Annotated in this window: 102 protein-coding genes and 11 pseudogenes (2 of these 113 cut by a window edge); 24 read left to right on the forward strand and 89 right to left on the reverse strand. The window is 53.7% G+C overall.

All coding sequences use genetic code 11. The annotated features are described in order from the left end of the window. On the reverse strand, positions 1 to 545 hold the 5' portion of the coding sequence (locus tag ACHHV8_RS16825; RefSeq protein ID WP_395159833.1) for an NAD(P)H-dependent oxidoreductase. The gene continues 46 nt to the left of window position 1, outside the view; 545 of the gene's 591 nt are visible here — the first part of the coding sequence; it begins with the start codon at positions 543 to 545; its stop codon lies off the left edge, out of view. A gap of 116 nt (positions 546 to 661) precedes the next feature. Here ACHHV8_RS16825 and ACHHV8_RS16830 point away from each other — a divergent pair, with 116 nt between their 5' ends. Both ACHHV8_RS16830 and ACHHV8_RS16835 read left to right on the forward strand, forming a co-directional pair. Further along, the gene (locus ACHHV8_RS16830) at positions 662 to 994 is read left to right on the forward strand and encodes a MarR family winged helix-turn-helix transcriptional regulator (RefSeq protein ID WP_395159835.1); all 333 of its coding nucleotides are present in this window, start codon (positions 662 to 664) and stop codon (positions 992 to 994) included. Continuing rightward, positions 966 to 1,100 (forward strand): hypothetical protein, encoded by a 135-nt coding sequence (locus ACHHV8_RS16835; protein ID WP_395159837.1) that lies wholly within the window; start codon positions 966 to 968, stop codon positions 1,098 to 1,100. The genes ACHHV8_RS16830 and ACHHV8_RS16835 overlap by 29 nt, the downstream gene beginning before the upstream one ends. 3 nt (positions 1,101 to 1,103) lie before the next feature. On the opposite strand, the gene ACHHV8_RS16840 is transcribed toward ACHHV8_RS16835, so the two are convergent. Then, complete coding sequence (locus tag ACHHV8_RS16840; RefSeq protein WP_395159839.1) at positions 1,104 to 2,048, reverse strand: alpha/beta hydrolase; 945 nt, start codon at positions 2,046 to 2,048, stop codon at positions 1,104 to 1,106. A gap of 157 nt (positions 2,049 to 2,205) precedes the next feature. Here ACHHV8_RS16840 and ACHHV8_RS16845 point away from each other — a divergent pair, with 157 nt between their 5' ends. Further along, positions 2,206 to 2,622 carry a VOC family protein gene (locus tag ACHHV8_RS16845; protein ID WP_395159841.1) on the forward strand — a complete coding sequence of 139 codons (417 nt, stop codon included), beginning with the start codon at positions 2,206 to 2,208 and terminating at the stop codon, positions 2,620 to 2,622. 83 nt (positions 2,623 to 2,705) lie between these two features. Here ACHHV8_RS16845 and ACHHV8_RS16850 read toward each other — a convergent pair. The 4 genes and pseudogenes from ACHHV8_RS16850 to ACHHV8_RS16865 all read right to left on the reverse strand — a co-directional run bounded on the left by ACHHV8_RS16850 (position 2,706) and on the right by ACHHV8_RS16865 (position 6,039). Continuing rightward, positions 2,706 to 3,132: pseudogene (locus ACHHV8_RS16850) on the reverse strand (SRPBCC family protein). A gap of 76 nt (positions 3,133 to 3,208) precedes the next feature. Beyond that, positions 3,209 to 3,682, reverse strand: a complete 474-nt coding sequence (locus tag ACHHV8_RS16855; protein ID WP_395159843.1) for a nuclear transport factor 2 family protein — start codon at positions 3,680 to 3,682, stop codon at positions 3,209 to 3,211. After that, on the reverse strand, positions 3,606 to 4,166 hold the full coding sequence (locus tag ACHHV8_RS16860) for a sigma-70 family RNA polymerase sigma factor (RefSeq protein WP_395159845.1): 561 nt from the start codon (positions 4,164 to 4,166) through the stop codon (positions 3,606 to 3,608). Before ACHHV8_RS16860 ends, ACHHV8_RS16855 begins: the two co-directional genes overlap by 77 nt. A 241-nt stretch (positions 4,167 to 4,407) precedes the next feature. Next, positions 4,408 to 6,039 carry a glycosyl hydrolase family 18 protein gene (locus tag ACHHV8_RS16865; protein ID WP_395159847.1) on the reverse strand — a complete coding sequence of 544 codons (1,632 nt, stop codon included), beginning with the start codon at positions 6,037 to 6,039 and terminating at the stop codon, positions 4,408 to 4,410. Positions 6,040 to 6,325: 286 nt separating this feature from the next. Here ACHHV8_RS16865 and ACHHV8_RS16870 point away from each other — a divergent pair, with 286 nt between their 5' ends. Further along, entirely contained in the window at positions 6,326 to 6,670 is a 345-nt protein-coding gene (locus ACHHV8_RS16870; protein ID WP_395159849.1) for a hypothetical protein, read from the forward strand. A gap of 208 nt (positions 6,671 to 6,878) precedes the next feature. Here ACHHV8_RS16870 and ACHHV8_RS16875 read toward each other — a convergent pair. The 13 genes and pseudogenes from ACHHV8_RS16875 to ACHHV8_RS16935 all read right to left on the reverse strand — a co-directional run bounded on the left by ACHHV8_RS16875 (position 6,879) and on the right by ACHHV8_RS16935 (position 20,969). Further along, a pseudogene (locus tag ACHHV8_RS16875) lies at positions 6,879 to 7,933 on the reverse strand (chymotrypsin family serine protease). Positions 7,934 to 8,012: 79 nt separating this feature from the next. Then, the gene (locus ACHHV8_RS16880; protein ID WP_395159851.1) at positions 8,013 to 8,513 is read right to left on the reverse strand and encodes a DinB family protein; all 501 of its coding nucleotides are present in this window, start codon (positions 8,511 to 8,513) and stop codon (positions 8,013 to 8,015) included. Positions 8,514 to 8,603: 90 nt separating this feature from the next. After that, positions 8,604 to 9,452: a nucleotidyltransferase domain-containing protein gene (locus ACHHV8_RS16885; protein WP_395159853.1), complete on the reverse strand. Its 849-nt coding sequence runs from the start codon at positions 9,450 to 9,452 to the stop codon at positions 8,604 to 8,606. A 411-nt stretch (positions 9,453 to 9,863) separates the two neighbouring features. Further along, positions 9,864 to 11,453: a glycoside hydrolase family 43 protein gene (locus ACHHV8_RS16890; RefSeq protein ID WP_395159855.1), complete on the reverse strand. Its 1,590-nt coding sequence runs from the start codon at positions 11,451 to 11,453 to the stop codon at positions 9,864 to 9,866. Positions 11,454 to 11,588: 135 nt separating this feature from the next. Further along, on the reverse strand, positions 11,589 to 11,762 hold the full coding sequence (locus tag ACHHV8_RS16895; protein ID WP_395159857.1) for a hypothetical protein: 174 nt from the start codon (positions 11,760 to 11,762) through the stop codon (positions 11,589 to 11,591). 18 nt (positions 11,763 to 11,780) lie between these two features. Continuing rightward, entirely contained in the window at positions 11,781 to 12,860 is a 1,080-nt protein-coding gene (locus ACHHV8_RS16900) for a Gfo/Idh/MocA family protein (protein ID WP_395159859.1), read from the reverse strand. Positions 12,861 to 12,894: 34 nt separating this feature from the next. After that, positions 12,895 to 14,061: a Gfo/Idh/MocA family protein gene (locus tag ACHHV8_RS16905; protein WP_395159861.1), complete on the reverse strand. Its 1,167-nt coding sequence runs from the start codon at positions 14,059 to 14,061 to the stop codon at positions 12,895 to 12,897. A 32-nt stretch (positions 14,062 to 14,093) separates the two neighbouring features. Further along, positions 14,094 to 15,623: an extracellular solute-binding protein gene (locus tag ACHHV8_RS16910; protein WP_395159863.1), complete on the reverse strand. Its 1,530-nt coding sequence runs from the start codon at positions 15,621 to 15,623 to the stop codon at positions 14,094 to 14,096. 46 nt (positions 15,624 to 15,669) lie between these two features. After that, entirely contained in the window at positions 15,670 to 16,527 is an 858-nt protein-coding gene (locus tag ACHHV8_RS16915) for a carbohydrate ABC transporter permease (RefSeq protein ID WP_395159865.1), read from the reverse strand. Between the two features lie 11 nt (positions 16,528 to 16,538). Then, on the reverse strand, positions 16,539 to 17,519 hold the full coding sequence (locus ACHHV8_RS16920; protein ID WP_395159867.1) for an ABC transporter permease: 981 nt from the start codon (positions 17,517 to 17,519) through the stop codon (positions 16,539 to 16,541). A gap of 38 nt (positions 17,520 to 17,557) precedes the next feature. After that, positions 17,558 to 18,430 (reverse strand): carbohydrate ABC transporter permease, encoded by an 873-nt coding sequence (locus tag ACHHV8_RS16925; RefSeq protein ID WP_395159869.1) that lies wholly within the window; start codon positions 18,428 to 18,430, stop codon positions 17,558 to 17,560. A 17-nt stretch (positions 18,431 to 18,447) separates the two neighbouring features. Beyond that, positions 18,448 to 19,350, reverse strand: a complete 903-nt coding sequence (locus tag ACHHV8_RS16930; protein ID WP_395159871.1) for an ABC transporter permease — start codon at positions 19,348 to 19,350, stop codon at positions 18,448 to 18,450. Positions 19,351 to 19,439: 89 nt separating this feature from the next. Next, positions 19,440 to 20,969 carry an extracellular solute-binding protein gene (locus ACHHV8_RS16935; RefSeq protein ID WP_395159873.1) on the reverse strand — a complete coding sequence of 510 codons (1,530 nt, stop codon included), beginning with the start codon at positions 20,967 to 20,969 and terminating at the stop codon, positions 19,440 to 19,442. 327 nt (positions 20,970 to 21,296) lie between these two features. Here ACHHV8_RS16935 and ACHHV8_RS16940 point away from each other — a divergent pair, with 327 nt between their 5' ends. Further along, entirely contained in the window at positions 21,297 to 23,516 is a 2,220-nt protein-coding gene (locus ACHHV8_RS16940; RefSeq protein WP_395159875.1) for a helix-turn-helix transcriptional regulator, read from the forward strand. Between the two features lie 60 nt (positions 23,517 to 23,576). Here ACHHV8_RS16940 and ACHHV8_RS16945 read toward each other — a convergent pair whose 3' ends face one another. The 4 genes from ACHHV8_RS16945 to ACHHV8_RS16960 form a co-directional block, all read right to left on the reverse strand. After that, positions 23,577 to 25,493 (reverse strand): PAS domain S-box protein, encoded by a 1,917-nt coding sequence (locus ACHHV8_RS16945; RefSeq protein WP_395159877.1) that lies wholly within the window; start codon positions 25,491 to 25,493, stop codon positions 23,577 to 23,579. Positions 25,494 to 25,641: 148 nt separating this feature from the next. Further along, positions 25,642 to 26,337: an NAD-dependent epimerase/dehydratase family protein gene (locus ACHHV8_RS16950; protein ID WP_395159879.1), complete on the reverse strand. Its 696-nt coding sequence runs from the start codon at positions 26,335 to 26,337 to the stop codon at positions 25,642 to 25,644. A gap of 138 nt (positions 26,338 to 26,475) precedes the next feature. Continuing rightward, positions 26,476 to 27,345 carry a phosphotransferase gene (locus ACHHV8_RS16955; protein WP_395159881.1) on the reverse strand — a complete coding sequence of 290 codons (870 nt, stop codon included), beginning with the start codon at positions 27,343 to 27,345 and terminating at the stop codon, positions 26,476 to 26,478. Between the two features lie 208 nt (positions 27,346 to 27,553). Beyond that, the gene (locus ACHHV8_RS16960) at positions 27,554 to 28,210 is read right to left on the reverse strand and encodes a WecB/TagA/CpsF family glycosyltransferase (protein ID WP_395159883.1); all 657 of its coding nucleotides are present in this window, start codon (positions 28,208 to 28,210) and stop codon (positions 27,554 to 27,556) included. Between the two features lie 347 nt (positions 28,211 to 28,557). Between ACHHV8_RS16960 and ACHHV8_RS16965 the strand changes: the two genes are divergently transcribed. After that, positions 28,558 to 29,295 carry a sulfite exporter TauE/SafE family protein gene (locus ACHHV8_RS16965; RefSeq protein WP_395159885.1) on the forward strand — a complete coding sequence of 246 codons (738 nt, stop codon included), beginning with the start codon at positions 28,558 to 28,560 and terminating at the stop codon, positions 29,293 to 29,295. A 194-nt stretch (positions 29,296 to 29,489) separates the two neighbouring features. Here ACHHV8_RS16965 and ACHHV8_RS16970 read toward each other — a convergent pair. The 6 genes and pseudogenes from ACHHV8_RS16970 to ACHHV8_RS16995 all read right to left on the reverse strand — a co-directional run. Beyond that, a pseudogene (locus ACHHV8_RS16970) lies at positions 29,490 to 29,612 on the reverse strand (IS200/IS605 family transposase); the annotation flags it as partial. Further along, complete coding sequence (locus tag ACHHV8_RS16975; RefSeq protein WP_395159887.1) at positions 29,605 to 30,873, reverse strand: IS3 family transposase; 1,269 nt, start codon at positions 30,871 to 30,873, stop codon at positions 29,605 to 29,607. The gene ACHHV8_RS16975 and the pseudogene ACHHV8_RS16970, both read right to left, overlap by 8 nt. Positions 30,874 to 31,305: 432 nt before the next feature. Then, positions 31,306 to 32,274 carry an MFS transporter gene (locus tag ACHHV8_RS16980; RefSeq protein WP_395159889.1) on the reverse strand — a complete coding sequence of 323 codons (969 nt, stop codon included), beginning with the start codon at positions 32,272 to 32,274 and terminating at the stop codon, positions 31,306 to 31,308. Beyond that, positions 32,168 to 32,779, reverse strand: a complete 612-nt coding sequence (locus ACHHV8_RS16985; protein WP_395159891.1) for an MFS transporter — start codon at positions 32,777 to 32,779, stop codon at positions 32,168 to 32,170. The genes ACHHV8_RS16980 and ACHHV8_RS16985 overlap by 107 nt, the downstream gene beginning before the upstream one ends. A 151-nt stretch (positions 32,780 to 32,930) precedes the next feature. Further along, positions 32,931 to 34,121 (reverse strand): MFS transporter, encoded by a 1,191-nt coding sequence (locus ACHHV8_RS16990; protein ID WP_395159893.1) that lies wholly within the window; start codon positions 34,119 to 34,121, stop codon positions 32,931 to 32,933. A 77-nt stretch (positions 34,122 to 34,198) separates the two neighbouring features. After that, positions 34,199 to 34,804, reverse strand: coding sequence for a TetR/AcrR family transcriptional regulator (locus ACHHV8_RS16995; protein WP_395159895.1), 606 nt, complete (start codon positions 34,802 to 34,804; stop codon positions 34,199 to 34,201). A 217-nt stretch (positions 34,805 to 35,021) separates the two neighbouring features. Between ACHHV8_RS16995 and ACHHV8_RS17000 the strand changes: the two genes are divergently transcribed. Continuing rightward, positions 35,022 to 36,089 carry a hypothetical protein gene (locus tag ACHHV8_RS17000; protein ID WP_395159897.1) on the forward strand — a complete coding sequence of 356 codons (1,068 nt, stop codon included), beginning with the start codon at positions 35,022 to 35,024 and terminating at the stop codon, positions 36,087 to 36,089. Positions 36,090 to 36,195: 106 nt separating this feature from the next. Here the strand turns inward: ACHHV8_RS17000 and ACHHV8_RS17005 are convergent, their stop codons facing one another. From ACHHV8_RS17005 to ACHHV8_RS17060, 12 genes and pseudogenes are all read right to left on the reverse strand, one after another. Then, complete coding sequence (locus ACHHV8_RS17005; protein ID WP_395159899.1) at positions 36,196 to 36,672, reverse strand: hypothetical protein; 477 nt, start codon at positions 36,670 to 36,672, stop codon at positions 36,196 to 36,198. 564 nt (positions 36,673 to 37,236) lie between these two features. Continuing rightward, positions 37,237 to 40,435 (reverse strand): annotated as a pseudogene (locus ACHHV8_RS17010) (bifunctional cytochrome P450/NADPH--P450 reductase). 102 nt (positions 40,436 to 40,537) lie between these two features. Then, positions 40,538 to 41,107, reverse strand: coding sequence for a TetR/AcrR family transcriptional regulator (locus ACHHV8_RS17015; protein ID WP_395159901.1), 570 nt, complete (start codon positions 41,105 to 41,107; stop codon positions 40,538 to 40,540). Positions 41,108 to 41,251: 144 nt separating this feature from the next. After that, positions 41,252 to 42,340: a GGDEF domain-containing protein gene (locus ACHHV8_RS17020; RefSeq protein WP_395159903.1), complete on the reverse strand. Its 1,089-nt coding sequence runs from the start codon at positions 42,338 to 42,340 to the stop codon at positions 41,252 to 41,254. After that, entirely contained in the window at positions 42,306 to 42,575 is a 270-nt protein-coding gene (locus tag ACHHV8_RS17025; protein WP_395159905.1) for a hypothetical protein, read from the reverse strand. The genes ACHHV8_RS17020 and ACHHV8_RS17025 overlap by 35 nt, the downstream gene beginning before the upstream one ends. Positions 42,576 to 42,613: 38 nt before the next feature. Continuing rightward, complete coding sequence (locus tag ACHHV8_RS17030; protein WP_395159907.1) at positions 42,614 to 43,042, reverse strand: MerR family transcriptional regulator; 429 nt, start codon at positions 43,040 to 43,042, stop codon at positions 42,614 to 42,616. A 26-nt stretch (positions 43,043 to 43,068) separates the two neighbouring features. Then, positions 43,069 to 43,641, reverse strand: a complete 573-nt coding sequence (locus ACHHV8_RS17035; protein WP_395159909.1) for a TetR/AcrR family transcriptional regulator — start codon at positions 43,639 to 43,641, stop codon at positions 43,069 to 43,071. Between the two features lie 167 nt (positions 43,642 to 43,808). Next, the gene (locus tag ACHHV8_RS17040; RefSeq protein ID WP_395159911.1) at positions 43,809 to 45,536 is read right to left on the reverse strand and encodes an AAA family ATPase; all 1,728 of its coding nucleotides are present in this window, start codon (positions 45,534 to 45,536) and stop codon (positions 43,809 to 43,811) included. Positions 45,537 to 45,698: 162 nt separating this feature from the next. Beyond that, the gene (locus tag ACHHV8_RS17045) at positions 45,699 to 46,415 is read right to left on the reverse strand and encodes an alpha/beta hydrolase family protein (RefSeq protein WP_395159913.1); all 717 of its coding nucleotides are present in this window, start codon (positions 46,413 to 46,415) and stop codon (positions 45,699 to 45,701) included. 106 nt (positions 46,416 to 46,521) lie between these two features. Next, positions 46,522 to 47,394 (reverse strand): response regulator transcription factor, encoded by an 873-nt coding sequence (locus ACHHV8_RS17050; protein WP_395159915.1) that lies wholly within the window; start codon positions 47,392 to 47,394, stop codon positions 46,522 to 46,524. A 426-nt stretch (positions 47,395 to 47,820) separates the two neighbouring features. After that, complete coding sequence (locus tag ACHHV8_RS17055) at positions 47,821 to 48,291, reverse strand: low molecular weight protein-tyrosine-phosphatase (RefSeq protein WP_395159917.1); 471 nt, start codon at positions 48,289 to 48,291, stop codon at positions 47,821 to 47,823. A 76-nt stretch (positions 48,292 to 48,367) separates the two neighbouring features. Further along, positions 48,368 to 49,912 carry an NAD(P)H-hydrate dehydratase gene (locus ACHHV8_RS17060; protein WP_395159919.1) on the reverse strand — a complete coding sequence of 515 codons (1,545 nt, stop codon included), beginning with the start codon at positions 49,910 to 49,912 and terminating at the stop codon, positions 48,368 to 48,370. 507 nt (positions 49,913 to 50,419) lie between these two features. Here ACHHV8_RS17060 and ACHHV8_RS17065 point away from each other — a divergent pair. From ACHHV8_RS17065 to ACHHV8_RS17075, 3 genes and pseudogenes are all read left to right on the forward strand, one after another. Beyond that, entirely contained in the window at positions 50,420 to 50,806 is a 387-nt protein-coding gene (locus ACHHV8_RS17065) for a DoxX family protein (RefSeq protein ID WP_395159921.1), read from the forward strand. A 132-nt stretch (positions 50,807 to 50,938) separates the two neighbouring features. Continuing rightward, positions 50,939 to 51,578, forward strand: a pseudogene (locus ACHHV8_RS17070) (bifunctional transcriptional activator/DNA repair enzyme AdaA). Between the two features lies 1 nt (position 51,579). Beyond that, positions 51,580 to 52,140, forward strand: a complete 561-nt coding sequence (locus tag ACHHV8_RS17075) for a methylated-DNA--[protein]-cysteine S-methyltransferase (RefSeq protein WP_395159923.1) — start codon at positions 51,580 to 51,582, stop codon at positions 52,138 to 52,140. 235 nt (positions 52,141 to 52,375) lie between these two features. On the opposite strand, the gene ACHHV8_RS17080 is transcribed toward ACHHV8_RS17075, so the two are convergent. Together ACHHV8_RS17080 and ACHHV8_RS17085 are read right to left on the reverse strand one after the other, a co-directional pair. Then, positions 52,376 to 52,765 carry a CPBP family intramembrane glutamic endopeptidase gene (locus ACHHV8_RS17080; protein ID WP_395159925.1) on the reverse strand — a complete coding sequence of 130 codons (390 nt, stop codon included), beginning with the start codon at positions 52,763 to 52,765 and terminating at the stop codon, positions 52,376 to 52,378. 696 nt (positions 52,766 to 53,461) lie between these two features. Continuing rightward, positions 53,462 to 53,575: pseudogene (locus ACHHV8_RS17085) on the reverse strand (heavy metal-binding domain-containing protein); the annotation flags it as partial. A gap of 257 nt (positions 53,576 to 53,832) precedes the next feature. Here ACHHV8_RS17085 and ACHHV8_RS17090 point away from each other — a divergent pair. From ACHHV8_RS17090 to ACHHV8_RS17100, 3 genes are all read left to right on the forward strand, one after another. Continuing rightward, a complete protein-coding gene (locus ACHHV8_RS17090; RefSeq protein WP_395159927.1) occupies positions 53,833 to 54,567 on the forward strand; it encodes a response regulator transcription factor in 735 nt (244 codons plus the stop codon). Beyond that, positions 54,564 to 56,345 carry a HAMP domain-containing sensor histidine kinase gene (locus ACHHV8_RS17095; protein WP_395159929.1) on the forward strand — a complete coding sequence of 594 codons (1,782 nt, stop codon included), beginning with the start codon at positions 54,564 to 54,566 and terminating at the stop codon, positions 56,343 to 56,345. Before ACHHV8_RS17090 ends, ACHHV8_RS17095 begins: the two co-directional genes overlap by 4 nt. Positions 56,346 to 56,552: 207 nt before the next feature. Next, positions 56,553 to 57,371, forward strand: a complete 819-nt coding sequence (locus ACHHV8_RS17100) for an SPL family radical SAM protein (RefSeq protein ID WP_395159931.1) — start codon at positions 56,553 to 56,555, stop codon at positions 57,369 to 57,371. 196 nt (positions 57,372 to 57,567) lie between these two features. Here ACHHV8_RS17100 and ACHHV8_RS17105 read toward each other — a convergent pair whose 3' ends face one another. The 4 genes from ACHHV8_RS17105 to ACHHV8_RS17120 form a co-directional block, all read right to left on the reverse strand. Beyond that, the gene (locus ACHHV8_RS17105; protein ID WP_395159933.1) at positions 57,568 to 58,260 is read right to left on the reverse strand and encodes a DNA alkylation repair protein; all 693 of its coding nucleotides are present in this window, start codon (positions 58,258 to 58,260) and stop codon (positions 57,568 to 57,570) included. 37 nt (positions 58,261 to 58,297) lie between these two features. Beyond that, the gene (locus ACHHV8_RS17110) at positions 58,298 to 58,915 is read right to left on the reverse strand and encodes a DNA-3-methyladenine glycosylase family protein (protein ID WP_395159935.1); all 618 of its coding nucleotides are present in this window, start codon (positions 58,913 to 58,915) and stop codon (positions 58,298 to 58,300) included. A gap of 143 nt (positions 58,916 to 59,058) precedes the next feature. Next, positions 59,059 to 59,931, reverse strand: a complete 873-nt coding sequence (locus ACHHV8_RS17115; RefSeq protein WP_395159937.1) for an alpha/beta fold hydrolase — start codon at positions 59,929 to 59,931, stop codon at positions 59,059 to 59,061. 74 nt (positions 59,932 to 60,005) lie between these two features. Then, entirely contained in the window at positions 60,006 to 61,265 is a 1,260-nt protein-coding gene (locus tag ACHHV8_RS17120) for a YbfB/YjiJ family MFS transporter (protein ID WP_395159939.1), read from the reverse strand. Positions 61,266 to 61,381: 116 nt separating this feature from the next. On the opposite strand from ACHHV8_RS17120, the gene ACHHV8_RS17125 reads away from it, so the two are divergent. Then, positions 61,382 to 62,284 carry a LysR family transcriptional regulator gene (locus ACHHV8_RS17125; RefSeq protein WP_395159941.1) on the forward strand — a complete coding sequence of 301 codons (903 nt, stop codon included), beginning with the start codon at positions 61,382 to 61,384 and terminating at the stop codon, positions 62,282 to 62,284. A 92-nt stretch (positions 62,285 to 62,376) separates the two neighbouring features. Here ACHHV8_RS17125 and ACHHV8_RS17130 read toward each other — a convergent pair whose 3' ends face one another. From ACHHV8_RS17130 to ACHHV8_RS17160, 7 genes are all read right to left on the reverse strand, one after another. Then, complete coding sequence (locus tag ACHHV8_RS17130) at positions 62,377 to 62,703, reverse strand: MFS transporter (protein WP_395159943.1); 327 nt, start codon at positions 62,701 to 62,703, stop codon at positions 62,377 to 62,379. Then, on the reverse strand, positions 62,585 to 63,556 hold the full coding sequence (locus tag ACHHV8_RS17135) for an MFS transporter (protein WP_395159945.1): 972 nt from the start codon (positions 63,554 to 63,556) through the stop codon (positions 62,585 to 62,587). Before ACHHV8_RS17135 ends, ACHHV8_RS17130 begins: the two co-directional genes overlap by 119 nt. Before the next feature lie 122 nt (positions 63,557 to 63,678). Further along, positions 63,679 to 64,653 carry an aldo/keto reductase gene (locus ACHHV8_RS17140; RefSeq protein ID WP_395159947.1) on the reverse strand — a complete coding sequence of 325 codons (975 nt, stop codon included), beginning with the start codon at positions 64,651 to 64,653 and terminating at the stop codon, positions 63,679 to 63,681. Between the two features lie 52 nt (positions 64,654 to 64,705). Beyond that, positions 64,706 to 65,287 carry a TetR/AcrR family transcriptional regulator gene (locus ACHHV8_RS17145; protein WP_395163540.1) on the reverse strand — a complete coding sequence of 194 codons (582 nt, stop codon included), beginning with the start codon at positions 65,285 to 65,287 and terminating at the stop codon, positions 64,706 to 64,708. 263 nt (positions 65,288 to 65,550) lie between these two features. After that, positions 65,551 to 65,685, reverse strand: coding sequence for a hypothetical protein (locus ACHHV8_RS17150; RefSeq protein ID WP_395159949.1), 135 nt, complete (start codon positions 65,683 to 65,685; stop codon positions 65,551 to 65,553). Positions 65,686 to 65,807: 122 nt separating this feature from the next. Beyond that, positions 65,808 to 66,695 (reverse strand): helix-turn-helix transcriptional regulator, encoded by an 888-nt coding sequence (locus ACHHV8_RS17155; protein ID WP_395159951.1) that lies wholly within the window; start codon positions 66,693 to 66,695, stop codon positions 65,808 to 65,810. 164 nt (positions 66,696 to 66,859) lie between these two features. Then, positions 66,860 to 67,135, reverse strand: coding sequence for a DUF2277 domain-containing protein (locus ACHHV8_RS17160; RefSeq protein ID WP_395159953.1), 276 nt, complete (start codon positions 67,133 to 67,135; stop codon positions 66,860 to 66,862). Between the two features lie 313 nt (positions 67,136 to 67,448). Between ACHHV8_RS17160 and ACHHV8_RS17165 the strand changes: the two genes are divergently transcribed. The 3 genes from ACHHV8_RS17165 (at position 67,449) to ACHHV8_RS17175 (ending at position 68,950) form a co-directional block, all read left to right on the forward strand. Beyond that, positions 67,449 to 67,931, forward strand: coding sequence for a GyrI-like domain-containing protein (locus ACHHV8_RS17165; RefSeq protein WP_395159955.1), 483 nt, complete (start codon positions 67,449 to 67,451; stop codon positions 67,929 to 67,931). Between the two features lie 68 nt (positions 67,932 to 67,999). Continuing rightward, complete coding sequence (locus tag ACHHV8_RS17170; protein ID WP_395159957.1) at positions 68,000 to 68,353, forward strand: ArsR/SmtB family transcription factor; 354 nt, start codon at positions 68,000 to 68,002, stop codon at positions 68,351 to 68,353. Between the two features lie 66 nt (positions 68,354 to 68,419). Further along, the gene (locus tag ACHHV8_RS17175; protein ID WP_395159959.1) at positions 68,420 to 68,950 is read left to right on the forward strand and encodes an SRPBCC family protein; all 531 of its coding nucleotides are present in this window, start codon (positions 68,420 to 68,422) and stop codon (positions 68,948 to 68,950) included. A gap of 98 nt (positions 68,951 to 69,048) precedes the next feature. On the opposite strand, the gene ACHHV8_RS17180 is transcribed toward ACHHV8_RS17175, so the two are convergent. From ACHHV8_RS17180 to ACHHV8_RS17235, 12 genes and pseudogenes are all read right to left on the reverse strand, one after another. Further along, on the reverse strand, positions 69,049 to 69,303 hold the full coding sequence (locus tag ACHHV8_RS17180) for a hypothetical protein (RefSeq protein WP_395159961.1): 255 nt from the start codon (positions 69,301 to 69,303) through the stop codon (positions 69,049 to 69,051). A 16-nt stretch (positions 69,304 to 69,319) separates the two neighbouring features. Further along, positions 69,320 to 69,751, reverse strand: coding sequence for a DNA-binding domain-containing protein (locus ACHHV8_RS17185; RefSeq protein ID WP_395159963.1), 432 nt, complete (start codon positions 69,749 to 69,751; stop codon positions 69,320 to 69,322). Then, positions 69,751 to 70,224 (reverse strand): response regulator, encoded by a 474-nt coding sequence (locus ACHHV8_RS17190; RefSeq protein ID WP_395159965.1) that lies wholly within the window; start codon positions 70,222 to 70,224, stop codon positions 69,751 to 69,753. The genes ACHHV8_RS17185 and ACHHV8_RS17190 overlap by 1 nt, the downstream gene beginning before the upstream one ends. Next, positions 70,221 to 71,513, reverse strand: coding sequence for an ATP-binding protein (locus ACHHV8_RS17195; protein WP_395163541.1), 1,293 nt, complete (start codon positions 71,511 to 71,513; stop codon positions 70,221 to 70,223). The genes ACHHV8_RS17190 and ACHHV8_RS17195 overlap by 4 nt, the downstream gene beginning before the upstream one ends. A gap of 241 nt (positions 71,514 to 71,754) precedes the next feature. Next, positions 71,755 to 72,405 (reverse strand): amino acid ABC transporter permease, encoded by a 651-nt coding sequence (locus ACHHV8_RS17200; protein ID WP_395159967.1) that lies wholly within the window; start codon positions 72,403 to 72,405, stop codon positions 71,755 to 71,757. A gap of 13 nt (positions 72,406 to 72,418) precedes the next feature. After that, positions 72,419 to 73,072, reverse strand: a complete 654-nt coding sequence (locus ACHHV8_RS17205) for an amino acid ABC transporter permease (RefSeq protein ID WP_395159969.1) — start codon at positions 73,070 to 73,072, stop codon at positions 72,419 to 72,421. A 70-nt stretch (positions 73,073 to 73,142) separates the two neighbouring features. Then, positions 73,143 to 73,985, reverse strand: coding sequence for a transporter substrate-binding domain-containing protein (locus tag ACHHV8_RS17210; RefSeq protein ID WP_395159971.1), 843 nt, complete (start codon positions 73,983 to 73,985; stop codon positions 73,143 to 73,145). Between the two features lie 41 nt (positions 73,986 to 74,026). Further along, complete coding sequence (locus ACHHV8_RS17215; protein WP_395159973.1) at positions 74,027 to 74,755, reverse strand: amino acid ABC transporter ATP-binding protein; 729 nt, start codon at positions 74,753 to 74,755, stop codon at positions 74,027 to 74,029. Positions 74,756 to 75,298: 543 nt separating this feature from the next. Beyond that, positions 75,299 to 76,435 carry an SdrD B-like domain-containing protein gene (locus ACHHV8_RS17220; protein ID WP_395159975.1) on the reverse strand — a complete coding sequence of 379 codons (1,137 nt, stop codon included), beginning with the start codon at positions 76,433 to 76,435 and terminating at the stop codon, positions 75,299 to 75,301. Beyond that, positions 76,365 to 80,783 carry an SdrD B-like domain-containing protein gene (locus ACHHV8_RS17225; protein ID WP_395159977.1) on the reverse strand — a complete coding sequence of 1,473 codons (4,419 nt, stop codon included), beginning with the start codon at positions 80,781 to 80,783 and terminating at the stop codon, positions 76,365 to 76,367. The genes ACHHV8_RS17220 and ACHHV8_RS17225 overlap by 71 nt, the downstream gene beginning before the upstream one ends. A gap of 19 nt (positions 80,784 to 80,802) precedes the next feature. Continuing rightward, positions 80,803 to 81,519: pseudogene (locus ACHHV8_RS17230) on the reverse strand (class D sortase). 551 nt (positions 81,520 to 82,070) lie between these two features. Further along, positions 82,071 to 83,644, reverse strand: a pseudogene (locus tag ACHHV8_RS17235) (FAD-dependent oxidoreductase). 180 nt (positions 83,645 to 83,824) lie between these two features. Between ACHHV8_RS17235 and ACHHV8_RS17240 the strand changes: the two are divergent. Next, positions 83,825 to 85,123 (forward strand): IS110 family RNA-guided transposase, encoded by a 1,299-nt coding sequence (locus tag ACHHV8_RS17240; protein WP_395158340.1) that lies wholly within the window; start codon positions 83,825 to 83,827, stop codon positions 85,121 to 85,123. Between the two features lie 462 nt (positions 85,124 to 85,585). Here ACHHV8_RS17240 and ACHHV8_RS17245 read toward each other — a convergent pair whose 3' ends face one another. Both ACHHV8_RS17245 and ACHHV8_RS17250 read right to left on the reverse strand, forming a co-directional pair. Further along, on the reverse strand, positions 85,586 to 85,885 hold the full coding sequence (locus ACHHV8_RS17245; protein ID WP_395163704.1) for a hypothetical protein: 300 nt from the start codon (positions 85,883 to 85,885) through the stop codon (positions 85,586 to 85,588). Continuing rightward, positions 85,830 to 87,383 (reverse strand): alpha-L-fucosidase, encoded by a 1,554-nt coding sequence (locus tag ACHHV8_RS17250; RefSeq protein WP_395159979.1) that lies wholly within the window; start codon positions 87,381 to 87,383, stop codon positions 85,830 to 85,832. The genes ACHHV8_RS17245 and ACHHV8_RS17250 overlap by 56 nt, the downstream gene beginning before the upstream one ends. A gap of 151 nt (positions 87,384 to 87,534) precedes the next feature. Here ACHHV8_RS17250 and ACHHV8_RS17255 point away from each other — a divergent pair, with 151 nt between their 5' ends. Both ACHHV8_RS17255 and ACHHV8_RS17260 read left to right on the forward strand, forming a co-directional pair. Beyond that, positions 87,535 to 88,065: an AraC family ligand binding domain-containing protein gene (locus ACHHV8_RS17255; RefSeq protein ID WP_395159981.1), complete on the forward strand. Its 531-nt coding sequence runs from the start codon at positions 87,535 to 87,537 to the stop codon at positions 88,063 to 88,065. A gap of 4 nt (positions 88,066 to 88,069) precedes the next feature. Further along, the gene (locus ACHHV8_RS17260; RefSeq protein WP_395159983.1) at positions 88,070 to 88,456 is read left to right on the forward strand and encodes a helix-turn-helix transcriptional regulator; all 387 of its coding nucleotides are present in this window, start codon (positions 88,070 to 88,072) and stop codon (positions 88,454 to 88,456) included. Here the strand turns inward: ACHHV8_RS17260 and ACHHV8_RS17265 are convergent. Then, positions 88,404 to 89,021, reverse strand: a complete 618-nt coding sequence (locus ACHHV8_RS17265) for a LysE/ArgO family amino acid transporter (RefSeq protein WP_395163542.1) — start codon at positions 89,019 to 89,021, stop codon at positions 88,404 to 88,406. The genes ACHHV8_RS17260 and ACHHV8_RS17265 overlap by 53 nt on opposite strands. A gap of 147 nt (positions 89,022 to 89,168) precedes the next feature. Between ACHHV8_RS17265 and ACHHV8_RS17270 the strand changes: the two genes are divergently transcribed. Beyond that, complete coding sequence (locus ACHHV8_RS17270; RefSeq protein WP_395159985.1) at positions 89,169 to 90,632, forward strand: aminotransferase-like domain-containing protein; 1,464 nt, start codon at positions 89,169 to 89,171, stop codon at positions 90,630 to 90,632. Between the two features lie 376 nt (positions 90,633 to 91,008). Here the strand turns inward: ACHHV8_RS17270 and ACHHV8_RS17275 are convergent. The 16 genes and pseudogenes from ACHHV8_RS17275 to ACHHV8_RS17350 form a co-directional block, all read right to left on the reverse strand. Continuing rightward, positions 91,009 to 92,389 (reverse strand): annotated as a pseudogene (locus tag ACHHV8_RS17275) (MFS transporter). 134 nt (positions 92,390 to 92,523) lie between these two features. Next, positions 92,524 to 93,117: a TetR/AcrR family transcriptional regulator gene (locus tag ACHHV8_RS17280; RefSeq protein ID WP_395159987.1), complete on the reverse strand. Its 594-nt coding sequence runs from the start codon at positions 93,115 to 93,117 to the stop codon at positions 92,524 to 92,526. A gap of 179 nt (positions 93,118 to 93,296) precedes the next feature. Then, a complete protein-coding gene (locus ACHHV8_RS17285; protein WP_395159989.1) occupies positions 93,297 to 94,550 on the reverse strand; it encodes an ATP-binding protein in 1,254 nt (417 codons plus the stop codon). A gap of 252 nt (positions 94,551 to 94,802) precedes the next feature. Then, complete coding sequence (locus ACHHV8_RS17290; protein ID WP_395159991.1) at positions 94,803 to 95,498, reverse strand: Na-translocating system protein MpsC family protein; 696 nt, start codon at positions 95,496 to 95,498, stop codon at positions 94,803 to 94,805. A 330-nt stretch (positions 95,499 to 95,828) separates the two neighbouring features. Next, positions 95,829 to 96,083, reverse strand: coding sequence for an SGNH/GDSL hydrolase family protein (locus ACHHV8_RS17295; protein ID WP_395159993.1), 255 nt, complete (start codon positions 96,081 to 96,083; stop codon positions 95,829 to 95,831). Between the two features lie 41 nt (positions 96,084 to 96,124). Next, positions 96,125 to 96,391, reverse strand: a pseudogene (locus tag ACHHV8_RS17300) (hypothetical protein); the annotation flags it as partial. A 117-nt stretch (positions 96,392 to 96,508) separates the two neighbouring features. Further along, positions 96,509 to 97,438: an FAD-dependent oxidoreductase gene (locus ACHHV8_RS17305; RefSeq protein ID WP_395159995.1), complete on the reverse strand. Its 930-nt coding sequence runs from the start codon at positions 97,436 to 97,438 to the stop codon at positions 96,509 to 96,511. Then, positions 97,429 to 97,851, reverse strand: coding sequence for an FAD-dependent oxidoreductase (locus ACHHV8_RS17310; RefSeq protein WP_395159997.1), 423 nt, complete (start codon positions 97,849 to 97,851; stop codon positions 97,429 to 97,431). The genes ACHHV8_RS17305 and ACHHV8_RS17310 overlap by 10 nt, the downstream gene beginning before the upstream one ends. 216 nt (positions 97,852 to 98,067) lie before the next feature. Next, positions 98,068 to 99,597, reverse strand: a complete 1,530-nt coding sequence (locus ACHHV8_RS17315; RefSeq protein WP_395159999.1) for an extracellular solute-binding protein — start codon at positions 99,595 to 99,597, stop codon at positions 98,068 to 98,070. Positions 99,598 to 99,709: 112 nt separating this feature from the next. Then, the gene (locus tag ACHHV8_RS17320; protein ID WP_395160001.1) at positions 99,710 to 100,585 is read right to left on the reverse strand and encodes a carbohydrate ABC transporter permease; all 876 of its coding nucleotides are present in this window, start codon (positions 100,583 to 100,585) and stop codon (positions 99,710 to 99,712) included. 13 nt (positions 100,586 to 100,598) lie between these two features. Then, positions 100,599 to 101,564: an ABC transporter permease gene (locus tag ACHHV8_RS17325; RefSeq protein ID WP_395160003.1), complete on the reverse strand. Its 966-nt coding sequence runs from the start codon at positions 101,562 to 101,564 to the stop codon at positions 100,599 to 100,601. Between the two features lie 235 nt (positions 101,565 to 101,799). Then, the gene (locus ACHHV8_RS17330; RefSeq protein ID WP_395160005.1) at positions 101,800 to 102,141 is read right to left on the reverse strand and encodes a sensor histidine kinase; all 342 of its coding nucleotides are present in this window, start codon (positions 102,139 to 102,141) and stop codon (positions 101,800 to 101,802) included. Next, positions 102,077 to 103,021, reverse strand: a complete 945-nt coding sequence (locus ACHHV8_RS17335; RefSeq protein WP_395160007.1) for a histidine kinase — start codon at positions 103,019 to 103,021, stop codon at positions 102,077 to 102,079. Before ACHHV8_RS17335 ends, ACHHV8_RS17330 begins: the two co-directional genes overlap by 65 nt. Then, positions 102,991 to 103,638, reverse strand: a complete 648-nt coding sequence (locus tag ACHHV8_RS17340) for a hypothetical protein (RefSeq protein ID WP_395160009.1) — start codon at positions 103,636 to 103,638, stop codon at positions 102,991 to 102,993. The genes ACHHV8_RS17335 and ACHHV8_RS17340 overlap by 31 nt, the downstream gene beginning before the upstream one ends. Before the next feature lie 15 nt (positions 103,639 to 103,653). Continuing rightward, the gene (locus ACHHV8_RS17345; RefSeq protein WP_395160011.1) at positions 103,654 to 105,273 is read right to left on the reverse strand and encodes a response regulator; all 1,620 of its coding nucleotides are present in this window, start codon (positions 105,271 to 105,273) and stop codon (positions 103,654 to 103,656) included. Positions 105,274 to 105,454: 181 nt separating this feature from the next. Then, on the reverse strand, positions 105,455 to 106,864 hold the full coding sequence (locus tag ACHHV8_RS17350) for an FAD-dependent oxidoreductase (protein ID WP_395160013.1): 1,410 nt from the start codon (positions 106,862 to 106,864) through the stop codon (positions 105,455 to 105,457). Between the two features lie 182 nt (positions 106,865 to 107,046). Here ACHHV8_RS17350 and ACHHV8_RS17355 point away from each other — a divergent pair, with 182 nt between their 5' ends. From ACHHV8_RS17355 to ACHHV8_RS17365, 3 genes are read left to right on the forward strand one after another with little or no spacing between them, the layout of a single operon-like run. Then, the gene (locus ACHHV8_RS17355) at positions 107,047 to 107,592 is read left to right on the forward strand and encodes a LacI family DNA-binding transcriptional regulator (protein ID WP_395160015.1); all 546 of its coding nucleotides are present in this window, start codon (positions 107,047 to 107,049) and stop codon (positions 107,590 to 107,592) included. Then, on the forward strand, positions 107,565 to 108,089 hold the full coding sequence (locus tag ACHHV8_RS17360; RefSeq protein ID WP_395160017.1) for a substrate-binding domain-containing protein: 525 nt from the start codon (positions 107,565 to 107,567) through the stop codon (positions 108,087 to 108,089). Before ACHHV8_RS17355 ends, ACHHV8_RS17360 begins: the two co-directional genes overlap by 28 nt. Before the next feature lie 57 nt (positions 108,090 to 108,146). Continuing rightward, positions 108,147 to 109,322: a hypothetical protein gene (locus tag ACHHV8_RS17365; RefSeq protein WP_395160019.1), complete on the forward strand. Its 1,176-nt coding sequence runs from the start codon at positions 108,147 to 108,149 to the stop codon at positions 109,320 to 109,322. Positions 109,323 to 109,502: 180 nt separating this feature from the next. Here the strand turns inward: ACHHV8_RS17365 and ACHHV8_RS17370 are convergent, their stop codons facing one another. From ACHHV8_RS17370 to ACHHV8_RS17385, 4 genes and pseudogenes are all read right to left on the reverse strand, one after another. Further along, the gene (locus ACHHV8_RS17370; protein WP_395160021.1) at positions 109,503 to 111,086 is read right to left on the reverse strand and encodes a sensor histidine kinase; all 1,584 of its coding nucleotides are present in this window, start codon (positions 111,084 to 111,086) and stop codon (positions 109,503 to 109,505) included. Then, a complete protein-coding gene (locus tag ACHHV8_RS17375; protein WP_395160023.1) occupies positions 111,079 to 111,771 on the reverse strand; it encodes a response regulator transcription factor in 693 nt (230 codons plus the stop codon). The genes ACHHV8_RS17370 and ACHHV8_RS17375 overlap by 8 nt, the downstream gene beginning before the upstream one ends. Positions 111,772 to 112,384: 613 nt before the next feature. Continuing rightward, positions 112,385 to 113,443, reverse strand: a pseudogene (locus tag ACHHV8_RS17380) (tartrate dehydrogenase). 284 nt (positions 113,444 to 113,727) lie between these two features. Further along, positions 113,728 to 115,343: the 3' portion of a methyl-accepting chemotaxis protein gene (locus ACHHV8_RS17385; protein ID WP_395160025.1), read on the reverse strand. It continues 367 nt past the right edge of the window; the window shows 1,616 of its 1,983 coding nt (coding positions 368–1,983); the start codon falls outside the window, past its right edge; it ends in the stop codon at positions 113,728 to 113,730.

The raw sequence follows: 115,343 nt of genomic DNA on the forward strand, positions 1-115,343 counted from the left end.
TTCGCCTCGTGTTTCCCCTTCGGGCTTTCCATCGAGCCGAATTCGAAAAATTTGACTTTACGGATGCCGACAAAGCTGAAAAGCGCTTTTCTCATCAATATTTTGTGGGCATTATTCAGCCATAGCAAGGGATAGAGCGCCGGTTCTTTCATCGTGGAGATACAGACGACCGACTTTCCCCGCAGCAGCCCCTCGGGCAGCAGGCCTCCCTTATCCTTGTAGGCAAACCCCGCGGCGAACATTTTATCGATATACCCCATCAGCATCGCCGGCGGTCTGCCCCACCAGATCGGATAAACCATCACGATCAAATCTGCCCACATCATTTGCTCCCGGTATTTGGCGAGGAGCGGATCGGCATGCATCTCCCTCCGCCGTTTCTGCTCGTTGAAAACAAGCACCGGATCAAACTTCTCTTCATACAGATCGAGCACTTGAATGTCCGAAATCGCAGGGTTCTCCCTGCTGCCTTCGAGAACCTTTTGCAAAAAGGCATAGCTTAAGCTTTGATGATTAGGATGCGTATAAATGACCAGCGTGTTCATTTCCCCACCTCTTACTTATCATTTGATAAGCAAAGGGTAGCATACCCTCATTTTAGTTGTCAATTGATAATTGTATAATGATAATTAATTTGATATGGTAGACCCGAGGTGATAGTGTGGACCCGCATGTTTTATTTCAAAAATTCGTATCGTTTACCGCATCGGTGCATCAAGTGACCCAAGAAATGACAAAAGACGTGAGGCCGGAGGCCGTCACGCCCGTTCAATATCAAATACTGGAGTATATTGCCGTCAGCCAGCCGGTGACGCCAAGCCAGATCAGCGATTGCCAGCACATGTCTCTGCCGAATACAAGCCGCGAGATCAAGAAATTGTGCGAAAAGCGGCTATGCGAAAAATACGCCGATCCCGAGCGACCGGCGCAAGCAGTATGTTCGTCTGACAGCGGAAGGCGAAGCCATGATGGCGAAGGTGTTCCAGCAGATTGAGGCCCGTTTCCGCCAGCGGCTTCAGAATGCTGCTTCCCAGGACTTGGCCGACATCGGGCACGCTATCGACGTGCTGCAGTCCAACGTCTTTGATCCGGGGAAATAAGTCTCAGTCTTCCTTAAGCCAAGCGTTGGCAAGCAGCATCGCGCCGCGCGCGGCGGCTGTCTCAGCCAGAGCATTCAGCATGACGAAGTCATGGATGATGCCCTGGAAGCGCACGGCCGTGACCCGCACTCCCGCTTCGCGGAGCTTGTCCGCATAAGCTTCGCCCTCGTCCCGGAGCACGTCGGCTTCGCCGGTAATGACAAGCGCCGGAGGCAGCCCCTTCAGCTGCTCGACCGAGGCGCGAAGCGGCGAGACGGTAATCTCGGCCCGCTGCTTCGGGTCGGTCGTATACTGATCCCAGAACCACTGCATGCCCTCTCTGCTCAGGAAGTAGCCTTCGGCGAACTGCTGGTAGGATTCCGTATCGAACGAAGCGTCCGTTACGGGATAGAACAGCAGCTGCTTGCGGATGGATGGGCCGCCCCGCTCCTTGGCCAGCAGCGTAACGGCAGCCGTCATGTTGCCGCCTACGCTGTCCCCGCCGACCGTCAAGCGGGAAGCATCGGCGCCGATATCCTCGCCATGCTCAGCCACCCACTTAACAACGGCGTATATCTCTTCCAGCGCCGTCGGATACCGATGCTCCGGCGCCAGACTGTAATTCGGGAACACGACCACCGATTGCGAGCCTGCGGCAAGCTCCCGGATCAGACGGTCATGCGTGTGCGCATTGCCGAATACCCAGCCGGCTCCATGAATGTAGACGATAACCGGAAGCGGACCTTCGGCGTTCCGCGGCTTCAGAATCGTTACCGGCACCTCCCCGTTAGGGCCGCCGGGCACTTGGCGTTCCTCCACTTCGACGTCGGGCTTGTCCACAGGAGCGGATTGGACCTCGTCCACCTTTTTCCTGCCCTTCTCCGGTCCGAGCTGGTATAAGAACGGCGGATTTGCCGTTTCCTCGACGAACTGCTGCGCTTCCGGTTCCAATTTGACTTGTTTAGCCATAAGGCATGGCTCCTTTCTGTGTTTGGTATACCCTCTTTTTACACGAAAAGCGAGGATTCCAAACGTTAGAGACCGATGAATTCCCGGATCGGCTGTCGTCTATATAAATGAAGGCATAAATGAACACAAAATAATTTATCGAAGAGGTGTTTTGAAAATGGCATTAACGTCCGCATTCACGAGCTTCAACCTCCCTGTAACAAACGTAGAACAATCGAAAGCGTTCTTCACCGGACTCGGATTCGAGCTCAACCCGCAATTCCCCGATAACGAGAATTCGGCAGCCATCGTGATCGGCGATAACCTGCAGGTCATGCTGATCAATCAAGCCTTCTTCAATACGCTCACGGAGAAGAAATCCGTCGATACGAGCAAGTATGCGCAGATGACGATCGCCTTGGCCTTCGAGAGCCGGGAAAAGGTCGATGAAATCGTGAATACCGCGGTCTCCTTGGGCGGGAAATTGCACGCTGAACCTGAATATCATGGGTTCATGTATCATTGGGGCTTCGTGGACTTGGACGGTCATCTGTGGGCCATCAACTGCATGAACATGGATGCGGCACAAGGTTAAGGCTAACGGGGAGCACGCTCGTACTAGGGTTCACAAAGAAAGACGCCGGGCATCGCATCTTCCCGGCGTCTTTTTGGCGATGATTAGTTTTGTTCGGTATAGGCTTTGAAATTGTCCAGGATCGCTTGCCAGCCTGCTTGCTGGAATTCGACGGGATTGGAGCTTTCCGCATCGAACGTTTCAATGACCTTCGTCTCATTCCCTTGATCGACGAAAGCAATATCCACTCCTCTTCCGTCTTCCATGGTGTAGCCGATCGCCTCATGCCGATTCACGACATCGTAGACGCCGCCAAAATCAAAGCCCATGCTGCCATCCTTCGCTTCCATCCGTGTCAGAAACTTGCCGCCGACCCGCAGATCGTTTTCGGCTCTCGGCGCATGCCAGTCCTCGGACGCTTGATTCCACTTCGTGATGTGATCCGGCTCGGTTCGAATAGCGCCATACCTTCTCGACAGGGGCTTGAATGACGGCTTGCACGGTTACTTTCGTCGGTTGATTCGTTTCCATTTTAGATAGACACCTCTTTCATGATTTTCGTTGTTTGGTTATTCTCAATAATATAGACGTAAGCCAACGACAAAATTCATCGGTCAATTCGCTCAGGCAGCCCAAATCGCGAAAATAATGGCGCATGAATGAAGTTTTGAACGTGCAGGATTTGATTTTCTTTGGTTTCGATGACGTGGATGCCCCAGGGTACCAGGCCGGAGCCCTCTTTGTCCGGCATATACTGGGCCAACGCCGGATAACCGCCATTCACCGTAATGGGCACAAATCGCGAACCTTCGCAATGCCAGCGAGTAAGCGAATAGAAGGCGGCCAAATCTTCCTTGCCGCGAATCCACATCTCGAAGGGCGGCATCGACATGCAGCCTTCCTCGTGGAACAACGCGACGAGCGCAGCGATATCGAATTGCTCGAAGGCCTCCACATACCGGGACAGCAGCTGCTGCTCCGGTTGAACGTCCATGCTGCTGAGCTCATCCGAGCGAAGCTGCGCCCGGTCCAACGTCTCTCGGGCTCTTTGCAAGGCGCTGTTCACCGCTGCCGGCGACACCGCCAACGTTTCCGCGATCTGCTTGGACGAGCCATTCAAATACATCCTTCAAAATGAGTACCGCGCGCTGCCGCGGAGGCAAGGTCTGCAAGAGAGCGATGAAGCACAGTTGAAGGGTATCTCTGCGGATGAGCCGATCCTCCGGATTGCCCTCAAAGTCGGGAGACGGCCAGATCCAGGCAGAGTCCGGCAGCGTGTCACGCGGCTCGACGATGGCGACGGCCGGATCGAACAGGTCAACGGGAAGCGCGCGGCGTTTGGATTGTCTCAGCTTGTCCAAGCACAGGTTGGAGGCAATTCGATAGACCCAAGTTTTGAATGAGGAATCCTGTCTGAACGTGCTCCAGCTCTGCCAGACCCGAATACTCGTCTCCTGAACGGCATCATCCGCATCGTCCATGGAGCCTAGCATTCGGTAACAGAACGAAGTTAAGCCCGGCTTCAAGCTTGCAAATAATGGTTCGTCAAATGCTTTCTCGTTCATCGCGGCCTCCCTTAACGCTCTCCCCGAAGGGCAGTACCTTCATTATATGCAATGAAGCGGACAGCCTCAATAGAATAACTAGGCAGGATTGTGGATTCATTTAGATTGCCTGGTCATGGTGCCGTTTCGACGTCACCCGCCTCCCTGTTGAAGACGGGTACAAATCAACACCCAACAGGCCAGCGCCTCCCCTTGGAAGTGCTGGCCTGAGCTTAGCTGGGCTTTGATGGTTTGGATGGGCTTATTTCGATATATCTCGATTCTCCGCAGCAATCCGCTCCCAATCCTGATCCGTGAACTGGCCCATATACCACAGGGAAACGCCCTTCAATCCGTAATAACGGGCCACCCACATTTTTCGTTCGATGCTGTCCGCATCCTCGTAATACAGCTCATGCTGGCCGTTATCCTCGTAAGTTATCCGGTTCAGCAAATACGGATAAGCAAGCGACTGGGCAACTCCCGGCTGCTTCAGCCTCTGTTCAACTAAGTCGCTGGCCGGCGATTCATACACAGCCGCCTCGCCGGGACGGTCAATCCATTGATTTGCCTGTTTGCCTATCCCGAGCACCAGCTTATCGGCGCTGACTCCGGCATCCAGCATCTGCCGCACAGCCTCGGAAACGAGCGGCAGCGGAGCGGATGGAAGCCTGCTGTCCTTATGCAGGAAATTGTAAGCCATGAGGATGACCGTATCCGCCTTGCCGCCAATAAATTTCGCATCATACCCCGCATAATAAAATAACGGCGGCAGCGCAACGGTCAGCTTGTTCCCCTTGAGCGCGTCCTTGATCTCACCGACGAACGCATTGAAGTCTTCACGGGACGACTCTTGATATAAATCCTCGAAATCCAGACATACCCCTTGAAATCCGTATTTCGGATCGTCCAGCAGCCGGAGCAGGGAAGCGACGAATGCTTTGCGTGCGGCAGCATCGGCAAGAAACTGCGTCACATGATGGCTCTCGTTAGCGAACACGACCAGCTCCTTGGCTGCAGCTGCCTGATCCGCTGCAGCCGTTACCTCCTCCCAGCCGTCCGGGATGGAGAACTTCGAGCTGTCCTTAGCCAGGCTCGCTTCGGCTGCGCCTGCGCCTGAATAGCTGAGATGGGACCAGCCCATCGCGACCTGATCCAGCAGCGGCACCCGGTTCAGACTGGCATAAGATTGAATCGCATAAAATCCTGTGATCTCCAGCGGCTTAGCGCGAAGCGTCATATCCAACGCAAGCCGGATCACCTTAGCCGCTTCCTGGCGGTTAAGCGGCTGCACCGGGCTGAAGCCGGTTTCGTTTCCCTGCATAATCCCCTGCTGCACCGTATAGAACACGTATGGCGCCAGCGACTCTGCAATACCGGACGTGTCCGCAAATGCCAGCTTGTCCCGCTCGACCAGCCAGCCGGAGTTCAGCCATTGCTCTCGCTCCGGCTGGGAAAGCTTGTCCAGCAGCATATGTCCCATCACCGCTGCCGCTTCTTGGCGCTGAATCGGCTCGGCAGGCCTGAATTCGCCCGCATCGTCCAGCATGAAATTAATCCAATGACGCTGTAACGCGGCTTGGATCGGTTCGTACGACCAGCGGCCGGGCGCGACATCTTTTATAGGAATGGCCTGGGCCTCCGGCTTTGCGTTCACCGCCGAAACGAATAAACGAAGGAACGCCTCGCGGGTCATCGCATCCAATGGACGAAAGGTACCGTCCTCATAGCCGTCGAGAGCATTAACTGAGGACAGCATATATATATTTTCCGCCGACCAGGCCTTCTCATCGACATCGGCAAACGGCGTCAAACGAGACGTATATGCCTGGGCTGAAGCGGTTTGAAACAACGATAACGCCAGTAAAGTAATGGAAATCGCCTTTTTATACAAAATATCCCTCCAATAATTAAAGCATTTGAGACTCTATCATCTCTGCATGAGCTTGCGGCTCCCTTTATTTTCTATTGATTCCCCCAGAAATTCAATAGTTTTGCAATGATAAAAGACTGATCTTTCATGAATGAAGCAGCCGAGACCGACGCGGGGCCTGATACATGCAGAGCGGTATGGATGCAGGTTCACGATAGATTTGGATGGATCGATCAGCCGATTCGTCCACTCTATGAATCTACTGCTGCATATAGTATTCTATCAAACCTGAAGGAGGTGAAGAAGTATGAAAGCAAAAGCAAAGAAACTCGTCAGCAGCAAAAAACTGAATCAAAGCAAAACCATCGTCCTTACCTCACAACAGGTTCGCGTAACTCAAAACCTGGGCGACGGCTTTCGGCGCCTTATACTCAGTCCCGTACAGATTGGCCCTAACACTACTATTGCCCTTGATTTGAGAGCCCCTTCGGGCCGTGTCGTTATCAGTGGAGGCTGGACGATCAGCGCTCTGCTCCCCGCATGGCCAACAGACAGCTTTCCGATCAGCGACAACCGTTGGATCATCTTCATACAGAACCCTACTAACTTCACACGCTCCATTACTCCTTACCTGATTACCAAAAGAAGATAACAGCGATCAATCCCCCATCGCGCGCCGGAACGACAGCCCGGCGCCGCATTCGGACGCTTAGCAGGAACCCCCGCTTCACCAATGAATAAGCCTCCCTTAGCGGCATGCCGGACATCCTCTCTCAGAGGGAATCCGGTCATAGGCCATCATGCTAAGGAAGGCTTTTTATTTAAAGCAGCGCGCTGTGATGCACCAAGATCTAGTTAGGTCATCTGCGCTTGGAACGCCGCACCGGCAGAACTTTCACGGAGGAGAGCTCTTTGTCCGTGAGCCGCCGCGCGTATGCCGGATTGCGGTTGCCTGTATTCACGCGCTTGACTCTTCCGGCTCCGCCCGGCTGGGCTACCCGCGTCCGGAAACGGCGCATAAACGAATCCACGGGAAAAGCAACCGAGAGCAAGCCGGTATCGTTACCGGCATAGTTTACGGCGGCCGCATAGTTATCGGCCCGTCTTAACCAGACCGAGCCGGAATCCCCGGGCAGCGAAACCGGACTGGTGCCTGTTATGACCGTCTGATTGCGAAAGGTGAGCACGCCTAAAGTCCCGCCGTAGTCGACCTGGATATCCGTATGGACCGAGTCAACGGTTCCATTCCTCAGTCCTGTCGTCCTGCCTACTTTTTTAAATCGCTCGCCGACCCGATAGGATGTAACATGCCCCGGGACCACGCCGACGGTCGCATACCTGGGATTCAGGATACTGTTGCGCACAGGCAGGGATAGGGCCGCATCCATCAGATTATCCTGATTGCGCCTTAACTGCACGATACGGGACAAGCGGCCGACGCGGTCTATTACCGGACGCCCGTTATCGGCTCCGCCGGGCTGCAGCGTGGCAGCGCCGTTAAGCGTATTGGTGGGACTCGTCAACACATGATTGTTGCTGAATATATACCGCTGCGTCGCGCCGGGAAAATTCGTTACGATCAGCCCCAGCGTCCCTGATGCCGCGCTTGTTCCGATGCTGTAGCCGGCGGGCACCGGACGGATACGCCCGCGGTAATTGGCGTGGGAGCGGATTTTTTGAGTGCGGACGACCCGCACGGGACCGGAACGCTTTTACCGCCAACCCAAGCGGATTGCACGGAAGCGATCCCAAGCGAAGCGGCGGACAGCGCATCGGCATAAACAATGACGGCCGCTCCTTTATGCGTACGCTTCGGATCCAGATAACCTATACCTATTCCGTGGACCTTCGTATGCTTCAGCATTGAACGAGACATTCGCTGTTTTGCGGCATAAGCCGCGGCAAATGTAGCCATTCCCCTCATCACCTGTTTCCGTTTGAATACGATAGTGTATTAGCGGAAACGGAAAAGTGATTTGGGTATCCGCCTGATTTTACCTCTGAGGAAGCTTGAGCTCCAGCTCGCTTTGCTGCCGTAAATGGTGACGCAGATGCATACCTACAAGCGCGTACCATTCGCGCGCGTTCAGCCAGCCGAAGCCCCCGTGCTTCATCTTGCAGTTGGGGTTCACGCCGTCCACCTTATCCTTCCATTTCTTCATCAGCTCCAGCAGCCGGTCAAGCCCTGCTGCGAGCGACTCCCTGCTTTCCGTATTGTCAGGGGTATTGCCGGGCAGATCCGGCAGTTGAATCTTGACCGGCGGAAACCCGCCCAGCCGAAACAGCTGCTCCCCTCCTTCGGTCTTACCTTGGGGTTGTTCCTCACAGGCTGCCGCACAGCTCTCCAGGCGGTCAACGTATTCAAGAGATACGACGATCACATGGCTGTACAGTTGTCCGAGAGACCAGCTCTGCCCGTCCGTGTATCTCAGCTGTTCCAGAGAGTATTTCTGCAGATCGCTCTTGAATGCCTCGATTAATGATAGCTCGCTCAATGTCATTCCTTCCTTCTTTTTCTATTTAAAGGTGTATCCCTTCTTAATCTAGTATAAAATCGCTTTCCCGGTTTCTTCCCGATTGCCGGTCTAGGCAAGCCCTTCTTTTCGAAGAAGCGTCTCCGTTTCCCGGATCAGCTCCTGCAGCATGCGGCAGGCCTGCTCGGAAGACTGGCGTTCTTCATTAATGAAGGATGCGATACGGTTCGCTCTGCTCTTATATTGCCCGGGCGCTTTGTCTAAGGTACCGGCAATGGCGGCCGCCCCTTTTTCGTTCATCCAGTAGCATTCGTTTATGGCAAAAAGCACAAGATTCAAGCAGGACAAGGCCCGGAAGCCGCAGCCGGCCATATAAACGGCATCCTGTTTAAGCATCCCCTTCTTGCATTGCTCCAGTGCAAACGACGCTTCCCAAAAAAACTTGCCGATCATCGCCTTTTGCAGCAGGGGCGGGTACGAAAGCGTCATTTTCTTTAACGCTGTGATGCTGTCCGACGGGTCCCACAAGATTTGACAGAGCGCGATTTCGGAGAAATAGATGGCGTTAATGAATCCGTGCGGATGACCCGGCTGATAATCAATCGTCACCTGCCCGGCGAGACACTGCTCCATCACCTGCGCGACCTTGTTCAAATCGCGGTACAGCAGGTCGACGGGACGGCTCTGAACCGTCAGCCAGCCTCCCCCGTTGATCCAGGGCCCCCAGCCGCCGGTTTCCGTTACAAGATTCTCGCGCGCGGCATCGTCCAATTGCCGTGCCGCCTGCTGCAGCGCCGGCAGGTTCAGCGGCACGGCAGGGTCGTAATACAGGCCTATGTCGACATCCGAATCCGGCGTATGCGTGCCTCTCGCTCTTGAGCCGCCGAGCACGATGGCTTTCACCCCCGGGACTTGTTGAAGCGTATTCACAATCCATGAAATCATAGGCTGATGCTCCATACGATATCTGCACTCCTTTCCTCTTCCCACATTCCTTCTTCGGAGGAGTAGCAATGTCCTGCATCAGCGTAAAATAACCCCACAAAGTGGGAGGCCACTGAAAAAGTCATCGCTACGAGTACGGAACATTCTTCCGATCGCTGTTGTCCCTGGATTTCTTTGAATATCTTCCGCTTAAAGCGGTTGAAATCCAAGGACAAAGGCGAACGCTTTCGCTTCTACAGAACGTTTCCGTACTCTCCGCTAGTTTTTCAGTGGCCTCCAAAGTGGAGCTTATGCTTCGAAGCGGACTCAGATACTTTGCGGGGACCCCGAAAAGCTATAAATTCCGATATGTCCAAAAAACCTTCTTTGCCCCGTTCAAGCAGAACGGGGCAAAGAAGGTTCTCGATGTGCAGCTGCGGTTCGGCTTTAGTCCAGCTCCCGATAAATAAAATAATCGAAATCCGCGTGCTTGCGGGTTCCGGACAAGTCCTGCGCGCACATTCCGACAAATGTGCCCGTAAACCGGATATACGCAGGGAAATCATCGGATAAATGGGTAATATCGATAGGGCCGCCCACCGCTTTCCATTCGCATTCCCCAGCATCCTGCGCAGTATCATTGTAATAAAATTGCGCCGTTTCTCTGTCGATCGCTACCTTCAGACGATACCGGTTCCCCTGCAGTGAGATATCCTGCTCCAGCAGCTCGTCGTAGACTCCGTCCTTGGATTGGAGAATATTCAGGCATGGACCGAGATTTTCATCATGGGTTACGCGCAGGTATATGTAATCTTTCGTATCGTAGTACATAATGAGGCCGGCCATCTGCTGAAAATAATCCGGTTCAAACTCGAGGCACGTCTCCGCCTCACAGCGGAACGACTGCTGCCTGCGGGCGACAAGGCTCTGCCTGTGCATCGAGATCATGGACTCCATGCCGCGCAGCCGCAGATACCCGGGCCGCTCCTCCAGGCTCAGCCAGTCCGGCTCGGCCGGAATGCGCAGCGTGCTCCAATGCACGTTCAGCTGCGGAGCGTCGAAGTCGTCCTTCTCGGCTGGGCTTTCAAAAGGATGCGGCGGCAGGTCGGGCGCCTGCACGTGAAGCTCCGGATAGCGGCTTCCGCCGGCCAGGCGGAACCAGCCGTCTTCGGTCCATTCGCAGCGTTGGATCGCCGTCTCGCGGCCAAGGTTGCAGAACTTGTCCTTAACGGGCCTGCCGCACAAGTGGACCATATACCACTCGCCGGCCGGCGTGTCGACAATGCTGGCATGGCCTGCTTTTTGCAGTGCAAGCTCGGGTCTTTCGGCGGACGTAAGAATCGGATTGAACGGATCCACCTCGTAAACTCCGTCAATCGTGAGCGAACGGGCCATCGTCACGGCATGGTTATACTGCGTGCCGCCCTCGGCGGTTAATAAATAGTAATATCCGTTACGTTTATACAAGTGCGGGCCTTCCGTCAGCTTCAGCTCCGTACCTTTGAAAATATTTTTGACCGGACCGACCAGCCGCTGTTCTTCCACCGAATATTCCTGCAGGACGATCCCTGCGAATTTATTGTTCCCCTTGCGGGAATCCCACAGCATGTTGACCAGCCACTTGCGCCCGTCATCGTCATGGAACAGCGAAGGATCGAAGCCGCTGCTGTTCAGGAAAATGGGCTCGGACCATGGCCCTTCGATATTTGTCGCCGTAACCAAATAGTTATGCGTGTCCTTGTAGGCGCCGATTCTGCTCTTCACATCGGTATAAATCAAATAAAAAGTGCCGTTGTCATAGGTCAAGCACGGCGCCCATACGCCGCCGGAATCGATATCGCCCTGCATATCAAGCTGCGATTTGCGGGTCAGCGGGTGCGTCAGCAGCCGCCAGTTGACCAAATCCCTGGAATGATGAATCTGCACGCCCGGAAACCATTCGAACGTCGAAGTGGCGATATAGTAATCGTCTCCTACTCTGCAAACCGAAGGGTCCGGATTAAATCCCCGCAAAATCGGGTTAACAATAGTGCTCATAGCTAGAAACTCCTCCTTGTAAATAAAATGGGCACGGCTGGTACTTCGAATTAAAGCGTTCTCAAAAGCGTCAGCCGCCTCTGTCGAACAGGATGTCAAAGCACAGCTAATTGTTTTATATTATAAAACACAATTCTATAATATGAACATATCTCTATCATATCCAAACCTTTGTCCGGTTTCAATCCTCTTTTTGTTTTTTCTTCCTTGTTTCAGCAGGCCGGAGACGAAAGAAATACTCCCCCAGCCCCTTCCATCTGGAGGAAAGGCTGCAGGGAGTATTTCCAAGTTCATTGCTTCATCGTACATTCGAGCAGATCGCTGCTCTTAGACGCCTTCAAGCATCTTGGCGTCCCTTTGCGCAATAAGGCACAGCTCCGCTGCCTTAAAGGCATGCTCCTGCGTCATGGCAATTTCCGTCCGGTTCAGGCAGTCCAGGATCAGCTCGCCGAAATAAGGATAGCCGACCTTCCCTTTGACTGAGAAATGGTACTCTCCTTCATGGTTGGCGAGATATACGTGATTGCCCGTCTTATCACGGCCGATATCGACATATTTACGCAGCTCGATAAAGCCTTCGGTACCCAAAATGATCGTCCGGCCGTCTCCCCACGTGCTCAGCCCGTTCGGAGTAAACCAATCCACCCGGAAATATCCGCTCGTTCCATTGCCTCCGACCAGGTTGCAGTCGCCGAAGTCCTCGAAGGCCGGAAACTGCTTATGGTTGTAGTTGGCCACCTGGCTGTTCACCACTCTGGCATCCTTAGCGCCGGTATAGAACAGAAACTGCTCGCATTGGTGGCTGCCGATATCGCAGAGAATCCCGCCGAATTGATCGCGGTTAAAGAACCAGTCGGGTCTCGACGGCACATTGATACGATGCGGCCCGAAGCCGCTTACCTGCAATACGCGTCCGATCGCTCCCTGCTGAATCAATTGCCCCGCATAAACGGCGCTCTCCACATGCAATCGCTCGCTGTAATAGACGGCGTATTTCAGCCCGGTCTCGGCTGTTTTCTGCCGTGCGCGCTCGAGCTGCTCCAGCGTCGTCATCGGCGCTTTATCCGTAAAATAATCCTTGCCGTGCGACATGACGCGCAAGCCTAAATCGCAGCGCTCCGAGGTAATGGCGGCCCCTGCGACCAGCTTGACCGATGAATCCTGCAGCACCTCCTGCTCCGACCTTGCAATCTGTACCCCCGGGTACGTCTGCACAAACTTGTCTACTTTTGCCGGGTCCGGGTCGTACACCCATTTCAAGGTGCCGCCCGCTTCGATCAGCCCGTTGCACATTCCATAGATATGCCCGTGGTCCAGCCCGATGGCTGCGAAGGGAAAAGCTCCCGGCTCGCATACCGGAGCCGGCTTCCCTTTAGGCGCGTAATTCATACCATCTTGAACTTGCATGGATAGTTCCTCCTCTATTCCGTCCAGCTTTGCATTATTTTTTGTATTCGCTGCCCAGCGTAATCTCGTTCTTGGCAAAGGAAACGACGGACGATGTTTTCACGTAAAAATGCGGCGCATTAGCCAGCAGGCTGTCTCTCGAATAAAACAGGCTGCTGTCCTTTGTAAGCGGCAGCTGAATGCTTTTGCCCGTTGTCGAAGCCTCATAAATCGCTGTAATCAGCTCCAGCGTTTTGCGTCCTTCCCGGCCGTCAATCAACACATCGAGCGATCCGTTCTCAATGGCCGTCAGCACGTTGTCGATCTGTCCCGCATGTCCGGTGTACGTCAGGCTTTCCATCGCTTGGTAAGCTGCGTCCAGCTCTTCCTCCAGAGCGGTATTGCGAATCGGGAACCCGTTCTCCTTCGAGGTGGACGCATATACCTTCCAAGGCGCCGAAATTCTCGCCTTCTCCGTCTGGAATACAACCTGCTGCTCCTCTCCGTGATGGACGACGGAGCTAGTAATTTGCGCCAGGCTGCCGTTGCCATACGACAGGATCGCCACGGACAGGTCCTCCACCTCCGCGTTATCATGGGACGTGTTGCTCATGACCGCCTGGATTTTGTCCGGCATCCCCATCATCCACTGCAGCATATCGATATGATGCACCGCATGGTTCAGCGTGCAGCCGCCGCCTTCCTTCTCCCACGTGCCTCTCCACCACAGATCGTAGTAGCAGTGTCCGCGCCACCAGAACGAATCGACCTGCGCATGGACGACTTTGCCTACTTTCCCGCTGTCCAAAGTATGCTTCAGCTTCATGATCGGGTCGCGGAAGCGGTTTTGACCGACAACCGATAGAATCCGGTTGGATTGCTCCGCCGCCTCCAGCATGCGGTCACATTCCTCAAGGGAGGAAGCCATCGGCTTCTCCACCAGGACATGCTTGCCTGCATGCAGCATATCGACCGCGATTTGCGCATGCGTATAAGGCGGCGTGCAGATGGAAACGAGGTGAAGATCGTCACGGTCGAGCACATCATGATAATCCTTGACGATTTCACAGTCTAACTGGAATTTGTCCTTCAGCTGCTGAGCCTTATCCTCATAAATGTCGATTAACGCTACGACCTTGCAGCGTCCTTGAAACGATTTTACATAAGCCTCCAAATGCGAATTGGCGATAACGCCGGTTCCTATAACAGCTACGTTTATCATCTTCTCCTGCACTCCTTATCTCTTCTTATGCTTTATTTTTTGGCGCTTTTGGCGTAGGCATCGGCATATTCCTTGGCAACCTGGTCGCCGCCCGCCTTGCGGTATTTATCCAGCGCCGCATTCCAGCCGGCCTCGTCGATTTTGCCCATAATAAATTTTACTTTGGCGTCGGTCAGAATCTGAACCAGCTCTTGGCCCTTCTCCGCCCAGGTTGGGGAAAGGAGCGTCATGGTCGGATCGCCCACCGCCAATTTGGCGTTATCGTCCTCCAGCTGAAGCTGCAGCTTGGTCAACGGGTCCAGCACGCCCTCCGTCCGGATATTGTTGACAGGAACGGTTTCGAGCGGATATTTATAAGGGAAGCCGACTTCGTTGTCAAACGCCTCCTGGTTCGTTCTCACCGCTTTGCCGTCTTTCAGCTCATAATGCTTTCCTTGAATTCCCCATTCGAGCAAATCCGCCATCGGTTTATCCGACAGCTTGTCGATAAAGCCGAGCAGCTGCTTCAAATCCGCTTCCGTCTTGACGCTGGCTTTCGGGAACATCAGAATGCCGTTCGAACCGCGTTCTCCGGCAAGGAAGGTGCCCTTCGGTTCCTGAAGCGCCGCAAAGGCGTCAATCGCCCCGTTCGGGTTATGCGCTTTCACGCGGGCGTCAAACGTTTGAATCTTGTTCGTCGCTTCATTGATAACGCCTGCTTTCCCGTTCTCGATATCTCCTTCGAACTTCGGCACATCGATCGCCGCAAAATCCTGATTGATCAGCTTTTCGTCAAACAGCTTTTTGGAAAACTTCAAGCCTTCCAAATATTCCGGCGTTTCCTCTGCACGGATAAATTTGCCGTCCTTGTTCCCCCACAGCAGCGGAGATCCGAAAACAACGCCGAAGTCCGGTCTTAACGTATCGTTCTTGACCATCATCGTTAATCCGTAAGTATCGTTCTTCCCGTTCTTGTCCGGATCGTTATTTGTAAATGCCTTCAGCATATTGTACAACTCATCGACCGTCTTCGGCTGCTGCAGGCCTACGTTGTTCAGCCAGTCCTTCCGGTAAGACCATACATAACGGGCGAGCGGACGGTATCTCGGCACCCCGTACAGCTTGCCGTCGATCTTGACGTTGTCGTACACCATTGCAGGCATTTGCGACAGGTTCTTATAGTCCTTGATGTATGGAGTGATATCCCAGAAGGCCCCGTTCTGTACGGCGCTGATCAGATACGATTGGCTGGGCGCTCCGCAGCTGGCGATGATGTTGGGCAGATCGCCGGAAGCGATCATGACCGGCAGCTTGCTGCAGAAATCGTTACTCGAAATTTGGGTCAGTTCCAGCTTCGTATTCGTGTACGACTCAATGGCCTTCTGCACTTCATTGCCGGCTACCGGTACGTCCTTGCCGTCAAAGTTGAGCGCCATCTTTACGGACAACGGCTTGTTGTCCGTCCCTCCTTGCGACGAAGCAGACGGATTGCTGTCGGAGCTGCTGCAGGCAGCCAGCCCGAAGGATGCGGCCAGGGCGGCGGCTGCAAGCCCGCTCAGCCTTGCTTTTGTTCTCGTATTCATACAAACCCTCCTGTATTCTATTTATCGGATTTCCCTGGGACGGGAATTATCCTTTGACGGAACCGAGCAGCGCTCCTTTGGCAAAATGCTTTTGCAGGAACGGATACACGAGCAGGATCGGTATCGTCGACACGACGATGACGGCCATTTTAACCGATTGACCATAGAAGGCCACGGCCTCACCGCTGTTTCCGCTGTCGCCGAGCCCGCCGGAAGCCAGCACGACGATGCGCCGCAGCAGCACCTGAACCGGCCATTTGTCCGGCGTATTAATGAACATGATCGCGTTAAAATACTGGTTCCAGATGCCGACGGCATAGAACAGTCCGAAAGCCGCCAAGGAAGGCAGCGACAACGGCAGCACGATGCGCAGCAGAACGGTGATCTCGTGGGCGCCGTCCATTTTGGCGGATTCGATCAGCTCGTGCGGCACGCTGGAGAAGAAATCGCGGAGAATAATCAGGTAGAACGCGCTGATCAAGCTCGGGATCATCAAGGCCCACAAGGAATCGATCATATGCAGCTGTTTGACCACGAAATAGGTTGGAATCATGCCGCCCTGGAACAGCATGGTGAACAAAATCAGCAGCATGAACTTGCTTCTTCCTGGCAGTTCCTTGTAGGACAGCGAATAGGCCATCAGAGAAGTCGTGAACAAGCTCAGAAAGGTGCCCAGCACCGTAATATATACGGATACGCCGAGGCTTTTCAGAAACGTATGGGTTGAGAAAATATATTGATACGCTTCCAGCGTAAAATGGGTCGGCCACAGTTCATTATCCGCAGAGAAAGAGGTCACCAGCACGTAAACGAACGGAAGAAAGGTCAGCAGGCCGACCAGGCCCAGAAACAAGTAATTGCATAACTCGAACAGCTTTTCTCCAAAGGAACGATGAAGCTCCATCTTATTCCCCCCTAGTAAATGCCTTCTTCTCCGAACCCTTTGGCGACTTTGTTGGCGATCAGCACCAGAATCAATCCGACGACCGACTTGAACAGACCTACCGCCGTGCTGTAGCTGAACTGTCCCTGCTGCAAGCCGACCCGGTAGACGTACGTATCGAATACTTCGCCGACTTCCCGGTTGACGGCATTCAGCATCAGAAAGATCTGCTCGAAGCCGAGATCGAGGAAGCTGCCCAGACGCAGGATGAATAAAATGACGATCACGCTGCGAATGGACGGCAGAGTGATATGCCACAGCTGCTGCAACCGGTTCGCCCCGTCGATTTTGGCCGCCTCATACAGATGAAGGTTCACTCCCGCAAGCGCTGCCAAAAAGATGATCGTTCCCCAGCCGGCATCCTTCCATATCATTTGCAGCACGATCAGCGGACGGAAAGCGGTGGTGCTTGTCAAAAATTCCACCTGCTCCATGCCGAGCGCTTTCAGCAGCTCATTAATGATCCCGCCCTCTGTCGTCAGCAGCACATAGGAAATCCCGACAATAACAACCCACGAAAGAAAATGCGGCACGTAGATCAAGGTTTGCACGAACCGTTTGAACATCTCTCTCCGCGCTTCATTCAGCAGCAGGGCAAGCAGAATCGTGATTGGAAAAAACACAAGCAGATTATAGAGCCCGAGAATGATTGTATTGCGGAACAGCATCCAGAAATCCGCCATCCCGAATAACCGCTCGAAATGGGCGAAGCCCACCCACTCGCTCTTCATCAACCCCTGATAGGGCTGATAGTTTTTGAAGGCCATGATGAGTCCCCATAGGGGAACGTATTTAAATATAAAGAAATACACGAGACCCGGAAGCATAAACAGGTACAGCCATCTGAACTTCCATACTTTTGCAAGCCTAAGCTGCAGCTGCGCAGAGCTCCCCGCTCCGGGCACGGTTCGCAGATTAGGCGCAATCCGCTGCACGTCCTTGTCCGTCATCATGCTCCTCCCCCTCTCAAACGTTTCCTTACCGCATTACACTACCCTTTCACAGAACCGAGCATCATTCCTTTGGCAAAATGCTTTTGCAGGAACGGGTACACGAGCAGAATCGGTACCGTGGACACCACAATCATGGCCAGCTTCACCGTAACGCCAATCCGGGGAACATCCTCGCTCAGGGAAGCCGCTACCGCATCGGAGGTCAATACAATAAGCAGCTGGCGCAGCAGCACCTGGAGGGTGTAATTGTTCGGATTCGAAATATACATCACCGCCTGGAAAAACATGTTCCACTGGGCGACGGCATAAAACAGCGTGAGCGTTGCAATAATCGGCATCGAGATCGGCACCATAATACGGAACAAAATACCAAAGTCGTTACAGCCGTCGATTCGGCCGGAATCCTCCAGCTCCTCGGGAAGCGTACGGAAGAAACTGATGAGAATCATAATGTTGAACGCGTTAATGGCATTGGGAATCATGAGCGACCATAGCGTGTTGATCATGCCAAGGCTCTTGACTAGCAGGTAGGACGGAATAATGCCTCCGCTGAACATCATCGTGAAAAATACGGCAAACGCCATCGCATTTGCGCCCGCCAGCCTTTTCTTGGACAGCGGATACGCCAGCAGAACCGACAGCAGCATGCTGATGAATGTGCCTATAACGGTAATAAAAACCGTATTCTGAAATACTTTTACAAAATTCGGCGTATTAAATATCGTCGTGAACGCGACGAAGGTTAATTGTTCCGGCCACAGCCGGATGGCGCCCTCAAGCACGAGATGCGGCGCGGTGATTGAGCTGACGAGCACGTTCCAGAACGGAAAGATCATCAGGACAGCCAAAAGGGCCAGAGCTGCGTAGTTGCCCGCATCAAAAGCGAAGCTGCCGAAGCGTAACTTTTTCATGCCATCTTCCCCTTATGCTAAAATAAGTGATGCTCGCTGGTTTTCTTCGAAATATAATTCGCTGTAATGATCAGGAGAAATCCGACCGCCGATTTGAATATCCCCACCGCCGTCGCATAGCTGAAATTCCCCTGCAGCACGCCCGCCTGGTATACGTAGGTATCGAACACCTCCGCTACCTCTTTGACCAACGGGTTACCCATAATATACAGCTGGTCGAACGAAATGTTCATGACCTGTCCGAGCCTCAGAATCAGCAATATAATGATCGTATTCATCACGCACGGCAGTGTAATATGAATCGTCTGCTGCCAGCGGTTAGCGCCGTCCACTTTGGCCGATTCGTACAGGTCCGGGCTGATGCCCGCGAGTGCGGCAAGGAAAATAATCGTTCCCCAGCCGGCATCCTTCCAGATGCTTTGCACGGTAATAATGCCCCAGAACAGCGATTTATCCATAAGCAGCTGAAGCTGAGGATAACCCATCGCGTGCACAAGCTTCGTGAGCACTCCCTCGGAGTTCATCAGCGAAATCGTGAGCGAACAAATAACGACCCAAGACACGAAGTGCGGCAAATAAATGACCGTTTGAACGCTTTTCTTGAAAAAGGCCGTCCGTACTTCATTCAGCAATAAGGCAAGCACGATCGGAGCGGGAAAGAAAAAAACGATATTCAATATGCTGACCACCAGCGTATTCCGCAGAATAAGCCAGAAATCCGGATGCTTGAACAGCCTTGTGAAATGATCGAAGCCGACCCATTCGCTGTGCATCAAGCCGTCGAACGGATTGTAGTCCTGAAATGCAATGACAATGCCCCACATAGGAAAATAATGGAATACAACAAAATACAGCAAGCCCGGCAAAGCCATCAAGTACAAGTACTTATCGGCCCTCCACCTCTTTAACATCATCGTCATGTCGTATATGCACCTGCCCTCTTGTCATGCTTCCGGCGGGCAAGCCTCTGCCTGTCTGCCGCCCGCCTTCCGCATCTGATCGGATGATTTTATTTTTTCATTGCTTCCGCAATTTCTTGTACCACTTTCGCTCCTTCGAAACGGTCATACCACTGTTTGACGATACCGTCCCAATCACTGACTTTTACCTGACCCATAATGACCTTCACAGTATTATCCTGAATAAATTTCTCCGCTTCCATCGAGTATTTGGCATAGGTCGGCGAGAACAGCAGCTGGCTTTCATCCATAACCAGATGAGGCTCGTTCATCTTATGTCCCTTCACGACCAGGTTTTGTGCTTCCTTCGTATTCTGCGGGAAAATATACAGCTCATCTGTCGATTGAACCGGCAGTGTGAAAGTAAAGGTACGCGGCATATCGCGTTCGAATATTTTCGTATCCGGCTCGATCTTGCCTTCCGCCGATTTCTTATAATGTACGCCCTCGACGCCATAGTTCCAGAAGATACCGCCCTCTTCGCTGGCGCCGTAGTCCAGCCATTCCATAATTTTCTTCATCTTGACCGGATCGTCGGCCGCTTTCTTCGAGATGAAGATACCGCCTTTATCCACGCGTCCGGTGACCCCTTGGTCTCCGTTAGGCCCTTTGATCGCTTCGAGCGGAATTAGCTTGGCGTTCGGATTCGTCTTCTGGTAGTTCGTCTCGAAATCGTAAATCCGCGTCGTAAAGTTGAACATGATACCGGCCTGGCCTTTACGCACAAGCTTGGAGTCGGCGGTCTGCGCGTCGGATACGGCAAAGTCCGGATCGATCATGCCCTCGGAGAATGCCTTGTTCATCCAGGTCAAATACTGCTTGAAGGCGGCGGTCTCGAATCTCGGTACGACCTTATCCCCTTCCTTCACCCAGTAATTTTTGATGCCGAACGCTTGCGTGATCCCGGTCGTGCCCCGAATCGAGATGCCGGCCGCTGTGTTGCCAAGCTGCAGACCGTACGTATCCTGCTTGCCGTTTTTGTCGGGATCGTCCTTCGTGAACGCTTTCGCTACATTATATAGTTCATCCAGCGTTTGCGGCGCCTTCAATCCGAGATTGTCCAGCCAGTCCTGGCGGATCAGCGGAATGTCCTGCGAAGCGATCGGGTTACGCACGCTCGTCAGTCCATAAATGTTCCCTTGATATTTGGTTAAAAAGAGCGGCTTTTCTTTTTTCAAATTCGGGTATTCGTCGACGTATTTATCCAGCGGTACGATTACATTGGATTTAATCAGCTTTACAATAAAGTCGTCCATATCGGTCCAGGCAAACGCATCCGGGATATCGCCCGATGCTACCATGACCTTCACCTTTTCTTTATAGATGTCCGGTGCGGCAGCCGTCAGATTCATCCGAATCCCCAGCTTATCCTCCAAATACTTTAAGGAAGGATTATCTTCCCTCGCGATGCTCGGCGTATTCCAGCCAATATAATAGGCGAGGTTCAGATTGACAGGCCCGTCTCCCGACTTCCCTTGTGTAGCTGACCCCTGCGACTGGCTTGCACAGGCGCTGGATAAAACCAGCATTGCGCTCACTCCTGCGAGCATAGCCGCTTTTCTTTGTTTGAATCCTTTCATAAATGACATAACCCCTCTCGTTTTGGTTGCTTGGTTTTTTTGGTTGCTTGGTTTTTTTGGTTGCTTGGTTATTTGTTGGGTGCTGCTGAAGTCATCACCATGCGCTGGCTATACCGCTTATTATGTCTTCAAGCTTCCCCCTCCGCAATTTACAAATCGCGAATTTCCCCGAATTTTGCGGAATGGTACACTTATCTTTTTTGAATTTGTGGCAATTTGCACGAATTGTTAAGCCCAAACGGGCGTCTTTTCTCACTTTACTTATTCCATCACCTATAGACCTCATGTATAATGAAACCTGCACATCCTTGTAAGGGGGGAAACCCGATGTCTAAAAAAATGCAGATAGCGATAGCGAATATCCTTGTCACATCGCTTAGTATCGTGCTCATAGGTCTGGTCATTTTCAGCCAGGCATCCGATATTATCCGTTCTCAAATTGAAAGCGCTCACCTCTCGACGCTAAAAGGAACGCGCGATCATTTTGAAAATTACTTTACGAAGCTGAATCAATCCGCTGTACAAATGGAGAAAATCCCCGATTTTGAGAAATGGTTAAATCAGCCGGGGGATCTGAAAACGAATCAGCTCGATATGCTGGCGCTCGTCCAGCTACTCATTCGGGTTCAAGCCTCCTTGGATTACGTGGACAATGTCGTACTCTACGATCCTTTGGCCAAGAATCAGATTTCCTCCCAGCCTGCCCTTGGCGATTATAACATGGGCTACGCTTCTTTGTTTGACGAATTTGCGGCGATGAATACGGATTACGCCTTTCTGACGAAAGACTCTAACGGCGCGTCTACCTATGTTTATATCCGCAAGCTTCCTATTTTTGTAAGCGGGCCTTCTACGTATCTGTTATTTCATGTCAATTCGAAGCTGTTCTACGATTACTTGGGCATCACCGACGACAATGCTTCACAGCTGGGCACCGCCTTTATTATGGATAAAAAAGGGCTGCCGATCGGCAAAGGCACATTTACCGGCATCGAAGAAATTACGCGCAACCTCGCGCACGACGAGCAGATCACCGCGCTGCCTGCGGAACAGTCCGAATCCTATAACAAGAACGGGATGCTGGTCACCTGCGTATCCTCTTCAATGACCGGCTGGATCTTCGGACTTGCTGTCCCTGACAAGCTGTTTTTGAGCAAAATCATTGCCTTCCGCAACCTTACTCTGCTGATCGTAGCGGCAGCTGTGATATTGGCTGTGCTGGCCGCCGTTGCAAGCAACCATGTATTCTTCCGCGGATGGAATAAAATTATTCGGCTGATTGACGAAAACGCCGGCGCCAAGTCCGCCACGAAGCAAAGCAAGGACGAATTTGAGAAAATTTATTCTCATGTGTTCCAGCTGAAAAGCCGGCTGAAGGAAATGATGCCCGAAGCGAAGGAAGCCTATATCCGTAAGCTGCTGGAAACCGGCATTATTTCCAAGGAGGACTGGGTCGAACACCTTGGGCTGCCGCTGCAGGAGGATGCGACGTACTGCTGCTTCGCCGTGGAAATGGATTATTACAACCAGCTGAAGGAAAGCTACTCCGAGTGGGATTTATTTTATTTCGGATACGGCATCGCTTGTGTTGTCCGGGAGGTGCTGGCCGATAACGGATTTGCCGTCAAGCTTAGCGACGGGAAGCTGGCGGGCGTCCTCTGCGTTACCGATCAGAGCGAGACCGCCTTCCGGGAGCAAATGAATCAGAAGCTGCAAACGATTCACCACTTTATTTCCGACAACTTTCCCATCACGGTCTCGATCGGCGTCAGTCAGCCGAGACAGGGCACCCGGCAGCTGCACCTGGCTTCGTCGGAAGCGCTTGAAGTATTGAAGCAAAGGTTCTCGTTAGGTACGAACAAGGTGCTGTATTATGAAGAACTGTCCGCCGTCAAGGAAGTTTCTCTTTCCTTCGACGAGTCCCGTACAATAGAGCAGGATCTGATTCACAGTATCCGCTCGCGCAATAGAGAAGAAGCCCGTTATGCCTTGAACCGGTTGCGGGCCACGGCCCCCGAGCGGGATTACCGGAAGCTGCAGCATTTGCTTGTCGATCTGACCCTGTCCGTCTACCGGGAGATCGGCGCCGAGCTGAACCGCCCTCTGGAAGCTCCCGCATTAAACAGGCTGCTCGGCTTGTCCACACTGGAAGAATGGCTGCAATGGCTGGACCAGCAGGCAGAGACGCTTATCTCGATGCTGCAGGAGGAATACCAGGATCAAATGGAGCAGGTCGCCCATACAATCAAGACATATCTCGTGGAGCATGTGCAGGAGGATATTCGGCTTGAGGACTGCTGTAAGCCGCTTGGCATTCCCGTATCGGTTGCCAAACAGGCGTTAAAGGAAGTATACGAAACGACTTTTACCGAGCTGCTGCTGGTCGAACGCATCGAAATCAGCAAGCAATGGCTGCTGGAAACGGATATCGGCATTGACGAAATCGCCAAAAAGCTTTATTACAGCAACGCCCAAAGCTTTACGCGCACCTTCAAGAAAATGACCGGCTTGCCGCCGGGACAATTCCGCAAGCTGGGACCGGGCTAGCATAACAGAAAACGCCAGAGCGCTAAAGCTGCGCTTCTGGCGTTTTTCATGTAGGAACTGTCATCGGCGGCGATCCATGAACCTCTGAATGGCGGAGGATACGGCCTGCATACTGACAGGCTTGCTCACATACTCATCCATCCCTGCAGCCAAATATTTTTCGCTGTCCCCTTTGATTGCATGCGCGGTTACCGCAACGATAAACGGGGCTTTGCCGGCACAGGTTTGTTTGATAGTCTGCGTAGCTTCGATCCCGCTCAATAAAGGCATTTGCACATCCATAAAAATAATATCGTACGGATAACGTTTGACCGCTTCAACGACTTCATATCCGTTCTCTGCGATATCTGCCTCATATCCGAGCTTGCCAAGCATTTTCTTCATTACAATTTGATTGACCGCATTATCCTCGGCGATTAGAATATTCAGCTTATCCTCTCTCCATGTGCTCAGCTGCGCATTCATATCCTTGCTGCGGCAATCCGGCCGCTCTTCCATACGCAGATTAACCGTAAAGATAAACGTGGAGCCGGGTTGATGTTTATTCGGTTCATACCAGATTTCGCCGCCCATCAGATGGACTAACTTTTTACAAATCGTCAGTCCAAGCCCGGTTCCTTCCGTTTTGCGCGTCATGAAATGATCCACCTGATAGAAGGGCTCGAACAATCGGTGTGATTTTTCCGCCGGCACGCCGACTCCGGTATCCCGAATGGCAAATTGAAGCCATACCCTGTTGTTAGCCTGCGATAAGCATTCCACTCCGATGGCAACCGACCCCGTTGTCGTGAATTTAACCGCATTGCTCAACAGGTTGAGCAGCACCTGTCTAAGCTTCGTATCGTCTCCTATGACGATCGCAGGCACTTTCTGATCCACCGAGGTGGAGATCTCCAGGTTTTTTTCAAGCGCCTTCGGCATAATGATATTTAATGTTTCCGTCAGCATGGCCCGGACATAAAACGGCTCCTCCGTAATCTGCGTCATGCCGGACTCGATCTTGGAGAAGTCCAGAATATCATTAATGATCGTCAGCAGAGTATTGCCGCTTTGTTTGATGATTTCAATATATTCCCGCTGCTCTTCGTCCAGCTTCGTCTCCAGCAGCAGGTCCGTCATTCCGATGACGCCGTTCATGGGCGTACGGATTTCATGACTCATCATCGCCAGAAACTCGCTCTTGGCTTTATTCGTTTTTTCAGCGGCTTCCTTCTCGATAATCAGTCGTTTTTGTTCCGTCATATCTTTGGCTATAATATAAAAACCCGTATTTTGATTATGTATGATAATCGGGGCCAAGGTAGCCAAAATTTCAACTGTGCCTCCATCCTTGTTCCAGATATAACCGATATTTTTTTCGATTTCCGAAAAGTTCTTCTCACCCGCTAAAATGTCCTTCATATTTCTCTCGCCAATCAGGATAGTAATCGGGTGTCCGACAAGCTCCTCGATCATATAGCCGGTCATGTGCTCCGTGACTAGATTTCCGTTAATAATACGGCCATCCATGCCAAAGGAAATGATGGCATCGTGATTATATTTTTTTAACGATGTATAGCGTTCCACGCTTTCCTGCAGCTTTTGCTCCGCAAGCTTATTCTGTGTATCATCTATAATCTGGGCGATGAAGTAGACGGGTTCTCCGGTTTCGGGGTCGCGGACAAGGGAAACGTTTAAAGAGGTCCAGAGGGTGCTTCCGTTCTTATGAATATAGCGCTTCTCCGTCTGGAAGCTGTTGGTAATTCCATCCAAAAGATCTTGAATATGGCATTCATTACATTGTTTATCCTCAGGATACGTCAGCTCATCCGGTGAACGGACAATTAATTCCGCCTCGCTATATCCGAAAATTTTACACATCGCCGGATTGACGCTCATCCATGTACGATCCATAGAGACCAGAGCGATACCTATCGGCGCATGTTTATACACGTGATCGAATAAAATGTGATGGTCAAGAACACCATAATTATGCATACGTTTACCCCCGTAGTTGATTTTGCGCATGGGTGGACAAACCCCTAAGGTCATTACCCCTTCCCTCTCCGCCTGAAACATCCCCGCCGCGATGAACTAATAAACGGCTGCGCTGCGGCTGTTTCCCTGATCCGCCAGGCAGCAGCCTCTAACGCTTCGCCAGCTCTGTGATGTCCTTACTCTCCAATACCGGTTTGGGAGAGCCGTATATAACCGAATGGATCATCGCCAGGCCCAGCTCCTTTAAGGAAAGAACATGCCGGGGCAGCAGCCGGCGGAGAACCGGATACATCCAGGATAAGGCTGCGTAATATCGGTGCGTATTTTTCAATCCCAGTGTGGGATGGAGGTAACCGGGGCGAAACATATAGGCCGCTCGGAACGGAAGCTTCATTAAAACGTTCTCCGTTCTTCCCTTCACCCGCGCCCACATGCTTCGGCCCTGCTCGCTGCTGTCGGTACCGCTTCCGGATACATAGCAGAACACCATATCCGGGTTCATCAGTGACAGCACCGTCCCCATATGGAGCGTCAAATCATACGAAATCCGAGTATACTCCGCTTCGCTCAGTCCAACGGAGGATACGCCGAGGCAAAAGAGGCAGCCGTCATACCCCGACAGCCGCGGAGCAATAGAAGTCAAGTCGTAGAAATCTTGGTGAACGATCTCCGCTATTTTGGCATGCTGAATCCCCGAAGGTTTGCGGTTAATAAGCAGGATGCTTTCCACCATCGGATGTTGAATACATTCGTGTACAACCCCTTCGCCAACCATTCCTGTAGCTCCAGTCACAATAAGCTTGAGCCTTGCGTTCTCTTTCTTATATGCGTTATCTGCTTTCATCACCTGCGCCCGCTTTCTTGATCCCCTTTTCCATATCAAGGACTTATGGAGATATTATCTCCGGTTTGAACCGGCTTTGCAATCGGGTTGCAGCGGTTACGATGTCAGAAGCAGCCCGGCAAAACAGCAGGAGCGGCGCTATGCGTTCCCGAGCAGGCAGGGAAGCTCGTCAAGATGCCTGGCCAGCCAGTTCATTTCCTTGGCGAAACGGGCGGGCGGCACACTGGACAAATCTATCTTCTCATGAATCCACCACGTGCTCTCCATATACCACAGCATCTGCAGCGAACGGACTAACTCGCCTTCGTTCAGCGGCAGCTCATCGCCATATCCCTCCGCCAAGGCCATGATGAGTGAACGGTCGAGCTCCTCCCCCTCCAAGGCACAGGACATGACCGCACGGGCCAGGTCGAGCTGGGGATAGTCATAATCGAGCCGGTCAAAATCAAGAATAGCCGCTAATCCGCATTCATGGAATAAAAGATTGTCGGCCCATAAATCCCGGTGCGCCCATCCGGTCGGCACCTGCCTTAGCAGGGCCGCATCGATCTGCTTCACAGCGTCTCGCTGTGCATGGATATCGGCCAGCAGCTCCGTTCTGCCCGCCTCCCGCGCCCGTTCCAACGCTTGATCCCAATGAGCCGTACGCTCTTCCGGGCTTGGCGGAATGAACAGCGGCACAAGAGAGGGGAGCGGGGCGCTGCCGTTTAACAGCCGGTGCATCCTCCCTGTCGCTCGCCCAAGCTCATAAAGCTGATGTATGTTAAATTGTCCCGGCGCCGTTCGACTGCCGGAGCAATACTCCATCGCGATGAAGCGTTCCCCGTTATCCGACTCCAGCAGAAGCTTCCCCTCGTACGGCAGCAGACGGGGACAAGGCAAATTCCGGCGGTGCAGCTCGGCCTGCCGTTCAAGGGCAAGCTGTAATTTCTCGGACCGTGCAGCTTGTACCTTCTTGGGCTGTACTGCTTGAACACGAATTCGCCGGTATCGGCGGTGACCTTCCATTTTAAATTCAGCCAGCCCCGATGGATCGGGGAAACGCTTAGCGCGCGGATACCGAATAACCGGTGAGCCGTCCCCAGGATATCCTCCCTTATACTGTCTTCAGACTTAACGTTCTCCATTCGAACCCTCCTGCCGTAACCAAGTGTACCGTTTATATTCCTTGTCCGGCTTTCTTTTCCTACCCGCGCTTTTCTAAAATTTCATTTTTTTATAATTTTGGATTTCGGATCATCGCCCGATATAAGAACTTGGGTAAAGCCGCTTGCCTGCGCCAGCGGGATTTTTGCCCTTTGGCCGCAGGCACGGACAACAAGCGGTTCAGCCACTCCAGGTTGAGCCTTTTCCAAATGGCAGGGGCTGCCTTTACTTTTCCGGCGATCACATCCAGGCTGCCTCCGACGCCGAACACCAATTTCGTCTGTGCCAGCTCCTGCTTATGCTTATAAATCCATTTGTCCGAGTAGGGTGCTCCCATGGCTACAACCAGAACATCCGGGCGCGCTTGCCGAATGTGCGAAACAATGGACGGCGCTTCGTCCTGGGAGAAATAACCGTGATGCCTGCCCGCAAGCCTTACGTTCGGATAGCGGACGCCGATCGCTTCTGCAGCTTGACGGTTCGTCAGCTCATCCGTGCCAAGGAAATAAAAGCTCCAGCCCGCCCGGTTGCCTGCCTCCAGCAGGCCGAGGAGCAGATCGTACCCGGTAACTCTTTCCGGGATCGGTTCTCCCTGTCTTCTTGAGGCCAGCACAATGCCGATGCCGTCAGGCGTAATCAGATCCGCTTCTCCGATAATGCGCTGTAGGAGCATGTCTGTCTGACTGGCTATCGCGATTTCCGGATTGACCGTGATGAGATGGAGCATTCGAGCCGTCTTACTGTGTAAGTGCTCCGATAAATCAGCTATCGTTTCATGAAGCGTTAATTTCGAAAAGGGAATACCGAGTATAGTAACGGTATCGTGCATACAATCACCGGCTTTCTATAAAGTGGTAAATAGAGCTCATTCCCCTTATAGTATCCCGGTTTGCATATATTTCCAATGATGAAACTATGATTTCATCCTGTCATTGGCCGTTCAGCTCCATCCTCCCCGGTTCGTCCCCGCCCTGCAGTCGATACGCACGCTTGTCATAAAATCCCGCCCGATCTCTTGTCCGATCCGGCAATGCCTTGTTACAATAAGTGCAGTTCATATGGGGAGTGTTCACCTTGGAAGCATACTTATTTGTGCTGGCGGTCGGTCTGGCAGCCGGCGCCATCAGTGGAATTATAGGAACAGGCTCGTCCATCATGCTGCTTCCCGTTCTTTTATTTGAATTCGGTCCCAAGCAGGCGGTGCCGATTATGGCTATAGCCGCCTTGATAGCCAATGCATCGAGAGTGGCGGCATGGCGCCGGGAATTGAATTGGCGCGCGTTCGCCGCCTATTCGCTGACAGGCGCTCCCGCCGCGGCGCTCGGCGCGCGGACGCTGCTAGTGCTCCCCGCCCATTGGATTGATCTTGGGCTGGGAGTGTTTTTTCTGCTGATGGTTCCGATCCGGCATTGGCTGAAAGCGAGAAGCTTTCGCTTCTCGCTATGGCATCTGTCCGCGGCCGGCGCGGTCATCGGTTTTCTGACCGGCATCGTGCTCTCCACCGGTTCGCTCAGCGTACCGGCCTTCACCTTCTACGGTTTGGATAAAGGCGCGTTCCTGTCAACGGAAGCCGCGAGTTCACTCGTCCTTTACTTCAGCAAGGCCGTGACTTTTCATGAGCTGGGCGCGCTGCCCGCGGATGTGCTCGTAAGAGGAGTGATTGTGGGCGCTTCCCTGATGCTGGGAACGTTCCTGGCCAAAGCGGTCGTTCAACGGCTGAGCGTAATTTCCTTTCATTACATACTGGACATCCTGCTCGCTGTATCGGGCGGTTCCATGCTGTGGGCAGCCATCCCCGCTCTGAATGGATAGGACTGCAGCAGAGAACCGCGTCCATCCCCCTCAACCGGGACGATCCCGGGCAAATCAGAACCACCCGTCCAACGGGTGGTTTGCTCTTGGGGTATAACCCCTTGTTGCCAAACTGCGCCTAAAGACGCCAGCCTGACAACAAGGTTGTTCAGGCTCAGTGTAATTTGTCACCTTCACTTACCCGTTAAACGGGTTTATTTCTTTTTGCTTCTGTTGTTGCTAAACGGATCTTCGTACTCTTTTACACTCAGTGTATCTATAGCTTGGTCGTGTGCTTCCTGTTCACGAATACATTTGGCTACTGTTGCTTCATGCAGAATTGTAGCGAATCATGTACTCATTGACCCGTAAACGCAGTTCTTTAAGAGTGTTGCAATCCCTGTAGTCAAGTTCATCCTTCATATGACCAAAGAATGTCTCCATAGACGCATTGTCCCAGCAGTTTCCTTTACGAGACATCGACTGCTTAAACCCCGTTTCGGCGATCAGGAGACGGGTTTTAGGGTGTGTATAATGCATACCCTGATCGGAATGGAAAATGGCATCTGGATGAATATTGCCGTCCAATCGTTTGAGTAAGCGAGCTATTGTCCGTTCAACCAACGATAATTCCAACGTTGAAGATAGATAATGTGCCAAAATCTGCTTCGTGGCACCATCCTTCACACAAGAAAGATACGCCCACTGACCGTTACCATAACGCATGTATGTGATGTCTGTAAGGAAGACTTTCTCTGGCTCTCCTTGATCAAATTTGCGCTCCAGAAGATTAGGACATATGCGATGTTCTTGCATCGCTTTGGCCATCTTGCGATAGGGATTGGCTTGACGGATCGTCGCTATTAACCCGAACTTACGCATGATGCGACGAATTTTTTTATGATTCATGACAATACCATCCAATTTCTCCAACCTCATTTTGATGACGAGTGCGCCTGCTTTTCCGTTCAACGCTTCAAAATGCTCCTTAATAAGCTGGAAATCGTATAGATCGGCTGTACCTCGCAACTGACGCATTTCTTCGGCGTGGCACCAACGATAATAGCCGCTCGTACTTACTTCGGCCATTTGACATAGATAACGTGTTAATCGTCGTAATTCGTGCTTACGAACCGTTTGATTAATGAGCTCAAAGCGCTCGGAGGGAGTCAACTCCTTACGGTTTCGCCTTTCGAGCGCTTCTAGCTTTTTTAACAGCTCGTTCTCCGCTTCGAGGAGTTTAATCCGAGCTTCTGCTTGTTTCAGCTTCTCTTCTGCGGATGATACCATTTTTGATCGTCTACCCGTGCTTCCAATGCCCCTGCGCTCTTCTAGCAAACCAGCCTCACCATACTTAGCATAGGTCTCCCTCCAGCGATAGAGGCTTTCTGTAGGAGTTCTCTGGCCCACGAGTTCGATGCTAAAGCCTGCTTTTAAAAAAATCTCCATCGGCGGCTCTCCCGCTTGGTTTGCTTGCACTGCTGCGAGTTTAAAAGCCGGGGCATAGGAGATGTTCCTTCCCGACACACGACTTACGTTCGGATTGGACTCCAATACCCTGATCTCTGTCTCAGTACATCCTGTTCTGATTTTTCTCATGATGTTCATTCCCCATGTATTCTCAAAAGAATGATTAAAGCACAAAACCCGTAAAAGGTCACTTTTTTTAAAGTGTCCATTTTACGGGTTACAGTTCAATCTGCCCGTACCTCAGAAATGCTCAGAAGCTTGTGCTCCAACAACTCCAGAGCAAGATGTTCATCGTCGATAAGAATAACCTTCACGAAGGACCCTTCTCCTTTGTCATCATCTTCAAATACCTTTCATTTCTTAAAAGACTATTTCGACAAAAGCATACGATTCCCTACAAATTCTTTCAAATTTGAACAAAATTTATCGAGGGATAAAAAAGATGCCCCCGGATTTCTTCGATTATCCGCTGGCAGCGGCTGAAATCCGGGGACAATGGTGAAAGCTCGAGCCTTACAGAACGATGGCGCAAGTTCTGTCCTTTGCTCAGGGAAGGTGCAATTAAGCGCCTGCGGTTTCGGCTTCAGCTTCGGCTTCGGTATCTTTTTTGGCCAGCACTTCCTTCTTCAGGAACCAGCAAAGAATGAATGCGGCAATGACGAAGACGAGCGAGATAGAGAACATATTCTGAAACGCATGGGCGAATACATTCTTCACTTGATATAATAGGTCGGGAGCGAGCCCTTGAGGGATTCCGCCCGTTTCGATATGCTCAGTCGTGCCCGCCGGAAGCTGGCTGCCGAGCTCGGAAACGCCGCTTTTGATGTGACGGGCTAACAGGCTTCCGAAGATGCTCAGCCCGATCGTAGCGCCGAGCGATTGAAACAGCTGTACTGTCGACAGCGCGATGCCGCTATCCTTCGAATCCACCGATTCCTGAACAATCAGATTGTCTCCGCCGAACAAGGCTCCGAGTCCAACGCCCAGAATAAAGAAGCTGGCAATGATATAAAGCACCGTCGTGCTGACTTGAATATGCATCAGCAGGAAGAATCCGACGATCGGAAGCAGGAACGATACAATAAACAAATTTCGATAGGGTACGCGCGTAATCAAAAATCCGTTCACAATACTCGACGGAATGGCTCCCGCCATAAAGGCAAGCGTCAAATAGCCGGATTCGGTCGGCGTAAGCCCCATCACATTTTGCGCGAAGAACGGGAACGATGCGATCCCGCCCATGATGCCCATCATGAGAATGAAGACCAGCAAAGACAAGACGACGACATTCCGATTCGTAAACAGGTGAAGCGGAATAATCGGCTCCTTCACCTTCGACTCGATATAAACGAATAGAGCGAACAACAAGCCGGACAGCACCAGCAGACCGACCACTACAGGCGAAGACCATGAATAACCCTGGTTATCGATCAGCACCGGGGCAAGCAGCAGAGAGAATAGCCCCGCTACCAGCGTCGCCGCTCCGAGCCAGTCGATAGACCGCTTCTCTTCCCCTATCGATTCCCGCATTCCAGCCGACAGAACGGCTGCTGCGAGCAGGCCGACGGGGATATTGATCAGGAATACCCAATGCCAATTGACGTGCCCGACAAGATAGCCGCCCACCGTACGGACCCAGCAGCTGGGGAAGAATCATCAGCGGTCCGAACAGGCTTTGAATTTTGGCCCGCTGCTCCAGCGGATACGTCTCGCCGATAATGACGAGCGCCAGCGGCATCAGCCCGCCTGCGCCGATCCCCTGAATGCCGCGGCCGATCAGCAGCCATGTCATTGAACCCGCCGATCCGCTGACGATCGAGCCCAGAATAAAGAGCCCCATGCACAGCAAATAAATCTTTTTGCGGCCGTACAGATCCGCAAGCTTGCCCAGAATCGGCATGAACATAGTGACGGCAAGCATATAAATTCCGGCGACCCAGCCGTACAATGATAAGCCGTGAAGCTCACGGATAATCGTCGGCATCGCGGTCGATACGATCGTCTCGTCCAGCTCTGCGAAGATAAGACCGAGCATCAGCCCTATCAGGACGAGTGTTTTGTTATTTTCCTTAAGAATGGGAAGTCACCTCAAATCCATTGAATTGCATCCAGACTACGATACAAGTATAAACTGGATTTAAACTAGCAAAACCTGGTGCGTATTTTTTCTCCCCTTGGTCAGCTTCCTAGTGTCCCTGCGATCTGACTTCAGACGGAACGGAAAGCACGAAGCTCAGGAAGAGCACTGCAGCCGCTGCCGCATAAGGCAGCTGAATGTTTAAATCAAACAGAAATCCGGCGGCGATAGGCCCCGCGATATTCCCCATGCTGGTATAAGCGGAATTCAGCCCCGCCACATAGCCCTGCTGCTCCTGGGCCATTTTGGACATCTGGGTGCCGATCGCGGGCCGCAAAATGTCGATGGACAGAAACACAATAAATGTCACCGCCACAATCAGCCAATAGCTGCTTACAAGCAGCGTCAGCAAAATAAACAGACTTGCCGCTCCCAGACACCATGCAATGATCCGGTTCTCGCCGAACCGCTGAGTCATCCACCCGAATATCGTGGCCTGGACGACCGCGCCCGAAATCGAGCCGAACGTAATGATAAACGCGATATCCTTGGGCGTGAATCCGAACTTGCGGTCTACGAACAAACCGAATACCGTCTCATAATTCGCAAGCCCGAACGACATAACGAACACTATAATCAAGCTTAGAAAATACGGCTCTTTAAACGACTGCAGCAGCTGCACGCCCAGGCTCTGCTTTTCCTCCGGCTGCGAAGCCGCATCTTCCCTGCTCGCTGTATTCAGCGATTCCGGCAGAAAAAGCAGCGTGATGACGGCAGCGGCGGCGCCGGCTGCAGCGGCCGCATAGAACGGAGCCCGCATGCCATATTCCGCGATAAAGCCTCCGATCCCCGGCCCGATAATAAAGCCTGTCGTAATTGCCGCATTCATGAACCCCATGCCTTGGGCTCTTTCCTCTGTCGAGGTAACATCGGCCGTGTAAGCCATAATGGCAGGCATTATTAACGCCGCCCCGACGCCGCCCAGCATCCTCGATGCGAACAAAAATACCGGGCTGCTGACAACGCCGAACATCCACTCGGAGACAGTAAAAAGAAGCATGCCGGCAACGATGATTTTCTTCCTTCCCAGCTTATCGGACATGCGCCCGGCCCACGGCGAGAACAGCAGCTGGGTCAGGGAAAATGCCGCGACCAATAGTCCGACGATAGTGCCGTCAATATGCAGCTCTGTCATATAAGCGGGCATAATAGGAATAATAAGACCGATACCGGTAAATACAAGAAAAATATTAATCATCAAAATAAGAATCGCGGCTCTGTTTCTAAGAAGTAAACTCATACAACCATCCTCCATCTATCCAGTGAAAGAAAATAATACTGAACGTTCGTTCTATAAAATGGGTAAAAAAATTTGGCTCAGCCGCTTTGGCTTTGGGCGGCGATGCCGTAAAGAAATGCCTTAACGGCTGTCTGATAAAGCTCCAGCGCTTCTTTCATGCCGGATTTGCGCGACAGCTGGCTCAGCCCGTAAAATAAACCTTCAAGAATTACGGCCAGCCTCTCGACATGATCCGCCTTGAATTCTCCGCTGTCCATCCCTTGGCGCAGCAGCCGCTCGTTAAACTTCAAGTGGCGCGCAACCATCTCCGCGACTCGTCCCTCGACCTCGCTCGTCTTCTCTTCATTGTTAAAAAACTCATCCGCGGCCTTCGTGAGCGGATGATTCAAATCGTCCAGCACCATCAGCTCGGCGATGCCGTACAATTTATCGACGGTCGTCTTGTAGCGGGACTCTTTCTCGAGCCATTTGCGCTCCCAATCCTGATCCCATTCCTCCACCAGGTACAGGAATAGACCCTCTTTGCTTTTAAAATGATAATAAATATTCCCTTTGCTGCTCCTGGTTGCTTCTACGATATCTTCTATGGAAGTGGCCTTGTATCCCTTTTGCGCAAACAGGGATCTAGCGGCATCGGCCACTCTTTTTTTCGTTTGTTCGCTTTGGAGCTGCTTCTTATTCAATTGCTTTCACTCCGATTCCATAGGCTCTTATCGCCCGCAATGATACTGAACATTCGTTCAGTATTCTAACAAAAAAAAGCGGTTCCCGCAAGGGGACTCCCCCAAATTCCTTACACTATCATCATAACTCATCTTTCCGAAAAGAAACAGACTATTTATTTCCTGTTATTTCATTATAATGGAACCGTTCACCAAATTACCGTTAGGAGGAATGAATTTGAAGAACGATCAGCCGGAAGCTCCGATACAAGTCGGATACGCACGCTCCGCCGCAGCGGCATGGGTGCAGGAAACAGCCAGCCGGGAGAAAGGATTCCTGGGCGCCTATTTCAGCGGCTCCACGGTCGGCAAGCCGGATTACGCATACATGTCCCCCTCATCGGATATCGATGTGGTCGTCGTAACCTCACAAGCCGCTCCTCCGATGAAGCTGGGGAAATTCGTTTACCGTGGCGTTTTGATCGAGGTTACACCGTTGTCCTGGAACGATCTGCAATCGCCTGAGCATGTATTGTCCTCCTACCATCTTGCCGGCAGCTTTCGTATAGATTCGATTATTGCAGACCCCGGAGGACAGCTCGGCCAGCTGCAGCGGGCCGTGTCCCAACAATTCGCCCGCCGCGAGTGGGTGCGCCGCCGGTGTGAAAACGTCCGCCAAAAAATTGAACAGGGTCTCAGCTCCATCGATACTTCCGCGCCCTTTCACGATCAAGTAACGTCATGGTTGTTCCCGACCGGGGTCATGACACACATTCTGCTCGTGGCTGCTCTGCGCAATCCGACGGTACGGCTCCGTTATGCCGCTGTCCGTGAGGTGCTTCAGCAGTACGGCCTCGACGGTTTCTACACTGAGCTGCTGGAGCTGCAGGGCAGCGCGCGCCTCACGCCGGAACGCGTCGCACTGCATACCGACAAGCTGGAAGAAACGTTCGACGCCGCGGCAGCCGTTGCGCGAACTCCCTTCTTCTTTAGCTCCGACATCTCCGCCGCTTCGCGCCCGATTGCCATCGAGGGGAGCAGCGAGCTGATCCGCTCCGGGCTGCACCGCGAAGCGGTGTTCTGGATCATTGCCACCTTTGCGCGCTGCCATAAAATCCTTGCGGCGGACGCCCCGCAAAGCTTGCAGCAGTCGCTTGCGCCCGCTTTTGAAGCCGCCGTGGCCGATCTCGGTATCGCTTCCACAAGCGATTTGCTTCGCCGCGCCGAAGAAGCGCGGGCTTTTCTGCCCAAGCTCTGGGAAACGACAGAGGTGCTTCTGTCCTCCAATCCTGACATTATAGACTAGAGTTGGAGTTTGGAATGCAGCCGCAAAGAGTCATCTTTGCACCGGTTAACGAAAATAAGCCTTCCATCGCCAATAAGGATGGAAGGCTTGATCGTTGTCGAGGCAATTAGTTTCTCTCTTCCCACTTGTGCAGGAGAAACGTGATGATATCCTCCTTGGTTTCTTCGGCCAGGCCGTTCCGCAGGGCGGTAATAAATTCGATAAAAAGCAAGGATATCAGCTCATCCAGCTCCAGATCGATGGGCGCATGATTCCACTGTACATCGTCAAAAAACACCTCGACCCTATTCATCTCGCTCACATGAATGGGAATGGAAATAGCCAGCTGCCCGCGCTCATCCCTGGTGCCGTTTTTGGCATGAAGCTTCCATTGGAAGCCGGCAGGTTTGATGATGGAGGGGCCTCGTTTATCAAAGGAATCGGCCGTTTGGTCGAGAACCGATCCGTAGCTTTCGATCAAATTGACCAAATAATCGTAGAGATCCTCACCGTGCCGGATTTTCTCGATAAAGTTATCGAACAGCACTTTTATTAGAAATACCTTATTTAAGCTGTTCAGCTCTTCTTTGGTAATATATTTCACATCGTCGATAAACACATCGGCACGTTTGAAATATTCGCGGGGTGCGCGGATTTGAACGGTTTGATACGCTCCCGATGTTCTTTTGCCGAACAGGCCGGTTCATTTTTTAAACGTAAGCATGGCGGGCTCCCCCCCTCTGAGCTTCTTACTCTACTATTATTATTCCGAATCTAGCAAAAGTATGACAGTAGATTTGTATTTTATAAAGGCTGTCCGTGCAGGCTCGAATAACAAGTGCATGTGTGATGCCTGCGTTTGTGCGTCGGAGGGAATGGGTGTAGGGTTACAGTCGCTGTTAAAGTCGTGTGATCCTGAATTTTTTATATAAAGCGGATATCACACGACTTTAAAGGCGACCGCTTCGCTCTTCCACCCCACACCCATTCCCTCACGGATCGGCGGTGTGCTTTGTTCTACCTCTTTCATTCGGTGAAGCTCGACAGTGCGTTACATCCAGACGGCTTTGTGCTTTTCTTATCCATGAATACCCGCATCGCCCGGTTATATTTTCAAAAAAAGAGCAATTCCTTTGTCAGCTAAAGGAATTGCTCTTCAATATAGGTTTTACGCTCCGGACCATACATCTTTAGCGTACCTGCCCTCGGCTTCCAGCTTGGCGAGCCATGCGGCGGCTTCTTGCTCGGCAACGCCGTGCTTCTCGCGGTACATCTGGACAAGCGTCTGCTCTGCCTCGGGAGCCATACGGCTTCCGTCACCGCATACATACAGCTTGCCTCCCCGCTCCAGCACGTTCAGCACTTCGCCGGCATGCTGTCTCAGCAGATGCTGAACGTACGTCTTCGGAGTTCCGTCCTTCCTCGAGTACGCCACGTGCAGCCGCACCAGCCCTTCCCGCTCGAACTGTTCCATTTCCTCGCGGTACAGGTAATCCGATTCATCGCGGCACCCATAGAACAGATGCGCTTCACCCAATACCCGTCCCTCCCGCTTCATAGCGCTTCTTGCCTGAAGGAAGCCGCGGAACGGCGCGACTCCCGTGCCCGGACCGATCATAATGATCGGCGTCTCCGGGTTGTCAGGCAGCTGGAAGCCGGAATCGGAAGCCGACACGAAAGCGGGGACCGCCTCTCCCTCGCGGCAGCCGGCCAAATAATTCGAGGCCACGCCGAGATATTCGCCGCGGCCGCTGTGGGCAGGACTGCGCACTACGTCGACGGTGATGCTGGCCGTTCCGGCCTGCGCCTTAGGCGAGCTGGAAATGGAATAGTATCTCGGCTTAAGCGGCGGCAACAACTCGATAAACCGCGGGAACGGCAGCTCGCAGGCCGGATACCGCTCCAGCAGGTCCAGCATGGTCAGGCGTACGGCCAGCACTTTCTCTGCATACACTTCCTCCTGAAGGAGCGCTTCAAGCTCCTTCTGATGCGGAGGACACACGGTGTGTGCCGCCAGCTCGCGAAGCTGTGCCCGTGTGGCCGCTTCCTGCAGCTCAACGCTGCCGCCGAGCAGCTCCTGCACGCTGACCGGGCGCTCAAGCGGCAGATGAGTCGCGCTGCTTCCCGAGCCGCTCAGGATAAGCTGGTCCAGTGCCGTGAAGGCCGTATCGCCGGAGGACACGGTCCACAAGCGCAGGAGCGTTCAAAGGAAGCACGCCGAGGTGATCCCCTTCCTTATAGGTCACGCCTTCCGGGAGAGCCAGCTCCAGGTGCCGCGTGCTGCGTCCGCTTCCCTGTGTCTGAAGCTCCCGGTTTGCCGTAACAATCGCCGCGGCAGCCCCGTAGCTTTTAGCCAAAGGAGTGAGGGTGTGCCCCTGCACGAATTTGACCTGCAGGGAGCCACCCTCCTGCTTCGGCTGCGCCGGGCTTTTCAGATGAAGGGCACTCATCAAATCGGGCCACAGCCTTAGCTGCCAGTCCTCGACTTGTTTTTCAAAGTCGCCGCTGGCATCCGCTTCGCCCCGGGCGGTAATACGCGCTGCGCCATACGCCGACAGCTGTTCGTCGATCAGCCGCGGAATATATTGATAGGTGCTGGCCCAATTTCGATCCCCGCAGCCGAACACCGCGTACTGGACACCGCTCAGCTCCTCAGGCTGAAGCTGGCCGAGCCGCTGTACGAAAGTGCGGGCATTGCTCGGCGGCTTCCCGTTATACGATGCCGAAACAATAAGCACGGGGCCTTCTTTCGGCAAACTGCCTGCATGGTCATCCAGCGGCGCCACCCGGCTTTGAAAGCCATGCGTCCGTGCGGTTTCCGCCAGCTCCCGCGCGATCCCTTCTGCGGTACCCATGTTGGAACCGTAAAGCACGAGCAGCGGGGTGCGATGGTCTTCCAGCGGAGCTTTTGCTTCCATTTCCTTGGATTTATCCGCCTCCTCAGCAACGGTCACGGCCGCATTCGCGCTCGAGCTCGCATTCGCCGGCACGAAATTAAAGGCCGTCCGGCTGCCGCGCGGCCGCACTTGAATCTTGAAGCCATCCGGCTTCAGCGTCAACGATTCCTTCACTTTTAGCTCATAGCCCGCATGATCGATCAGCTCGAAATGCTTCAATACCATTCCCAGCACAAGGGTAGCTTCCTGCAGTGCAAATTGCTGTCCGATACAAGCCCGCTGGCCGTTGCCAAACGGTTTGAACGCATGGTAAGGAATAGCTGACGGGTCCTCGAACCGCTCGGGAAGAAACGACTCCGCATCCTCTCCCCACACGGCTGGATCGCGGTGAAGCTGAGGGATCAGCACATTTACGCTTTCCCCCTTCTGCATAGGGTACTTACCGGCCAGCACCGTATCCTCCTTGGCATACAGGGAAAATGCCGGGGCGGTGGGCCACAAACGAAGCGCCTCGTTCAGCACCATCTGGATATATTTCAGCTCGCGAACCTGCCGGTAGCTCGGCACCGGGTCCGTCAGCACACGGTCTACTTCCTCGTAAGCCTTGCGCAGCTTATCGGGATTTTTCATCAGGAAGTACAGGGCAAACGAGAGCAGACCGCTGGTTGTCTCATGACCTGCAATCAGGAAGGTAATGATCTGATAGCGGATGTTCTCGTCATCCAGCGCTTCACCCGTTTCGGGGTCCTTCCCGCTCAGCATATGGGCCAGCAGATCGTCGCCGCCCAGCTGCCCGTGACTTTTCCGCTCGGCGATAATTTTATCTACAAGACTGAACATCGTCTCAATGTCGCGTTGAAACTGCCGTTTCGTTCGGATCATCAGCTTGTCTTGGATACCGAGCCGCTGCAGCTGGCTCATCGCTTCGCCCAAAGCCCGCACCATGCTGGTGATGAACGGATGCGGCTCCTCGCGGTAAAAGCTGTTAAAACGGTAATTAAAGCCGCACAAACCGATCGTATCCAGCGTTAGCCGGGTCATATCCTCCGGAACGTCGACATGGTCGTCCGGATTCAAACGGGCCCACTTCTGGACCAGCTGTACAGCGATATCGACCATCATGTCATGGTAGCCCCGCATCGCGGTTTGACTGAAGCTCGGCAGCAAAATGTGATGAGCCTTACGCCAGTTCGGCTCCTCCGTCCAGCTCGTGAACAGGCCGTCACCGGCAAAAGCACGCACCTTTTGCAGCGGTGCCCACACTTTTTTGTCAAACCGCTGCTCATCGCAGGCGTCGGATACCAGCTCGTAGCTGGAAATAATCAGATCGGATCTTCCCGGCAGATCCATACGGTAGATTGGCCCGTGCTCCTGCGCCAGCTTGACCAGCGATTGCACCGGTCTTTCAAGATCCAGTAAGGGCAAATTCCCGAGCGGCCCGAATGTTTTAGGTTGCGGGATGGTTTCCATAAATGATCGCCTCCGGAGATTAGTTTATGTTGGAATGACCTTGGTTTATAACACCAGGAATGAATATTCATTCCGTTTAAGACAAGCAATAAGCTATTCGTATCAATGAACACGAATAGCATTCCAGCAGCAGGCCTCGGCCTGATTCAACAGCTCTGAAGAATTCTCCACAATCCCTTTCTTCATAAACATCAACAGTCTCACCAGCGCGCCGTACACAATGGCGATCAGTGCGTCCGAGGGCAGGGAACAGATAACTCCCTGACGTTTCCCTTCATCAAGAATGCCGCGGATAAAGCCGAGGAAATGCTCGAATTTATCCCTGCTCGCCTGATCCAGAAACGGTGCGTTGGCATGTGAGTCGATAAAAGCCAAAGCCCGGTCATGATGGTTGGCAAACTCGACAACCTGGGAGACGATATGTCTGAATTGTTCGCGGATCGGAACGTCAGCCAGAGGCTGATTCGTCAATAATTGATTGGAAAGCTGCTCCATCACCTCCTGGAACAAGGAGTTGACCAGCACTTCTTTATTCTCAAAATAGCGGTAGATCGTGCCCGCTCCTACCTTCGCTTTCTCCGCAATCGTCGGTACGGTCGTCCCGTCGAAGCCGCGCTCGGCGAATAATTCCAAAGCGGCCTTCATAATATCGTCCCGCTTATTAGTGGACAATGACTGCAGCCTCCTTCCATTCCTCATGCGGAATGAAAATTCATTCACTTTTAATTACACTATATTCCTCCTGTTTCACCATGTCAAGCGGAACGGCCAAGGCCCTCATTCCTGCCGTCATTTTTTAGGAGAGGGCCTGCCGGTTTAACCGAATTGGTTGGAGCATACCAGGTTGCGTCCGTTCATTTTAGCTTGATACAAGGCCTTGTCCGCTTCCTCAATAATATTCTCTTTCGTATCCGGGTAGGTCGCGACCCCGACGGAAACGGTCATTTGCAGCGGCTGGCCGCCATTCAGGACGAATGTATGCTGCTGGACGGAGCTTCTTATTCTTTCTCCGATGATTATAGCGTGCTTGTGAGGGCAGTCGTACAGCAGAACGGAGAATTCCTCACCCCCATTGCGCGACACGATATCAAAAGACCGGGCGGCATCCTTTAGCAGCCTGCCCAGCTGCTTCAACACCGTATCCCCGTTGGGATGGCCGTATGTATCGTTGACCTTTTTGAAATGATCGATATCGATCAGCAGCAGCGACAAAGCTTCGTTCTTCTCTCTCGCCTTCTGCATGGAAGCGTTGAAGGTCGTATCGAAGGTCCGGTGATTATTGAGCTCCGTCAGGAAATCAAAGGTGGCTGCTTGTTCCATCCATTGAAGCTGCGTCTTCGCTTTGACAAGAAAATGCATCAATTGGGCGGCAAAGATCCCTCCCAGGCTCATCATAATTATGTATAAAAGTGCAGGGTGTGCCGCTTGCCTATAACCAAGATTGAAATAAAAAACAAAAATCGTTAACAAATTGCAGATCACGATCGAATAGGTCCATTTCTTCCAATAAGACAACGAAGACCTGCATATGAAACCGGAGGCTGCCGCTATGCCAAGGATGATAAACGCCGCTGCGATCGAGGTCTGATTAATGCCTCCAAAAGCAAATAACCGCACGAAAAAAAGAATCAGTCCCGTAACCAGCGAGGAAAGCAGGCCCCCGAATAGGGCCGAAATGACAAGCGCCAGCTGCCGAAAATCCAGGATGGTTCCGTTAAATTCAACGGTAAAAACCATAAGGACGATCCCGAGCACGCCATTTGTCAGTCCGATATGAAGCTTTGTCATAAGGGATAAGGAGGCGTCCAGGTTCCATTTTTTATAAATTACTTGATTTGCCAAAAATAAATAGGCCGTAACAATGGCGAAGTTAGCGATTAAATCCTGCAGTGTTCTCAATACCATCTAATTCCCCTCCTTTCACTGAAGCATAGCAAATGTTTGTTAGGAAATCATAAGAAAAATGTTTGCGTATTCCCATCGCCAGCCATGCAAAAAGCCGCGCTTGGCGCGGCTTGAGCCTGTCGCTGATGCTGCGGAACCTTCGGGCAGCCCCTTTGCGGGCATGAGCTTCTCGCTCGAGTTCTCCTCCGTACAATAAGGAAGGAACGCTTTCGAATGGTTTGGAAAGCTGCTCCATCGCCTCCTGGAACAAGGAGTTCACCAGTACGCTCCCGCTTAGTTTTCCCTGTCCTTTCGCATCCCGGACGTCTCCAGGAGCTTAAAATCAGTGCTTTCTCCGTTATCCGCCGCCATTCTGGCCATATATACGGATAATTTGTAGTCCACTACTTCCATCGCCCGGTTCAGCTCGTGCTGTCTCTTTTGCAGGTCTAGCTTGTATTGTTCGAGAATCGCCTTTCGTTGGGGCAGAGTTGCGTCTCCCTTCATGGCAAGATGGACCATTTGTTTCAGAGAGGCTACGGTCATCCCCGTCGTCCGAAAGCACGTCATCAGAGCAATCCAATCCAGATCGCTGTCCTCAAAGATGCGGTTTCCGTGCCGGTCTCTTTGAATTGAAGGAAGCAGCCCTTCTTTTTCATAAAATCGTATCGTATGGGAAGGGAGCTGGAGCTTCTCCGAAGCTTCCTTGATAGAATAATTCAACCACCGCACCCGCCTTTGCAAAAAGATTATACCCGGATAGCATCCCAGCTCATTTGAATAATATGATCCAAATGCTCCCCTGTCGCATCAAACTGACCCTTAAAATGCGCCTTCGCCAGCTGGGTTACAGGAAGATAACAATATGTCAGCAGAAAGGTCGTTTCCATCGGCTTCAAATCGCCTGCCTGCTTTCTTTTCTCAACGATATCGTATAAGGAGGCGAACATGAAGGAGGTATCCTCCAAGCACAGCTTATCCATTAAGGGAGAAGTGGCAAACTGCTCCAGGAACAAAAAGTAATCCTTATTCTCCAGAATAAACTGCATGCTGTTTCTCATGAATTGTTCGCACAGCTGCCGGGTCGACATGGTATCGTCAAGCTTATGGATCATTTGTCTGCTCAGTTTTTCTTTGACCCTTACGTACAGCTTGGCCAGCATGTCCTCCTTGTTCTCAAAATAGACGTAAATGGTTGCCGATGAAACGTTCGCTCGTTTCGCAATCTTCGACATCGAAATTTCGGAAAAGCCTATCTCATTCAGCAGCTGAATGGTGGCTTCAAATATGGCTTCGCTCTTATTTTCATCCTTGTGTCTCATGAGCACATGATAAATGATCGTTTATTTAATGTCAAACAATGCTCCATCTTCCCCGGCGTCTTTTTCACCTGTCTGCCTAAGGGATGCCTGCCGCATGCCGGCTGACCTCTTTGTCTTTCAGCCTGATTCCTACGGACACGCCGCTTGGCGATTATACGGCGTCCTCTCTATTCTTCAGAGCTGTCTTCTTCGGTCTCGTTTATTTCCTGAGCCGGGGCGGCTTGCGCATACGAATCATGAAATACTCCCGCCCTTACCTCCGGCGGCTGCGGGCGCGTATGGCCGTACAGCCGGACATAGATTTCCTCAATCTCTTCACCGGACAGATCGCCCCGCAGCAACAGCTCCTCGGCAATGGCATGAACGAAGTCCGCGTGCTCGTTGACGAGCTTTTTGACCTGAATCATTTGATCCTTCAGCAGTTCATTGATTTTGGGCCGGAGCATTTTCAGCGCATCGGCGGGCGATCCTATCGCGAGCCAGCTGAACAGCTCATCTCCCATGCCGACCATTCCCAGGTAAGCGCCTGCCAGCTGGGTGGCCTGCTGCAGATCCGAGGTCACGCCGTTCAGCTTTTTCTTAAGGAACTCCTCTTCCACCGCTCTTGCCGCAAGACAAACTTGAATCTCGCCAAGGATCTCGCTGTCGCTCCGATTATACCGCTCCTCCGTCGGCTTGGTCGCTGCAAGTCCCAGCGCGCCGCCCCTGCGGATAATCGTCACCTTCCATACCCGTTCATGAGGCTTGAGCAAATATTGCGCGACCGCATGGCCCGCTTCGTGGTATGCCACATTGCGCTTTTCGTCCTGACTCATCGAGCGGAGCGGCTGCTTTAAGCCCCATTCATACGTTTCCATCGCAGCGCGGAAATCCTCATAGCTCGCAACCGCAGCATCCCGCTGATGGGCGATAACGACCGATTCGTTCACGATATGCTTGATCTGCGCCGGGCTGTAGCCGATCGTATCGAGCGCCGCCTTCTCCGGCGTTAACGAGGCGTCCCGCTTCACCTTCTCCAAATAATACTGGAACACATCGACACGCCCGTCGTAATCGGGAACGTCAACCCAGAGCTGGCGGTCGAAGCGGCCCGGTCTTAACAGCGCGGGGTCGAGCACATCCGGCAGGTTCGTTGCCGCAATTGTCAGCACGGCCGGTCGCTCCGCCTTTTTGCGGCGCAGGCCGATGGAACGGAGCAGCTTGCCGATCCAGGAATTGTCCAGGTTCGGCGGATCCATCTGCAGGAGCAGCTCGTTGAGCAGGCCGGCTCCTCCCATGTTGAGCATACCTCCGCCTCCGCCGCCCGCCTGCCGCTTCATGCCTATCGCATCCACTTCATCGATAAAAATAATGCAGGCGCCATATAACTTGGCCAGCTTTCGAGCTTTCTTGTACAACCCCATCACCTTCAGGTTGCCTACGCCGAAGAACATATTTTGGAAGCTGGGTGCAGAAGCATAGGCAAAGGGAACCCGGGCTTCGTTGGCGATAACCTGCGCAAGATACGACTTGCCGGTGCCCGGCGGTCCACAGAGCAGAAAACCGCGGATAGCTTCGCCGCCCATTTCCTTAAATTCCTTAACGCCCTTCAATAGAGTAACAATCCGCTTGGCATTGTCGACGATCTCCGGATTTCCCCGGTAGTCCTCCCAAGTGGCGCCCGTCTCGCCGGGAAGAATCCAGTAAGTGCGTCCGCGGGCTAGGAACCAGAACAGGGCTACGAACTGGATAATAATGAACAGTACCGCAAATAACAATTGAAATAATAGCTCGCCAATTCCCAACGCGATCATCCAGGCATTGGGGCCTCCTGCCCACAACAGCACGCCGGTTAAGACGAGAGCTGCAAGCCAGAGGAGGAATCTGCGCCACTTGATCCAGCGGTATCTCCTCATGGACTCACTTCCTTAGTTCATAATGGGAAAGCATAATTCGGCTTATTTAATTATGGAGAAATAAACCATGTCAATCATTTTTTGACTGTATTTTTTAATAAATATTCTTCTTACCGTTCAAACATTCATTCCTGTATATAAATGAAGAATCGCCCGAATGCTTCAAGAAAAAGGGCTTCCGGACAGCTTCCGTCCCAGCCAGCATAACAGCGGGCGAAGCGTCAATTCAAGGTTGGATTCCCCCTTCTCATTCATATAGGGAGCATAAGAGCGAAAATAATCCGGGTGCCCTCCCATGAGATGGAGATCGATGGCAAGCCCGGGCTTCCACGCATCCTTTTTCCAAAGCGGCACTTGTCTCTTCCAACGTACCCAGCCGCTCCAGCTGCCGAGCCGGACTACCGGGTCCCTCCGTCCGCTATGCCTTTCCAATGCCGCCAAAAACAGCACCGAATCTTTAAGCTCGTACCGGATCGGACATTTGGGCGAACCGATCTGGACGACAAGCGGCAGCGCATAGCCCGCCTCGGCCAGCTGCCCCGCCAATTGCACGGCCGTCACGCCGCCGCCGCTATGACCCGCAAGTATAATCGTGTAACCGGCCTCCGCCGCGCGGAAAACGTGCTCCTTGATTAACCGCGCACCTGCCGATTTCCACAGCCGCTCATGGATATCGGTAATATCCCGAACGATTTCCAGCATCTGCGGCAGCAGCCTGCGGTGCCAGTCCCCGTACGGATACAGGGACGCCTGCGCTACCTCGAAGCCCTGACTTCGCAGCCGGGCCCCGAGCGCTTCCCGGAACGAGTCCATAAAGCCCGGAGCCGTGGCGACGCCGGCCAGAGTAAACAAGGCGATCCTGGTGCCAATGAATTTCAAATCGAAGCCGGCCTCCTTCTCTAAAACGTCAGTCGTCACAGCAGCTCTATGCTCGGATGACCTGACAGCTCTTCCTTCCCATCATAAAGTGTAGCGCTTATTAAAATCAACAGATGCATGCCTGTCGGCAAAAGCTTGGGAGCTTAAGCCGACTCCCCTCCCATTTCCTCCGACCTGTGCCTTGGTCAAACTTCGGCTCCGCAAGCAAAAAATGCCCGATGCTGCAAATGCATCGAGCTTGAAGATCATGACCGGCAGGGCGCTGTAGACCGTGGACATCGGGAACCGCTAAATGGTCAGCCAATGTAGCGCGGATCGTAAAACTTGTACCCAAGTCCCCACACGGTCTTGATATATTTAGGATTTCTCGGTTCAGCTCAAGCTTTTTCCGGAGATTCATAATATGAACGTCAACCGAACGCGTGCTGATGAAAGAACCGCTGCCCTGAATGAAATCGATGATGTGATCCCGGCTGAACACCTGGTTCGGATGGCTTTTAAACAGCTTCATAATTTCAAATTCCGTGTAGGTGGTCTCAATCATTTCATCCTCTACGTAAACCGCCCTGCTCTTCAAATCCATCCGGATCGATGTAGGAACGGGGGTAATCATCCTATCTTTTTTATATCGGCGGAGAACAACCCAGATTCTCGCTTTCAGCTCCTTGTTGCTGACCGATTTCGTTATGTAATCTTCCGCTCCTTCGTACAATGCGCGAAGCTTCACGTCCATGCTCTCGTTAGCGGATAAAATAATGACCGGCACATTCCCGTTATGCAGAAGATTGCGGCTTGTGAGCGAGCCGGGCGTATCGTGCAAATAAATATCCATCAGAATGACATCCGGCTGAAAGCTCGGAATGCGATCCATCCCCTCTTGTGCGTTAGGCGCCATATTGACCGTAAATCCTTCTCGTTCCAGATAAAAATAAAGTAAATCATCAATCACATTCTTGCTCTCAACTAATAAGATCTTCATTCTCCTATCCGCCCGCTTTCTTAATATAGTATAGTATCGGTAAACTTCTTTCCGGCTGATCCAAGCTGTGGTCGAGCTTCGGGAGCAAGCGGGAGAAGCTGCGGTAAAAATGAGTTAAAAAAAACCGCGGACAGCTGCATCCACGGTTTTTAAATAACATTGAATCTCTACCCGTCCCAAAAGGCTTATACCCTGGTCAATCTGCGGATTCCTGTTCGAACGCTGACTAATTAAATCATTTGACTCATTAGCCGCATTCGGGCAGCCGGGATGAAACCACCGACTCCTATTCTACAAAAGAGCTACTGAACATTTTCTAAACATTTGTCGATAATTGGCAAGGAAAAATGAAAAAAGTGTGAAGAAAGCGAAAGAAAGTGTCGTTTATCGTCGTTTTTATTTTACAAACTAATCCTTTTATCCTATTTAAAGCTGTTCCTCATCCCGAATATAGGCGAGAAGTAGGTCACAAGCCTCATCGATCATTTCATATACTTCTTGAAAATTGCCCGTATAGTACGGGTCGGGTACGTCTTGGCCTAAACGGCCCGGCACCAGATCGAGCAGCTTTTTCATTTCGGCCCCATGTCCGGCAGGCGCCAGCACGGTCAAATTTCTTGCATTGCTCGCATCCATCGCGAGAATATATCGGTATTCGTGGAAATCGTTTTTTCGCACCTGCCGGGCCCGCAAGCCTGACGGATCGATGCCATATTGCTTTAAAATACGGCGCGTGCCTTCATGCGGCGGCTCTCCCGCATGCCAATCGCCGGTGGCGGCCGAGTCTATCTCTATTTGGCCGGCTAGTCCGGCCTCCTTTACTTTGTGCCTGAAAACCGCTTCGGCCATCGGCGACCGGCAAATATTGCCGAGGCAAACGAACAGCACTTTAATCATCTGCATTTCCTCCTGGCTGCTGAAGTTTATTGAAACAACTAGCTTTACTTTCTTTCTCTTCCGTTCGGCTGCTTACTTACAACTCGTCGATAATGTCGCCGGCAATCAGCGAAGCCGGCGATATGCGGCGCGCAGCCGCCCTGTCGCCGGCAGCCCCGTGCAGCCACACGCCGGAGGCCGCCGCCTGCTCGGCGGACAACCCTTGGGCAAGCAGGCTGCCGATGACCCCTGCGAGCACATCACCCGCTCCTGCAGTAGCCATCCCGGCGTTGCCGTTTCCGTTAACGTAAACGTTACCGGAAGGAGCGGCCACTACGGTGCGGGAGCCCTTGAGCACCAGGACAACCTGGTGCCGAAGGGCGTAGCTGCGCGCGGCGCCGATGCGGTCCCGCTGCACTTCGCGGATCGAGCTGCCGCAGAGCCGCGCCATCTCGCCCGGATGCGGAGTGAGCACCGGCGGACTGCTGCGGCGCCGCCATGAAGCAAAGTCGGACGCATCCGCGATTAGGTTCAGCGCGTCCGCATCCAGGAGCAGCGGAACCGATTCATCGGCAGCGTGCCACACCTCGCGAAGCCAGATGGAATCCCCTTCCCATCGGCCCAAGCCGGGCCTGATTACCAAGGCATCCTTGCCGGTGGCAAGCTTGGCTAATTCCTCCGGCCGGACACCGCCCCATCCGCCTGTGCCTTGATCCGGCAGGCCCGAGAGCATAGCCTCCGGGAAGCGGCCTATGAGTGGTTCAACGAGCCGTTCGGGCACGGCCCATGTCACCAGGCCGCAGCCGCCGCGCAGCGCAGCCCGCGCGCTTAACAGCCCCGCTCCGCTCATCGCGTGGCTTCCGGCAGCAACAAGGACATGGCCGTACGTGCCTTTATGCGAATCGGCAGGCCGTTCTCTTGACGGATCGACGCCCAGCCGAATACGTAAAGTCTCCTCATCCAACCTATACGTTTGAATGCCCTGCCGTTCGGCCAGCATAGCCGGAATGCCGATCGGCTTTACCACGACCGTCCCGGCGGCGTCGGCTCCCGGCGGCTGGACAAGCCCACGCTTGGCGAAAGCCAAAGCGGCGGTTCTGTCTGCACTAATGCAGGGCTCGTGCGTCTCGCCCGTGTCCGCATCCAGACCGCTCGGGATGTCGACAGCGAGAATCGGCAGCCCGCTCTCGTTCGCCTCGCGGATCAGCGCAGCGTATGCGCCTCGGGGCGCGCCACGGCTGCCGGTGCCAAGGAGCGCTTCGATGACTCCGTCGAAGCGCTCCCAGGCAATGGGGCTGCCGCTCGAATAGGCACCGCTTGGCAGCCCCAAGCGGGAGGCGATATCCCGCTGCACCGCCGCCTCCCCGGTGAACCCTGCAGGGTCGTCGGCATATAGCACGAATACGTCGCAGCCCGCCTCGGCCAAATGCCTTGCCGCCACGACCCCATCGGCTCCGTTGTTGCCTTTGCCTGCAAGAATAAGCCATCGTTTCCTTGGGGTCACGCTCTCCCTGCTCATGGCCATGGCCTCCTCGGCCACGGCTCGTCCTGCATTCTCCATTAGGACGAGGGCTGGAATGCCGATATCCCGGATCGCCGTTTGATCCAATCGGCGCATTTCCTCAGATGTCACAATATACATATTTAACCTCCCGACCGGTAGTAGAAGATCTAACTTGCTAACTTGATGGGCAGCTTGAAGCCGTACAGCCAGCGAAGCACAAGCAGTTCAGCGTATGGGCACAGCTTAACAGCATGGCACAATAGATGATCCATCTCTCCCATTTATTATATCGGTCCCCAAACCGAAAGACCACTTGTGAGGGAATGTCTCCCAGCTTTAGCGCCGGCAAAAAAACAGCCGTTCCCGCCCCGTACCGGGCAAGAAACGGCGTATTTTTAAACTGCGTGGGGGCTGTGCGGCTTCGCGGCATTCTTCCTGCTTAGTCAGCTATGGAGTTGTACAGCTTTACGTTTCATTTAAAACTTCTATTGAAGCGTTCTATTGTCCGCAGAACCTTGCAGGAGGTTGCACTTTACAAGCTGTTGAAAATGAATAGCAATCGAGAAGAAATTTTTTTCTCAGGCCGCATGATAAACTAAAGAAGCTTATAGAGCGATAAATGAATCAGACAGGAGCTGTATCTTTATGGACAACAAAAGAATCAAAACGATAGCCTACTGGGTCACGACAATTTTGGGACCGGCAAGCTTTGTTATCGGCGGCTTTCTGTTCACAACGCACGGCGTTCAGCAAGCGGAGCAGCTGAGCCATCTCGGCTACCCGCCCTACATGCTGACCGTGCTGGGCATCTGGAAGCTGCTCGGCGTGATCGCCATTGTCATCCCTCGTTTCCCCCGTTTAAAGGAATGGGCTTACGCCGGTTTTTTCTTCGACCTGACGGGAGCCGCCGCTTCTCACATTTTCTCCGGCGACGGACTGGCTGTCGCCGCACAGCCTCTCGTCTTTCTTGCTCTGGTCATCGCCTCATGGGCGCTGCGCCCGCCGGGCAGGAAGCTCGTTTCAGCCGGCTGAATGCATTTTTTCGTTTTTTCCTAGCCGTAGCAATATTGCGCTTCGTATAGTTTCGTAATCTTGCTCTTTTATTCTAAAATGAGTACATACGTTCACCTTCCGGGGTATACTGTTCATGGAGGTGAAGCCCCGATGAGGCAACAGCTGTTCCGCGAATCCGAGGATGTTGCCAGCACATCCGGCCGGTACAAGACGGCACCCGGCGCCAAAGAGCCGGATGACAGGCAGTGGCAAGCGATCGTAAGCAATGATACGTCTTCGGATGGAGTTTTCTTTTATGCCGTGAAATCGACGGGAATTTTTTGCCGGCCTTCCTGCAAATCCAAACCCCCGCGCAAAGAAAATACATGCGTGTTTGCAACGTCCGACGAGGCGCGGACCGGCAGGCTTCCGCCCCTGCAAGCGCTGCAGGCCCGGCGGGCAAAGGCTGCCGGACGACGAATGGATATCGGTGATTACGGAGTACATCGATAAGCATTATATGGAGCCTTTAACGCTCGAAAAGCTGGCTGGCATCGGCCATGGCAGCCCTTATCATTTGCACCGAACCTTTAAGCGAATCAAGGACGTAACGCCTGCCGACTATATCCAGCAGACCCGCATCGATGCCGCCAAAAGGAAGCTGGTAACAAGCGAGCTGCCGGTTTCCGAGGTTGGCCAAGCGGTCGGAATGCACAATCCTTCTTATTTCATTACATTATTCAAACGGAAAACGGGCTGCACACCTGCAGATTACCGCCGGCTCTATCAATCCACACATGGGGTGACTTAACATGAACCATCCAACGAAACCGCCGATCTATTGGACGCATATCGCCTTTGAGCAGTGGAGCTTCTATGCGGCAGCGACGGCCAAAGGGCTTTGCTTTGTAGGCTCGAACAATCACTCGATGGAGGAGTTGAGCAAATGGGCTCAAGCCCGGTTCCCGGGCAGCCCGCTGATGCAGGATGACGAGAAGCTTCTGCCCTATCGGGCGGAGCTGACCGAATACCTGCAGGGCTCACGCACGCTCTTCACGCATCTCTTCGATATGCAAGGAACGCCATTTCAGCTGGCGGTATGGCAGGAGCTTTGCCGTATTCCTTACGGGCAGACGATGACCTATTCGGAGATCGCGCAGCAAATCAGCAGGCCGTCAGCCGTTCGCGCCGTAGGCACGGCGATCGGTGCCAATCCCGTACTCATTACGGTTCCCTGCCATCGGGTCATCGGCAAGAACGGGGCGCTGACCGGCTACCGCGGCGGTATGGACATGAAAGCCCGGCTGCTGAAGCTGGAACAGGGCTGCTTGACTAAGGAAGGAAATCTCTCCTATGTCCAATCCGCTAACTGAGCGCCAGGCTGGGCAGGATTGGACCGCGTTGGAGCAATCGCTTGATGAGCACGGCTTTGCTAAGCTCCCTCCGCTTGCAGCAATTTTTATAAATGTTTTCAGCCTGTTCCTTTGTAATAGCATTGTCTTGCAAGCGTAGCTTAGCCCCTACCGCATTGACAGATAGGGGCGATTTGACACTTATTGCTTATAAAATTCCGCAGACCATTGGTTCATGCCATCATTTCCAATTCTCTCATTGCGTCGTGTCTTCCCTGGCGGATGCAATATTCTGAGGTGTCAGCTCAGGACCGGTGCGGCGAGTGCCGAACCATATAATGATGGTGACAAACACAAGCACCGCACAAGGCATAAGCATGATCTTCGATCCCATACCCGCCGAACGGTCGACGGCAGTCAAATAGTCGACGCGCAGGATGATAACGAAGATGTAGGCAAGCGTATTGTTCACTGCATGGATAACAATGGAGTTCTCCAGACCGCCTGTTCGCCAGGTTATCGTAGCAAAGGTAACGCCGAGAACGAAGTAATACAGGTTATACCACGGGTCGGTCGCCGAATGCACAAGGGCGAACAGCACGCTTGAGACAACGATGCCGACGATAAGCGACGCTCTCGGACGCATGGACCTGAACCGGAGGCAATCCGGAATATCAGCCCCCGGAAGCCATACTCCTCACCGGCACTTTGGAGCGGCGCCAGCAGCACGCTTACAGCGAAGATAGCAAGCAAATCGGCGACCCGGAATTCCGTGGTGTTGTACGACGAGAACCAGTTGAAGAAGACCATATAGATCGACCAAATTGGAATAATAATCAGCATCGCACGACCGAACACAGCTAGACGGAAGACCGAGCGTACCGAGTGCAGCGTTGCTCCCTTCACGCCGTAAAGCCAGCGCTGTATCAGCATGCTCCATGGGATCATCAGGGCAACCCCGGCAAAATTCCCAGCCACGTATACGGGAGTGAAGTCCGTACCGCCGGACATTGGATTCACCCGTCCAAAGACGTGGGTGTCGATGACGCCTCCAATGATAGGAGACACCAAACTAAAGAAAAACAATCCGCCAATAAGAAGTATAAGAGCAAGTAGGTCACGTCCTATGCGACGCTGATCATTGGCGAGCACCCGATGGTACGGTATTCCTGCCGGCACAGCCCGCAGCGCACGCTCATTTCGTTTTTTCATAAATCATATCACCTCAATTTTTTAATAAAACATTCTTTCTTAAAAGGTCACGCGGTTAACTCAGGAACATAAGTGATTTTATTACACAGCGAACCTGCGTGCTGCATCGCAGCGATGTTTTGAGACCGGCTTAGATAATAACCGCTCTTCCGCTGACAGCGACCATCAGCATGTCCTGGCGGACAACTTTGTAATTAATATCTACACCGATAACGGCATTGCCGCCCATCTGCGAAGCCTGCTGTGTCGTTATCCCGAACCCATATCCTATTTATCCGTTATGAACGCAGCATCATCCTCTCTGAAGTCGGAAGCCGCGGGAAGCTATGGAAGGGAACTCCATTTTACTGTATGTTTCCCTAATGGCAGATTCCTCATTTCCTATCCTACCTGCAGTACTGAAACAGAACCTAAACCAATTGATAAACAATACCTTCATTTGCACCCTGTCGTTTAGGTTCTGTTAAAGTGAATATGCTACTATGGAAAAGGGTGAAAACGATGAGGAGTCTATCCGATATTAAAATCGCCATCGTTGATGATGAGCCGTCCATTGTCACGATGCTGCAAATGGTGCTGCGCAGGGAAGGGTTTCATCGCCTGTACGCGGCCTCCACCTGTGCTGAAGCGCTCGACTTGGCGACACGCATTGCTCCCGATATCATACTGCTCGATATTATGCTCCCGGACGGCAGCGGACTAGAGCTCAACGCCAAGCTCCGCGAATACGGGAATCCGTATATTTTATTTCTGACTGCAAAAGCTTCCGATCTCGATATCCTGCGCGGCTTTGCTATGGGCGGGGACGATTATATCACAAAGCCCTTCAATCCCCTGGAGGTAGCGGCAAGAATCCAGGCGCGCCTGCGCCGTCTGGAGCAGGAAGCTCCCCAATCCAGTCACGTGAAACGGCCCGATCCGGGGGTTTACCGGTTCGGACGTTTTACCGTGAACGAGGCGGAGGGCGAGCTGATCGTGGAGGGAAACCCAGTCTCTTGCCCGGCACAGGTCTTCCAGCTGCTGGTGCATTTCTGCAAGCATCCCGGAATCGTATTTTCCAAAGAACAGCTTTACGACAAGGTTTGGGGAATCGATGGACAGGGCGATGACTCGACCGTAATGGTGCATATCCGGCGCATCCGGGAACGGATCGAGCTTGATCCCGGCAACCCGAAGCTGCTGCTTACCGTACGCGGGCTCGGCTACAAGCTGGTGAAGGAGCCGCAGAAGGAATGAAGATACAACAGCGCATGGCATTCCACTTCGCGTATCAATTGATTTTCTATTCCCTGGTCATTCTCGCCCTGACTCTGGTTGCCTGCATCGTGCACTTCCAGAACACGAAGAATAATGAAGTACGCCAGGACTTTCCGCTTGGCGCTCTTCAACTGATCGCTCAAGAAGCTAATACCAAGGATGGAACTATTCAGATCTCCCCCAAGTGGGTCAAGCTCATCGAAGAGAAAGGCATGTGGATGCAGGTTGTGAATGCTGAAGGAAAAGTGATCTACGCCGTCAATTCAACCCCGCGCCATACGCTGCCGTCCGCTTACTCCATCGCCGAGCTGCTCGATATCCAGGAGTCGCGGACGCTCGGGACGTATGCCGTATCCACTCAGCTGAATTTTGCTTACAACGAGACGTATCTGTACATGCTGGGCTACCATAGCCCTGAGCTTGAGCGCCTCCTAGCCTTTCTCGATGCCTATGGGCAACAGGGAATCGTGCCCAGTGCAGCGGTTCCCCTCTTGGATCAGCGGCTGCGCGAAACCGGCAGCTATCTGCAGGTGGTCAACCCCGCGGGTCAGACCGTACAAGGCATCGGCGACGGAGCGTACGCGAATAAGCCGTATCGTCCGCTGGATATTGTGGCGATCCAGCAATCGCCGGACAACTACGACACGAACATTGCCGCCCAGCGGGACAAATCGAGCGGAATGACCTGGATTCTCTATACGCCCCATGCAGGGGGAGGTCCACTGAAGCATCCCGCGATGGATACGGCAACACGCAGTCTCGTGTGGTTCTCAGGTCTAATCTTGCTCTTGGCGGTTCCGCTCTCCATCTGGCATGGCTATCGATACGGCCAGCCGCTGATTCTGTTCGCAGGCTGGTTCGAACGAATGCGCAAGGGGCAGTATGACGAGGTACTGACCGCCAAGGACAAGCGCAAGGTATTTCGCCGCAACGGCGCGCTGCGAACCAGCTACAAGCTCTATAAGGAAGTAATTGAATCTTTCTATCAGATGACCCATCAATTGGCACAAACCGAGAAGGAACGCGAGCGACTGGAGAAGGCGCAAGTGGAGTGGATGTCAGGGATTTCCCACGATCTGCGCACTCCCCTGGCTACCATTCAGGGCTATGGGTATATGCTGGAGAGCCTGCCTGAGCAGTGGAGCCATGAGGAGATGCAGATCATGGGATCTTCGATCCGGGAAAAAGGAGATTATATGCTTGAACTGATCTCCGACTTTTCCATGCTTCATCAGCTCAAGGAGGGCGATTCGGCCATGGAGCTTCGGGAGATAGACTTGGTTGAGCTGGTGCGGCGCTCCGTTCTGAAGTATGTTAACGATGCTACCATGTCTGAGTATCAGTTTCACTGCGTTGGGGATGAGCATCCCTTGCTGGTAGAGTCAGATGAGACCTGGCTGCTGAGGATGATGAACAACCTGCTGTCCAACGCCGTGAAGCATAACCCGCCTGGCGTAACCATCACCATCTCTGTAAGCAGGGTGAACAACAAGGCGTGCATATGTATCGCGGATAACGGCAAAGGGATGGACGAGGAAACGCTGCATAATTTGTTCAAGCGCTATTACCGGGGAACGAATACAGAGGAATCGACGGTTGGCTCCGGGCTCGGAATGAGCATTGTCAAAACCATCGTGGAGACGTACGGCGGCGAAATTCAGGTACAATCCCAAGTGTCGCAGGGCACGACAATTGAGATCCTGCTGCCCCTGCTGAGTAATAAAAACGACTTGAGGCGGAACAGGCGGGTCTGGTAGCTGTCCGCCCTGCGTGAAAAAGACCCTTATGCCGCTTCGCTCATCGCGCGTCCGCCAGAGACTCCGGGTCGAGTCGCGGCTCGGTAGTTACTAGATTCTGGTTTTAAAGGTTCGTGGCGGATGCCGTCCAGCCGTTCTAATACCTCCTTCAATCTATGTCTCGTCCATGCAAAGAATCGAAGCAAAGAAACGGAGGACAGCCATCCGATGCAGATCGAATATTTATACAAATCCCCGAAGTCGATTCTTAATAAAGGAACCGGCTTTCTGGAAGGATACAGCCATTCGTTAAATCCATATACCGGGTGCGCGTTCGCCTGCTCCTACTGCTATGTAAGACAGATGCCGGTCTCCCTGTTCCGCCAAGCGGCATGGGGGACTTGGGTTGATGTCAAACAGAACGCCGCAGAAACGTTCCGCAAGGAATTCCGGCGGGCCAAAGCCAAAGGCCCTGTTACCCTCTTTATGTCGTCCAGCACCGATCCTTACCAGCCCATCGAGCACAAAGAGCGGATTACCCGAACCCTGCTGGAGACAATGGTTCAGGATCCGCCGGACTTTCTGTTTGTACAGACGCGAAGCCCGCTGGTCCGAAGAGATATCGATTTGTTCCGGGAATTCGGGGACAAAATCCGTGTCAGCATGACCGTTGAAACCGACCGGGAAGATATCCGGAAGCATTTTTCACCGCAGGCTCCCCCGATCCAGGCAAGGCTGAAAGCTCTTGAGGCGTTGGCGGACGCGGGGATTCCGACGCAGGCGACACTGGCGCCGATGCTGCCCAGCAGCGAACGGTTTGGCGTAACGCTGCGCCCGCTAGTTCAACGGATTTGCGTAGACGATTATTTCATGGGGGACGGCAGCGGCGGCAAACGGACCCGGCGGTTAGGCATCGAGTCTCTATACGCCCGGCTGGGGCTGGAATCATGGTACCATCCGGATGCTTACCGCTTGGTGGTGGAAAGGCTGAAGGAGCACTTCGATGAGGAAGAAATCTACGTCAGCCAGCAGGGCTTTGAGCCGTGAGCTGCGTCTAAGATCTCTGACTCTCACGACAAGACCGTGGCGCAGACCCATGGGGACATATAGGTAGGAATAGATAGCCGAGGCAGTCAGCTGGGAGTAGACAAATGGGAGCGGATAGTCGGGGCGGATGGGCAGTCAGTGGGAGCAAACAGATGAAGGCAGACACACGGAGTGCAGGCAACCAGTGCCGTGCACATCAGCGCCTTACTGTTCTTCTCATCGCACGAATCCTCTGCTTGGCTGCCTGATCCACACGGTTGGATTCCGTTATTTTCTGAAGTGTTTTGTTGTAGGTGAAATCATCCAAAGTATTGTCCCCTAAGTAGCGGGCCGTTCGCTCCGGCAGCCTGACATAAGCCGCCGAAAGCGCCCAGGCAACCGCCATTTTCACGTAATATCCCTCGTGGCGAATGCCGTCCAGCCGTTCCAATACCTCTTCAATCCACGTCTCGTCCATATAAAAATTAAGCAGTATTACGGCACCGAAGCGCAGCTCGTACTCAAGCTCGGAATCAAGATAAGGCTGCAAAAACTCCCACACCCGCCGCCTGTTCTTCATAACGAATTTCAAGCCTGAGCAGAAGCTGTCGCAGACGGACCAATTATCGATTTTCGGGACAAAACGAGCTGTATAGTCCAGAAGCTCCTCCAGATCGGCGTCGGCGTAGCCGAGCACCATCCCTTGCAGCATAACCTCCTCGAAATACTCGCTTTCAGCCTGCTCCAGATAGCCGCGCCAATCTCCTTTGGCTATCGCTTTGGCCAGCTTGCGGAGCTCCGGCAGCCGTATGCCCAGGACATTATCGATGTTCGGAATCAGCGAAGCTGCAAATTTCCGGTATTTTTCATCACTCAAAGCTATCAATTGTTGTCTTACATTTAACGTCATGTCTGACTCCTCCACCGTGCTGAATAAATGCCGTCTCTTATTCAAATGAAATTTGCCACAAATAAATCGAAGCAACGGAACCGTACGGCGAATAGCGCAGGCGGTACTGCTCAAACTGCTCTCTGGTCAGCTTCTCCAGGCCGTATAATTTCATCATTCCGCGCCGGATCGCCATATCTCCCCAGCTGACGATGTCGCTTCTCTCCATGCTGTTGAGCAGCAGCATTTCCGCCGTCCATGCCCCGACGCCATCCAGCATCGTTAAGCGCCGGATCACTTCCCGATCCGGCAGCGCGTAGAGCTCATCCAGCCGAAATTCGTCCCCGGCAATCATTCGGGCTATCGTATGAATGCATACAGCCTTTTTCATCGTCAGCCCGCACTGCTGGATTTCATCGGCAGACAGCCCGGCAACCCGTTCCGGCGAAATGTCCTTACATCGTTCCTGCAGCCGCCGCCATACCGTATCGGCCGCTTTAGCCGAAATCAGCTGCCCGACGATCGCGTGCACCAGTGCAGCGAACAGATCGGGAATGACCGTCCTCTCCACCCTGCCCATGCGGGTCATAGCTGCGCCGAGCGCGGGATCGGCCTGTTGTAAATGACGGACCGCATCCTCGCCGTAGTCGAACCACTTGGTCGTTAAGGCTCCCAACCGCTTTTCTCCTCTCTATACGCTGGTCAAGCCCTCGAATGCTTGCTGCCCGAGGACCGCTATATTGAGTATACCTTAATCAGCCCTCATGGAACGAATCAGCGAATAAAACAGCAAGATATCAGCATCCATCCTCTCCCTGCTTATATTTCGCTTGAATCATGATCCCGTTTCTCCAGCTCCAGCGCTTGCTGTTCATTAACAAAATCGTTCACCGCACGGAAATAACCGTCCAAATCATCGGCGTGGACACCGTGGCCGCATTGTTCGAACACGATAAGCTTCGTGTTGGGTCTTCGCGCTTCCATACGTCTCGCCTGCTCCGTATCCAGAATGAAGCTCCGCCCGCCGTGAATCAGCAGGATCGGGCAGCTCGAACTTAGCCAGTCGTCCCACCATATCCCGTTGGATTGGGAGACGGATACTTGCAGCCCGTGCAGATCCGTTCGGAATCCCCAGCCAAGCTCATCCTCAAACACGCTTTCGGCAAAATAATCAATGGCCCGAAGGCCCGCGCTTGCAAGCGATTCTCTCAGCGCCTTCAAGGAAGCCGAGCGGGCCGGAAGCTTGTCGGCAAAGGAAAAATCGGCGTTAATTTCCGCGCCAATATCCTCGACAATCACGGCTTTGACCATTTCCGGATAACGGGAAGCGAATTGATAAGCATTCAGCCCGCCCAAAGAATGCCCCAAGATCGTGACAGGGCCGCTCCCGAGCTCCGACTGAATCAGATTCCGGATATCATTTACGTAATCTTCCCTCGCATATTCCTTCCCCGGGGGATGATCGCTCCAACCGTGACCCCGCTGGTCCAGAGAAATAATCCGCCAATCTTTAAAACGCAAGACCAGCTCCGCAAATGACCTTGCATTCGCCATATACCCGTGCAGCATAATAAGCACATGTTCGCTTTCTTCATTAAAATCCAGGTAAGAGAGCCGAAGCTCCCCTGATTGAAAGTATTTCCTCTGAAAGTATTTCCTCGAGGCCGAATCGTTATGGCTGGAATTCATCATTTGTCTTCTCTCCCATCAATATAAGCTTTCATCTCGTTCGAATCTTTGCTCATGGCTAAAAGCGGCGGCTATCGTCATAGCCGTTCTATTTTTTCTCTGCTATAGAGAGGCAGCTCATGGATCACCACCTTTCGCTGTTGTCGTCCGTACATTCCGGCCAACGCTGCAGCTATCGCCATAAAAATAGCGCTGGACGCGACGCCGAATTGCAGGCCGTACCGCTCCACCCCTATGCCCCCAACGATGGGACCGATCATTTGACCGAAGGCAAAACAGGCGGTAGCTATGCTGAGGCATGCCGTATAAGCACGTTGAGGGACATGCCGCCGGAGAAGCGCGGTTATCATCAGCGGCGGGGTAATAAAAGAAACCAGCCCTACCGCGACCGCGCCCAATGCCGTGAAAAACATACTGCCTGTGATGACTCCGCTCACGCCAATCGTCCCGAAGGCTAATCCCAACGCAAGCGTATAACCGCTCGGCCACCGGTCAATGGCTTTGCCTCCGATCCATCCGTTAAACAGACCCGCACATCCGATTCCGGACCAGATCAGCCCGGTGTAGAGAGACGGAATGCCTTTGCTCACCAGATACGGAATTAAATAAGTGAAATAAATAATGTATCCCCAGCCGAAGAAGAAATAAGAACCCATTAAAAACAAAAGCTTCCTTGGGTTGAACAGAAGACGGTACACCGGCACGCTCCCTTGATCCTCCGGCTTCGGTCCCTCTGAAGACGGTATTTCGGGAGCCCTCCGCTTTTGGGTGACGAGCTCGAATCCGAACGCGGCAATAATGCCGAATATGCCCATCGCTGCCCAAGCGTACCGCCATCCCTGCAGGTGAGACGGATCTATGATCCCAGGGGCGAATAAGCCTGTTACTAGAATGCCTGCTGAACCCCCTAGCCAGATGAGCCCCGAAGCCGCTCCTCGTTCCGCGGGACGAACGGCATCCATTGCGATGGAGAGAACTAGTACCGTGGCAAAGGCCGATAACAGGCCAATAACGAACCGCCACCATCCGAGCTGGGCGAAATCATGACTAAACGCCGAGCCGAGGATAGCCAATCCGAGTAAAAAGCATGTGACCCTGTTCATAACATGCTTGCGGTCCGGAAACCGAGAGAGCAGCGGGGAGAGACACAGAGTCCCGGCCAGGTAACCGATAAAGTTAACGGTGCCTAATATGCCCAGCTGTCCGTAGCTCCCTCCGATCCCCCTCTGTATCCCAGGCAAAAACAGGCCGTAGGAAAGCCGTGAAAAACCTAGAATGACGACGAATAAAAGCGACGCCCATAAAGTGATGCCGTTGAATGCGGATTTTGTACTCATAACCCCATCTTCCCCTAAACTTATTTGTTGAACCTAGTTTAAATTCCAGGGGATATTTTGTAAAATTGAATTATATGAACAATACGTTCAGAATTCTTAAATCAAAGGTGATGGCAATGGATCTTCGAGCTTTAAAAACCTTCGAGGCTTGCGTGCGTCTTGGTCATTTTCTGAAAGCCGCTGAGGAGCTCCAATATGCTCCTTCGACGGTAACGCTTCAGATTCAGCGCCTTGAAGCCGATCTAGGCGTTTCGTTATTCGTACGCGACGGGAAGCGCGTCATAGTGACCGAAGCCGGGCGATGGCTCTATCATGAGGCGTCAGCTTTACTCAAGTCCGTCGGATCCCTGCGGCAGACGGTCTCCGATATCGCTGCAGGGGATAACGGCTCCGTCCGTTTCGCCGCTATTGAGCCCGCCGCAAGCCAGCGGCTGGCGGCCGTTATAGCCGGCTTTTGCAAAGCACGGCCGAAAGTGCAATTATGTATGGAAGTAGGCGGAAGCAGATCGATTGCGGAGAAGGTGCGGGCCGGCGAGCTGGATTTCGGCGTGTGCTCGACGCCCCCGGCAAACCTGGTTCTGGAGTTTGAACCGTTATTCGAGGAAAGATTAGGGGTCCTGTTACATGCAACTCACCCGTTGGCCGATCGGGACAGCATCTCGGTAAACGATCTCGCCGAGCTGACTGTCCTGCTCAAGGAATCGACCTGTGTTTATCGGGAGCTTTGGGAAAAGGCGGTTTGCCCGGCCGGGCAAACCCCTTTCGCTTCCATTGAAGCCGGAAGCTTTTTTGTAATTCAACAAATGGTGAAAGCAGCGTTCGGTGTCGGGATCGTTCCTATGTACAGCGGTCTGGAACAGGCCGGGGGCTTGGTCGTCAGACCTTTTGCCGATTTGAATCCGATTATCACGATAGGCATCGCTTATAAAGACAAAGACTTTCTGGGAAGAGCGGCATTACTGCTGATGGACGCCATTAGAGGCATCGGCGAACCCAAAGCTGCGCTTCCGACCGTATGAAGAGGGATTCCGGGCTTTCAAAGCCGGCTCTTCATTGCCTTGAATTCAGGTGCGCGAATGATGTCCGCCGCACTCTCATTCTGATAGCCCCATCAGGAAATGATGGAAGCCGCGGTTTCATCCTTCGGCCTGCGAATCTGCCGGCTCGTGTACACATAAACCGTGAGCAGCAGCAGGAGCAGTGCAAGAAGCCCGAATGGCGCTTCCGGCCGGACGCGGTAAAGAAACGTGCCGGACAGCGAGCCGATCAGCGAGCCGACGCCGATGCAAGCGGCGATCATACCGGCTGCTGCGCCCTGTTCATGCCTCGGCACGGTTAAGGAGGCGCCGGAAGTGAAGCCGGAAATCGCCAGCCCGCCTCCCATGCCCAGCAGCGCAAAGGCTGCAGCATACAGGGCGAAATGACTGCTGCACAGCATGATAAGCAGGCCGGCCAGAAACAAAGGGATCCCCCAGCGAAGCAGCTTGGAGGGGGCCCACTGAAACTTCCTGGACCACAAATCTCTGCACCAATGCCATCATGACGCCGATAACGGAGAGGCAGGCGCCGACAGCCTGGGCAGTCTCTGCCGGAGACAATTGAAGTTTATCCTGAAAATAGAACCCGGCCGTCACCTGGATTTGAACCATGGCCATCATCAGGATGAGCGCCGTCAGAAGAAACGGTACGGTGGCCCTCCGCAGTTTAATGCCCTGCCGCTCGGATACGGCCGGCTTGGCCGCCGGCATGCTTACGGCGATCCACAGCATGCCGATAAGCGGCAGCGCTGCACATAAAAATACCGGCGCAATCAGGCTCACGCCGGACAAGAACGCGCCGATAGCCGGGCCGATCACAAAGCCCATGCCGGATGCGCGCTCCCGCTCGGTGGTAATATCCGCGATATAAGCCTGGCTTGCCGATAAGACCGTGGGAAACGACAGCCCGAGAAACAAGCGCGATACCAGCAGCAGCCAGAACAGCGAGGCCGGGGCAGCGTCCCCTCTTTGCATCCCCCACCGGGCTGCAAAGCCGAACATGAGAAAGCTAATCGCTACGCCCAGTAACCCCAGAACAATGACGGGTTTTCTCCCCGCCCTGTCGCTGAGCATGCCCCATAAAGGAGAGCTGAGCAGCACCATCACGGACGACGCCGAGACGATCCAGCCCGCATCGGTTTCCGCCAGACCCAGCTCGCGGATTAACGGAGCTACCAGCGGGTTCAGCACGCCCAGACATACATAGCCGATGAAGACAGCTGTGAAAATCATGCATTTCGCTTTGCGGTTCAAAGCCATTCCCTCCTTTTTTTCGTTACCGGGTTCATTGTAACGAATAGAGGAAACGGCGTCCGCCACTGGACGGAGCGCTTCTGACACTGGACGGATTTTCTGCGCAAATCCTCACGCGCCGTTTAAGGCAGACGATAATGCGCGAACGGCTTCCCGTGAACGAAGCCTGCGCTCACATCGTCCAGACTGCTTTTTAACGTATCGTCCAGCCGGATGGCGGCGCTGTTGATATTTTCCTTCAGCTGCTCCGTGCGGGTAGCACCGACGATGACGGTGGAGACAGCCGGCCGGTTCATCAGCCATGCCAGCGACAGCGCGCTTGACGTATAGCCGTATTGCTCAGCCAATCGGCCCACTTCATGTGCCAGCGTAATGGCCTCGTCGTGGATGAACGCGCCGAAGTTGGGGTCGGTCTGCGCCCGCGAGCTTTGCGGCGCCTTGTTGTCATGCGTATATTTGCCGCTGAGAATCCCGCCGGCGAGCGGAAAATAAGGGATAATCCCGACTCCTTGATCCAGACACATCGCAACGAGCTCGCGCTCCGGCGTACGGTCAGCAAGCGAGTAGCTGATTTGAGTGGAATGAAAGCGGCAGAAGCCTTGAGCTTGGCTGATCCCCATAGCCTTCATCAGCTCCCAGGCCAAATAATTGGAAGCCCCGATATAGCGGACTTTTCCCGCACTCACCATATCGTCGAGCGTACGCAGTGTTTCCTCTAACGGAGTGTTCGGATCGAAAGTATGAATCTGGTATAAGTCAATATAGTCGGTTTTCAGCCGTTTCAGGCTTGCCTCCAGCTCCCGCTGCAGATGCTGCCTGGAAGAACCGCTCTCGTTAGGGCCTCTGCCTCTAACAAGCCCCGCCTTTGTCGCCAGAACCACCTCATGACGCTTCCCCTGCAGAGTACGGCCGATAATAGCCTCCGATTCGGTATTGGCGTAAATATTGGCGGTATCGATAAAATTGATCCCCTGTTCCAGCGCATAGCCGATAATTTGGGCCGATGCGGCCTCGTCCGCGCGTTTCCCGAACGCATTCGTTCCAAGCCCCAGCACGGACACCTCCAGTCCGCTTTTTCCAAGACGACGATAATGCATGTTCATCGCACTCCTTTAAGATGTATTGTTGGTTCGCAAAAATCGGGGTAAGCTACCATCCGGTCTGCGCCCCCTCAAGCATGGCTTCGAGCATGGCTTTATCGCGGTAGACCCGCGCCGCTACATTCATTCCCTGACTAAGCCCGAACAGCATAGAGGATTTATACTTCAGATTCAGGCTTGGATCAAGCTCTCCGGCCTCCTGTCCCTGCATCAGCACATCCAAGAAAGCAGCCTCCAGCGAGAGCAGGCTTCCCTTGATTTTGGCTTTCGTCTCCTCGTCGGCGGTTTCGAGCGAAGCGGCAGCGTTCGTAAAATAACAGCCGCCGGGCCAGTCCTCCGACAAGGCCGCTTCCATCAGACGGTGAAAATATAGCCGGATTCGCTCTTTGGCAGGCTCGCCTTCCTGCACCAGCGGCTGCCGCTTGAACGCGCCGATCGTCCCCTGATAGTAATCCAACGTATGGTGGAACAAGGTCTGCTTGTCCCCAAACGTGTTATAGAGACTCGAACGGCTGAGGTGCATGGCAGCAAGCAGCTCCGGCAGCGAGGCACCATCATACCCACGGTTCCAGAAAATACGGGTGGCCGCCTGAACGGCCTGCTCGCGGTTGAACTGCCGGGGTCTAACGATTGGGACCCCCTCCTTTCCTTGTCATGATTATACACCATTATGGACCGATTAGTCCAAAAAGATAAAAATATTGCCGCAGTGGCGGAACGATGTTCGGTTAAACGCGGACGCTATCGCTCTTCCACCCCACACCCATTCCCTTTCGGATCTACGTTTTGCTTGGCTCTACTTCGTCCAATCAATAAAAAAAGCCGCACAATGGCGGCTCCGCGAAATAGCTTGCTCCCCGCAAGCGGTAATCGGCTTTTTCGTCTGCTGAAGTCTTATCCGTAAAACGGATGCTCGTTTCCAAGCAAAATCTGAATAAAGAAAAAGGCCAGCGGGCAGATCGCAACCAAACTGAAAATAAATATGACATAACCAAGTCCGTCGAAAGGCTTCCGTTCCTTCACCATCATCACCAAATCCCCCCATGAATTGTTGAGTGTCCTCTATACCCATCATTATAGAGGGGGACGTTTTGAAAGGAAGTGATTTACATCACACGGCGGCCTCTGCCAATAAAAATATGCGAGCCGGTTCAGACTCTGCCCCGAACCAGCTCACCGGGGTTGACGCCGAATTGTTTCCGGAAGGACGCCGCAAAATAGCTCGGATTCGAGTAACCTACGGCGCATGCCGCCTCAAGTACGCTTATACCGCCCTGCTGAAGCAGCCGCAGCGCCGTCTCCAAGCGTACCTCCTTTAAGTAACCGAACACCGTTGTGCCGAACAGCTCCTTGAAGCCAGCTTTCAGCTTGTAATCGTTCAGCCCGATCATTCTGGACAGGGCGATCAGGGAAGGCGGCTCGGTCATGCGCTCCGCCAGAATCTCTTTGGCGCGCCGGATCTTGTCCGCATCGCTGCGGGACAGCCGCAGCGATGCGGCATGAGGCGGGCCGGACAGCAGCTGCTGGAACGCCTGCCCGAACAGCTCCAGGATCGCGCATTCAAGCTCCAGCCGTTTGGTGCCCGGCTCGGCAGCGCAGCGCATAATCCGCTGCAGCAATAAACGGGCGGCGGGATCGGTCTTCTGCTGAAATATCCGAAACGATTCGCCTCCCAGAATGCGGTGAAAATCGGCGGGCCGCCTGCCCCGTGTATCCTCCATAAACAGATGGAAGGTTTCAATCGGGATGCCGATCCCCAGCATATGGAAGGTCCGCTCTCCATCGAACTCAAGATTGGCATCCGCCTGGTCCATCAATAGCAGTGTGCAGCTGTCCGCGGCGATCTCGTAGTCCGCGCCGGCGATCCGCGTTTCTCTGGCTCCTTCGAAGCAATAGCTGAGCTCCACCATCGGAGCGCCTTGGTGAATCCGAATTTGCCGGCGCTGATTCAGCTTGAAATCGCTCACTGCCGCCTCCAGGTCGCTGCGCGGAGACAAGCGGCGCACCGAGCCTTCTCCGACCGACGGAACCAGCTTCATTTCTTCATGCCTGCTGCCCGCGTTCCGGCTCAGGCAGAGGTCCGTCGAAAAAATGGTTGAAATTTTGACGAAAATGGAACGCCTGCATAGCTCGCCGCCCCTCCGCTATAATTGATAATCATTATCAATTATAGCGGCTTAACGGTTATTTAGCCACGGCAGACTTACCGGTTCGTACCGAAACGCTGCGCCGACCGGATTCGCGCGCGTTCAAGCTCCACTTCTCTGCTGCGCGGCTCCGCTTGCGTGACTAGCGTATTCAACAGCCGCTCTGCAGCCTCGGCAACCTCCAGGACAGCCCGGTCAAACGCCTCCTCATTGGCTTTAGAAGGCTTTTGAAAACCGGATAGTTTCCTTACAAATTGCAGTGAAGCAGCCTGAATTTCTTCATGGGTAGCGGGCGGCTCGAAATTAAACAGCGTTTTTATGCTTCGGCACATAGCGGGACTCCTTTGATCTGATTTATTTGATTTGGTTTCATCTTACTACACGGCAACGGCCCGCGCCAGCGGACAAGAAAACCTTTCTGGTATACTCCGTCTTCTAGCCCTCTTGCTCTGGCGGTCAGGCAGAGTGGAATAAATCATGCTACAATAGGATCAAGAAGGAGACGGTACGGATGAAACGGTTTGGTTCCTGCCTCCAGGATGAAAAAAAACGTCCCGGCATTCGGATGACCCGGCCGATAGGCTTAAGGCTTCCCATGCCATACCGTTCCCTATCACTTATCTCTGAAGGGAGACATCGATCGATATGGATTTCTGCATAGAGAACAAAGAAGCATTTACCGTCGCTGGGACAACGATACAAGTAAGCTGCACAGGGGGTGAGCATATGCGGGCAATTCCCCGTTTCTGGCAAACCTCCCGCGAGGACGGCACGATTGCCAGGCTCGCCTCGATAGCTGAAGGACAGGACTTGCTCGGCGTCTGTCTCGATATGAAGCCGGACACGGGCGAGCTTACCTACATGATCGCCGCCCGCACTTCCTCTGCAGCGGGAACGGAAGGCTTTGTTGCAACAACGATTCCCGCATCCGCCTGGGCCGTCTTTCCTTGCAAAGGGCCGATACCCGGGGCGATCCAAAGCCTGTTTCAGCGTATTTTTCAAGAATGGTTCCCCGCTTCAGGGTACAAGCATGCACCGGCGCCGGAGCTTGAGGTATATCCGCCGGGAGATACGGCCTCCGAGAGCTACCAATGCGAGGTCTGGATACCGGTCACTTCAAATCCATAGCTGAACGAGGAACGGCATCATCAAACGGTTCAAATTCTTATCTATATTCCTTGACAGGAATATTCTGAATGGGGTATATTCAAAACATGAATTCGACTTTTAGCGCACTTGCCGAACCCAACCGGTTACACATCGTCGAGCTCTTGCGTGAAGGCCCCCTTACCGTCGGGGAAATTGCCGATCGCCTTGGTCTTCATCAGCCCCAAGCGTCCAAGCACCTGCGTGTGCTGAGTGAAGCGGGGATTGTAGAGATGCACAAGGACGCCAATCGGCGGATTTACAAGCTGCGGACCCAGCCGCTGCAAGAGCTGGACACCTGGTTGGACTCTTTTCGCCGGATCTGGGAAGCGAAGTTCGACCGGCTGGAGGAATATCTCAACGAGCTGCAGAGCCAAGAGAATCGTTCCGAGACTAAGGAATGATACTGAAACACAGACTCAGCCTGCAGCTGCAGGAAGCATCCATTCACTCTCATTTGGAGGTAACACATGGCTGAAAAGCAAGCAGCAGGTCACATGACCATGGATGAAAAGAACGCCGAGCTGGTCATTACGCGTACATTCCATGCGCCACGTGAGCTCGTATTCAAGGTCTGGACACAGGCGGAGCACTTGTCGCATTGGTGGGGGCCCAAAGGCTTTGAGTTAAATGTGGCCCGGCTGGACCTGCGTCCCGGGGGCGTCTTTCATTACAGCATGAAGTCTGCCGACGGTTTTAAAATGTGGGGGAAATTTGTGTATGAGGAGATTACGGCTCCGGAGAAAATCGTTTTCGTGAACTCCTTCGCCGATCCCGAGGGCAATACGATCTGCTCGCCGTTCAGCGATATTTGGCCGCTGGAAGTGCGTAACACGCTGACCCTGACAGAAAGCGCAGGCACAACGACGCTGTCATTACGCGGAGGCCCGCTTCGGGCATCAGAGGAAGAACGCAGAGCGTTTGTCGAAGGCTTCGAATCGATGAAGCAGGGCTTCGGAGGAACCTTCGATCAGCTGGAGGCATATTTGGCTAACGCCTAAGCTCGCAGGACTATGCAGCACGCCGCCCAAGCCGGCCCTTTGCTCCGTAAGGACAAGCGGCCGGCTTGGGCGGCGTCTTTTTCATTATACCGGCCAGTTCATTCACCGGGCAGCCGGATGACGACATCGAACGGAACAAGAGGCTGATTCAGCTTTTCCCTGCACCAGCGGATTTGGAACTGCATCTTCGATTCCGTTTCCTCCGCCGCCTGCGGAGTTATGTATTCCTGCTTATTGTAAAGGAACGCTTCCTGTAAATCATCCGTATAATCGACCTTGTAGACGTGCTTGACAACCATGCGAAAATCTTTGACATACCTGCCTGTCTGCTCATTCTTGAATGCAATTTTCATAGTATCCCCTCCCGAATCAGCCGGAGCCTCTGACTTTGTCCAGCGTCTGCAAATACAGTACCTGGAGAAACTTCTTAATATTCACTTTGCCTTTATCATGCGTACGATTCTCATCGATTTCTTTCATTTTAAGCCGAACGTCCTGAAAGTCAAAATAAAGCGGCGCATAATGCTCGAACCGCGGATTGCCGTAATCCGTGAGCCCGATATTGGCCAGATGAGTCAGAGCGGACATGACCGTGCGGCGAATCCGCTGTTCGACAGCCTTCCCTTCCTTCTCCAAATCCGCTGCACCCGGCTTATCGACCCGTGCCGCCGCTTCATACAAATCCTTCAAGGACGGAATCGTCTCCCCCTTATGATGCTGAAGCAAGTGGTCAATGATTTCAATAATGTCCCGGCTTCCCGCATCTCCGATCACGCCTAAATCCATCAGGATCGGCTGCACTAACTCCCTCGTGTTCGGCCTCTTGCGCACAGCACGGCATCCCGGCTCAGCACATCCAGCTTGGCGAGAGACGCCTTGATTTCCTGAAGGTAACGGCCGATCTGCCAATGCTCGCCTACTTTGGAAAGCACGGCTTCGACTTCAATTTTGTTGATCGGCTTTTGAATATAATATTCGATGCCGGCCTGGTACGCTTTACCGATCATTTCTTTATTTTCGATCTGGGAGATCATCACATATTTGCCCGAAAACCCTTCCTGCTTCAACCGGATAATCGTCTCAATCCCGTCCTGGTCGGGCATAAGCAGATCGATCAGCACGACGTCCGGCCCGGCATCCAGCACGGCTCGAGTCCCTTCGAGCCCGTTACCGGCCGTGGCAACCACTTCGCCCAAGCCGCCTTTCTCAATAATCGATTGCAGCATCCGTCTGCTGACTGCATCATCATCCACAATGCAATAGGAAAGCATCATTCCGTCCCTCCTTGTTGTAAAGCTTTCGTAGGCAGCGTTACGACAAACGTCGTAGCAGCCGGCGTCCCGCGCGGCTTCAGCTCGATGGCGCCGCCGAAGGAACGGACAATATCTCTCACATGAGACAGCCCGATGCCTGTCGCCGCCATTCCTTCCTGGCTGTACTTGGTCGTAAAGCCGGGCTCGAACACCATCTCCCGATCCTGCTCCAGAATCCCGCCGCCTGTATCGGAAACCGTAAACACCGTCTCCCCTTGAAGCTCCTCTACCTGAATGCGTACCGTCCCTTCGCCTTCTACCGCTTCCACGGCATTCGCAGCCAGATTATTCAGCACCGTCAGCAGCGGAATGTAATGCCGGGTCGAATAGTCCGATTTTACCTCGCCTTCCATACGAGTAACCTTGTGCAGCATCTCGCTGTATTCCCGGTTCGATTGCAGAACGAAATGAACGATCTCGCTCAACGTCATCGCGGAAGCGGTTTCCCTGTCGGACAGCTTTAATAGCCCTGCGAGAATACGCTGCGAATCCTTTTTCACTTCATGGATCTGCTGCGTTATTTCCAGAATGGACCGGCTGAACGCTTTATGGCCCGGCGATTCGTTCAGCCTGCAGTACAAATCGTAGCTCTTGGCCGTAATTTGTTCAATCGTTTCCATCGATTTCTTCAAATAAAAAACTTCGCCGTACAACCCGCTGCCGATCTTCAGCATCTGCTCCATCCGCTTCTGCTGCTCCATGTGCAGGGTCCGCATCTGATTGACGGTTATACTGCTGTATAAGCCGATTGTAAAGTAGCACCGGACAATCGCGGTCACCGATATTAACAGCCACTGTGCCGGCTGAATATAGGGCAGATGGTAGAGCGTGCTGCGAGCGATCAGCTCCATCTCATTCGAGAGAAAATCGACCGCGGAGCAGCAGGCTCCGAGAATGAGCGGGTGCTGCTCGTGTATTTTCCGCTGAAACCGGCTCATCCCTGCCGAAAACACAATGTAATACAGCATGGCGCTGAAATGCTTGCGCACACATTCCAGCAGAATTAAATGATCCGCCGATGCAATATCCTCCAAAGAACGAAATATTAGGACGGTTACTCCGACAATGATGCCCGTTTTGATATAAGGCAAATGGCGCATGAATAATAAGCATAGTAAAAATGCGCTGCTTCCGAGCCCTATACGAAATAACTCTCCGCTGAAGGGCGTAACTTTAAATTCTCCCGCTACGGCAACGATCAGCGCTACGATCGTCATCTGCATGCCTTCGCTTTTCATTCGGTGCTGCATCCGTTCCAACGTATGATCCCCCCAACCGAGCCCAAGCTTTCGCGCATGCGCAGCCGGCCATGGATCCGGCCGTCATCTTATTTTACCGGACTTTTGACAAAATGTTAACTTCCTTGACACGTTCATCCTATATTTACCTTGAAGCCTGTTAAATAAGCGGAAGCGGTGAAAAGCCGACCTTCTCACGATTTCTAAGAAGATAAGCCTTTGCCTGCTGGTTGTTCATAAGTAACGGAGAAGCTTAAATCATTCTGCTCTCGAGACGCTTGGCCGCCATTGACAGCGCATAATTAACGGCAAAATACAGCAGGGCAACGAAAGCAAGAATCGGCAGCGTGTAATTATAGCTCTGCCCGATTACAATTTTCGAATTGTGCATCAGATCAGGCAATGAAATGACAATCGCCAGCGACGTATCCTTCAGCAGCGAAATAAACTGGCTTACCATCGGAGGCATCATACGGCGCAACCCCTGCGGCAGTACAATGTGCCACAGCGTTTGTGTGTAGTTCAAGCCTGAAGACCGTGCAGCTTCGATCTGTCCCTTATCGATTGAGTTCAGCCCGCTGCGGACAATCTCCGAAATCATAGCCGCTTCGAATATAGCGAGACCGACGATAGCCGAGTTCTCTACGCCGAGCTTGATACCGATATCCGGCAGCGCAAACCGGGTAAAGAAAATGATGAGCAGCAGCGGCAGGTTGCGCACCAGCTCGACGATCACCGCCAGTATCGGCGCCGCCACCGGCAGCCGGGTATATCGGATCGTACCCACCAGACAGCCGATGATGAAGCTGAGCACGATGGCAATAAACGCAACCCGCAGCGTTACAACAAAGCCTTCCAATATAAATAGGATATTGTGGCCTGAAAAGGCGTTGGCTACATCCATCCGTTCCCCCTCCTTATCCGGCTTTCGCCCATTTGCGTTCTAAATGCAGCGCCATATAGCTTAACGGGAGGGTAAGCACCAGATAAAGCACCGCGACAATAATGTACGTGTCGAACGTCGCATACGTTTTGCTGGCCACCTGGTCCCCGTAATACATCAAATCCAGGCCGGCGAAGGCGCCCAGAATCGAAGAGTTTTTCACCAGATTAATAAATTGGTTGCTGAGCGGCGGAATGACAATCTTGACCGCTTGCGGCAGAACGACGAACCGCATCGTCTGAACATAGTTTAATCCCGAGGCCCGCGCCGCCTCCGTCTGTCCCTTCGGCACGGCCATAATTCCCGCACGGATCGCTTCAGCCACAAATGCCGCAGTATACACCATCAAGCCTACGGTGCCGCAGACAAAGCCGCTTAACGTAACGCCGAGGGAAGGCAGACCGTAGAAAAAAACGAAAACGACGAGCAGCAGCGGAATATTGCGGATAAATTCCACATAGACCGTTCCCAGCCACTGCAGCGGCTTCACGGGTGTAATCCGGAAAACCGCGATGAGCGTGCCGAGCAGGAAGCTGCCAAGCAGTGCGACTGCGCTTGATAGTATCGTGTTGCCGAACCCTTTCATATAAAGCTCGAAGTAATCAGTGAATATCGTGAAGTCGGGCATCCTGCATCCCCCCTGCTTTTAAAATACAAAAGATGGGAGACGGCTTGTCCCCCATCTTCTTCAATCCGGTTTATTTGGACGGAACTTTGCCGATCCATTTTTCATAAATTTTGTTGTAATCCCCGCTCGTTTGCAGCGATTTAAGGCCGTCATTGACTGCGGTCAACAGAGAGGCTTCCCCTTTTTTGATAGCAATGCCGTATGGCTCGTCCGTGAACGGATCGCCGACCACCTCATAGTTGGAGTCCTGTGCCGCCATCCCGTACAAAATCGCGTTATCCGTTGTCAGCGTGTCGCCTTGACCCGCTTTCAGTGCGCTGAACGCATCCTGATAGTTATCGAATTCCAGAACCGTGGCGTCAGGCGATTTTTGCTTGATATTGTCTACCGAGGTGGAGCCTTTCACCGCCAGCACCTTGGTGCCTTTCTTCACATCGGCAATGCTCTTGATCGGACTGCCTTTCTTCACGAGCAGGGATTGCCCCGCCTTGAAATACACATCGGAGAAATCTACCTGCTTTTTACGCTCGTCATTGATGGTCATTGTCGCGATAATCATATCGATTTCTTTATTGTCCAGCATCGGAATGCGCGTTTTCGAGGTGACTTCCTTCAATTCAACCTTGTTCTCGTCTCCGACGATTTGCTTGGCCAATGCTTTGGCGATGTCTACATCGAAGCCCTCGACCTTGCCGCTCGCCGGATCCTTCAAGCCGAACAGCTTGGTGTCGTACTTAACGCCGACAACGAGCTTGCCGCGGCTCTTGATTTCATCGAGCACCGACGCCGATGCGGCCGATTTGCCGCCTTCGCTTGCGCTGCCGCCTCCGTCTTTCGTTCCACAGGCGGAAAGAAGCAGTGCGGATAAGGCAAGTACCGAAACACCCATCGTCAACCATTTTTTCTTCGTCATAGAACATGACTCCCTTCGCTATATCAAGATTTATGAATACCTTAGTGATTCAGCACGCGGTTCAGGAACAGCTGCGCCCTCTCCTCACGGGGATTGGAGAAAAATGCGTCCGGAGAGGATACCTCCAGAATTTGACCTTTGTCCATAAAGACCACCCGGTCGGCGACCTCCTTCGCAAAGCCCATCTCATGCGTCACGACGACCATCGTCATTCCTTCATTCGCGAGCGTCTTCATAACATCAAGCACCTCGCCTACCATCTCGGGATCGAGCGCCGAGGTCGGCTCGTCAAACAGCATGATTTGCGGCTTCATGGCAAGACCTCTCGCTATGGCGACACGCTGCTGCTGCCCGCCGGACAATTGGGAAGGAAACCGGTCCGCCTTATCCGCAATGCCGACTTTCTCGAGATAATATTTCGCGGTTTGCTCCGCTTCCGCCTTGGGTACCCCCAGCACCTTCATCGGGGCCAGCGTAATGTTATCTATGACCTTCATATGAGGGTACAGATTGAAATGCTGGAAGACCATGCCGATATCCCGGCGAAGCTTGTTAATATCCGTCTTGCTGTCATTCACTTTCACATTGTTGACAGTCAGCCCGCCGCTGGTAATCGTCTCCAGTCTGTTGATACATCGAAGAAGCGTGCTTTTGCCTGAGCCTGACGGCCCTATAACGACAACCACCTCACCTTGCGCAATGTCAAGACAAATATCCTTCAGCACATGAAAATCGCCGTAATGCTTGTCTACTTGCTGAAACGAGATCATAGAACCCCTCCTTCCGTGCTTATCCCCCGCCTCGCAGACTGTCGGAGAAGCTGCTAGCGGGCTAAAGATATGCATACGTGATGTTTCATTACACCTTATGTTGTTTATTGTAACTTCTACCTACTGAATCTTACGGAATCCTACATTGAATTTTTAAAATTTTTTTACAATTAAGAAAAAGAAAGGTCAAAGCCGTGTGTAAACGGCTGCATAACGGCATATATGAAAAGCTCCCCTTAGAGCAGCAGGCTTGCTAATTTCACCTGTCTGCTTCAAGGAGAGCTGCTCAAGCAAGCTTTGGACGCTCCTTCCTGTCTATGAAGCGAAGAGGCCAGCCAGAAATCTCCGGCTGACCTGATCATACGAAATCCCCCCATGTCCTGACGGCCATGGGGGGAGCCTTCAATAATAGATGAAGAAATTTTTCAGTAGTAACTTAGCGGCCTTGTTTCTTACTGAGCATGATCCGCCCAATCGCGAGAGCCCCCGCTGCGGCACACAGCAATACGCCGATCAGCGGAGTCAATGGGAACGGCTCGCCGGTCAAAGGAAGCGTCCTCGTTCCCGGCTGGCTTGCTGAGCCGGGAACGCCGCCGTCAGGAGCCGCTCCAGGGGAATCCCCTCCGGGGCCGGCTCCCGGCTCATCTCCGCCGGAGGCTCCGTTTCCAGGCTCGCTGCCTCCCGGCTGCTGGCCGGGCCCGTTAGGGCTCGGAGTCCCGTTACCGGGTGCGGGCTGATCCGGAGTCTCACCCGGCTGACCTCCGCCGCCGGACGGATTCTGCGGTGTCCCCGGGGTCCCGGTCCGCCGGATCCTCCGGGGTTTCCAGGGCCGCCGGAAGAGCCGTCACCTCCGCTTCCGCCGCCGGAATCACCCGAGCCCCCCGAATCTCCCGAACCGCCGGAGTCGGAATCACCCGGGTTGGAAGGATTCGTGCTTCTGCGCTTGAAGCCTGCGTCAACCGTAAGATTGCTCTCACCTTCAGCCAAGAGAACAACCTCCGTCAAGCCGGCTCCATTCACATCGGAGTCCGCCGTGCGGTCCGTGCCTCTTCCCTGCTCCGTATAAACGTAGCCGGATGGCAAATCGAACTTCACTTTGTACCTTCCCGGCTGCAGATCGCCGAATTGATACAATCCGGCACGGTCGTATACGGTACCGGTAACGGTGGAAGTCAACAGCGTGCCGTCTTCCAGATACACTGTAACAAGCACGCCGTTCAAGCCCGGCTCTTGTTCATTTTGAATGCCGTCGCCATTCATATCAATCCATGCATAGTCCCCGAGCGCCGCGGGGTTCCGGCCCGGTCCGGGCCCGTGATCACCGTCGTCGGATGCGACGATTCCCGCATCCAAAGTGAGATTCGACTCGCCGGCCTGCAAAGCAATCGCTGCCGTGGTGCCATCGCCGAATGCATCGGAATCTGCGGAACGGTCGGCACCTTGCCCCTTCGCAGTAAATTCATAGCCGGACGGAAGCTCGAATTTCAAGCTGTATTTCCCTGCCGTCAGCTCCCGGAAGCTGTAATACCCCGATTCACCGTAAACCGCACCGGTTACTGTGGAAGAAATCAGCTGTCCGTCCTCCTTATACAAGTGGACGAAAAGCCCGTTAACGCCCGTTTCTCCCTCGTTTTGCACACCGTCTCCATTCACATCGTACCAGACACGGTCTCCGAGCACCGCTGACGGTTCCGGGTTTACCGGCATTTGCTTGAGCCCGGCATCGACCGACAGATCGGTCTGCCCCTGCGTCAAGGTAATGAAGGTCCGTCGTCCCGTCAGGCAGTGCATCGGAATCTGCCGACCGGTTGTCTCCGGCTCCTTTCAGCGTAAACGCATAGCCGGACGGAAGCTCGAATTTTATCCTGTACTGGCCTGCCGAAAGTTCGTCAAACCTGTACCTTCCCAGGCTGCCATACACTGAATCCGTCACCGCTTCCGCCAGCTGCTGCCCGCGTTCGTCCAGCAGCCGGACCGTCACGCCGCCGATTCCCGGTTCTCCGTCATTCTGCACACCGTCCCCGTTCTTGTCATCCCATACGTAGTCGCCAAGCATGCCCAGGACAGGAGGTACGGATAGCCGCCGGAGCCCGGCGTCGATACTCAGGTCGGTCTGCCCCGAAGCCAAAGCGATCCGGTCGGTCATTCCATCGGCATAAGCATCGGAATCCGTCGCAGAATTGCCTCCGGCCCCTTTGCCGGTAAATGCATACCCGTCCGGTAAGCCGAACTGCACGATATAGCTGCCGGGCGTCAAATCGCTGAATTGATAATAACCGGGCGAACTGTATACGCTGCTGTACACGCTGTTATAAACGGATTGATAGACGGACGCCGTTATCGTCGATGCCTGCAAGGCACCACGGTCATTGTACAGCTTCACGACGATGCCGTTGACGCCGCTGTCTCCGTCATTTTGCACAGCGTCCCCGTTCTCATCCAGCCACACATAGTCGCCAAGCGCCGCTTTACCTTCTTCAGGCGGCAGCGGAATGATACCGGCATCGACCGTATCGTTCGCTTCGCCCGCAGCCAGCCTAATAATCCCGCTCACGCCGCTAGCCGTATCGGCATTCGAGTCCTGGTCCGAGGCCGCATCCTTCCCTTGGACTGTAAACGCGTAAGAACCTTCGGGAAGCGTGAATCGGACTTGATACGCACCGGCCCACAAGGAACCGAACCGGTAAAATCCGTCGCCATAGACGGTATCCTTGACAGTCTTGGCCGTCTGCACCGCTTCTCCGCGTTCGTTCAACAGCTCTACGGTCAGTCCGTTAAGACCGGGCTCCGCCCCATCCTGCAAACCATTCTTGTTCTCGTCCAGCCAGACGCGGTTCCCGAGGCTTGCGCTCGGCGCCAGCAGTCCTGCGTCTACCGTGTTATTGCTTTCATTTGCTCCTAAAGCGATCAGTCCGGTTCTGCCTGCAGCCGGATCGGGATTGGAATCCAGCTCTCTCTGGCTGCCGTCTCCCTGCTGTGTAAACCTGTATCCTGCCGGCAGATCGAACTGAACAAAATAGCTCCCAGCCGGCAAGTGCTCGAAGGCGTAGATGCCGCCGCCGGAAGTAACGGTCTCAGCCAAAACAAATCCGTTGGCGTCAAATAAACGGACGGCTGCACCGTCCTGCCCCGGCTCGCCCGCGTCCTGAAGTCCGTTGCCGTTCGTATCGAGCCAGACCTTATCGCCGATTCTACCTTGCGGCAACAGCAGTCCTGCGTCAATATCCGTGTTCCTTTGGCCGGCGCCGAGCTGAATCATCTCCGACCAGCCGTCGGCGTCGGCATCAGAATCGGAAGCATCCGCGGTCTGATTTGCTTTTACCCAGCCTCCGTAGCCTTCCGGAAGGTTAAATTTCACCCGATAGCTCCCCGAGGACAGATGGGTGAACATATAATAACCGGGATTGCCGGCGAAATCGTTGCTCGTAATCGTCGACTGCACCAGGGCCCCGGAGGCGTTATACAGCTCCACATGAACGCCGTTCACGCCCTGCTCGGCGGTTTCATTCTGTACGCCGTCCCCGTTTGCATCGCGCCAGACATAGTTCCCGATTTCGCCTTCGGCATCCTCCTGAACGACGACCCCAACCTTCAACGGCTCCGTCGTCAGCAGCGATTTCCCGTTATCGACCCGCTGCGCCGTATAGCCGAAGGAGCTCCATGCGGTCTGACCGTCCGTCGGCGCATTGACCGGCGCCCGCATGACCCAGCCGACCTCCTCTTGAGCCCCCGGCGCGATCACATGTCCGTCGGAAAACATGAACTTCAGACCCGTTACTTTCGTGAGGTCTCCGGGAGGCTCCATCGACCAATGGCCGCCGCTCATAGCGATATCCGCATCGGTCGAATAATACGCGGTTATATAATTTGGCGTTACTACTTTTCCGGTTAAAACCGGACTCCACCCGCTGTCCCGCGAAGATCTGTCCACCACGCCCAAATCGCCTATACGGGGCAGGGCATCGACAATCAGCAGCCCTTTCACCGCTATATTGCCCACGTTCGTCACCTGCAGCCTGTACTCAACCTTGCCTCCGGGCGTCGTCAGTCCTTTAGAGGGATACTGTGTCCAATTGTTCCCGTCCAAATCGCCCTGCACCCATTTGACGGATTCCAGCTTGACGGTGGAGTGAACATACACAGGCGCATTATTATAGTCATACCATCTGCCGTTCTTGTAAATCTTCTTCGTAAAATCAGCGTTGTTCAAATAATCGTGCCGGTCGGAGGTCACCTCCGCTACATTATCAACATAGCCCGACTTCGTGCCTGCCTTGATCTTGGCTTCATACTCCAGCACGATCTTTTTACTTAAGCCGATGGCGGCCGGATTGCCGTCACTCCAGCTCCACCGGAGCAAGCTGCGCCCATCGGTTCCCGTACCCAGTTCAAAGACAGGAGCGCTCAGACCCAGACCGCTGTCATCGGTCAGCCTTGCGCTGTCCGGAACATATTCCAGCTCCGGCGGCAGCAGATCCTCGATAATCGGATTTTGAAAATCCATACTGCTGTACTCGGAGTTCCGCACCGATATTTGATAATGTACTGTATCGCCTGGCGAGAAATCCGTGCCGTTGAGCGCCTTTTTCACGACCTCCAGCAGCGGACGGTTCTGCACGATATACAGATCCGCACTCCGGTTTTCCTCATACAGGCTGCCGGCAAAGCTGTAGCGCAGCCCCGCCGTATTCGTGGTCTTGGCGGTTTCATCCGGCACAGCCGAAGCCGGCATGACAGGATCCACCTTGTAGCGGATTTCGAAATTACCCGTTTGGTTGAAATTTACCGGCACGGTCCCGTACACGAGCTTAAAGCCCCTTACCGCTGAGCCGGGAACGGGAAGCTCGCTTACCTTCAAGGTTTGCCGCTGATCCGTGCGCACCGTTTTCCAATCGTTCCAAGGTCCGTATACGCTGTCCGCCACGGTATATTGAATCTTGTAAGAATCGATACCGGTAAACGTCGGCGTAAAGATCTGCAGCAATTCCAAATGGTCCGGCGTCATATCCGTTACCTCATAATTTTGCAGGCTGACATTGGCACGGCTGTACAAGCTTCCGATATAAAAGTTAACGTCTTGCCCCGGCGATGCTTCCTTCTGGCGATCCTGCACGGATTTGAAAAAACCGCTGCCCCCGTCCTCCGGGCTGGATGTAAAGCCGTGCTGCACCTCCGCGTGGAGCGTAACGGGACTCTGCTGCAAAGGCGTGTACGCCGCCTCCGCCGTATTCGTTACGAGACCCGAAGCGGTGGAAGGATATTTCACCAGTACCCGCAGTTCCTTGGACGTCACTCCCTGGCCCAGCGTGCCGAGGTTCCAGATGACTTGACCGTTCTCCACCTTGTCCGCCGCCGGAGTGGCGGATACGAATTGCGCTTCCGCCGGCAGCGTGTCGCGTACCACGGCGTCGCGCAGCTCCAGTCTCCCGGAAGCGCTCAGCTTTTTGTCCCGCAGGGTAAGCTTATACTCCACCTCGCCCCCCGGCTCGGGCAGCACCTCCTGGACCGGCTTCGTTCTTTCCTTCTTCAGCTCCCACTCGGCGGAGGCTCTTGCAGTAACCGTAACGGCATTGGACGTCTTGCTGCCTTGTCCGCTTAGAAACTTGCCGCTTGCCGAAACCGCCGTTCCGTCCGGAGTAGTATAATTCGGGAAATAGACGATCACTTGAACCGTCCCCGTCGTTCCGGCCCGCACCGCGTCCTTGAATTTGAAGGTTACGGTATGCAGCGCCGCATCGTAAGCATAGTTCGTGTCTCCTGCGTCGACTGCTGAGGCAAACACCAGCTCTTTCGGCAGGGGAAGGACGATTTCAGCGTCGGTGAACAGCTTCGTCGTGCTGGATACGCTGTAGCTTATCTCGTAAGTAAACTTGTTCCCCGAATCGACGAGGGACTGCGTGCTCCTTAGCTCGATTTGAATGCCGTCCGCCGGTTCGTCTGCCGCCCACACGGTGATCGGAAGCAGCAGCATGTGCCAAAGAAGCAGCAGCGCCGTAATTAGTGCGTGCTCCTTTTTAAACCTTCTCATGCGTCACATTTCTCCTTACTCATGACACGGACCCCGCCGGCCCCTTCCAAACCGCTTTGACAATAAGCCGATGGGTCGGATGGTATTTAGGCTCGCAGGTAATCAGTGTCATTTCCGCTTTGTTCTTGCTCTGATCCAATACGGACAAATCGTCCGGCTCGACAAGATATTTGGAGGTCACCTCATATTCAAAAGCGTTGGACGGTGTCTTGATGACCACCCGGTCCCCCTTCTCCAGCTCATTAAGCCGGCTGAACTGCTTGCCGTAGGCTCAGCTTCGGTGTCCTGCCAGCACGTAATTGCCGATGGTGCCGGGAAGACGGCCCGGCTCCACGATACCGATGCCCGTCTTTAACGCCTCCGGGTCGGCTCCCTGCACAACAGGCTCCAGCAGCCGGAGCTTCTCGATCGACAGCATCGCTTGTACGGCGTACCCGTCAACCGACAGCAGAGACCCCGGCGTCTCCTGCACATGAATCCCCTCTCCAGCCGTCACCGGGAGCGGTACAGGCGGCCCGGCCACGGGCCCAGCCTCATTTCGCGCTTCCTGTTCAGCCATAGGTTCAGTCTTGAGCTCAGTCTTAGGTTCAGCCTTCTCGCCCGCAGCAGTACGCTTGTTCCACTGCTCCAATAGAGCCTGCTGGCGCTTCTCCTGGACGAAATGGTACCACCACGGCTGAAGCATCAGGGCCGCCCCGATACAGAAAAGCAGCACGATTGCGACGTTTTGTATCATTGTACGGATGACACTGCACCTCCCTCAAGGCTGGAGACTCGGAGCCTGCTCCAATAAACCGCTGCCCTCCTTTCTGCTGCCAAATCGGAAGTTCGATGAAACGATTTTCTTGGATGTCTTCTTTCAGAATACGGTCGTCTATACCGGAATATGCCATAATGCGGCGGAAGGCGGAGCAATTACGAACCATGGGACGATGCAGGCTCCTAATGATGGGGAGAGATGTCGAGCCACCTAATGTTGGCGGGGGAGGGATGCCGATCCTAATGTTGGCGGGGGAGGGATGGGGTATGGGGTTTCAATCGCTGTTAAACCCGTGTCCTTCTGAATGGGATGAGAGCTGTGAGGACACGGGTTTAAAGGCGACCGCTTCGCTTTTCCACCCCATACCCCATCCCTCTGGTTCGACCTTTGCTTTAGGCTTCGACTTTATTTAAGCAAAAAAACAGGCAGAATGCCCCATCTCAGAGGAGATGAAGGCGTTCTGCCTGCCTATATGTTTGGTTGGTCTGCTATTATCTGATGTTACAGTTAGTAACATTTAATTACATTTAAACCGGTCCGATTTGAGGCCAGGCCAGTTCGACGCCCTGGGCTGTCAGGAGGGCTTGCAGCGCCTGCAGCTTTTCCGGCGCAGCCCGGAGCCTCGGTCGGGCGGTAGTTATGCTCGAGGCAGAAGGCTGCGGTATAGCCGGCCGATTCGCCGATGTTCCATTCGACGGGATGCAGCCTGTAGCAGCCATTCGTAATATGCGTCGTGCCGATATTTTTGCAGGCCGCAAGCAGATTTTTCACACGGCGCGGAATCAGGCTGCCGAGCGGAATCTGAAACGGCACCGAGGAAATATCGAGAAACGTGCGTCCGCTCATACTCGGATGAAGGTCGATGCGGTAGGAGCCGATACCTACGCTGTCGGTAAACGGCTCGGCGCCCCGCTCCCCTCTGACGGCTGCGCTGACATGCTGCTCCTTCACCGTAAATTCGGCTTGAATCCGTCTAGATTCGCGGATATAAGGAGCTTGGGCCAGGCCGTCTTCGCTGCCAAGCACATCCGGACGGAGCCGCAGTCCCGGATAGCCCGTTTTACCGTCGGGGCGCGGCGCCTCGGTCTGCAGCCAGTAAAGCAAGGAAAGGCTTAACTGCTTGGCCTGGGTCAGATGCTTCCTCGCTTCAGCCTCGGGCACGTCATACAAATTTCCCAGAAAGTAATCATTTTGCGCCCAATTCACCAGTGTAACATCAGAGGCGTACGTGCCGGCAGCAAAATTGTTCTTATCGATAATCCGGCGGTAAATAAACAACGGGTATTTGTCCGTACCCGGAAACAGCGTTTCTTCCGTCGGCTCCAGCGTCTTCGGATCGGGAGAGACCCAATTCAGCAGCGGGTTCGGCCAAATCTCCGGCTGGTAGGCACCGCCAAAAACGGTAATTTTTCGGCTTGTCGATCACATGATTCTCGCCTTCGAAGTAATCCATAGCAAAGCAGTACGTAAAAGCTTGAATATCTTTAGGGTCCGCCTTGCCTTCAAGAGCATGCGGCTCGCCTGTGTCGGATTTCGACTCCGCCCCGGTAACGTATTCGACTCCGGCAAGCGGCAGCACGTCACCGCACTCGGTGGCATCAAGAAAATAAGATGCCGTAATCGTCAGCTTATCGCCCTCGGCCGTTTTGACGGTGACGGAGCGGATCTCATCCCGAACTGTCTCCGCTTTGATCGGCTTGCTGCCTGTATAGAGCGTCAGCTTCCCGCTGTTGATAAAAGGCGCCAGCATCTCGCGCAGCACCGCGAGCATCACCCGCGGCTCGGCGCAGAGACGGCTTACACCGCCGTTGCCGGGATTGAAGTAAACGGCTGACCGTCCCGCCTCGGACAACGGAAAATGACGCCGGTAATAGTCTCTCACCCGATTCCGGAATGTACGGTAGCTGCGCGTGCAGCCGAACTGCTCAATCCATTTATGCTCGTCGGGCGGTGCCGCCTGGCTCGTCAGCTGACCGCCGATCCAGGCGTATTCTTCGGTCATGACGACGGTCCGGCCCAGGCTGCATGCGGCCAATGCCGCGGCGCAGCCTCCAACCCCTCCGCCGATCACCGCAATATCGGCATGAATCTCTCGGTTCATTCCCTTCGCCTCCTCATCCTAATATAGGGTGATTTAACCTCATATTCCCAGACGTAAACAAGGAGCCATTCCTGTAATGAAGTAATTTGAGCTTTGAACGAAAAAAGCGCCTCTTGTATACTGGGAATCGTTGTTCTCGACCAAAAGAACAAAACCCACATACGAAAAGAGGCACCTACTATGAAGCATAAGCTAAAACAGAAACAGAATCAACGGATTACACGAATTACCGATTCGACGCTGGTTGTCGGTGCGGACATTGCCAAGAAGATTCATGTAGCGCGTGCAGTAGATTTTCGTGGAATTGAACTGGGCAAGGATTGCGTGTTCCACAACGATCAGGGAGGGTTGACAAAACTGGCGACGTGGATGAAGGAGCTCGGACAAACACATGGCAAGACTGATATTGTGTTTGGAATTGAGCCAACCGGACACTATTGGTTCCCGCTCGCAGCATTTCTGCAGGAACAAGGCATTCAGGTCGTTGTCGTCAATCCGCATCATGTCAGCAAGACGAAAGAACTTGAGGACAACTCGCAGACGAAAAGCGACTATAAAGATGCCAAAGTCATTGCGGATCTCATTCGGAACGGGAAGTACTCGGAGCCGAAATTGCCTACAAAAGAATACGCAGATTTACGAATCCTGATGAACCTGCGGGAGAAGGTGTCGGCCAGCTTGACGCAAGTGAAAGGTCGCATCGGCAACTGGTTTGACAGGTTTTTTCCGGAGTACATCGGTGTCTTTAAGGATTGGGACGGCAAAGCTTCGCTCATGACGATGAGGGCATTTCCGTTGCCGGCAGACATCGTCGCCAAGGGGGCCAGAGACGTCCTGGCTCACTGGAAGACGGACGTGAAGCGTGGCGTGGGGATCAAGCGTGCAGAAAAGCTATACGCTGTCGCTGTTGCGTCTATCGGACTGGTAGAAGGCGCCGTCGCGGCTCGAATGGAACTTCATACGCTGCTCGGGCAGTTCGACCTGTTTAACGATCAACTGGAATCCATTATGGGGCAAGTCATGCGGATCCTGGAGAACATTCCTGGAGTAATACAAATGCTGACCGTACCGGGAGTTGGAGCGATTACCGTGGCTGGATTTCTAGCTGAGGTTGGGGATCTAAACAACTACGATCACGGTCAACAAATTATTCGACTCGCCGGGCTAAACCTCAAAGAGAACAGCTCGGGTAAACGCAAGGGCAAGACGGGAATTAGCAAGCGAGGACGATCACGCCTGCGAGCGCTCTTGTACCGCGCGGTGATGCCAATGGTGGCTAAGAATGAGGCTTTTAAGTCGCTTCACAAGCACTATACAACGCGAAGCCAAAATCCACTCAAGAAAAAGCAGTCCCTCATCGCCTTGTGTGGCAAACTCATTCGAGTTCTGCACACGCTGGGGACAAAGCAAAGAGAGTACAACGCAATTGACGTTATGGGTCCCGTTAGGAGCTACCAGATACAGCAAGAGGCTGCTTAGAGCAAGAAAGCAAATACCTGGAATCTCGCATTATTCACAAGTGAACAACTATGACAACGGAAGCACCGGAGAAGCCGACGAACAATATTCCATAAGGGCAACGACCCCGTAAAGGAGCAAGAATCGGCATCCACCCCTTGAGAGGTAGAACGAAGGAATGTGAGGGCATAGACCCAGCGTGACATGGGAGGGTAAACCTCGAGGGTGAATGTGGATATCCAACTGTGCGATCATACCGAATAATCCACAGTTTTGGAATCTGATATCCTAAGCTCTATTCCCGCCTACGCTCTGACTTCAATCAGTTGCACAGGCCGCATTCTCCACTATTATCGCTCAAGCTGTCAAAGTTGAAATATTGAGAATTCGTGAGAAACCAGGAGAAAACATTACTTTATAGTAGGAGGAAAAGGTTACACTTGAAGAAAGGTTTTACCGACAAGGAACGCGCAGGTCTCATTTTCACCCTGCTGGATGAAGCTGCACTTCCTTCAAATTCATCAAAAACTCGCACGTTATCGTTTCCGCCCATACCGTCAGCGTATATTCGCCTGGCGCAGACAGCTTCACAGTTCCCAGCGTGTCATAAACGAAGCTATAGCCGTCGCCCTTCTGGACAACGCGGCCGCCGAAACGCTGTCCGGCGCTTTCAAGCACGTAAGCCCCGCCTGCCGAGCCTTCCTTCGCTCCGTACACCAGCTTGACTTCATAATCGCCTGCTTCGGCAGCCCGGAAGGTTCCAGCTGATGCTGTCTGCAGCATTTACCCAGTGGGTCACGACGTCACGGCCCGCTTTGCCGGTATCCAAGCGCAGCTCGCTGCCATGAATATCTCCGTCAAAGGCGTTCAGCACATTGACATAGTCGCGGTTAAACAACCGCTTGACCGGATTGCCTTCAACAGCCCCTTTCACCTCGACCACAATAACGGTTGCATGCTTGTCGAGCGCTTCGGCAGGCACCTCGATCTCCACATCCTCGGCATTCAACCGATGGCGGACAAGCTCCTTGCGGCTGCTGTCCGCCAGCAGCCAGACTTTCGCCGCCTCGCTTCGCAGACCGGGCACGATCAGCTTACCGCTGGCAGGCCATTCAAATACATGAAGATACAGCTTGCTGCCTTGCATCGTGCACCGTCCCCATTGCGGCTTGCCGATCGGGCTGCCCTCCGTACCGTATACGCTCTCCCCGTTAACTTGCATCCATCGGCCCACTTCATGCAGAATCCGGCGGGAATTCTCATCGAACTCGCCCTCGGGAGTCGGCCCGACATTGAGCAGATAGTTGCCGTTCAGGCTGAATACGTCAATCATATTATGGAGAATACGTTTGACCGGCTTCCAGTTATGATCCGTTTTCTTATAGCCCCACGAATCGTTCATCGTATGGATAGACTCCCAGTCCTTGCGCTGAATGCGGATGTGCAGCTGGTTATCCCCGGAGTTGCCGTAATCGCCGAAGCCGTCCCTGCGCACGCGCCGGTTGACCAGGCAGTTCGGCTGCAGACTGCGGACATAGTCCACGAAGCGCTGTCCTTGCTCGTCCGTCACCTTATGGCCGCAATCGAACCAAAGAACCGCGACCTCACCGTATTCCGTCAGCAGCTCTTTGAGCTGAGGGAACGCTTTTTCATTCAAATAACGTTCATAACGCGTACGCTTATCCTCGTCGTCAATCCAAGCTTCCAGCTCATCCCAAGCCCCGATGTTGCCGGGAAAATCATGCGTATTGCCCTGCGAATCGGGATGGTGCCAATCCATCGCATGCGAATAATAAAAGCAGAGCTTCACGCCCTCCTGATGACAGGCTTCCGCCAAATCCTTCATAGGATCGCGGCCGTACGGCGTGCGCTTAAGAATATTGAAATCCGACACGCTTGAATCATACAGCGCAAATCCGTCGTGGTGCTTCGCCGTGATGACCAGGTATTTCATCCCGGCCTCCTTGGCCGCCTTCACCCACGCCCAGGCATCGAAGCGTACCGGGTTAAAGTCCTCGGCAAGCTTCTCATATTCCTTCACAGGAATTTGTCCTCTGAGCATAATGTGCTCGCCGTAGGCGCCCGGCACCTCCTTGCCTTTCCATACGCCGCCTAACAAGGAATATAAACCCCAATGGATGAACATTCCGAACCGGGCTTCGCGCCACCAGGCCAAACGCCGGTCGTGCCCCTCCTCCGTCAGCTCCGTTATCGCGGCGGGCTGACGCCCCGTCTCCGCTTCTGCATCCGCATTATCCATATACATATCCCGTTGTGCCATACTCAGGTCCCTCCGTCCATCATAGTCACTTCCGCTTCTCCTGTATTGTACGACGGGTATGATATAATCCATATGGACACGGTTAACCGGAATTTGTACGAAACTAACCTCCTGCTGGACGCATGGCATAACAACAAAAGGGGTGATTGCAATGGAAGCACGCGATCATTCGGCGATCAGCCGCTTTTTATCTGAATTGAAGGTGCAGCTGATCATTTCGCTGCTTAGCAAATGCAAGCCGGACTGGATGCAGGCTCCCTTCGAGCCCGTATACAGTAAAATTTATTACATTACCGAGGGCGAAGGGCGCGTGTTCGTCGGCGGGGAAGAACTACGGCCCAGGCCGGGACAGCTGGTGTTCGCTCCCGCAGGTTTGACACAGTCCTATTCGGTCACGGACCCGAGCCGCACCTACCGGATGTATTGGTGCCATTTCATATCGAGCCTCAGCCTGATGAATTTGTTCAGCTCATTTAAGCTGCCCTTTTGCCTGGATGCGGAACAGCCTGAGCAAGTGGTCAAAGCTTTCGAGAAGCTCGTGCACAGCTACACAACGGAGCAGGGTCCCGCCAAATCGATCCACATGCAGGCGGCGCTGCTGGATCTGATCTCCTGCTATTTCGAGCAGGCGGCCCTGGACCCATCCTGCCCACGCTCCCTCCTTATCCGGCAGCAAGCTTAATACGGTGCTGCAATACATCGAGGCCCGCCTGGAACGGGATCTGACCGTTGCGGAGCTGGCAGGACTGATTCATCATCATCCGAACTATTTTATCCGCTTCTTCAAAAATCATATGGGCATGACGCCCATGGCATATATTTATGACCGGAGACTGGAAAAAGCCCGTCAGCTGCTGACCTCCTCCGATCTGTCGATCGGCGAAATCGCCCTGGCTGCGGGCTTTAACGATATTTTTCATTTCTCCAAAGCGTTCAAACGCAAGATCGGCGTACCCCCGTCCGAATTTCGCAGCTGGCCCGGCGCGCTCCCGCAGCCCTTGCTTATGCAGCCCGCTTGCGTTATAACGAGCGGACAAGACCCAGCAGCAAATAACAAGCCGTGCCCCAGATGATGAGGGCGGAGATTTTATTGATCCATCGTATCCAGCCGCCGGAAGGATTCATCTTTTTCATAATGCTTCCCGCCATGCATAAACCCAGAAACCAGAGCCAGGATACGGTTACGACCGCCGCCGCAAATGCAGTCCGGTCCGTCCCGCTGTAGCGCAGCGAATTCATTCCGATTACCATGACCGTATCCAGAATGGCGTGCGGGTTCAATAAAGATACAGATGCCGCGAACAGCACCTGCTTGCGGATACCGTAAGCCGCTTGACCGGCGGCGGCACCGTTGGACGGATGGCTCCGCCAGAGCGTCCAGCCCATATAGAGGAGGAATATAGCTCCGAACCCCATCAAAATCCGGCTCAGCCAAGCGAAATTTACGACGACGACCGAAATGCCCAGCACCGCCAAAATAACGAGCACCGTGTCGCACAGCGCCGCCGTAATCACCGACGGCAGCGCCTGGACCAACCGCGGCTGATTCGCTCCCTGGTTAAAAATAAACATATTTTGAACCCCCAAAGGGAGGATCAGGCCAGCGGCCAAAATAAATCCGTTCATCCATGCTTCGATCATATTGCTGCCTCCGCTGCTCTTGATGTGTTCGGATCTATTGTAGGACAGCCATGCCGTTTTGGCTCCATCCATTTGGCTGGATAACGACCCAACCAAGTTGTATACTATGGTTATTTAAGTCCGATCGCAGCAGGAGGAATATCGATGACATCCTTGGAATGGCAGCCGGACCGGATGTCCGGTCTGCCGCTTCATTATCAGATCAGCACCCATTTGAAAAATAAAATCGTTCAGGGCGAATGGCCTGCCGGAACCAAAATCCCTTCGCAGCGGCGGCTGGCGGAAGCTTTCGGAGTGAACCGGAGCACCGTCGTTATGGCGCTGGATGAATTGACCGCAGACGGCTTCCTTGAAGGAAACCGGGGCGGAGGCACGACCGTCGTGAACCATACGTGGACGCAATTGACCGCCGCGCCCCCGCCGGATTGGACGTCGTACGTCAAAGCAGGGATTCAGTCGTCAAATTTGCCGACAATACAAGAAATCAATGAAGCGGAATTCCGCACCGGTATCATCCGGCTTGGAACGGGCGAGCTCGCTCCGGATATGCTTCCTCAGCAGGAAATGAGGGAAGTCCTGCAAGCAGTAGCCTGCGAGCCGCTGCCGCTTGGGTATGAGGAGCCGAAAGGCAGCGCCAAGCTGCGGCAGCAAATCGCGCAGCATGTGAAGGGATACGGCATCCACGCTTCTCCCGCTTCCATTCTGATCGTATCCGGCGCCCTGCAGGCGCTGCATCTGATCTCGATCGGACTGCTGCATAAAGGATCGACGATCCTGCTTGAAACACCGTCCTACTTGTATTCCGTTCCGATCTTTCAATCCGCGGGCATGAAGCTGTCCGGTATCCCGATGGACGGGGAGGGCATCGAGGCAGGCTTGATCCCGCAATATAAAAGGCAGGTGAACGGAGCGCTGCTCTATACCATTCCTTCGTTTCATAACCCGACAGGGACGGTTATGAGCCGGCCAAGACGGGAGCAGCTGATGGACATATGCTCCAGGGAGGGCCTCCCGTTGATCGAGGATGACGTATATAGGGATGTGTGGATCGATGCCCCTCCGCCCGCCCCGCTCAAAGCCGACGATCCGGGCGGCATCGTTCTGTATTTAGGCAGCTTTTCCAAAACGGTCAGCCCGGGCCTGCGCATCGGCTGGGTCATCGGTCCGGAGCCCGTCATCAGCCGGCTGGCCGACATTAAAATGCAGACCGATTACGGCTCCAGCTCGTTATCCCAATCGGCCGCAGCGGTATGGCTGTCCTCCGGCTTGTATCAGGAGCACCTGGAATCGGTGCGCAGGCAGCTCGCTGTGCGGAGAAATATTACGGCAGCCGCTTTGGAGAAGCATCTCGGGGGCTTGGCCTCCTGGGACATGCCGGCCGGAGGATTCTACATTTGGCTGCAGCTGCCGCAGGCGCTGTCGTTGAGCGCGCTTTTTGCCGCGGCGTTAAAGGAAGGCGTCCTGCTGAATCCGGGGCATTTGTACGAACGGGATAACAGCCGTTATTTGCGCATCTCCTATGCCTATGCTTCCCTTGCTGATCTGGAGACAGGCATCGGCAGGCTGGCAGCCGTTGTCAAGCGGATGCTTGCCGTTTCTGCTCCCTGAAAATGAACCCTAAGAAAACCGTCAGGAAATTCCCTGACTTTTCTTTATCGTGCGAACCCATACGTCAACGCGTTTGGAGGGAATGGATATGGGGTTACAGCCGCTCTTGAAATCGTGTTCTTTTAATTAGACTAAGCGGTATGAACACGATTTCAAATGCGGCCCGTAAACTTTCCACCCCATATCCATTCCCTCTTCTGTTCTACTTCGTGCACTCTTCCACCTAACACCCGTTCCCTCTTCTGTTCTACTTCATACTCTCTTCCACCTCACCCATTTTCCTCTTGGTTCTGCTTCGTGCTCTTTGCCACCTCATACCCGTTTCCAAGCAAAAAAACGGCTCCTAATTGTGAAATCAGGAACCGTTGTATTACAATCAGCTTTCCGTTTGAAGCGCGGCCCGCTTCGTTTCTCCGAACTGCGTATAATAAAACACGAGAATCAAGACGTGCAGAATCGCAAGAATCAAATAAATATTGCTGTACACCGAACCGTTCGAATCCGGATTGGCCGGATTCCAGGGAAACCCCGAACCAAATTCTACAGCCCGGCTGTAGATGCCCGTCGCTATGCCCCCTGCTATAAAGTTAAGCATCGACATCATGCCCATCCCAACGCCGACCTGCTCTCTGGGCAAGGTCCGCGAAATCGAATTGGACAAGGCAATCAGCATGAACGACTGCCCGACGTTACCGAAGATCAGGAATAACGCAATCAAGTAAGCGGAGCCCCCCGTAAAGGTCGAGAGCAGAATAAACGACAGCAGCAAGCCTCCGGATGCGATAAAAAATAAGTAGGAGTTCCCTTTCAAATCCGCCAGCCTGCCCCCGGTTAGTGCCGAGAATCGCTGAAGCGAGCGCAGCCGGAACCATCGCGAAGCCAATCCATCCCGGCGGAAGCGACTGTACCTTCGACAGCAGAAGCGGACTTAGAAAATAAAACGAAAACCCGATCCCGTTAATCAGAAATGCAACCGTCAGCCCGAAAGTGTATCTTTTATTGCGAAACAGCTTCGGCTGAATAAACGGCGCGGATGCGGCATTGACTCTAACGATAAATATGGCGAGAAAGACTACGCCCAATAGCAGCTGCAGCCACGAGCCGTTCGTTACGCCTAACAGCATCAGCGCTACCGTGATGCCGAGCAAGCCTCCGCCCAGCCAATCGAACGAACCCGGTGTGCCTTCCTGCTCCTCCTGCAAATATTTACGGTAAAACGGCAGGGTAATCAGGATGAGCAGCGGGACGGCGAATAGCCACCGCCAGTGGGCTACGCTGACGATCAGCGAGGAAACGACCGGTCCGAGCGCATTGCCGAGCGCCAAGCCGACGGCCGTCATTCCGAGAGCGGAGCCGCGGCGTTCCGGAGGAAAATACCGAACCGGAATCAGCATAGCCGTCGCCGGTATGGAGGCGGCCCCTACCGCCTGCAGGCATCTGCCGGCAAGCGCCAGCCAGAACGTATGCGACGCCAAGCCGACAAGGGAACCTGCGGCGAAGACGAGCAGCCCGAAGGTCAGCAGATGCTTGAGCTTATAGCTGTCGGCCAGCTTGCCATAGGTTACGGTGCCGATGGCATAGATAAGAAAATAAGCCGAGGAGAGCCAGCTCACCTGGGCGATGCCCAGATTGAACTCCTTGCTGATTTCCGGCAGAACGATGTTGAACATCAAACCGCTCATCATCGAAATAATTAATGTAAACATAAGTACGCGCATAAGCTTGTCACCGGTCGACAAGGATGCTTTAGATTGCATGGCTGGTTCCACCCTTTCTTTTATGTCTGTCTGTACTGACTGACATTTGGTTTGCAAGAAAAGCTCCCTTCCGGAGCCTGATTTGCGCAGCATGCGGCCGCAGCGAAATATTTTTCCGCATAGATGTAAAATAACTACGGAGTCAGCGCTCTCGTAAACACGCGGACGCCTTCCTCAATAAACGCTTCCAGCGTAACGTGCGGGAAGTAGTTGGCTCCAGCTTCCAAGTCATTCATAAAGGCGCCGAAATTCATCATCATGAAAGACAAGGCGAGCAATTGAGGATCTTTGCCTGAAATGTTCCCCTTGCCGGCCATTTCGGTGAAATAGTTCGTCAGAATCGTCAACAGCTGGCGGGGATGCTTCTGCGTTCTCTCTTTGAACCCCGGCAGATTCCCCTCGTCCTTAATGCTGATCAGAATCATCTTCCGGTTGCGGTTCATCAGCTCGTGATAGGTCCTGCTGATCAGCAGCAGATCTGCCGAAAGATCGCCGGTCAGCTTTTCCTGAAACAGCCTCGTCATCTCATGGCCATAATGAAAACGGTCAAATGCGGTTTCCAGCATATTCTGCTTGCTGCCAAAATAGCGGAACAGCGTTTTTTCGCTTAATCCTGCCGTAGCGGCAATTTCCTTCGTTGAAACGCCGTTGTAGCCTTTCTCCGAGATGAGATCAATGGCTGTTAACAAAAGCTTCTCTTCATTAGCGGATTGGTTCCTGTCGCTCATACCTATCCCTCCACTAAATGTCTGTCAGTACTTACTGACATTATATTATTCCGCATCTTTTCACTTGTCAAGGCTTCACAGCCTTACAGCTGAATTTGTCTCTATGCCTTGCCTTGTAATCACACGCCTGCGGGCCGGCCCTCGCAAAATACGGCCAGGGCCCTGCTGCGCCGCCCTTTTTATACGGGCAGCCGCAGCGTCACCGTCGTTCCTTGGCCTTTGGCGCTTTTGAACAGCAATTTGCCATTCATCGCCGAAACGATCTGGAACGCTACCATCAGACCGATACCGGTTCCTTTTTCCTTGGTGGAATAAAATGTGTTCCCGAGCTGCTTCAGCTGCTCTTCCGTCATGCCTTCCCCTTGATCCGTAATTTGAATCCATATGTATTGATTCAGCTTGTATGCCTTGATTTCCATACTGCCTCCATAGCTCATGGCTTCCACGCCATTTTTGACCAGGTTAATCAGCACCTGTTTCAGCTTGGCGTGATCCCCGCGGAAACGCAGATCGGGCTCGGTGTGGTAATCGAGAATAATGCCCCGAACCGTGGCATAAGAGGTCATTAAGGTAGCGACAGTATGAACCAGGCTCGAAACATTCATGTCGTCGACCCGCTCGACCTGCGGCTTGGCAAAGCTTAAATAATCGCTGATAATAAACTCCGCCCGGTTCAGCTCTTCGATCGCCGTGGTCATATACTGCTGCCCTTTCCCGTCCATTCCCGACTTCGCAAGCTGAATGAATCCCCGGACGACCGTAAGCGGATTGCGGACCTCGTGGGCCAAGGACGCCGCCAATTCACTGATCATCGAGAGCCTTTCGGCCTGCTGCATTTCGGTCTTCATTCTTGAAATGACGATCATTTTCTCGATCATGCCCACGGCCAATAAGGTCAGCAGCAGCTGGAGGACTAAAGAAAGGCCGAACCAGTAGGCAAACGAAAGCGAAACCGGCGACTTGACAAGATAAGAGAAATAGATAAACATGCCGGCAAAAACGCATAGGCAAGCTGCCGCCGAAACGCTCAGGCTAATGAGAATTCTTTGCTGTCTGCTCCGTTTATAAAAGCGCGGCACAAACAGGAAAGGAACGCCGGCAAGCAGCAGGCTTCCCAGCAAGGAAAAAGGCGCCCCATGGCCTCCCAGCAAAACCATATACACAAAGGTGATCCCGACGGCTAAGCCTCCTGCGGTATAGCCCCCGTACAAAATAGTCGATAAGAGCGGAATCCACCTGAAGTCCAGTATAAACTTGTGGTCCAATGTAATAGGAAAGGTCATGCACAGCATGGCGGAGGCTCCGCCGAACAGGCCGGTCAAGATCTGAAATTGCATTGTTCTTCTAGCTTGGAACTTGTCCAGCAATAAAATCTCCGTAATAATAATTGGAAACAATATGGTTAGCGTGTGCAGCAGCAAATCCTTTAACATGGACCCCATTTCCCCTTCTTCTATTCCATCATGACAACATAAAAAAGCCAAAACAAAAGAAGAGCACACCTTTTGTTTTGGCTTATGTCTAGTTTTATACCTAGCTCATTTCCGCCTTCGTTGAAGGACAAGCAAGACACGTTTTTTGAATTCAACTACAGCTTTATTTTCATGAAAGCACTGGCTTTTTATCCAGTGCCCTACAAGTTAGACTATATGCTCCAGTTAAAATATGCAATAGGAACATATGTTTCATGCGTCGCCCGGCGTAAGAATAAAAATAATCAAGCTGCGGTCAAGTTCGAAATCCCAATCGACGAAGCTGTCCGTAATTTTCGAGTTCAACACCGATTCGAAATGGTTGTTATGCAGCAGGCTTTTTTCCAGCGCACGTTTGGCAATTCGCAGCTGCTCCTCCTGGCCAAGACGAATCAACTGCTTCTCGATGGCGACGAGAATGCCGTTACGGATGACGACCAGCGTCCTGGGATTGATGAGGTAAGATAATATTTTTACCGGGGGCTTCTCGGACTGTATGCTTAAATTCAAGATTTCCTGGTGCAGCTCTTTTTTGTGCGGATAATCGACGGAGACGGATTCAGCAACTACGTTCAGGTCAACACAGGTCAACACAAACACAGCCGACTTGTTATGCAAGTTCCAATCATAATAAAACTCCTTGACTTCCATGCCCGCCACATGGCGAATGCTTGCCTTAATATCGGGGATTAAAGTCTGCATAACCGTATCTCTAGTAATTTGAAGCAGCGTTTCCTGCTGCTGCGCCATGAGCACCCGCTCTGTCGGCGACATGAGATTGCGTATATAGACGACGATAAACGGATGCCCTATCGATACATAAACCGAATCGGGGCCTTTGCCGAAATTATCGCGAAGCAGCTTGCCGATATAACTCGCTATTTCCGTCTGGTGCTTGACCTGGTTCATAGTCCATAGTCCCCTGCTCCCTGTAAATTAGTGAGTCAATTAGTGAGTCATGAACTAGTATGGGTTATTCCAAGGTAAATATTCCAAATATATTCCAGTTTTTTTCTTGTCAAAAGTAATGAACCCCATATACGAGGAGGGAGACATAAAATCGTTGAAGTTCTCCGTGTCCCGATAGGAACCAAATAAGGCGCCCCGGATCCAGCCCGGGACGCCTTATTGCTTTTGTCCAAACCACTATAGCATACAACCGCCCGCCGATGCTGCTTATCCGAGGGACAGCCTGCGGCACGCGCCCAGATCGGCTACTAACCTAAGCATGAATTGCTCTTACAGCTGCTGTAAAAATGAAGCGGCCAGCCCCGCAATCCGCCGATAGCCCGCTTCGTTCGGATGCAGGCCGTCCCGGGTAAGCACGGGCAGCGTCAGCTTATGGAAGCCGCTTACCGCATACAGATCCAGCACCGGCAGCGCATAGGCCAGGCCGATCTCCCGAACCGCCTCGGCGTATTCGGCCAAACGGTGTCCCGCCTCGTTGACGCGGTAAATATCGTATCCGTCCTTATCCCGCTGCAGCGGGTCCATAAATTCAATCGCGTATGAGGATTCCGCTCTAAGATATGCTCAATCAAAGAAGCATAAGCCCCTCTGAACGTCTCCACGTCATGCGTTCCGCGATCGCCGATCGGCTTATGCAGACGAAAATCGTTAACGCCTGCGAAGATCGTAACGCAGTCCAGGGACGGCTCCGCCTGCTTGCCGGCATGCACGGTTGCGCCGTAGTCGGTCTCCCCGCCGGCCGTCATTGGGCACCCGCCGACACCGTAATTCCGGACCTCCCGGAAGCCTAGAGCTTGCTGGACAAGCGGCTGGTACCCGCCCGCAGCCGTAATGCTGTCTCCAAGCGTTCCCCACGCTTTGCCGGTTCATTGCGATTCCATTGCCGTTTCCTCCTTAGCTCGGTTTCCTTTATGATGAATGCCGCTGCACTCCGCCTTCACCACGACACTTTATCTTAATAAAGCGCCTCCGGCCTCCAACACCGATTGCAGCTCGGCAATGTCAACTTCCCCGGGCCGGACGCCGTGCTTCACGGCGAGTCCCGCTGCAGAGCCTGCCGCCTGGCCGGTTGCCATGCAGCTAGGCGTCAGACGGGTCGTCGCCAGCGCCTCATGCGTCGTCGAGATGCAGCGCCCGGCGGTCAGCAAATTCGTAATTTGCCGAGGCAGCAGGCAGCGGTACGGAATATCGTAGGCGCCGTCCCCCTGCACCCATGCCGCCGTCACGCCTTTGCCGGAAGGATCGTGGATATCGATCGGGTAGCCGCTGCGCGCGATGACATCGGGAAACCTTCTCCCCTGCACGACATCGTCCGCCTGCAGGGCGTAGACGCCGTCGATACGTCTCGTTTCCCGAATGCCGATCTGCGCGCCAACGGCAGATAAGGACGCCCCCTCGAACCCGGGCAGCCGCCGCATAAAGTCGGCAACCATCAGCACCTGCCTGCGTCCCTGCTCCTCCGCTTCGGTCAAGTCCTCCACATCGGTTCCGTCCAGTCCCTGCACCCGGGTCGTATTGACCAACACTTCATCGTCCTCCGGTCCGGTGAAGAAAAGAACCTGATCGCGGTTGATCGGCAGATCCGCTTCCTTCCAATGCTTGTAATAGCCAAGAACACCGGATAACGGAAGCTCCGGCAGCTCGCCGAACGGCGTTTTGCGGTAAAATTCCTCCGGATGCTCCAGCATATACTGCTTGACCCGTGCCAGATCGACGCCCCGCATGCGGAACTTCATGGTCATCGGCTGTGTCAGCTTGTCGCCGTCCCGGCCCTGCAGACACGGGGCTCCGGCTAAATAGGCTATGTCCGCATCCCCGGTAGCGTCGATAAATACGGTTCCCCGGACTTCAACCTTGCCCGACTTCGTCGTCAGCTCCACAGACTGAATCTGCGTGTCCTCTCCGTGACTACCCGATCGGCAAAGCTGTGCAGGAGCAGCTTCACGCCCGCTTCCTTCAGCATCTCAAGCGCCAATACCTTGTAGTGCTCCGGGTGATACGGGGTTATCGTATGCACGAAGCCCACCGTATCTCTGAGATGGCCGGGCGACGCCTTCCGCTGCATCAGCCGGTCGATGATCTCCTGTGCGATACCTTTGATGACCTGCTTCCCTTCCGCTGTATGGAAGGTCATCCACGGGTAGACCAAAGCGGCTGTCGACATCCCGCCTATAAATCCGTATCGCTCCACCAGCACGGTCCGCGCCCCGCTCCGTCCCGCCGCAATAGCCGCATTCACTCCTGCAGGCCCGCCCCCGCAGACTACGATATCGGCTTCGATAACTCTGCTCACCGGTCATCTCTCCTCTTCCATTATATGAACGTGCCGAATTCCTCTTCCCTCTGTACCTGCAAACCCCACAAAGTGGGGATTATGCTTCGAAGCGGATTCAGGTACTTTGCGGGGACCCCGAAAATTTATAAATAGGTCAATAAAGCTGACGCAGGTTCTCTCTGCGCCAGCCTGTAATAACACTATGAATCCAAAAGCTGCCGGAACTTATCCCTCTTATTTCTTAACGGTTGCATACCAGTCGTTCACTTCTTTGAAGCTGGCGTCCCCGCCGGACGATTTGAATTTCTGCTGGAACGCCTCCAGCCCGCCGATTTGCTCCGCCCCGAAAATCAGCTTCACCGTGTAATCGTTGACCATCGTGTTGAGCTGCTGGAAGTTTTTCGAGTACTCCGGCATATAAGGAGAAATGCCGAGCAGGTCCATCTTTCTCGTATCGGCAGGCTGTTTTACGTTCAAATATTCCCAGGCCTCAAACAACCGCGGATCCTTGCGCACACGCGCCTGCCAATATGTCGGATAATTTTTCTCATCCGCGCCCATCAGGAAATTGTTCGCCTGGTTGCGCTCATCGGTGAAGATCGGCAGGATCGGCAAGTACGCCCCGTCCTTGAACGTATAATGCTTCCCTTCCTCGCCGATGGCCATCAGCTTGAACGTATCTTTGTCCAGCTTCGCATTGATCCATTTGATCGCATCCTCCGGATGCTTCGCCGCTTTCGGAATAAAGGTTATGCGGTCGAAGCCTGCGGAAGCGCTTAGGCCATATTTTCCGTCCTTACCCTTCAGCGCAGGGATGTAGACCATTTTGCCGTCCGGCTGAGTCTTCTTCAGCGCATCGGCCACGGTAGGCACATCCGCCCAGTGCAAAGGCATCATGCCCGCTTTGCCGCTCGAAAACTTCTCTTTCATCGTCGCATCCTTGTTGACGCCGAACTCTTTATCAAGCAAGCCCTGCTTGAACAGGTCGGTCATGAAAGCGATATATTCCTTGTAGCCGGGATCGAGCACGCGGGGCGTCAGCTTGCCGTTCACATCGTTATAGAAGTTGTACAGTCCGAAGGCTCCGGCAATATCCGCGACAATCGGGTCGTCGCCCTTCATCGTTAACGGAATATTTTTATCTCCGTTGCCGCCGGGGTCCTTCTCCTTAAACGCTTTCAAAACAGCCACCAGCTCATCCAGCGTCGTCGGCGCTTTCATCCCCACTTTATCGAGCCAGTCCTGGCGGATCATTAAGCTGGTGCTCGCAAACGAAATCGCCGATGTCGGGATCGCATACAGCTTGCCGTCGACCTTGGCCGCGTCCAAGGTTTCCTTGGAAATGGCCGCCTTAATGTTGGGGCCGTATTTGTCGATCAGCGGACCGAGGTCCGTCAAAGCGCCCTTTTTGGCATAGTCCGCGTAGAGCGCCTTGAAATCGCTGCTTCCTCCCGTCGTAATCGCGTCATAAGGCTCGGAAGAAGCGATCAGCAGGTTCAGCTTATCTTGCGGTTTGTCCTGCGGAAGCATGTCGTACTGCACCTTGTACCCAGTTTTTTCTTCCAGCACTTTGGCGACCGGATACGTATTATAATCGTCCTTTTGCCAGATTTGCAGCGATTTGAGCGTCGGCTTGGCTTCGTTCGATGCAGGTGCTGTTCCTGAGGAGGCCGTGCCGGACGTCTCCCCTCCCTTGGAGGAACAAGCGGTGGAAACGAGCATAAGAGCGGACAGTGAGAGAACGAGCCATTTTTTGGTATTCATGCAGAACCCTCCTTGAATCTATCTGTATTACGGTACGGATGCTCCGGTCCGACTGCAGAGGGCCGAAGCTCCATGCCGGTGTTACCCTTTTGCTGTGTTACTTTTTGCTGTGTTACCCTTTGACGGACCCGATCAGCACGCCTTTGATAAAATATTTTTGCAGAAACGGATACACAAGCAGAATCGGAATGGTGGACGCGATGACGGTAGCGGCGCGAATGCCTTCAGGCGAAACGTTCATCATGTCGTCAACGCTTTTGTTGAGAGCTGAGGACGAGTCGGCATCCATAACGATGTCTCTCAAATACAGCTGAAGCGGCTTGAGCGAAGGATCGTTAATATACAGCATCGGATTGAAGAAATCGTTCCAGTAGTACACCGCATAAAATAAAGCGATCGTCGCGAGAACCGGCCCGCTGAGCGGCAAAATGATCCGAAATAAAATCGTGTAGGTGCTGGCCCCGTCCATTTTGGCCGAATCCTCAAGCGCCTCGGGCAGACTCTCATAGTAGCTCTTGATAACCAGCATATTGAAGACGCTGATCATTGCAGGCAGCATCAGGGACCATAAGCTGTTGATGAGACCCAGGTTTTTCATCAACAAATAGTTCGGTATGATGCCGCCGTTAAACATCATCGTAAAGACGAACAGCACCATGATAACTCCCATACCGGGCAGCTGCCGCTTGGACAGCGGGTAGGCCGTCACGGCCGTCACCAGAATGGACAGCACGGTTCCCACGACCGTAATCAGCACGGAAATAAGGAACGAATGAATAAACTGGCTGGATGTCACCACATAAGCCATCGTTTCCAGCTGAAAGCCTACGGGCAGAATGCCGACCTTCCCCGCAACGACCGCCCATTCCTCGCTGACCGACTTGGACAGCACATTGGCAAAGGGCAGCAGCGTGGCCGCCGCCATCAGCAGCAGAACGGCATAGGAGAACAGATCCAGTCCGATGTCGCCGAATGTTTTTCTACGCAATTGTGATTCCTCCTTACCAAATGCTGCGGTGGAGCAGTTTTTTGCTGAGCATGTTGCCGATTACGATGAGCAGAAAGCCTACGACGGAATTGAACAAGCCTACGGCCGTGCTGAAGCTGTAGTCCATTTTGCCGAGACCGATCCGGTATACGTATGTGCCGATAACGTCTCCCGTCTGATACACAACCGGGTTGTACAATGTCAAAATTTGCTCGGTCCCGGCCTCCAGCAGGTTGCCGATACGCAGGATAAACATAAGCACGATCGTCGGCAGGATGCCCGGCAGCGTAATGTACCACATCTGCTTGATCCGGCCCGCTCCGTCGATGGAAGCGGCTTCATATTGCTCCTGCTCGATGCCCGCGATGGCGGCGATAAAAATAATCGCGTTCCAGCCGACTTCCTTCCACCCCGCCGTAAAGACGACCACACTGCGGAAGAAATCGTTATCGAGCAGGAACGATACCGGATTGAGGCCGAACCATGCCAGCATCTGATTCACCAAGCCGCCGGAGGGCGATAAAATGTTGATGAACAAGCCGGAGATAATGACCCAGGAAAGAAAATGCGGGAGATAAATAATCGTTTGAATCGTTCGTTTGAAGAACATGCGCCTGACCTCGTTCAGGAGAAGCGCGACGACAATCGGAACCGGGAACAGCAGCACGATCTTGTACAAGCTGATGACCAGCGTATTGGTAAATACCTGGATAAATTCATCCGACTGCATCAGCTTGCGGAACTGCTCCAGCCCGATCCAGGGACTGCCCGCTATGCCGTCAAAAATGTTAAAATCCTGGAATGCGATCACGATGCCATACATCGGCGTATACTTGAACAGGAATAGGAAGATCAGACCCGGCACGAGCAGTACGTACATGTCGATATGGCTGCGGAACAGCTTCCAGCGGCTGTCCCGCTTCACGCTGGCCCGCGTCTCTTGATCGCGATTAAGATCGGCAGCGGTTGTGGAATTCATCTGTGACGTCACCTCCAAGTAGCTTATAGGTCTATTATAGGAGGTATTCGAAGCCTTCTGTAGAAGGTAAACCTATCGTTTCTGGTCTAATCCTATGGAGTTTCCAGCCCGGCTTCAGAGCATTGCCTTATACGTCATGCTGCAGGCAGCCGAACCGCTCCTTCTTCTCCGGCCTCTAATAAAAATGCCGGGCTTCGAACCGTCGAAGCCGGCATCTGCATTCGTATTTCCTGCTTTATTCCTTCCCGCCGCCCAGCGCCGCCTCCGTGGCCTTCAGCCGGATCTGCACCGTCGTCCCTTCATCAGGTGCAGAGACGATGGACAAGCCGTAGTCCTCGCCGGCAAACAGACGAATCCGCTCGTTGACGTTGTACAGCCCGTACGAGCTGCCGGTTCCGTCCGAGCGCGTCTGCGGCTGGGGCTCCTTCAGCAGTCTGGCGGCCTGCTCCGCTTCCATGCCTGAACCGTCGTCGCTGACCGTCAGGACGATATCCTCGCCGTCCCGCGCCGCTTCAATCCGGATGCTGCCGCTCCGCCGTTTGGATTTGCGGATGCCGTGCAGCAGCGCATTTTCCACAACCGGCTGCAGCGTCAGCTTCGGAATCATGAAGACAAGCAGGTTCAGGCTCCGCCTCAATCGCAAATTCAAAGCTTTGAGGGAACCGGCTCTGCTGAATGTCCAAATATACCTCGGCCAGCTTCAGCTCGTCCTCGACGCTGATCATATCCCGGCCTTTATTCAGGCTGAGCCGGAAATATTTGGCCAGTCCGTCAATCATTTGGCTGATATCGGAAGCCCCTCGGCCGACCGCAATCCAATTGATCGTATCGAGCGTATTGTACAGAAAATGCGGATTGATCTGGGCCTGCAGCGCGCGCAGCTGCGCCTCTCGCTCCTGCACCTTGGCCGTGTAGGCCTCCTCCATTAAATCCTTGACCTTGTGAATCATATGATCGACGCTGCGCTCCAGCACGTTCAGGCTTCCTCCGTCCTTGCCTTGATGCTCCTCCAGCCGCTCCAGCCCTTCCCGGTGAATCGTCCGGATAACCAGCTGCACCCGGCGGGTCATTCCCCGGATGACAAAGGCAAGCAGCACGAACACGAGCAGCAGAAACAGGACGGACACGCCGAGCAGAAAAGCCGCGCCCGAAAACCGGTTCAGTGTAACGGCCTGGCGGGCGATTTCTCCGGCCGGAACCTCCGCCACAAGCTTCCAGCCATTATTGGCGATCGTTGTAAACACGGCGTATTTGGTATCATGGTTCGCAGCCATCCGCTCAATTCCTTCCGGGGCTTGGAGCCGTACGGCCTGCATTGCGGCTTCGCCGGCAGGCTGTCCGATCCGGGACGGATCCGGATGCCAGACCAGCTTCCCTTCTTTGTCTATGAGATAGACCGTTCCCGATTTCGACAGCTCTACTTTCTTCAGCAGACTGCCGACGATTTGCTCGGACATATCGATGACCAGCACCCCGATAAACCGGTCGTACAGCCTCGGGTCCTCAGCATCCTGGCAGCGGAGATGACATAGGCGTCATCCCGGTCAATGTAATGCTCCAGATAGGCGCCGGTCCAGACGAGGGAGCCTCCCGCCTCCAGCACTTGGGCATACCAGGGACGGAGCTTCAGCGATTCCAGTGGAAAAAAGTTGATTTTCTCCCCGGCATACAGCTTGGTGTCGTCGACAAACAGCCGTACCCGAAACACATTCTCATTGTTCTCTGCAACGCCAAGCAGCGAACGCAGATTTTTGGCGACATCCACCGGATACGCATCGTCGGATTCCGCCAGGTTATAATACAGCGCCGGATTCATAAACAAGGAATTCGAGGTGTCCCGGACCCGGTCCAGCTGGTACTGCAGGTTAATTCCCGTCTGTTTGATCGTCTGCAGCATGGAACGGGTAACCTCCTGCTCCAGAACGACGGACGTTTTCTGGTAATACGAGTACAACAGAAAGGCTGCGGGCGTCAATATAAGCAGCACGTACGCCAGCAGCCAGTTTCTTGCCTCCACCAGCCCCCGCAGCATGGCCGGGGCTTGATGAACCCATTTGGGATAAAGCCTCTTCATCCGAACCGTCCCCTTTTAGGTCATTTGATCCCTGAAGCCGCTGGGTGTGTATCCGGTATATTTCTTGAAAATTTTCGTAAAATGACTCGGGTCGGAGTAGCCGACCGCTTCGCAGACCTCGTAAAATTTAAACCGCGGATCGCGCAGCAGCTCCTTGGCCCGCTCCATCCGCACCTTGGTCAAATATTCATACACCGTCTCCCCTGTCTCCTGCTTAAACAGAAGGCTCACATAGGTAGAGCTAAGGAAGACGTTTTGCGCAATATCGGCAATGGTCAAATTGTCCGCATACCGGCTGTCCATTACCGCCCGGATCCGTTCAATGACATTGCGGGCTTTACCGCTGCGCTTCTCCTGTATCCGTCCGCAAACATCCAGCAGATGAGCCTCCAGCAGCTCTCTTACTTCACGGATCGTCTCCAGCTTATTCATTCGCCCCCACAGCTCGGTTTCCTGCTTCTCCAGACCGGCGTCATGGATATTCAGCTCCAGCAGCAGCCGGTTGGACAGCAGCAGCAGCTCCAGCGAGAAAATGCGTCCGTACTGGAAGCCGTCCTTGCGGTTTCGGGCGACCCGCTCGAACCACCGGTCGAGCTCGCGGAGCAGCGGCACCGGTTCTCCGGCCTTCAATAAAGACAAGAACTGCTCGTTGCGGGCAGAGTCGAGCCGGTACGGACTTTCTTCGTCCGTCTCCAGGCTGTCCATGGTGATAACCCGGTTTTTGCCCAAGTACCATTTGCGGTCGGCGGCTTCGCGCGCTCTCGCATATGAAATGGGCAGTGAAGAAAGCGCGGAGACCCGCTCGCCGATCCCGATCGTTACGCTGAGCTTCAGCCATTGGGCGACATTATCGCGAATTTCCTCCGCCAGCAGAAATAATTGATCCTCCAACGCCTCCTGCGCTTCATCCCCGTACAAAATTCCTACAAATTCCCCGCTCCGGTTCTCAAAGGCATAGCCGTTCAGCAGCCGGCCGATCAGCTCCTGGCACACATTCAATACCGCATATGCCAGCAGCTGCTGGTCCCGCTCGGTACGCGCTTCCATAAACTGCGCATTGTCGTCGATCTGCACGACAATGACCCAATACGGCGCCTCGGCCGGAAGGCGCAGCTCCAGGAAGTCCAGCCTGTTCTGAATCCGCTGCACATGGCGGATCTCATCGCGGATAATGGACATCAGAAACTTCTCCCGCAGCAGCGGCAAGCTCTGCGTCAGCTTCACCTGCATGTCCGCCACAAGCCGGCGCTCCTTCCGCTGCGCCTCCAGCTCGCGGGTGACACGCTCAATGACCGTCTGCAGCTCCTGCATATTGACCGGTTTAAATATATAGTCGACAGCGTTGACCTGCAGCGCGGATTTCAAATAATCCGCGTCATCGTGGCCGCTGACAAAAACAATTTTCGTATCCGGCGCTTTCTCCCGAATATGCGAAGCCATCCGGATGCCGTCCATATGCAGCATCCGCACATCGGTCAGCACGATATCAGGCTTGACCTGTTCAATCAATTCCAGCCCGGTGAGACCGTCGTCCGCATCTCCGGTCACTTCAATCCCGAAATCATGCCAGCGGAAATAATTACGCAGACCGAAGCGGACGGTCGGCTCATCGTCCACAATGACCAGTGTATACATGACGGACTGCCCCCTTTTCCTATGGCGCAAACAGCCCTCCCAAGGAGAACACCTTGGAGGGCTGCGCCTATATTCCCCATTATAGTGGATGCGGATTCCGCTTTGACAGGGGTAATCCTAACATTTCAGGTGTAATCCTTAAGCTGCCGAGCCGGAAAGAACCAGACTGCGGGAGGCTGTGCTACTTGCTCTCCTCGTCATAATGGATCGGACCGGCGGCAACCGCCTGCCCTCTATCGGCCTGCCCCGGCCGCTCGCCGAGCCATGCCCCTTGCTCGATCAGCCTGCGCTGCAGCTCAGGCACCGGCACCTCGCGGAAGCCGCCACCGTCCGCGCTGGCCATCGCCGCCGCCGTACCCGCCGCCTGCCCCATGGCGAAGCAGTTCGGCATCACGCGCAGCGAGCCTTGCACCGGGCGGTCGGACGATACCGAACGGCCCGCAACGATTAAGTTGGATTTGCCCTGCGGCAGCATGCAGCGGTACGGCACGCCGTGGGACTGTCCCTTCGGCAAATGCTTGATCGTCATCGTGCTTGCGGCATTCGCCAGATGGATATCGATAAAGTAGGCATTGCGGGCGATGTCGTCCTCGAACGTTCTCATCGAGATAAAGTCATCCACCACCAGCGTGTAGTCGCCTGCAATCCGCCGCGTTTCGCGGATGCCGATCTGGTCTCCCGAATGCACGAGATGCACCTGCTCGAAGCCCGGGACATATTTGCGCAAAAACCGGATCTGGGTATCGATCAGCTTGCGCCCTTCGATAGCCGCGCGGGTCAAATCCTCCGCCTTGGAGCCGTCGACGTTGAAGATATGGCCGAAATTAAACCCGGCCACCGTATCCGAAATCCAGGCGATACCCGAAATCCGTTTGCGTCCATCCGGCAGGTCGCCGTTCTGCTGGGCCTCGATAATCGTTTTCTCCAGCTGCTTGCCTTGACCGCTTTCTTGAGTAAAACGGTCGAACCTCTTTTTATCTGCGCCCGTCACCAGATAGCACATCGTGCCCGGCTGCAGCTCGCCCTGCTCCCCGCCCGATTGAAACGGTACGCCTGCAAGCGCTGCCAAATCCGCGTCGCCTGTCGCATCGATATACAGCTTCGCCTGTACGACCGACCTGCCGGTTTTGTTGCTGATGACCAAACCTTCGATTCGGTCTCCGTCCAGCAGTACCTGATCCGCGAAGGTGTGGAACAAAATCTGCGCTCCGCTCTCCGCCACCGCGTCGTCATACACCCGCTTTAACGTCTCCACATCAATCGGTACCCAGTCGAGCTGTTCCTCGTACCTTTGCAAAAAGGCTTCGCCCGCTTCATGCTTCATACGTTCCAGCAGATCCAGGCCAATCCCCCGGATCACCGGCTTCTCCCCATCCGTATAAGGGCAAAAAGCCGGAACGAGCGCGGCGGTTCCCATGCCGCCCAAATAACCGCGCTGCTCGATCAGCAGCGTCTGCGCTCCATTGCGGGCAGCCGCCATCGCCGCGGCAATGCCGGACGGACCTCCGCCGACAACCACAACATCCGGCGTATAAGATACCGGCAGCTGCTGGGCAGGAATTGTCATGAGCTTGTTCTCGTTCGTTAACATCAGAGAGCCTCCTTCACCCGTCCATCGGGTATGTTCTTGTTCTAATTATTATTATAGTTGTGAGCTGGAGAGGAACTAGTTTCATTTTAGTTTAACTTAAAACCGGAACGTGATACGATGAATGGAATCATTCCTATTCGGCCTATGGGCCTATGCTGCGCATAAGGAGGAGAATTGCAGTTATGCCTATCCGTAAGCAAGTGACGTTAAAAACGGTGGCCGGGGAGCTCGGCCTTACGGTACAAACCGTATCGAAAGCGCTTAAGGGAAAGCCCGGCATGTCCGAAGCGACCCGGCAGCTGATCGTATTGACAGCCGAGAAGCTCGGCTATTATACCAAGGATCAAATCCGAAGCCTCAAGCTGGAACGCATCGCTCCGTATCCGGTCGAGCGGCAGCGCTTTCTGCTCGTCCAGACCGAGGAGTCGGTCAGCTACAACCGGCTTCTGCTCGAAGGGCTGCATCAGCGCTTCGCTTCCTTCGGCCATCAGCTCGAGCCGGTCGTGCTGCCCAAGACGATCGGCGGCAAAGCCATGCCGGGCTGGCTGGAGGAACACGGCGTCCATTATGCGGATGGCATTTTTATCGCGCCGAGCATCGTCCCCAAAGCTTGGGAAGCACCGCTGTTTCAATTGCCGCTCCCGCGAATTCTGCTAAGCTTCCCCCGCCGGGCGAACGAATCGACAGCGTCATCTGGGATGTGTACGAAGCGGCTTTCCAGGCCGTAGCGCACCTTCGCAGCCTGGGACATACGAACCTGATGTATGTGGGCGATATTCATGTGCAGCGGGGTTTTGCCCTGCGCTGGCATGCTTTTTGTCAGGCAATGAGTGAGGCGGGGACTACGGTGGACCCTCATCATCATTCGATTTCGGCGAGGAAGAGCCGTCCGGACTGGCTGGAGGAGCTCAAAGAAAAGCTGCTGCTTTATAAACCGACCGCGATCATCTGCGGGATTGACGGAGAAGCGGCACCGGTGTACCGGCTCTGCATCGAGCTGGGGCTTCGCATTCCCGAAGACTTGTCCTTCGTCGCTTTTCTCAACGAGCAGCCTATGCACAGTCCTATGCCTCTGTTCACCCGCCCCCTGCTTCCGATCCGCGAAACGGGCTACCGCGCTGCAGACCGTATGCTGTGGCGGATGGCCAATCCGTCGCTGCCTTTTGAGCATATTCGCATCCAATGCGATTTTTTCAATGGGGAAACGACGCGCAAGCTGGAATGAGCCGGAAAGAAACTTTCCTGCGCCGCAGGCGTCTATTGTGAGGGAGGAGGAGAAATAATGAAAAAATGGGTTGCCTTGCTTGCCTTACTATCCGCTGCTTGGCTGGCTGTAATGCCTCAATCGGTTCATGCAGCCGCAGAGGCGGAGGAAGCCGCCATCTCGGATATGCCCTACATTACCTTGCTGGACAGCTTCAAACTGTACACGAGCCGCGACGCCAAATCCGTGGAGGCGGACGGAGCCTTATCTGCGCTGCAATCGGTCAGACTCGCGCCGATTCCCAGAGATCAATTGATGAGCATCCCTCAGATGGATGTCATTCCGGTGGAAACCTGGCTGGGCACGAGATGGCTTCATTTGAAGGAAGGCGCATACAAATACGGAAGACTGGAAACGGCGGAGCCCAAGATTACGCTGCTCGACGAAACGGAGCTGTATAACTATACGAGTACCGCAAGCTCTGCAGGCGCGATGCTTTCTGCGCAGCAGGTAGAAGTATTAGGCGCGATCACGACCTGCGAGCCTTATACTCCCTGTTCGAGCCCGAACGGCAAGTGGTTTCTGATCCATACCTCCTGGTTAGGCGACAAATGGATCCTGCCCTATCGTTATGCGGAGAAATATAAAGGAGAGCCGGTCGCGGGCAGCATCGCCCTGATGGAAGAGGCCCCGGTCTATCGCTATCCGTTCGATCAGGAGCCGGCGGAGGAACCTGTGGCGAAGCCCCAGCTCCTTCAACCTAAGGCTAAGTATACCGAGGTCAGCCGGATGGTGCCCCCGAGTGTATGGTACCAGGTGGACACGCCAAGCGGGCTGCGCTGGATCTATTACGGCAGCGGCGCCTACGAGGGCGTGGAGCCGGTTGAGCTCCAGCTCGAGCTGCCGGTTGCATTCCAGTACTATTCCTCTCCGGCTCTGTACATGGCGGAGCAGCTCGCACAGCCGCCGCAAACGCTTCACGCGGTCGGCCGGTGGAACCGCAGCTGGTATTTCGTGCTCGCAGACGGAGAGGGCCACTGGGTTAACCCGGCCCAGGAGATCGCCTCGCATTTGACCGGAGACTTCGCTCATGACGAGCAGCTGGGAGTCAAACTCACCGATGCGCGGGTGCAGTTATCCGACACTTCCGTCGGCTACACGATGCCCTATATCGACTCCAGCCAGGTTACCGGAACGGTGCTGACCTTTACGAAGCAGGAGGCTGGAGCGTCCCGGATGCTGGACCTCGCCTAATGGAGACACCTGGTACTATATCCATACCTGGCAGGGACCTATGTGGGTACTTCCGTAACGGACTGAGCCGTGCTTCTTCTGTCCGGTCAAGCAGCCTTATAATAAACGGTGAAGCCCCCAATCGATTTCGATCGATTGGGGGCTTTCGCTTGTCGATAAGAGTCCTCCGGACCTTTCAACTTAGGCCAGTCTAAGCTTGACATAGAAATGAATTTGCCCGCCGTCCTGCTCCGCCCAGATCGCTCCTTCATGCGAATCGACAATGCTCTTGGCTATCGCAAGTCCGAGACCGGAGCCGCCCGTATCCGAGGAACGGGACGCGTCCACGCGGTAAAAGCGTTCGAACAATTGCTGCAGCTCCTCATCCGACAGCGGCTCGGAGCGGTTGCTCACCTTGACGATCACATACCGGTGATCATGGGACAGCTTGACCGTTATTTCGCCCGGCTTCAAGCTGTATTTGAGCGCATTCGTCAGCAAATTCTCGAACACGCGAATCATTTTATCGACATCGATACGCACAAGCAGCCTTTCCTTCGGAATCTCTCTGCGAATGATCAGCTGCTGCTCTTCCGCCGGAGTTACAAATTCCTCCAGTAACTGATCCAGCAGCTCATTGATCGCGACGCCTTCCTTGTACATCGGGACGTCCCGGTTGGACAGCTTTGTATATTCGAACAGATCGTCAATTAGCGACTGCAGCTTTTCCGCTTTGCTGTAGGCAATGCTGACATAACCGGCCGCCTGCTCGGACGTCTCATAGCCTTTATCGTGCAGCAGCCTCAAATAGCCCATAATAAGTGTAAGCGGCGTCCGCAAATCGTGCGAGATATTTGTTATCAGCTCGCTTTTCAGCCTCTCGTAGCGGCGTTCCTCCTCGATCCTGCGCTGCAGATCCTCTACCATCAGGTTCATATCCCTGGCAAGAGAGCCCAGCTCATCGGGGCTCCGCTCAATAGCCCGGTAATCCAGATTGCCGGTTGCGATGATCCGAAGTCCCCCTGCCAGTTCCTCTACATAGCGCATTTTCTTTTGCGTTAAAAAGTAAAACAAAAAGATAAAAGCAGCGACCGCGCTCAGCATAGACATCGGGCTCTCGCCTTTGCGGTATGTAATATGCGGCTCGGGAATGCCGGAGACGATCAGATAAGCTTTTTCCCCTTTGTAATTAACCGGATAAAAGCTGGAAAATTCTTTCCTGCCATACTCCTGAACCGTGCGTGCATTCATCGCATTGCCGATAATATTATGAATTTCTACATGCGTTTCCGGCGCGTTGGCGCTTCGATAAATCACCTTTCCATCCAGATCGGTGACAAGCACCTTATATTTTTCATCATCGGCCATCCGTTTCACATGCTCTTCAAATTCATGCAGGTTCCATGGATCGCTCGCCTCACCCGCAGCCATACGTTCGTTATCCGGCCTATACATATCGGCTGTGGGCTGGGGTTCCAATTCAACCACCAGCTGGCGCGCTTCCTGATCGATCTGCTCCACGCCAAAATGATAATCAATATCGGCTTCGCGGTTAAATTCACCGAACATTTTTGCGCTGATGACGTAAGTTAACGAAGAAGCCAACAGGCAGACGCAGAAGGTCAGAATCAGCTGCAGCCGGATGCTCCGTTCTACATGGCCCATCCCCATGAGATACAGTCTTCTTATAAATAAAATCAGCTTGCGGAGCAGGTTAAAAGGGAACCAGGTAAACGGAAACCGGTTCAGCCTTGAGGATGCATCCAATTCATATTTATTAATCAACTTTGTAGCCAACCCCCCACACGGTCTTTATAAATTTCGGTTTGCGCGGATTTTGCTCGATTTTCTCGCGAATTTTGCGGATATCGACCATCACGGTATTATCCGAATCAAAATACGCCTCCTGCCAAACCGTCTCGTAAATTTTCTCGATGCTCCATACGATTCCCCGGTTGCGCGCGAGCAGCTCCAGAATAGCGAACTCTCTCGGCGTCAGCTTGATCTCTCTGCCCTCCAGCTTGACTTCATGCGTCGAGGTATTGATGGTCAGCTCATCCACTTCGATTTCGTTCGCTCTGTTGGCTTGGGGCACATTCAGACGGGTGTAGCGCCGCAGCTGGGACTTGATACGGGCAATCAGCTCGAGCGGGTTAAACGGCTTGCTCATATAATCGTCCGCTCCCGAGCTTAATCCCCAAATCTTATCCATATCCTGACTTTTTGCAGAAAGCATGATGATAGGCATGTTCCGCTGCTCGCGGATTTTGAGACAAGCTTCAATGCCGTCCATCTTCGGCATCATGATATCGAGGACGATCAGATCGACTTCTTCTTTGCGGAGCACCTGAAGCGCTTCCTCGCCATCCGCTGCGCGCAGCAGCTTGTAGCCTTCGTTCTTCAAATAAATTTCCAATAAATCTATAATTTCTTTCTCGTCATCGACTAGAAGTATGGTCGGCTGTGTCATCTCGTTTTCCCCTTTTACGCATATTCGAACCTGCCGCGGCAGGTTACGCAAGCTTGCAGTACCATCGCGGCGCCTATCTTCCAGCGTATCAAGTCATGAGGGGAAACACAACAACCGGGTGACGAAACCCAGCCGGCTTCCATATGGTGAGAGCTATCGTTCTTCTGCATCAGCGGCGCTCCTTTCTTCTTTGTTCGGATGGACTCAGTATAGCCTGCGAATCTTAACAGATAGTATGGGCATTTCTTAAAAGTTTCTTAATACGAAATTTATGTTTATTAAGAGCTGGATTTAAAAACAAACAAGCGGCCGTTCCGGAGCAAAAAGCTTCGGAAAGCCGCTGTTTCATGAGCCTCTATAGACAAAAAGTGACGAAGCATAGGCTTAGAGCTTTCATGTCCCTCGTCCATTGGACGTATGTCATCGTCTGGCCTTACCAAGCAAAACAGACAGCAAATAACCCCACAAAGTGGGGTATATGCTTCGAAGCGGACTCAGGTACTTTGCGGGGATCCCGAAAATTTATAAATCCTGATACAAAAAAGCCCGGGAATCCCGGGCTCTCCAGCTGAACGATTCTATTGCACTTCGCAATCATTGGTTGTCACAGCAATTATTTCTCGCGAAGACGGGCAATGATATACTCCGTCATTTCGGAGGTTGTAGCCTTGCCGCCCAAATCCGCCGTCTTGATTCCTGCGGAAAGCGTATCCTCAATCGCTTCCAGAATCAAATTCCCCAGCTCCGTATAGCCCATAAAATCAAGCATCATTTTGCCGGTTCAAATTTGGCCAATCGGGTTAGCCAGACCTTTCCCCGCGATATCAGGAGCGGAGCCGTGAACCGGCTCGAACATGGAAGGAAACTTCCGTTCGACGTTCAAGTTAGCGGCAGGAGCGATCCCTATGCTGCCCATAATCGCGCCGCCGAGATCGGTCAGAATATCGCCGAACAGGTTGGAAGCCACGATGACGTCGAACTGATGCGGCTTCATCACGAAGAACGCGGCAAGCGCATCAATATGTATGCTGGCAGTCTCGGCCTCAGCGTAATCGCCCTTGACTTCATTGAATACCTCGTCCCAGAAAGGCATGCTGTGGGAGATGCCGTTGGATTTGGTAGCGCTGGTTACATGATTGCGGCGCGACTTGGCCAGCTCAAAAGCATAGCGCATCGCGCGCTCGGTCGCTTTTCTTGTAAACACGGCGTTCTGAATGGCCATTTGATCGGGCCCGCTGTGGATTCTGCCGCCAATTTCGGAATATTCTCCCTCCGAGTTTTCACGGACGACGATCAGATCGAAATGCTTCGGATCGCGCAGCGGAGATTGCAGTCCCCTCAGCAGCTTGGCAGGTCTGACGTTGATGGACTGCTGCATTTCTCTGCGAATCTTGATCAGCAGGCCCCATAAGGAGATATGATCCGGAACCAGCTTCGGCATCCCGACTGCCCCAAGGAAAATATGATCGAAATTGCGCAGCGTGGCAATGCCGTCCTCCGGCATCATTTGCCCGTGCTTTAAATAATACTCGCAGTTCCAAGGAAACTCCGTCCATTGAAACGACAGCCCCCCATGCAGCTCAGCCGCAGCCTCCAATACCTGCTTGGCGGCAGGCACAACCTCCAGCCCGATCCCGTCACCCGGGATAACGGCAATGTCAAACTTGTTCATCTTGCATAACTCCTCTCTTTGATTACCCAATCGAAAGATGTGATAGCATGAAGACTCGTTTTGTTAACGTTTGCATAGAAATATATTCGACATAAAGCGATCGTCTCCTGTCGGAACGAAAGTTCATTAGAAAAATAATCCCGCTAAAGCGGTAACCAATGAAACCCGGCGGAGCATGCGGAAGCGTTCTATTAGAATAAACGCTCGCCTCTCATCACCGGGTTTCCACCGCTGCAAAAGCCGTACTTGCCGGAAGCCAAGCTCCGGCTGAAAGAGGGGCACGGTTATACCTTGAACCTGCCCACCGTTTCCTGCAGCTGCTGTCCGGCTTCCTGCAGCTGTTCCGCTTGTCTGGCCGCCGTCTCGGCTTCCTTCAGCTGCCGCTCCGACGCCTCCGCGACCTGATGCGTCAGGTCGGAGGCCGAGCCCGCAATCCGGGCCATCTCTTCGATGCCCGCCGTCACCTCTTCACTGCCTGCCGTCATTTGCTCGGCTGCAGAGGAAACCTCCTCCATCTGCTCCGAGATTTGATGGACCGCATGAACGATATGGCCAAGCGCGTCCCGCACATGTCCCGCCTGCTCTACGCCAAGCCCGATTTCCTGCCGTCCGTGCTCCATCGCCTGAACGGCCGTCGACATCGAGAGCTGGATCTCATCGACCCGGTCGTGAATCCGTCCGGCGGAAGCCTCCGCCTGATCCGCAAGCTTGCGGATCTCCTTGGCGACAACGGCAAAGCCCTTGCCTTCCTCGCCCGCCCGGGCCGCTTCGATCGCGGCGTTAAGCGCCAGCAGGCCCGTTTGTGCGGCAATGCCGGAAATGAAGTGGGCCATCGCGCTGACGGACTGCATGTCCTCATCCAGCTTGCGGATAGCATCGCCGACCTGCTGCGCTGACTCACTCATAACGCTCATCTGCCGCATTGCCTGCTCTGAGGCGCTGCTTCCCTGCTCCGCATCTTCTACCAGCCGCAGGGTCTCTTCATTTACCCGGCTGGAAGCCTCCGCAATCCGCAGGATGCCGGCCGCCATTTCTTCCATCGCTTTGGCGCTGTCCTCCGCACCTGTCGCCTGATTCTCGGCGCCTGCCGCCATTTCCTGAACGGAGCGGGTAATCTCGGAAGCCATATCCGTGGAATGCGACGCGCTCTGCGTCAGCTGCCCGGAGATCTGATTTACTTGTCCGGACATGCCGCGAATATTGCCGATCATCGCCTGCAAATGAATGATGAACTGGTTGATTTCCCGCGCCAGCAGGGCCATCTCGTCTTTGCCTTTTACGGGAATCCGGTAAGTCAAATCCGCCTCGTGCGAGTTCAAGTTGGCAGCCGCCTTCAGCACAAATTGCAGCTTCCGGGCAACGATCCATTTGGATATAACATAAAGAATTACCAGCATAGCTATGTATAACAGTCCGAATGCGCCCGCCATCAGCTCCCGCTGCTTCACTACAAAGACATCGGAGCCCTGCTTGGACAAAGCGACGCGGACGCCTCCCCAGTGCTTCCCGTTAAGGGTCAGCGGGTAAGAAACGTTCCATGTCTCTACGATATGTCCGTTCAAGTTGCGCGGATATTTTTGCAAAAATGCCTTTGAAGTATCCTTGGTCACCGCCGACAAATAGCCTGTCGAATCATTAAACACCCGCTTGGCACGGTTATTTTGGCTGAGCAGTCCGACGGCTCCCCACTCATCCTTGGACGCTTCTCCCTGCAGATTGTACTTGCTGTTATGCGTCGGCACGTACCCGGCAAAGTCCGGATTGTCCGAATCCATGGCCGGAATGGCAAAGATGACGTTCTCATCCGTCATGAAGCTGTCGATGATGCCCTGCCAGCGTTCATCCGTATAATCATCGAAAGCGCTTTTATATTTAAGCTCGTATTGGGTCAGCGGAATCG

The organism is Paenibacillus sp. TAB_01 (assembly GCF_043945595.1).
Classification (GTDB): domain Bacteria; phylum Bacillota; class Bacilli; order Paenibacillales; family NBRC-103111; genus Paenibacillus_S.

Coding starts and splice junctions, on each gene's coding strand:
- ACHHV8_RS17020 (WP_395159903.1), bottom strand. CDS start 42,340: ATGGTATTGAGAACACTGCAGGATTTAATCGCTAACTTCGCCATTGTT.
- ACHHV8_RS16990 (WP_395159893.1), bottom strand. CDS start 34,121: ATGAGTTTACTTCTTAGAAACAGAGCCGCGATTCTTATTTTGATGATT.
- ACHHV8_RS16960 (WP_395159883.1), bottom strand. CDS start 28,210: ATGCTCCATCTCATCACGGTCAATCCGGAAATCGCGATAGCCAGTCAG.
- ACHHV8_RS17180 (WP_395159961.1), bottom strand. CDS start 69,303: ATGAAAATTGCATTCAAGAATGAGCAGACAGGCAGGTATGTCAAAGAT.
- ACHHV8_RS17080 (WP_395159925.1), bottom strand. CDS start 52,765: ATGCGTCCGAGAGCGTCGCTTATCGTCGGCATCGTTGTCTCAAGCGTG.
- ACHHV8_RS17205 (WP_395159969.1), bottom strand. CDS start 73,072: ATGCCCGACTTCACGATATTCACTGATTACTTCGAGCTTTATATGAAA.
- ACHHV8_RS16940 (WP_395159875.1), top strand. CDS start 21,297: ATGTCTAAAAAAATGCAGATAGCGATAGCGAATATCCTTGTCACATCG.
- ACHHV8_RS17285 (WP_395159989.1), bottom strand. CDS start 94,550: ATGTTAAAGGATTTGCTGCTGCACACGCTAACCATATTGTTTCCAATT.
- ACHHV8_RS16945 (WP_395159877.1), bottom strand. CDS start 25,493: ATGCATAATTATGGTGTTCTTGACCATCACATTTTATTCGATCACGTG.
- ACHHV8_RS17175 (WP_395159959.1), top strand. CDS start 68,420: ATGGCTGAAAAGCAAGCAGCAGGTCACATGACCATGGATGAAAAGAAC.
- ACHHV8_RS16900 (WP_395159859.1), bottom strand. CDS start 12,860: ATGCAAGTTCAAGATGGTATGAATTACGCGCCTAAAGGGAAGCCGGCT.
- ACHHV8_RS17335 (WP_395160007.1), bottom strand. CDS start 103,021: ATGTCCGAGCAAATCGTCGGCAGTCTGCTGAAGAAAGTAGAGCTGTCG.
- ACHHV8_RS17195 (WP_395163541.1), bottom strand. CDS start 71,513: ATGCAGCACCGAATGAAAAGCGAAGGCATGCAGATGACGATCGTAGCG.
- ACHHV8_RS17125 (WP_395159941.1), top strand. CDS start 61,382: ATGGATCTTCGAGCTTTAAAAACCTTCGAGGCTTGCGTGCGTCTTGGT.
- ACHHV8_RS17100 (WP_395159931.1), top strand. CDS start 56,553: ATGCAGATCGAATATTTATACAAATCCCCGAAGTCGATTCTTAATAAA.
- ACHHV8_RS16845 (WP_395159841.1), top strand. CDS start 2,206: ATGGCATTAACGTCCGCATTCACGAGCTTCAACCTCCCTGTAACAAAC.
- ACHHV8_RS17215 (WP_395159973.1), bottom strand. CDS start 74,755: ATGATCTCGTTTCAGCAAGTAGACAAGCATTACGGCGATTTTCATGTG.
- ACHHV8_RS17150 (WP_395159949.1), bottom strand. CDS start 65,685: ATGATGGTGAAGGAACGGAAGCCTTTCGACGGACTTGGTTATGTCATA.
- ACHHV8_RS16890 (WP_395159855.1), bottom strand. CDS start 11,453: ATGAGCACTATTGTTAACCCGATTTTGCGGGGATTTAATCCGGACCCT.
- ACHHV8_RS17365 (WP_395160019.1), top strand. CDS start 108,147: ATGAAAAAATGGGTTGCCTTGCTTGCCTTACTATCCGCTGCTTGGCTG.
- ACHHV8_RS17350 (WP_395160013.1), bottom strand. CDS start 106,864: ATGTTAACGAACGAGAACAAGCTCATGACAATTCCTGCCCAGCAGCTG.
- ACHHV8_RS17345 (WP_395160011.1), bottom strand. CDS start 105,273: ATGTATACACTGGTCATTGTGGACGATGAGCCGACCGTCCGCTTCGGT.
- ACHHV8_RS16975 (WP_395159887.1), bottom strand. CDS start 30,873: ATGAGAAAAATCAGAACAGGATGTACTGAGACAGAGATCAGGGTATTG.
- ACHHV8_RS17040 (WP_395159911.1), bottom strand. CDS start 45,536: ATGAGGAGATACCGCTGGATCAAGTGGCGCAGATTCCTCCTCTGGCTT.
- ACHHV8_RS17270 (WP_395159985.1), top strand. CDS start 89,169: ATGACATCCTTGGAATGGCAGCCGGACCGGATGTCCGGTCTGCCGCTT.
- ACHHV8_RS17035 (WP_395159909.1), bottom strand. CDS start 43,641: ATGAGACACAAGGATGAAAATAAGAGCGAAGCCATATTTGAAGCCACC.
- ACHHV8_RS17295 (WP_395159993.1), bottom strand. CDS start 96,083: ATGGACCCGCTGCAGCGGGATAAGGACGGATACGATATTTACCGCGTC.
- ACHHV8_RS17105 (WP_395159933.1), bottom strand. CDS start 58,260: ATGACGTTAAATGTAAGACAACAATTGATAGCTTTGAGTGATGAAAAA.
- ACHHV8_RS17050 (WP_395159915.1), bottom strand. CDS start 47,394: ATGAAGATCTTATTAGTTGAGAGCAAGAATGTGATTGATGATTTACTT.
- ACHHV8_RS17065 (WP_395159921.1), top strand. CDS start 50,420: ATGGACAACAAAAGAATCAAAACGATAGCCTACTGGGTCACGACAATT.
- ACHHV8_RS17210 (WP_395159971.1), bottom strand. CDS start 73,985: ATGACGAAGAAAAAATGGTTGACGATGGGTGTTTCGGTACTTGCCTTA.
- ACHHV8_RS17340 (WP_395160009.1), bottom strand. CDS start 103,638: ATGAAGAGGCTTTATCCCAAATGGGTTCATCAAGCCCCGGCCATGCTG.
- ACHHV8_RS17170 (WP_395159957.1), top strand. CDS start 68,000: ATGGGGTATATTCAAAACATGAATTCGACTTTTAGCGCACTTGCCGAA.
- ACHHV8_RS17155 (WP_395159951.1), bottom strand. CDS start 66,695: ATGAAGCTGGTTCCGTCGGTCGGAGAAGGCTCGGTGCGCCGCTTGTCT.
- ACHHV8_RS17130 (WP_395159943.1), bottom strand. CDS start 62,703: ATGCTGTGCAGCAGTCATTTCGCCCTGTATGCTGCAGCCTTTGCGCTG.
- ACHHV8_RS16955 (WP_395159881.1), bottom strand. CDS start 27,345: ATGGAAGGTCACCGCCGATACCGGCGAATTCGTGTTCAAGCAGTACAG.
- ACHHV8_RS16935 (WP_395159873.1), bottom strand. CDS start 20,969: ATGAAAGGATTCAAACAAAGAAAAGCGGCTATGCTCGCAGGAGTGAGC.
- ACHHV8_RS17315 (WP_395159999.1), bottom strand. CDS start 99,597: ATGAATACCAAAAAATGGCTCGTTCTCTCACTGTCCGCTCTTATGCTC.
- ACHHV8_RS16870 (WP_395159849.1), top strand. CDS start 6,326: ATGAAAGCAAAAGCAAAGAAACTCGTCAGCAGCAAAAAACTGAATCAA.
- ACHHV8_RS17075 (WP_395159923.1), top strand. CDS start 51,580: ATGAACCATCCAACGAAACCGCCGATCTATTGGACGCATATCGCCTTT.
- ACHHV8_RS16860 (WP_395159845.1), bottom strand. CDS start 4,166: ATGAACGAGAAAGCATTTGACGAACCATTATTTGCAAGCTTGAAGCCG.
- ACHHV8_RS17190 (WP_395159965.1), bottom strand. CDS start 70,224: ATGATGCTTTCCTATTGCATTGTGGATGATGATGCAGTCAGCAGACGG.
- ACHHV8_RS17245 (WP_395163704.1), bottom strand. CDS start 85,885: ATGCTGCAGACAGCATCAGCTGGAACCTTCCGGGCTGCCGAAGCAGGC.
- ACHHV8_RS17355 (WP_395160015.1), top strand. CDS start 107,047: ATGCCTATCCGTAAGCAAGTGACGTTAAAAACGGTGGCCGGGGAGCTC.
- ACHHV8_RS17290 (WP_395159991.1), bottom strand. CDS start 95,498: ATGAACCAGGTCAAGCACCAGACGGAAATAGCGAGTTATATCGGCAAG.
- ACHHV8_RS16840 (WP_395159839.1), bottom strand. CDS start 2,048: ATGGCTAAACAAGTCAAATTGGAACCGGAAGCGCAGCAGTTCGTCGAG.
- ACHHV8_RS17165 (WP_395159955.1), top strand. CDS start 67,449: ATGGATTTCTGCATAGAGAACAAAGAAGCATTTACCGTCGCTGGGACA.
- ACHHV8_RS17200 (WP_395159967.1), bottom strand. CDS start 72,405: ATGGATGTAGCCAACGCCTTTTCAGGCCACAATATCCTATTTATATTG.
- ACHHV8_RS17090 (WP_395159927.1), top strand. CDS start 53,833: ATGAGGAGTCTATCCGATATTAAAATCGCCATCGTTGATGATGAGCCG.
- ACHHV8_RS17025 (WP_395159905.1), bottom strand. CDS start 42,575: ATGGAGCAGCTTTCCAAACCATTCGAAAGCGTTCCTTCCTTATTGTAC.
- ACHHV8_RS16980 (WP_395159889.1), bottom strand. CDS start 32,274: ATGCGGGAATCGATAGGGGAAGAGAAGCGGTCTATCGACTGGCTCGGA.
- ACHHV8_RS17115 (WP_395159937.1), bottom strand. CDS start 59,931: ATGATGAATTCCAGCCATAACGATTCGGCCTCGAGGAAATACTTTCAG.
- ACHHV8_RS16905 (WP_395159861.1), bottom strand. CDS start 14,061: ATGATAAACGTAGCTGTTATAGGAACCGGCGTTATCGCCAATTCGCAT.
- ACHHV8_RS17060 (WP_395159919.1), bottom strand. CDS start 49,912: ATGTATATTGTGACATCTGAGGAAATGCGCCGATTGGATCAAACGGCG.
- ACHHV8_RS16895 (WP_395159857.1), bottom strand. CDS start 11,762: ATGTACGATGAAGCAATGAACTTGGAAATACTCCCTGCAGCCTTTCCT.
- ACHHV8_RS16920 (WP_395159867.1), bottom strand. CDS start 17,519: ATGATGACGGACAAGGACGTGCAGCGGATTGCGCCTAATCTGCGAACC.
- ACHHV8_RS17240 (WP_395158340.1), top strand. CDS start 83,825: ATGAAGCATAAGCTAAAACAGAAACAGAATCAACGGATTACACGAATT.
- ACHHV8_RS17055 (WP_395159917.1), bottom strand. CDS start 48,291: ATGATTAAAGTGCTGTTCGTTTGCCTCGGCAATATTTGCCGGTCGCCG.
- ACHHV8_RS16950 (WP_395159879.1), bottom strand. CDS start 26,337: ATGAAAGCAGATAACGCATATAAGAAAGAGAACGCAAGGCTCAAGCTT.
- ACHHV8_RS17120 (WP_395159939.1), bottom strand. CDS start 61,265: ATGAGTACAAAATCCGCATTCAACGGCATCACTTTATGGGCGTCGCTT.
- ACHHV8_RS16910 (WP_395159863.1), bottom strand. CDS start 15,623: ATGAATACGAGAACAAAAGCAAGGCTGAGCGGGCTTGCAGCCGCCGCC.
- ACHHV8_RS16885 (WP_395159853.1), bottom strand. CDS start 9,452: ATGGAGCATCAGCCTATGATTTCATGGATTGTGAATACGCTTCAACAA.
- ACHHV8_RS16835 (WP_395159837.1), top strand. CDS start 966: ATGATGGCGAAGGTGTTCCAGCAGATTGAGGCCCGTTTCCGCCAGCGG.
- ACHHV8_RS17225 (WP_395159977.1), bottom strand. CDS start 80,783: ATGAGAAGGTTTAAAAAGGAGCACGCACTAATTACGGCGCTGCTGCTT.
- ACHHV8_RS17375 (WP_395160023.1), bottom strand. CDS start 111,771: ATGACACAGCCGACCATACTTCTAGTCGATGACGAGAAAGAAATTATA.
- ACHHV8_RS16930 (WP_395159871.1), bottom strand. CDS start 19,350: ATGACGATGATGTTAAAGAGGTGGAGGGCCGATAAGTACTTGTACTTG.
- ACHHV8_RS17325 (WP_395160003.1), bottom strand. CDS start 101,564: ATGAATTCCACAACCGCTGCCGATCTTAATCGCGATCAAGAGACGCGG.
- ACHHV8_RS17280 (WP_395159987.1), bottom strand. CDS start 93,117: ATGAGCGACAGGAACCAATCCGCTAATGAAGAGAAGCTTTTGTTAACA.
- ACHHV8_RS17095 (WP_395159929.1), top strand. CDS start 54,564: ATGAAGATACAACAGCGCATGGCATTCCACTTCGCGTATCAATTGATT.
- ACHHV8_RS16915 (WP_395159865.1), bottom strand. CDS start 16,527: ATGGAGCTTCATCGTTCCTTTGGAGAAAAGCTGTTCGAGTTATGCAAT.
- ACHHV8_RS17255 (WP_395159981.1), top strand. CDS start 87,535: ATGGAAGCACGCGATCATTCGGCGATCAGCCGCTTTTTATCTGAATTG.
- ACHHV8_RS16985 (WP_395159891.1), bottom strand. CDS start 32,779: ATGCTCGGTCTTATCTTCGCAGAGCTGGACGAGACGATCGTATCGACC.
- ACHHV8_RS17140 (WP_395159947.1), bottom strand. CDS start 64,653: ATGCATTATCGTCGTCTTGGAAAAAGCGGACTGGAGGTGTCCGTGCTG.
- ACHHV8_RS17160 (WP_395159953.1), bottom strand. CDS start 67,135: ATGTGCCGAAGCATAAAAACGCTGTTTAATTTCGAGCCGCCCGCTACC.
- ACHHV8_RS16925 (WP_395159869.1), bottom strand. CDS start 18,430: ATGAAAAAGTTACGCTTCGGCAGCTTCGCTTTTGATGCGGGCAACTAC.
- ACHHV8_RS17250 (WP_395159979.1), bottom strand. CDS start 87,383: ATGGCACAACGGGATATGTATATGGATAATGCGGATGCAGAAGCGGAG.